Source organism: Pseudomonas phytophila (genome assembly GCF_025643095.1).
Lineage (GTDB): Bacteria > Pseudomonadota > Gammaproteobacteria > Pseudomonadales > Pseudomonadaceae > Aquipseudomonas > Aquipseudomonas quasicaspiana.
In genome coordinates, this window is the sequence record NZ_CP081201.1 from 4073510 (window position 1) to 4187806 (window position 114297).

General features: G+C 58.0%; 107 protein-coding genes and 1 pseudogene (2 of these 108 only partly in view). 45 read left to right on the forward strand and 63 right to left on the reverse strand.

Features of this window, described 5'->3' with window-relative positions; all coding sequences use genetic code 11:
• The 5 genes in view from K3169_RS18330 to K3169_RS18350 are tightly spaced (at most 15 nt apart) and all read left to right on the forward strand, a layout consistent with a single transcriptional unit that may run on beyond the window.
• Positions 1 to 342 carry the 3' portion of a UbiA family prenyltransferase gene (locus tag K3169_RS18330; RefSeq protein ID WP_263267334.1) on the forward strand. The gene continues 1122 nt to the left of window position 1, outside the view, so the window shows 342 of its 1464 coding nt (coding positions 1123-1464); its start codon lies beyond the left edge, outside the window; it ends in the stop codon at positions 340 to 342.
• Positions 339 to 1655 (forward strand): FAD-dependent oxidoreductase, encoded by a 1317-nt coding sequence (locus K3169_RS18335; protein WP_231677838.1) that lies wholly within the window; start codon positions 339 to 341, stop codon positions 1653 to 1655. The genes K3169_RS18330 and K3169_RS18335 overlap by 4 nt, the downstream gene beginning before the upstream one ends.
• Positions 1652 to 2392, forward strand: coding sequence for an SDR family oxidoreductase (locus tag K3169_RS18340; RefSeq protein WP_099269975.1), 741 nt, complete (start codon positions 1652 to 1654; stop codon positions 2390 to 2392). The genes K3169_RS18335 and K3169_RS18340 overlap by 4 nt, the downstream gene beginning before the upstream one ends.
• Positions 2389 to 3375 carry a YbhN family protein gene (locus tag K3169_RS18345; RefSeq protein ID WP_263267335.1) on the forward strand — a complete coding sequence of 329 codons (987 nt, stop codon included), beginning with the start codon at positions 2389 to 2391 and terminating at the stop codon, positions 3373 to 3375. The genes K3169_RS18340 and K3169_RS18345 overlap by 4 nt, the downstream gene beginning before the upstream one ends.
• Positions 3376 to 3390: 15 nt before the next feature.
• Positions 3391 to 4824: a glycosyltransferase family 39 protein gene (locus K3169_RS18350; RefSeq protein WP_263267336.1), complete on the forward strand. Its 1434-nt coding sequence runs from the start codon at positions 3391 to 3393 to the stop codon at positions 4822 to 4824.
• Between the two features lie 337 nt (positions 4825 to 5161).
• On the opposite strand, the gene K3169_RS18355 is transcribed toward K3169_RS18350, so the two are convergent.
• Both K3169_RS18355 and K3169_RS18360 read right to left on the reverse strand, forming a co-directional pair.
• Positions 5162 to 6988, reverse strand: coding sequence for a glycoside hydrolase family 15 protein (locus K3169_RS18355; RefSeq protein WP_263267337.1), 1827 nt, complete (start codon positions 6986 to 6988; stop codon positions 5162 to 5164).
• Positions 6981 to 7781: a glucose 1-dehydrogenase gene (locus tag K3169_RS18360; RefSeq protein WP_263267338.1), complete on the reverse strand. Its 801-nt coding sequence runs from the start codon at positions 7779 to 7781 to the stop codon at positions 6981 to 6983. The genes K3169_RS18355 and K3169_RS18360 overlap by 8 nt, the downstream gene beginning before the upstream one ends.
• 937 nt (positions 7782 to 8718) lie before the next feature.
• Here K3169_RS18360 and K3169_RS18365 point away from each other — a divergent pair.
• Entirely contained in the window at positions 8719 to 9645 is a 927-nt protein-coding gene (locus K3169_RS18365) for a LysR family transcriptional regulator (protein ID WP_263267339.1), read from the forward strand.
• Positions 9646 to 9655: 10 nt separating this feature from the next.
• On the opposite strand, the gene pstB is transcribed toward K3169_RS18365, so the two are convergent.
• The 4 genes from pstB to pstS all read right to left on the reverse strand — a co-directional run bounded on the left by pstB (position 9656) and on the right by pstS (position 13407).
• The gene (gene pstB, locus K3169_RS18370; RefSeq protein WP_027900520.1) at positions 9656 to 10435 is read right to left on the reverse strand and encodes a phosphate ABC transporter ATP-binding protein PstB; all 780 of its coding nucleotides are present in this window, start codon (positions 10433 to 10435) and stop codon (positions 9656 to 9658) included.
• Positions 10435 to 11319 carry a phosphate ABC transporter permease PstA gene (pstA, locus tag K3169_RS18375; RefSeq protein ID WP_255880227.1) on the reverse strand — a complete coding sequence of 295 codons (885 nt, stop codon included), beginning with the start codon at positions 11317 to 11319 and terminating at the stop codon, positions 10435 to 10437. The genes pstB and pstA overlap by 1 nt, the downstream gene beginning before the upstream one ends.
• Positions 11316 to 12311 carry a phosphate ABC transporter permease subunit PstC gene (pstC, locus tag K3169_RS18380; RefSeq protein WP_263267340.1) on the reverse strand — a complete coding sequence of 332 codons (996 nt, stop codon included), beginning with the start codon at positions 12309 to 12311 and terminating at the stop codon, positions 11316 to 11318. Before pstC ends, pstA begins: the two co-directional genes overlap by 4 nt.
• Positions 12312 to 12381: 70 nt before the next feature.
• Positions 12382 to 13407, reverse strand: coding sequence for a phosphate ABC transporter substrate-binding protein PstS (pstS, locus tag K3169_RS18385; protein ID WP_099269981.1), 1026 nt, complete (start codon positions 13405 to 13407; stop codon positions 12382 to 12384).
• A 342-nt stretch (positions 13408 to 13749) separates the two neighbouring features.
• Between pstS and K3169_RS18390 the strand changes: the two genes are divergently transcribed.
• The 10 genes from K3169_RS18390 (at position 13750) to K3169_RS18435 (ending at position 21589) form a co-directional block, all read left to right on the forward strand.
• Complete coding sequence (locus tag K3169_RS18390; RefSeq protein ID WP_263267341.1) at positions 13750 to 14061, forward strand: hypothetical protein; 312 nt, start codon at positions 13750 to 13752, stop codon at positions 14059 to 14061.
• A gap of 485 nt (positions 14062 to 14546) precedes the next feature.
• Positions 14547 to 15047, forward strand: coding sequence for an ureidoglycolate lyase (locus K3169_RS18395; RefSeq protein ID WP_231668129.1), 501 nt, complete (start codon positions 14547 to 14549; stop codon positions 15045 to 15047).
• A 2-nt stretch (positions 15048 to 15049) separates the two neighbouring features.
• A complete protein-coding gene (locus K3169_RS18400; RefSeq protein WP_231668133.1) occupies positions 15050 to 15949 on the forward strand; it encodes an allantoinase PuuE in 900 nt (299 codons plus the stop codon).
• A 56-nt stretch (positions 15950 to 16005) separates the two neighbouring features.
• The gene (locus K3169_RS18405) at positions 16006 to 16872 is read left to right on the forward strand and encodes a substrate-binding periplasmic protein (protein WP_263272325.1); all 867 of its coding nucleotides are present in this window, start codon (positions 16006 to 16008) and stop codon (positions 16870 to 16872) included.
• A 23-nt stretch (positions 16873 to 16895) separates the two neighbouring features.
• Positions 16896 to 17567: an amino acid ABC transporter permease gene (locus K3169_RS18410; protein ID WP_027900514.1), complete on the forward strand. Its 672-nt coding sequence runs from the start codon at positions 16896 to 16898 to the stop codon at positions 17565 to 17567.
• A 7-nt stretch (positions 17568 to 17574) separates the two neighbouring features.
• A complete protein-coding gene (locus K3169_RS18415) occupies positions 17575 to 18246 on the forward strand; it encodes an amino acid ABC transporter permease (protein ID WP_099269987.1) in 672 nt (223 codons plus the stop codon).
• Between the two features lie 35 nt (positions 18247 to 18281).
• On the forward strand, positions 18282 to 19259 hold the full coding sequence (locus tag K3169_RS18420) for an NAD-dependent epimerase/dehydratase family protein (protein ID WP_263267342.1): 978 nt from the start codon (positions 18282 to 18284) through the stop codon (positions 19257 to 19259).
• A gap of 15 nt (positions 19260 to 19274) precedes the next feature.
• On the forward strand, positions 19275 to 20048 hold the full coding sequence (locus K3169_RS18425; RefSeq protein ID WP_231676343.1) for an SDR family NAD(P)-dependent oxidoreductase: 774 nt from the start codon (positions 19275 to 19277) through the stop codon (positions 20046 to 20048).
• A 19-nt stretch (positions 20049 to 20067) separates the two neighbouring features.
• A complete protein-coding gene (locus K3169_RS18430) occupies positions 20068 to 20835 on the forward strand; it encodes an amino acid ABC transporter ATP-binding protein (protein WP_306475057.1) in 768 nt (255 codons plus the stop codon).
• A 52-nt stretch (positions 20836 to 20887) separates the two neighbouring features.
• Positions 20888 to 21589: a GntR family transcriptional regulator gene (locus K3169_RS18435; protein WP_231668127.1), complete on the forward strand. Its 702-nt coding sequence runs from the start codon at positions 20888 to 20890 to the stop codon at positions 21587 to 21589.
• A gap of 446 nt (positions 21590 to 22035) precedes the next feature.
• Here the strand turns inward: K3169_RS18435 and K3169_RS18440 are convergent, their stop codons facing one another.
• On the reverse strand, positions 22036 to 23691 hold the full coding sequence (locus K3169_RS18440) for a VRR-NUC domain-containing protein (protein ID WP_231668126.1): 1656 nt from the start codon (positions 23689 to 23691) through the stop codon (positions 22036 to 22038).
• 157 nt (positions 23692 to 23848) lie between these two features.
• Between K3169_RS18440 and K3169_RS18445 the strand changes: the two genes are divergently transcribed.
• The gene (locus tag K3169_RS18445) at positions 23849 to 24367 is read left to right on the forward strand and encodes a nucleoside 2-deoxyribosyltransferase (RefSeq protein ID WP_027900509.1); all 519 of its coding nucleotides are present in this window, start codon (positions 23849 to 23851) and stop codon (positions 24365 to 24367) included.
• 215 nt (positions 24368 to 24582) lie between these two features.
• Here the strand turns inward: K3169_RS18445 and K3169_RS18450 are convergent, their stop codons facing one another.
• Positions 24583 to 24813: a hypothetical protein gene (locus K3169_RS18450; protein ID WP_231668125.1), complete on the reverse strand. Its 231-nt coding sequence runs from the start codon at positions 24811 to 24813 to the stop codon at positions 24583 to 24585.
• A gap of 96 nt (positions 24814 to 24909) precedes the next feature.
• The gene (locus tag K3169_RS18455; protein WP_099269991.1) at positions 24910 to 25812 is read right to left on the reverse strand and encodes a LysR family transcriptional regulator; all 903 of its coding nucleotides are present in this window, start codon (positions 25810 to 25812) and stop codon (positions 24910 to 24912) included.
• 118 nt (positions 25813 to 25930) lie between these two features.
• Between K3169_RS18455 and K3169_RS18460 the strand changes: the two genes are divergently transcribed.
• Complete coding sequence (locus K3169_RS18460; RefSeq protein WP_099269992.1) at positions 25931 to 27019, forward strand: AbrB family transcriptional regulator; 1089 nt, start codon at positions 25931 to 25933, stop codon at positions 27017 to 27019.
• A 75-nt stretch (positions 27020 to 27094) separates the two neighbouring features.
• A complete protein-coding gene (gene xth, locus K3169_RS18465) occupies positions 27095 to 27883 on the forward strand; it encodes an exodeoxyribonuclease III (protein WP_027900505.1) in 789 nt (262 codons plus the stop codon).
• A gap of 384 nt (positions 27884 to 28267) precedes the next feature.
• Here xth and K3169_RS18470 read toward each other — a convergent pair whose 3' ends face one another.
• From K3169_RS18470 to K3169_RS29825, 3 genes and pseudogenes are all read right to left on the reverse strand, one after another.
• Positions 28268 to 29512: an AGE family epimerase/isomerase gene (locus K3169_RS18470; protein WP_263267343.1), complete on the reverse strand. Its 1245-nt coding sequence runs from the start codon at positions 29510 to 29512 to the stop codon at positions 28268 to 28270.
• 88 nt (positions 29513 to 29600) lie between these two features.
• Positions 29601 to 30464: a methyl-accepting chemotaxis protein gene (locus K3169_RS29820; RefSeq protein ID WP_373562236.1), complete on the reverse strand. Its 864-nt coding sequence runs from the start codon at positions 30462 to 30464 to the stop codon at positions 29601 to 29603.
• A pseudogene (locus tag K3169_RS29825) lies at positions 30459 to 31226 on the reverse strand (MCP four helix bundle domain-containing protein); the annotation flags it as partial. The pseudogene K3169_RS29825 and the gene K3169_RS29820, both read right to left, overlap by 6 nt.
• A gap of 254 nt (positions 31227 to 31480) precedes the next feature.
• On the opposite strand from K3169_RS29825, the gene K3169_RS18480 reads away from it, so the two are divergent.
• Complete coding sequence (locus tag K3169_RS18480) at positions 31481 to 31963, forward strand: GFA family protein (RefSeq protein WP_263267344.1); 483 nt, start codon at positions 31481 to 31483, stop codon at positions 31961 to 31963.
• Positions 31964 to 32407: 444 nt separating this feature from the next.
• The gene (locus K3169_RS18485; RefSeq protein WP_411567056.1) at positions 32408 to 33550 is read left to right on the forward strand and encodes an alpha/beta hydrolase; all 1143 of its coding nucleotides are present in this window, start codon (positions 32408 to 32410) and stop codon (positions 33548 to 33550) included.
• Positions 33551 to 33667: 117 nt separating this feature from the next.
• Here K3169_RS18485 and K3169_RS18490 read toward each other — a convergent pair whose 3' ends face one another.
• Positions 33668 to 34381: a FadR/GntR family transcriptional regulator gene (locus tag K3169_RS18490; RefSeq protein ID WP_263267346.1), complete on the reverse strand. Its 714-nt coding sequence runs from the start codon at positions 34379 to 34381 to the stop codon at positions 33668 to 33670.
• A 435-nt stretch (positions 34382 to 34816) separates the two neighbouring features.
• On the opposite strand from K3169_RS18490, the gene K3169_RS18495 reads away from it, so the two are divergent.
• The 5 genes from K3169_RS18495 to pncA all read left to right on the forward strand — a co-directional run bounded on the left by K3169_RS18495 (position 34817) and on the right by pncA (position 40261).
• Positions 34817 to 36166, forward strand: coding sequence for an MFS transporter (locus K3169_RS18495; RefSeq protein WP_122706453.1), 1350 nt, complete (start codon positions 34817 to 34819; stop codon positions 36164 to 36166).
• A gap of 34 nt (positions 36167 to 36200) precedes the next feature.
• Positions 36201 to 37541 carry a glucarate dehydratase gene (gudD, locus tag K3169_RS18500; protein WP_049827029.1) on the forward strand — a complete coding sequence of 447 codons (1341 nt, stop codon included), beginning with the start codon at positions 36201 to 36203 and terminating at the stop codon, positions 37539 to 37541.
• A 229-nt stretch (positions 37542 to 37770) separates the two neighbouring features.
• On the forward strand, positions 37771 to 38424 hold the full coding sequence (locus K3169_RS18505) for a DUF1345 domain-containing protein (RefSeq protein ID WP_095098812.1): 654 nt from the start codon (positions 37771 to 37773) through the stop codon (positions 38422 to 38424).
• Positions 38425 to 38490: 66 nt separating this feature from the next.
• The gene (locus K3169_RS18510) at positions 38491 to 39447 is read left to right on the forward strand and encodes a D-2-hydroxyacid dehydrogenase family protein (RefSeq protein ID WP_263267347.1); all 957 of its coding nucleotides are present in this window, start codon (positions 38491 to 38493) and stop codon (positions 39445 to 39447) included.
• A 175-nt stretch (positions 39448 to 39622) separates the two neighbouring features.
• The gene (pncA, locus tag K3169_RS18515) at positions 39623 to 40261 is read left to right on the forward strand and encodes a bifunctional nicotinamidase/pyrazinamidase (protein WP_263267348.1); all 639 of its coding nucleotides are present in this window, start codon (positions 39623 to 39625) and stop codon (positions 40259 to 40261) included.
• A 17-nt stretch (positions 40262 to 40278) separates the two neighbouring features.
• On the opposite strand, the gene K3169_RS18520 is transcribed toward pncA, so the two are convergent.
• Together K3169_RS18520 and K3169_RS18525 are read right to left on the reverse strand one after the other, a co-directional pair.
• Positions 40279 to 42048 carry a S8/S53 family peptidase gene (locus K3169_RS18520; RefSeq protein ID WP_263267349.1) on the reverse strand — a complete coding sequence of 590 codons (1770 nt, stop codon included), beginning with the start codon at positions 42046 to 42048 and terminating at the stop codon, positions 40279 to 40281.
• 68 nt (positions 42049 to 42116) lie between these two features.
• Positions 42117 to 42602: a GNAT family N-acetyltransferase gene (locus K3169_RS18525; protein WP_263267350.1), complete on the reverse strand. Its 486-nt coding sequence runs from the start codon at positions 42600 to 42602 to the stop codon at positions 42117 to 42119.
• A gap of 140 nt (positions 42603 to 42742) precedes the next feature.
• On the opposite strand from K3169_RS18525, the gene K3169_RS18530 reads away from it, so the two are divergent.
• The 3 genes from K3169_RS18530 (at position 42743) to K3169_RS18540 (ending at position 45974) form a co-directional block, all read left to right on the forward strand.
• Positions 42743 to 43663: a formate/nitrite transporter family protein gene (locus K3169_RS18530; RefSeq protein ID WP_263267351.1), complete on the forward strand. Its 921-nt coding sequence runs from the start codon at positions 42743 to 42745 to the stop codon at positions 43661 to 43663.
• A 258-nt stretch (positions 43664 to 43921) separates the two neighbouring features.
• Complete coding sequence (locus tag K3169_RS18535) at positions 43922 to 44605, forward strand: response regulator transcription factor (protein WP_027901208.1); 684 nt, start codon at positions 43922 to 43924, stop codon at positions 44603 to 44605.
• Complete coding sequence (locus K3169_RS18540; RefSeq protein ID WP_122805962.1) at positions 44583 to 45974, forward strand: sensor histidine kinase; 1392 nt, start codon at positions 44583 to 44585, stop codon at positions 45972 to 45974. The genes K3169_RS18535 and K3169_RS18540 overlap by 23 nt, the downstream gene beginning before the upstream one ends.
• 433 nt (positions 45975 to 46407) lie before the next feature.
• Here the strand turns inward: K3169_RS18540 and K3169_RS18545 are convergent, their stop codons facing one another.
• The 3 genes from K3169_RS18545 to K3169_RS18555 form a co-directional block, all read right to left on the reverse strand.
• A complete protein-coding gene (locus K3169_RS18545) occupies positions 46408 to 47247 on the reverse strand; it encodes an amidohydrolase family protein (protein ID WP_263267352.1) in 840 nt (279 codons plus the stop codon).
• 81 nt (positions 47248 to 47328) lie between these two features.
• On the reverse strand, positions 47329 to 48618 hold the full coding sequence (locus K3169_RS18550; protein WP_263267353.1) for an MFS transporter: 1290 nt from the start codon (positions 48616 to 48618) through the stop codon (positions 47329 to 47331).
• Positions 48619 to 48815: 197 nt separating this feature from the next.
• A complete protein-coding gene (locus tag K3169_RS18555) occupies positions 48816 to 49547 on the reverse strand; it encodes a GntR family transcriptional regulator (RefSeq protein WP_263267354.1) in 732 nt (243 codons plus the stop codon).
• Between the two features lie 168 nt (positions 49548 to 49715).
• On the opposite strand from K3169_RS18555, the gene K3169_RS18560 reads away from it, so the two are divergent.
• Positions 49716 to 50717: a DUF4917 family protein gene (locus tag K3169_RS18560; protein WP_411567008.1), complete on the forward strand. Its 1002-nt coding sequence runs from the start codon at positions 49716 to 49718 to the stop codon at positions 50715 to 50717.
• Between the two features lie 124 nt (positions 50718 to 50841).
• Here K3169_RS18560 and K3169_RS18565 read toward each other — a convergent pair whose 3' ends face one another.
• From K3169_RS18565 to K3169_RS18595, 7 genes are all read right to left on the reverse strand, one after another.
• Positions 50842 to 52131 (reverse strand): MSMEG_0569 family flavin-dependent oxidoreductase, encoded by a 1290-nt coding sequence (locus tag K3169_RS18565; protein WP_263267355.1) that lies wholly within the window; start codon positions 52129 to 52131, stop codon positions 50842 to 50844.
• Between the two features lie 143 nt (positions 52132 to 52274).
• Positions 52275 to 52595 (reverse strand): MSMEG_0570 family nitrogen starvation response protein, encoded by a 321-nt coding sequence (locus K3169_RS18570; protein WP_099270849.1) that lies wholly within the window; start codon positions 52593 to 52595, stop codon positions 52275 to 52277.
• A gap of 1 nt (position 52596) precedes the next feature.
• Positions 52597 to 53625, reverse strand: a complete 1029-nt coding sequence (locus K3169_RS18575) for a sll0787 family AIR synthase-like protein (protein WP_263267356.1) — start codon at positions 53623 to 53625, stop codon at positions 52597 to 52599.
• Complete coding sequence (locus K3169_RS18580) at positions 53618 to 54178, reverse strand: MSMEG_0567/Sll0786 family nitrogen starvation N-acetyltransferase (protein ID WP_099270847.1); 561 nt, start codon at positions 54176 to 54178, stop codon at positions 53618 to 53620. Before K3169_RS18580 ends, K3169_RS18575 begins: the two co-directional genes overlap by 8 nt.
• Before the next feature lie 27 nt (positions 54179 to 54205).
• Positions 54206 to 55288 (reverse strand): MSMEG_0568 family radical SAM protein, encoded by a 1083-nt coding sequence (locus K3169_RS18585; protein WP_263267359.1) that lies wholly within the window; start codon positions 55286 to 55288, stop codon positions 54206 to 54208.
• On the reverse strand, positions 55275 to 56243 hold the full coding sequence (locus tag K3169_RS18590) for a Nit6803 family nitrilase (protein ID WP_263267361.1): 969 nt from the start codon (positions 56241 to 56243) through the stop codon (positions 55275 to 55277). The genes K3169_RS18585 and K3169_RS18590 overlap by 14 nt, the downstream gene beginning before the upstream one ends.
• Before the next feature lie 179 nt (positions 56244 to 56422).
• Positions 56423 to 56905, reverse strand: coding sequence for an MSMEG_0572/Sll0783 family nitrogen starvation response protein (locus K3169_RS18595; RefSeq protein WP_027900808.1), 483 nt, complete (start codon positions 56903 to 56905; stop codon positions 56423 to 56425).
• A 239-nt stretch (positions 56906 to 57144) separates the two neighbouring features.
• Between K3169_RS18595 and K3169_RS18600 the strand changes: the two genes are divergently transcribed.
• Positions 57145 to 59046 (forward strand): sigma 54-interacting transcriptional regulator, encoded by a 1902-nt coding sequence (locus tag K3169_RS18600; protein WP_263267364.1) that lies wholly within the window; start codon positions 57145 to 57147, stop codon positions 59044 to 59046.
• 154 nt (positions 59047 to 59200) lie between these two features.
• On the opposite strand, the gene K3169_RS18605 is transcribed toward K3169_RS18600, so the two are convergent.
• The 13 genes from K3169_RS18605 to K3169_RS18665 all read right to left on the reverse strand — a co-directional run bounded on the left by K3169_RS18605 (position 59201) and on the right by K3169_RS18665 (position 70425).
• The gene (locus tag K3169_RS18605; RefSeq protein ID WP_263267366.1) at positions 59201 to 59920 is read right to left on the reverse strand and encodes an alpha/beta hydrolase; all 720 of its coding nucleotides are present in this window, start codon (positions 59918 to 59920) and stop codon (positions 59201 to 59203) included.
• Between the two features lie 61 nt (positions 59921 to 59981).
• Positions 59982 to 62321: a type II secretion system secretin GspD gene (gene gspD / locus K3169_RS18610; RefSeq protein ID WP_263267368.1), complete on the reverse strand. Its 2340-nt coding sequence runs from the start codon at positions 62319 to 62321 to the stop codon at positions 59982 to 59984.
• Positions 62322 to 62846, reverse strand: coding sequence for a general secretion pathway protein GspN (locus tag K3169_RS18615; RefSeq protein WP_027900812.1), 525 nt, complete (start codon positions 62844 to 62846; stop codon positions 62322 to 62324). It lies immediately after the preceding gene.
• Complete coding sequence (gene gspM, locus K3169_RS18620) at positions 62843 to 63496, reverse strand: type II secretion system protein GspM (RefSeq protein ID WP_231673473.1); 654 nt, start codon at positions 63494 to 63496, stop codon at positions 62843 to 62845. Before gspM ends, K3169_RS18615 begins: the two co-directional genes overlap by 4 nt.
• Positions 63471 to 64544, reverse strand: a complete 1074-nt coding sequence (locus K3169_RS18625; protein ID WP_263267369.1) for a type II secretion system protein GspL — start codon at positions 64542 to 64544, stop codon at positions 63471 to 63473. Before K3169_RS18625 ends, gspM begins: the two co-directional genes overlap by 26 nt.
• Positions 64541 to 65275 carry a type II secretion system protein GspK gene (locus K3169_RS18630; protein WP_095098762.1) on the reverse strand — a complete coding sequence of 245 codons (735 nt, stop codon included), beginning with the start codon at positions 65273 to 65275 and terminating at the stop codon, positions 64541 to 64543. The genes K3169_RS18625 and K3169_RS18630 overlap by 4 nt, the downstream gene beginning before the upstream one ends.
• A complete protein-coding gene (locus K3169_RS18635) occupies positions 65272 to 65892 on the reverse strand; it encodes a prepilin-type N-terminal cleavage/methylation domain-containing protein (protein WP_122708768.1) in 621 nt (206 codons plus the stop codon). Before K3169_RS18635 ends, K3169_RS18630 begins: the two co-directional genes overlap by 4 nt.
• Entirely contained in the window at positions 65889 to 66266 is a 378-nt protein-coding gene (locus K3169_RS18640; protein WP_122708769.1) for a type II secretion system protein, read from the reverse strand. Before K3169_RS18640 ends, K3169_RS18635 begins: the two co-directional genes overlap by 4 nt.
• On the reverse strand, positions 66263 to 66700 hold the full coding sequence (locus tag K3169_RS18645) for a GspH/FimT family pseudopilin (RefSeq protein WP_080238180.1): 438 nt from the start codon (positions 66698 to 66700) through the stop codon (positions 66263 to 66265). Before K3169_RS18645 ends, K3169_RS18640 begins: the two co-directional genes overlap by 4 nt.
• 9 nt (positions 66701 to 66709) lie before the next feature.
• Entirely contained in the window at positions 66710 to 67141 is a 432-nt protein-coding gene (gspG, locus tag K3169_RS18650) for a type II secretion system major pseudopilin GspG (protein ID WP_027900819.1), read from the reverse strand.
• A gap of 25 nt (positions 67142 to 67166) precedes the next feature.
• Complete coding sequence (gene gspF / locus K3169_RS18655; RefSeq protein WP_231676278.1) at positions 67167 to 68369, reverse strand: type II secretion system inner membrane protein GspF; 1203 nt, start codon at positions 68367 to 68369, stop codon at positions 67167 to 67169.
• Positions 68366 to 70099, reverse strand: coding sequence for a type II secretion system ATPase GspE (gene gspE / locus K3169_RS18660; protein WP_027900821.1), 1734 nt, complete (start codon positions 70097 to 70099; stop codon positions 68366 to 68368). Before gspE ends, gspF begins: the two co-directional genes overlap by 4 nt.
• Positions 70100 to 70197: 98 nt before the next feature.
• Complete coding sequence (locus tag K3169_RS18665) at positions 70198 to 70425, reverse strand: hypothetical protein (protein ID WP_027900822.1); 228 nt, start codon at positions 70423 to 70425, stop codon at positions 70198 to 70200.
• 482 nt (positions 70426 to 70907) lie between these two features.
• On the opposite strand from K3169_RS18665, the gene K3169_RS18670 reads away from it, so the two are divergent.
• Complete coding sequence (locus K3169_RS18670) at positions 70908 to 73673, forward strand: beta-glucosidase (protein ID WP_263267377.1); 2766 nt, start codon at positions 70908 to 70910, stop codon at positions 73671 to 73673.
• Between the two features lie 48 nt (positions 73674 to 73721).
• Here the strand turns inward: K3169_RS18670 and K3169_RS18675 are convergent, their stop codons facing one another.
• Positions 73722 to 74375, reverse strand: a complete 654-nt coding sequence (locus K3169_RS18675; RefSeq protein ID WP_263267379.1) for a TetR/AcrR family transcriptional regulator — start codon at positions 74373 to 74375, stop codon at positions 73722 to 73724.
• A gap of 254 nt (positions 74376 to 74629) precedes the next feature.
• On the opposite strand from K3169_RS18675, the gene K3169_RS18680 reads away from it, so the two are divergent.
• Positions 74630 to 74869, forward strand: a complete 240-nt coding sequence (locus K3169_RS18680) for a hypothetical protein (protein ID WP_027900825.1) — start codon at positions 74630 to 74632, stop codon at positions 74867 to 74869.
• Between the two features lie 33 nt (positions 74870 to 74902).
• On the opposite strand, the gene K3169_RS18685 is transcribed toward K3169_RS18680, so the two are convergent.
• From K3169_RS18685 to K3169_RS18700, 4 genes are all read right to left on the reverse strand, one after another.
• Positions 74903 to 75697, reverse strand: coding sequence for an ABC transporter ATP-binding protein (locus K3169_RS18685; protein ID WP_263267381.1), 795 nt, complete (start codon positions 75695 to 75697; stop codon positions 74903 to 74905).
• Positions 75691 to 76689 (reverse strand): ABC transporter permease, encoded by a 999-nt coding sequence (locus K3169_RS18690; RefSeq protein ID WP_263267383.1) that lies wholly within the window; start codon positions 76687 to 76689, stop codon positions 75691 to 75693. The genes K3169_RS18685 and K3169_RS18690 overlap by 7 nt, the downstream gene beginning before the upstream one ends.
• Positions 76676 to 77752: an ABC transporter substrate-binding protein gene (locus tag K3169_RS18695; protein WP_099270832.1), complete on the reverse strand. Its 1077-nt coding sequence runs from the start codon at positions 77750 to 77752 to the stop codon at positions 76676 to 76678. Before K3169_RS18695 ends, K3169_RS18690 begins: the two co-directional genes overlap by 14 nt.
• Positions 77753 to 77922: 170 nt before the next feature.
• Positions 77923 to 78459, reverse strand: a complete 537-nt coding sequence (locus K3169_RS18700; RefSeq protein WP_231676268.1) for a GNAT family N-acetyltransferase — start codon at positions 78457 to 78459, stop codon at positions 77923 to 77925.
• Between the two features lie 100 nt (positions 78460 to 78559).
• On the opposite strand from K3169_RS18700, the gene K3169_RS18705 reads away from it, so the two are divergent.
• From K3169_RS18705 to K3169_RS18715, 3 genes are all read left to right on the forward strand, one after another.
• On the forward strand, positions 78560 to 79447 hold the full coding sequence (locus K3169_RS18705; protein ID WP_263267386.1) for a LysR family transcriptional regulator: 888 nt from the start codon (positions 78560 to 78562) through the stop codon (positions 79445 to 79447).
• Between the two features lie 1224 nt (positions 79448 to 80671).
• A complete protein-coding gene (locus K3169_RS18710) occupies positions 80672 to 82255 on the forward strand; it encodes an aldehyde dehydrogenase (NADP(+)) (RefSeq protein WP_255885316.1) in 1584 nt (527 codons plus the stop codon).
• A 139-nt stretch (positions 82256 to 82394) separates the two neighbouring features.
• Entirely contained in the window at positions 82395 to 83141 is a 747-nt protein-coding gene (locus K3169_RS18715; protein WP_263267389.1) for a FadR/GntR family transcriptional regulator, read from the forward strand.
• Positions 83142 to 83205: 64 nt separating this feature from the next.
• Here K3169_RS18715 and K3169_RS18720 read toward each other — a convergent pair whose 3' ends face one another.
• Complete coding sequence (locus K3169_RS18720; RefSeq protein WP_099270827.1) at positions 83206 to 84825, reverse strand: methyl-accepting chemotaxis protein; 1620 nt, start codon at positions 84823 to 84825, stop codon at positions 83206 to 83208.
• 396 nt (positions 84826 to 85221) lie between these two features.
• Here K3169_RS18720 and K3169_RS18725 point away from each other — a divergent pair, with 396 nt between their 5' ends.
• Positions 85222 to 85527, forward strand: coding sequence for a DUF6482 family protein (locus K3169_RS18725; RefSeq protein ID WP_099270826.1), 306 nt, complete (start codon positions 85222 to 85224; stop codon positions 85525 to 85527).
• Here K3169_RS18725 and K3169_RS18730 read toward each other — a convergent pair.
• Together K3169_RS18730 and K3169_RS18735 are read right to left on the reverse strand one after the other, a co-directional pair.
• Positions 85516 to 85779, reverse strand: a complete 264-nt coding sequence (locus tag K3169_RS18730) for a DUF1652 domain-containing protein (RefSeq protein ID WP_027898757.1) — start codon at positions 85777 to 85779, stop codon at positions 85516 to 85518. The genes K3169_RS18725 and K3169_RS18730 overlap by 12 nt on opposite strands.
• Before the next feature lie 149 nt (positions 85780 to 85928).
• Complete coding sequence (locus K3169_RS18735) at positions 85929 to 87422, reverse strand: helix-turn-helix transcriptional regulator (protein WP_263267390.1); 1494 nt, start codon at positions 87420 to 87422, stop codon at positions 85929 to 85931.
• Between the two features lie 600 nt (positions 87423 to 88022).
• On the opposite strand from K3169_RS18735, the gene K3169_RS18740 reads away from it, so the two are divergent.
• Positions 88023 to 89273, forward strand: a complete 1251-nt coding sequence (locus K3169_RS18740; RefSeq protein ID WP_263267391.1) for an MFS transporter — start codon at positions 88023 to 88025, stop codon at positions 89271 to 89273.
• Positions 89274 to 89285: 12 nt separating this feature from the next.
• Here K3169_RS18740 and K3169_RS18745 read toward each other — a convergent pair whose 3' ends face one another.
• The 8 genes from K3169_RS18745 to K3169_RS18780 form a co-directional block, all read right to left on the reverse strand.
• Positions 89286 to 90332, reverse strand: coding sequence for an AI-2E family transporter (locus K3169_RS18745; RefSeq protein ID WP_099270823.1), 1047 nt, complete (start codon positions 90330 to 90332; stop codon positions 89286 to 89288).
• Between the two features lie 99 nt (positions 90333 to 90431).
• On the reverse strand, positions 90432 to 91262 hold the full coding sequence (locus K3169_RS18750) for a DUF4892 domain-containing protein (protein WP_231676252.1): 831 nt from the start codon (positions 91260 to 91262) through the stop codon (positions 90432 to 90434).
• Between the two features lie 118 nt (positions 91263 to 91380).
• On the reverse strand, positions 91381 to 92235 hold the full coding sequence (locus K3169_RS18755) for an alpha/beta hydrolase (protein ID WP_231676250.1): 855 nt from the start codon (positions 92233 to 92235) through the stop codon (positions 91381 to 91383).
• Positions 92232 to 93029 (reverse strand): alpha/beta fold hydrolase, encoded by a 798-nt coding sequence (locus K3169_RS18760; protein WP_099270820.1) that lies wholly within the window; start codon positions 93027 to 93029, stop codon positions 92232 to 92234. The genes K3169_RS18755 and K3169_RS18760 overlap by 4 nt, the downstream gene beginning before the upstream one ends.
• Before the next feature lie 118 nt (positions 93030 to 93147).
• Positions 93148 to 93591: a hotdog fold thioesterase gene (locus K3169_RS18765; protein WP_027897938.1), complete on the reverse strand. Its 444-nt coding sequence runs from the start codon at positions 93589 to 93591 to the stop codon at positions 93148 to 93150.
• A gap of 218 nt (positions 93592 to 93809) precedes the next feature.
• Positions 93810 to 94265, reverse strand: a complete 456-nt coding sequence (gene sixA / locus K3169_RS18770; RefSeq protein ID WP_099270819.1) for a phosphohistidine phosphatase SixA — start codon at positions 94263 to 94265, stop codon at positions 93810 to 93812.
• Positions 94262 to 94606, reverse strand: coding sequence for a DUF4389 domain-containing protein (locus tag K3169_RS18775; RefSeq protein ID WP_263267396.1), 345 nt, complete (start codon positions 94604 to 94606; stop codon positions 94262 to 94264). Before K3169_RS18775 ends, sixA begins: the two co-directional genes overlap by 4 nt.
• Before the next feature lie 23 nt (positions 94607 to 94629).
• A complete protein-coding gene (locus K3169_RS18780; protein WP_099270818.1) occupies positions 94630 to 95655 on the reverse strand; it encodes an NAD(P)H-dependent glycerol-3-phosphate dehydrogenase in 1026 nt (341 codons plus the stop codon).
• A 1034-nt stretch (positions 95656 to 96689) separates the two neighbouring features.
• Here K3169_RS18780 and K3169_RS18785 point away from each other — a divergent pair.
• From K3169_RS18785 to K3169_RS18810, 6 genes are all read left to right on the forward strand, one after another.
• Entirely contained in the window at positions 96690 to 97550 is an 861-nt protein-coding gene (locus K3169_RS18785) for an ABC transporter substrate-binding protein (protein ID WP_263267398.1), read from the forward strand.
• On the forward strand, positions 97547 to 99475 hold the full coding sequence (locus K3169_RS18790) for a response regulator (RefSeq protein ID WP_122708782.1): 1929 nt from the start codon (positions 97547 to 97549) through the stop codon (positions 99473 to 99475). Before K3169_RS18785 ends, K3169_RS18790 begins: the two co-directional genes overlap by 4 nt.
• Positions 99476 to 99695: 220 nt before the next feature.
• Complete coding sequence (gene fabA / locus K3169_RS18795) at positions 99696 to 100211, forward strand: 3-hydroxyacyl-[acyl-carrier-protein] dehydratase FabA (RefSeq protein ID WP_027898655.1); 516 nt, start codon at positions 99696 to 99698, stop codon at positions 100209 to 100211.
• A gap of 11 nt (positions 100212 to 100222) precedes the next feature.
• Entirely contained in the window at positions 100223 to 101443 is a 1221-nt protein-coding gene (fabB, locus tag K3169_RS18800; RefSeq protein WP_027898654.1) for a beta-ketoacyl-ACP synthase I, read from the forward strand.
• Between the two features lie 139 nt (positions 101444 to 101582).
• Complete coding sequence (locus K3169_RS18805) at positions 101583 to 101984, forward strand: OsmC family protein (RefSeq protein WP_263267404.1); 402 nt, start codon at positions 101583 to 101585, stop codon at positions 101982 to 101984.
• A gap of 17 nt (positions 101985 to 102001) precedes the next feature.
• On the forward strand, positions 102002 to 102853 hold the full coding sequence (locus K3169_RS18810) for a pirin family protein (protein WP_263267406.1): 852 nt from the start codon (positions 102002 to 102004) through the stop codon (positions 102851 to 102853).
• A gap of 100 nt (positions 102854 to 102953) precedes the next feature.
• Here the strand turns inward: K3169_RS18810 and K3169_RS18815 are convergent, their stop codons facing one another.
• The 3 genes from K3169_RS18815 to K3169_RS18825 all read right to left on the reverse strand — a co-directional run bounded on the left by K3169_RS18815 (position 102954) and on the right by K3169_RS18825 (position 106176).
• Positions 102954 to 103685, reverse strand: a complete 732-nt coding sequence (locus K3169_RS18815; protein WP_099270814.1) for a dienelactone hydrolase family protein — start codon at positions 103683 to 103685, stop codon at positions 102954 to 102956.
• A gap of 84 nt (positions 103686 to 103769) precedes the next feature.
• Complete coding sequence (gene htpG / locus K3169_RS18820) at positions 103770 to 105674, reverse strand: molecular chaperone HtpG (protein ID WP_027898650.1); 1905 nt, start codon at positions 105672 to 105674, stop codon at positions 103770 to 103772.
• A gap of 169 nt (positions 105675 to 105843) precedes the next feature.
• A complete protein-coding gene (locus K3169_RS18825) occupies positions 105844 to 106176 on the reverse strand; it encodes a hypothetical protein (protein ID WP_263267407.1) in 333 nt (110 codons plus the stop codon).
• Positions 106177 to 106266: 90 nt separating this feature from the next.
• Between K3169_RS18825 and K3169_RS18830 the strand changes: the two genes are divergently transcribed.
• On the forward strand, positions 106267 to 106524 hold the full coding sequence (locus tag K3169_RS18830; RefSeq protein WP_087267897.1) for a hypothetical protein: 258 nt from the start codon (positions 106267 to 106269) through the stop codon (positions 106522 to 106524).
• 122 nt (positions 106525 to 106646) lie between these two features.
• Here K3169_RS18830 and brnQ read toward each other — a convergent pair whose 3' ends face one another.
• The 6 genes from brnQ to K3169_RS18860 form a co-directional block, all read right to left on the reverse strand.
• Entirely contained in the window at positions 106647 to 107960 is a 1314-nt protein-coding gene (brnQ, locus tag K3169_RS18835) for a branched-chain amino acid transport system II carrier protein (protein WP_231677245.1), read from the reverse strand.
• Positions 107961 to 109023: 1063 nt separating this feature from the next.
• On the reverse strand, positions 109024 to 109908 hold the full coding sequence (sucD, locus tag K3169_RS18840) for a succinate--CoA ligase subunit alpha (RefSeq protein WP_027900900.1): 885 nt from the start codon (positions 109906 to 109908) through the stop codon (positions 109024 to 109026).
• Positions 109908 to 111074, reverse strand: a complete 1167-nt coding sequence (sucC, locus tag K3169_RS18845; RefSeq protein WP_032629164.1) for an ADP-forming succinate--CoA ligase subunit beta — start codon at positions 111072 to 111074, stop codon at positions 109908 to 109910. Before sucC ends, sucD begins: the two co-directional genes overlap by 1 nt.
• A 188-nt stretch (positions 111075 to 111262) precedes the next feature.
• Positions 111263 to 112699: a dihydrolipoyl dehydrogenase gene (lpdA, locus tag K3169_RS18850; RefSeq protein WP_027900898.1), complete on the reverse strand. Its 1437-nt coding sequence runs from the start codon at positions 112697 to 112699 to the stop codon at positions 111263 to 111265.
• A 173-nt stretch (positions 112700 to 112872) separates the two neighbouring features.
• The gene (odhB, locus tag K3169_RS18855) at positions 112873 to 114108 is read right to left on the reverse strand and encodes a 2-oxoglutarate dehydrogenase complex dihydrolipoyllysine-residue succinyltransferase (protein ID WP_027900897.1); all 1236 of its coding nucleotides are present in this window, start codon (positions 114106 to 114108) and stop codon (positions 112873 to 112875) included.
• A 41-nt stretch (positions 114109 to 114149) separates the two neighbouring features.
• Positions 114150 to 114297, reverse strand: the 3' portion of a protein-coding gene (locus K3169_RS18860) for a 2-oxoglutarate dehydrogenase E1 component (protein WP_095096968.1). Its footprint extends 2684 nt past the window's final position; 148 of the gene's 2832 nt are visible here — the last part of the coding sequence; its start codon lies off the right edge, out of view; its stop codon occupies positions 114150 to 114152.

Genomic DNA, 114297 nt, shown 5'->3' on the forward strand with positions numbered 1-114297 from the left:
GAGCTGCGCGAAGCCCGGGCCAAGGACCTGATGGACAAGGCGCGGGGCCGCGGTTACTACCCCGGTGACCTGGACATGATCGCCGCACTGGGTGCGTCCTCCGGCCATCTGGCAGTAATGGTTCTGGCGCTCTACATCCACGAAGGCTCAACGGTCGCGATGTACGGCCACCCCCATGTGATCTGGCTGACCTGCCCGTTGCTGCTGTTCTGGATCACCCGGGTCTGGATGCTCACCCATCGCGGCCTGATGAACGATGACCCGGTGGTGTTTGCGATTCGCGACCGCATGAGTCAGGTGATCGGCGCCCTCTTCGTCCTTGTGTTCTGGATTGCCGCATGACTGAACCCTTGTATTCCTGGGGCCGCTACCCGCAAACGGCGCAGCACGGACATGCCTGTCCGTGGATCGACGGCCTCACTGACCACATGCGCAACGTCATTGAACGGCACCAGACCAGCCTGCCTTACGGTAACGGGCGCAGCTATGGTGACAGTTGCCTGGCAGCCAGTGATCAAGTGCTGCACATGCGCGCGCTGGACCGGTTCATTCGTGCCGACTGGAACACTGGCACAATCCGCGTGGAAGCAGGCGTCACCCTGGCCGAGATCCTCGCTGCGGCAATCCCTAATGGCTGGTTTTTGCCCGTGACGCCAGGCACTCAGTTCGCCACGGTTGGCGGTGCCATCGCCAATGACGTGCACGGCAAGAACCATCATCTGCGTGGCACCTTCGGCAACCACGTCTTGCGCTTCGGTCTGCTGCGCCACGGCGAGACGGCGCGAATATGTTCGCCGGTGGAAAATACCGAACTGTTCGCCGCCAGTATTGGCGGTCTGGGACTAACCGGCGTGATCAACTGGGCCGACCTGCAACTGATGCGCATACGGTCCAGCCAGATCGACAGCACGGTGGTGCGCTTTGCCAACCTGGCCGAATTTTTCAGCCTTAGCGCCGAACTGGATCACCAACACGAATACAGCGTGGCGTGGGTCGACTGCCTGGCCAAAGGTGCCGATACCGGCCGAGGCGTGTTCATTGTCGGTGATCATGCGCACTACGGCTCGCTTGAGGTCGAGCGCGGCAGCCGCCTGAAAATGCCCCTGACACCGCCCGTATCGCTGATCAATAACGTGTCGCTTCGGGCGTTCAACTCGCTTTACTGGCGCGCGCATCCAGGCAAGCGCACCGCAAAACGCAGCGCCTATGAGCCATTCTTTTACCCGCTGGATCGCATCCTGCACTGGAACCGCATTTACGGCCGCCAGGGTTTTCAGCAGTACCAATGCGTGATTCCCGACACCAGCGCCGAAGCCGCGATGGCCGAGCTGCTCGGGGCTATCGCTGAATCAGGTCAGGGGTCTTTTCTCGCAGTGCTCAAGCGCTGCGGCGATATCGCCTCGCCCGGCCTGCTGTCGTTTCCCCTGCCCGGCACCTCGCTGGCGCTGGACTTCCCCAACAGCAGTGATTTGCAGCACGTCCTGTTCCCGCGTCTGGACGCCATTGTCCGGGCCGCGGGCGGTCGCCTTTATCCGGCCAAGGATGCGCATATGAGCGGCAGTGATTTCCGCCAGGCATACCCCGCCTGGGAGCAACTGGAAGCACTGCGCGATCCCTCCCTGATGTCGCGCTTCTGGAAACGAGTGATTTTATGAAACGAGTGTTGATCATCGGCGCTACCTCGGCCATCGCCACCGCCTGCGCGCGACTGTGGGCCAGTGAAGGCAGCGAGTTCTTTCTGGTGGCACGTAACGGCGACAAGCTGGAACAGACCGCCGCCGACCTCAAGGGTCGTGGCGCCAGAGCGATCAGCCTGCACGAGATGGACGCGACGGATATCGCAGCCCATCCAGCCATGCTGCACAGTTGTTTGCTGGCGCTGGGGCAAATTGATGTCGCATTGATCGCCCACGGCACCCTGCCCGATCAAAAGGTCTGCGAGCAGGATGTCCGTGTCGCGTTGCAGGAGTTCGCCAATAACGGTACCTCGGTCATCGCCTTGCTGACCTTGCTGGCCAATCAGTTCGAAACCCAGCGATGCGGCAGTCTGGCCGTCATCTCGTCGGTCGCAGGTGATCGCGGCCGGCCTTCCAATTACCTGTACGGTTCGGCCAAGGCAGCCGTGTCCACGTTCAGCGAAGGTTTGCAGGCCCGCCTGTTCAAGGTCGGCGTGCACGTCTTGACCATCAAACCGGGATTTGTCGATACGCCCATGACACAGGGCCTGTCGCTGCCCGCCGCCCTCCTGGCGCAGCCGCAACAGGTGGCGGAGCGCATCGTCTCCGGGATCGCCCGCAAGGCACCGACCCTTTATACGCCAGGCTTCTGGGCACTGATCATGTTGGTCATTCGCTCGATCCCGCAGCCGTTGTTCAAGAGGCTGAACCTGTGAACGAAGCGCTGTTGCTCTCGGGCTGGCGTTATCGCGCGGTGGTGCTTTCGGTGGTGTTTTCCGCGCTGGGTTACCTGGGGTTTTCCCTGTGGGGCGGCTGGGAAGCGGTCAGCAAGGCGGTGGGCGAAGTGGGTTTGATCGGCATTGCCATCGCGTTGCTGATGTCCGTCGCCAACTATGGCCTGCGCTTTTTGCGCTGGCAGACCTACCTGAACGTACTCGGCCATCCTGTTCCGTGGCGGCCCAGCCTGAAAATTTATCTGGCAGGCTTTGCCCTGACGACCACACCGGGCAAAGCCGGTGAAGCGCTGCGCGGCGTATTGCTCAAACGTTGGGGCGTGCCCTGGCCGCAAAGCTTCGCGGCGTTTTTCAGTGAGCGTTTGTCGGACCTGTTTGCGGTGGTGCTGCTGACCCTGTTTGGCCTGTCGCTGTACCCGGACTCACGCCCCATGATTGTGGTGGGAATGGTGCTGGTGGGGATCGGCTTGCTGGTGCTTTCCCAGCGTCGTCTACTGGAAAGAATCGCTGCCGCGATACCTGCGGGAGGCGGAAAACTGCTCGGTCTTGGTCGCCATTTGCTCGACGTGCTGCTGGCGGCACAGCGCTGCCATCGCCTGGACCTGCTGCTGGGCGTGACGTCCATTAGCGTCGTGGCCTGGAGCGCTGAAGCGCTGGCGTTTCACTGGATCCTCAACTGGATGGGTGCCGACATCGAGCTGACCTTCGCGGTGTTCGTTTATGCACTGGCCATGCTCGCCGGGGCGATCAGTTTCATGCCCGGCGGACTGGGCGGTGCCGAAGCAGTGATGGTCGGCCTGCTGGTCTGGAAAGGCATGTCCAGCGCAGACGCGATTGCCGCCACCGTGCTGATCCGCCTCGCGACCTTATGGTTTGCCGTAGCTATTGGTGCCGTGATGCTGCTGCAGCTAAAGGAGGCCAATGCGCAGGACCGCACCTCAATCGAACAACCAACCCCGGATTAGCAGAGGAGCTACTCGATGGTTCAGGGAAGTCAACGTCAGTCTTCGAATGCAGTTGCGTTGTTATTGCTCGGTGGGGCCATAGCTGCCAGTTTTTTCGCCTCAAGCGGTCCGATCCAGTGGATGGACAATGGCGTATTTCTCGCCGAAGCTTCTCAGGGACATTACTTCAGTCAGTCCCTCGGACCGCTGGATCATCCGCTCTACCAGTTCATCAACACCCTGGTATTCGATCTGTTCGGACCTCACTTGTTGAGCCTGCTCAATTCCATTCTGCTGCTGCCGCTGGCGTGGATCATTTACTCACTGGCAGTGAATGTGGGCGCCAGTCAGCGCCAAGGCCTGTTGGCAGCCGCAGCAACCATTCTGGCTCACGGGGTTTTCTGGGTATCGACCAAGGCTGAGGTCTACATCCTCCATTCGCTGTTCGTGTTGCTGGCCTATCAGGTTCATCTGAATCAGAAGTCACGCTTTGGTGACCTCGGCAAATTGCTGATCATCGGCCTGCTGACCGGCCTCGGCGCGGCTGTCCATCAACTGACTTTCGTGGTTTTGCTGCCCCTCTACTTGCAGTTGCTCTATCAGCACAAGCTGCGCACCTGGGTAACCCTTCCGGGTTTCATCCTCGGTTTTTCAGTAGCGTTCCCGGCGATTACCCACGACCTGCAATCGGGCATGAGCCTGATCGACATTGCCCACCGCTACCTGACGGGTTCTTCAGTACGTGCGCAAACGCCCAACTGGGAAGGCAGTCTGTTCCGCTTCGATGACATGTGGCACGAAAAGAACTCGGTGTTCATTCTGCTGTTATCGCTGATAGGCCCTCAGTTGCTGGGGCTGATTCTGTTTCCCAGGGACAACCGCTTGCGTCTGCTGTGGTGTGCAGCAGCGCTGAATTTTGTTTTCGCCGTGTCTTACAACGTCACTGATCGCTTCACGTTTTTTCTGCCTGGCGTAGCGCTGCTGTGCATCCTTGGCGTGATAAGGCTAAGCCACCTGCTGTCGACCGATTGCAGTCGGCAACCGGCGCTGCACCTCTCAGTGCTCAGCTCGCCGTTCGCTATTTTGCTGGTTTACTCGCTGTACGCGACGGGCATTATCCGTTTGCCGGTGCACGGTGAATCGCTCCCGTTCCGTGACGACATCCACTACTTCATGGCGCCCTATCTGCCGGATCGTTCAGCTGAACAGTTCGTTCGCGCGTATGAAAAAACCGCCCCGCCGGGTGCCCTGATCATCGCCGACTGGACCCCCATGGGCGCCCTTCGCTCGGCTCAGGCCAGCGGCGCATTGCAAGGCCGTACGCTGGAAATGTGTGAGGAAGTGAAGGACATCAATGTGTTCCTCACGGGCCACGGCGCATTCCTCACCCGAATGAGCTACTGCGCAATGATCGGTGAGCGCTTCCTGCTGGAAGATGCTGTGGTGGGGTATGCGTTGCAGAGTCGGTGAATATATTAAGTTGGAATGCGATTTTTCATGTGGGAGATTCTATGTTTGCTTGCAATCCCGTAGGACCGGCTTTAGCCGGGAGAGCGGTATTTCTGAAGAAGAATATGTAGTGAATGTCCCAAAGCCCTCCCGGCTAAAGCGGAACGCCGCCCGGCCGGTCCTACGGAATAGCGCGATCGCCTGTGGGAGCGGTGCTTGCCCGCGAAGAACGATAACGCGGTATGCCTGATACACCGCGATAAGGCTGGATGCGGTCCATGTGAGAATTGCGGTGCTCCTATCGCGGGCAAGCACCGCTCCCACAGGGGAAAGCATTCCATTTTCTGGATCGCGACCATCAAGGCTGCCAAAGCGTTTTGGCACCATCGAGCTTGCGATCCAGGAAGCTCGCCGCGCTGATCAATGCCAGGTGACTCAAAGCCTGCGGGGTGTTACCCAGATGGTGCCCATGGGTGTCGAACTCTTCGGCGTAGAGTCCCACAGGATTGGCATAGCGCAGCAGTTGCTCAAACTCAAGATGCGCCTGTTCCACACGCCCGGCGCGGGCCAGACATTCCACGTACCAGAACGAGCACGCGGTAAATGCACCCTCTTCACCCGCCAACCCGTCGTCATGGTCATCGTCGTTGCGATAGCGATAAACCATGCCATCGCGTACCAGGGTGGCTTCAATAGCATCGAGGGTCGCCAGCCAGCGCGGATCGCTGGCCCCGACGAAACGCACCAATGGCATGAGTAACATCGATGCATCCAGGTTGCGGCTGCCTTTGTGCTGCACGAAGTGGCCTAGGTCGGCGTCCCAGAAGTTATTCCAGATGTCGTCATGGATGGCTTGACGCTCCTTGTCCCAACGATCAAAAGGCGCGGGCAACGAACGCTTGAACGCCAGACGCAATGCGCGATCCAGCGCCACCCAGCACATCAATCGGGAATGCAGAAAATGCTGATCGTCACCGCGCATTTCCCAGATCCCGACATCCTTGTCGCGCCAGTGCTCGCAGACATAATCCACCTGCCGGGTCGCATGTTTCCACCCTTCGTAAGAGATCGCTTCGCCATATTTATTGGCCAGGTACACGGCATCCATCAGCTCGCCGTAGATGTCCAACTGAGTCTGTTTGTACGCCTCGTTGCCGATACGTACCGGCAACGCGCCGCCATAGCCCGTGAAATGATCAAGATGCTCTTCAGGCAATTCTTCTCGGCCGTCGAGGCTGTAAAGGATGCCGAGTTTGTTCGACTCCTCGACACAGTCCCCCAGACGACCGCGGACCCAGCGCATGAAGTCGTTGGCTTCATCGGTGTGACCCAATCGCATGAAGGCGTACACCGTGAAAGAGGCATCACGAATCCAGCTGTAGCGATAATCCCAGTTGCGCTCGCCGCCCGGCGTTTCCGGCAGGCCATACGTCGCCGCAGCCACAATGCCGCCGTGCTTGCGCGAGGTGAGCAGCTTGAGGGCCAGCGCCGAGCGGTTGACCATTTCCTGCCAGCGGCCGCGGTAAGACGACTGATTACTCCAGCGCCGCCAGAACGCCAGAGTGTCTGTGAAATATTGCTGGCATTGCCCGGCGCTGACCTGAGGATCGTCAATACCGCCGAGAATGAATTCAACAAACTCGCCCTTCTTCAGGGTGAACTCGGCAGTGGCTGCCTGCTCACTGATCTGCATCGGCACATTCGCTGAAAGGCGCATGCCCGGCTGACCGGAAGCCTCGAAGCAGACATCCTTGCCGTCCAGCTTCGCCACCGTTTCGGCGCGGCTGTAATCCATTCGTACCCGGCACTGCATGCGAATGGTCGCCGCACCAAAGCGCAGCTCGACGCGGCGTACAACACGCGGCAAGTCATCGACATTGTCGCCAATCGGCATCAGATCAGTAACTTCCACCACAGCGTCTTCGTCGATCCAGCGGGTCTGCAGCACGTTGGTCTCGGGCAGGTAAATCTGCTGACGACGCGCATTGGGCAGATCCGGTGCCAGCTTGAAGATACCGGCTTTGTTGGTGTCCAGCAGCGCACTGAAGATCGACGGGCTGTCGAAATCCGGCCAACAACAAAAGTCGATGCTACCCGTATCGGCCACCAATGCGGCGCTACGCATGTCACCGATAATCCCGTGGTTTTCAATTGCGTTTTGCGGTTCTTCCGGGAAGTCAGCCATTGTCTCGAAACTCCGGATACAGGCTCATGCCGCCGTCGATAAACAAGGTGGTGCCATGCACGTAGTCAGACAGGTCCGAGGCCAGCCAAACCACTGCGTTGCCTACGTCTTCGGCTTCACCGACCCGGCCATAGGGGATGAGTTTCAGAAGTTTGTCTTCTTTGTCGCCCGCCATGGCTTCTTCGTTGATCGCGGTGCGAATCGCGCCGGGTGCAATGCTGTTGACGCGGATGCGTTGCTCCCCCACTTCCTGAGCAATGCTGCGCATCAGCAGATCGACACCACCTTTGGAAGCCGCGTAATTGGCGTGGCCTGCCCAGGGAATCAACTGGTGCACCGAGCTCATGTGAATGATCTTGCCCATGGCGCGGGACACGTCGGGACGCATGCCTTGCTTGATGAACTGTCGCAGCGCGGCACGTGCGCAGAGGAATTGTCCGGTGAGGTTAACGTCGATGACTTTGTTCCAGTCTGCGAGGGTCATGTCGACGATGGAGGCGTCTTTTTGCAGCCCGGAATTGGCCAGCAGGATGTCGAGGCGGCCGAAGTGTTCAATGGTTTGGGCGAACAGGCGCTCGACGTCGTCTTCCTTCGATACGTCAGCGCCAATGGCGATGGCTTTGCCACCTGCGGCGATGATTTGTTCCGCAAGTTTTTCAGCGGGTTCTGCCTGGGAGTTGTAGTTGACGACGACTGCCGCCCCCGCCGCTGCCAACGCTTTGGCAGCCCCTGCGCCGAGGCCGGAACTGGCTCCGGTGACCAATGCGACTTGGTGTTCCAGTGAGATATGCATGGATTCGAGCCCTCTTGATCAGCATGTAAAGCTGACCGGTGGGGCTTCGTTGAAGTTCAGTGCGGGAATTGTGTACATATCCGTTATCGCGGTTATGGCTGATATTGGTTGCGCTCTTACAGCGCGTCACTTTTGGGGCCCAAAAGTAACCAAAAGGCCTTTACCCCACCACTCGGCACCTCGCTGTCGCTCGGTGTACCCGCCCGCAGATCCTGAACCGTGGGCCGCCGCAACGGGCCATCCATGGCCCAATGCGGCTAACCCGGCGTCCTGCCCCTCTTCAACTCAAGGGCGCCCCACGCTTCAGGATCTGCGTTCGGCCAGCGTGGTTTAACGGGGCGCCTCAGATCAATATCAAAAGCGCGGCGGCCTGACAGCCGACCTGATTTGTGAACTTTCCGGGCTTTTGTAGGAGCTGCCGAAGGCTGCGATGCGGTGTGTCAGACGACGAATGTGTTGGTTCGTGGTGACGTCTCGCGAACAAGTTCGCTCCTACCGGTCCGAGGCGATACCCCCCGTTCTCGCTCTGCTTTTGATCTGCTCTGCTTTTGATTTTGATCTTAAGCGCCCCGTCAAACCACGCCGGCCGGAATTCGATATTGCTGCGTGGGGCAAACCGGCAGGGATGCCGGTTTAGCCGCCTCAGGCCATGGATGGCCGGTGGCGGCGACCCCACGCAGCAATGTCGGATTACGGGCATGCCGAGCGCCAGCGAGGGACCCAGTGGTGGGGCAAGAGCGTTTTGCTTACTTTTGCGCTTCTCAAAAGTGAGGCGCTGTAAAAGCGCAACCAATATCAGCAGCAACCGCAATAACGGATATACACCCCAACCCGGTATCAACACTAAACCCAAACCCAACAAGCAGCTTGAGCGTTACAACCTGTAACTGATAGCTTGACCCCACAACGCTAAAAGCCCTCCCGGATCGCCAGCCCAATGAATCGAAACGAACTGCGCAAGGCCGACATCAACCTGATGGTGGTTTTCGAAACCTTGATGCAAGAGCGCAACGTCACTCGCGCTGCCGAAAAACTCTTCCTCGGCCAACCAACGATCAGCGCCGCCCTCAACCGGTTGCGGGCACTGTTCAATGATCCGCTGTTCATACGCGTCGGCCATCGCATGGAACCCACCGCCAGAGCACAAGAGATCATCCACCACCTGTCGCCCGCGCTGGACGCCATGTCCGTGGCCCTGAGCCTGACCCGGGAGTTCGATCCGGCAAGCAGCGACATGACCTTTCGAATCGGCCTTTCGGATGACGTCGAATACAGCCTGATGCCCGCCCTGCTACGTGCGATTCGTGAAGAAGCACCCGGCGTTGTACTCGTCATCAAACAGGTCAACTACTGGAATATCTCGGAACTGCTCATGTCCGGTGAAGTGACCGTTGGCGTGTGCCTGACACGAGAACTGCCTGCCAATGCCAAACGCAAACTGCTGCGGTCGATACAGCCGATGGTGGTACGTGCCGACCAGTCGGCAACACCCATGACACTGGACGAGTACTGCTCACGCCCGCATGTGGTGGTGTCGCATGTGGCCAATATCAGCAGCTTCGCCGATGAATGGCTCGATGCCATTGGCCGCAAGCGGCATGCCGTGCTGTCCGTTCCGCAATACAGCACGCTGCCCGCGCTGATGGCGGGCACCGATTTGCTGTGCAATCTTCCGGATCACCTGACTCAGGCAATGATCAATACCGGCAGGCTGTATGGCGAACCCCTGCCCTTCATCACGCCTAATCTGGAGCTGTCCATGACCTGGTTGAGCGTCATGGACACCGACCCGGCTGAGCGCTGGCTGCGCAATCGACTGGAAGAGTTCATGGGAGACCGCGACAGGGTCTCCCCGATTCCTTGAGCAGGGAAAATCAGCCGAAACGGCCGGTAATGTAGTCTTCAGTCTGGCTTTTCGAAGGCTTGGTGAAGATGGTGTCGGTGTCGCCGTGCTCGATCAGTTCACCCATGAACATGAAAGCGGTGTAGTCCGAGCAACGTGCCGCCTGCTGCATGTTGTGAGTCACGATGATTACCGTGAATTGCTCTTTGAGTTCAGTAATCAGTTGCTCGATACGGCCAGTGGAAATCGGGTCGAGGGCTGAAGTCGGCTCATCGAGCAACAACACTTGCGGACGCAGCGCGATGGTGCGGGCGATGCACAGACGCTGCTGCTGACCACCGGACAACCCGGTGGCGCTCTTGTTGAGTTTGTCTTTGACTTCGTCCCACAACGCCGCACCGCGCAGTGCCTCTTCCACGCGATCTTCCATTTCCCGACGCGACAGCTTTTCGTGGTGTTTGATGGCGTAGGAGATGTTGTCGTAGATCGACATCGGGAACGGCACAGGCTTCTGGAACACCATGCCCACGTGGCTGCGCAGGCGGTTCATCGAGTAGCCCGGCGCCAGGATGTTCTCGCCGTTGAGCAGCACTTCACCTTTCGCTTCCTGCTTCGGGTACATCGCGTAGATACGGTTGAACACGCGCAGCAGGGTCGACTTGCCGCAACCCGACGGACCAATGATCGCGGTGATGCGCTTTTCCGGGATGATCATGTCGATGGATTTCAGCGACTTCTGTTCGTTGTAGAAAAACTCCAGACCACGAACTTGAATCTTGGTTTTTTCATTGGCAAGGGAAAGGTTATTCATCAAGACGCCCTATTGCGCAAAAGAATTAAGCGGGAAGCGAGGCTGAGGACCAGCACGAACAGTGTCATAACCAGGGCGCCTGCCCAGGCCAGAGAGTGCCAATCGTCAAATGGGCTCATGGCGTACTGGAACACCACGACCGGTACGCTGGCCATCGGCTTGAGCAGATCGCTGCTCCAGAACTGGTTGCCAAATGCGGTGAACAACAGCGGCGCGGTTTCGCCGGTGATACGGGCCAGCGCCAGCAGGACGCCTGTTACCACACCGGCCTTGGCGGCACGCAGTACGATCTGCAGGGTCAGTTTCCATTGCGGAACACCCAGGGCCAGCGCGGCTTCGCGCATGGTTGATGGCTGCAGTTGAAGCATTTCATCAGTGGTGCGAACCACCACCGGGATCACCAACAACGCCAGGGCCAGCGCACCGGCAATCGCCGAGAAGCCCACTTTGTGATCGGTCCACTCATTGAGTGGCAGGATCACCGCGGTGTACACAAACAGACCCAGGACGATCGACGGTGCAGACAACAGAATGTCGTTGACGAAGCGTACCGCGTTGCCCAGTTTCGAATAGCGGGCGAACTCAGCCAGCCAGACGCCAGCCATCAGGCCAATCGGCGTACCGATCAACAGGCCGATACCGGACATCAGCACGCTGCCGTAAAAGGCGTTGGCCAGACCGCCTTCAACACCCGGCGGCGGTGTCATGCCGCTGAACAGTCGAAAGTTCAAGGCATCCACACCGTTGATGATGGTGGTCAGCAGGATCCACACCAGCCACAACAGGCCGAAGGCCGTCGCAGCGCAACTGAGAACCATGGCAGCCTTGTTCTTGAGGTCGCGAACCCGATACAGGCTCTCGTTGCCAGTCACATCCTTACTCATAACCCCTCCTTGCGGGACAGACGCGACAGCATCATGCGGGCCAGGGCCAGCACGATGAAGGTCACTACGAACAGCAGGAAGCCCAGGGCAATCAGCGACGAGCGATGCAGGTCGGTGTATGCCTCGTTGAACTCGTTGGCGATCACCGAAGCAATCGAACTGCTTGGCATCATCAGCGACGCCGAGAACTGGTGGGAGTTACCCAACACGAACGTCACTGCCATGGTTTCACCCAGTGCGCGACCGAGCCCGAGGAAGATGCCGCCGACTACCGCGGAACGGGTGTAGGGCAGAACGATGTCCCAGACCACTTCCCAGGTAGTGCCGCCCAACGCGTACGCGGACTCTTTAAGGGTGGTAGGTACACTTTTGAAGACTTCGACCATGACCGAGGTAATGAACGGCGTGATCATGATCGCCAGCACGATGCCGGCGGTGAGCATGCCGATACCCAATGGCGGCCCTTGGAACATCGGGCCGATAAAGGGCAGTTCGCCCAGGTTCTCATTGATCCACGGTGCGATATGTTCAGCCATGTAAGGACCGAATACGAACAGGCCCCACATGCCGTAGATGATCGAAGGAATACCCGCCAGCAGTTCGATAGCCGAAGAGATCGGCAGGCGCAACCAGGGCGGCGCTACTTCAGTCAGGAAAATCGCGATGCCGAAGCTCACCGGAACGGCGATCAGCAAAGCCAGAAAGGAGGTCACCAAAGTACCGTAGATCGGCACCAGTGCGCCAAACTTGCCATCGACCACGTTCCACTCGGTGCTGGTCAGAAAGCCAAAACCGAACGTCTGGAATGCAAGGCTGCCGCCCCACAAGGTCGAAAGTGCGATACAGCCGAGCAATGCCAGAACCAGCATTGCAGCACCGCCCATGGTGCGCTTGAACCAGCGATCATGACGCTGATCGCGAGCCGCTCGGCGCTCACCCTCGGAGACGGAAGCAGGGATCGCAGCGGACAAATATTGGGTGTTTTCAGTCATCTTGGGTCCACTCGCAAAGAAACCCTGTCATCGCTTCACGATGACAGGGGTGAGCCGGAGAAACGTCGAATTACTTGGTGAACTCGGTTTTCCAGTAGTCCTCAACCTTGGTGACCAAGGCTTTCGGCAGTGCTACGTAGGACAGGTCTTCAGCTTGTTTCTGACCGTTTTCCAGGGACCACTTGAAGAAGTCAAAAGCAGCAGCGCTTTGCTCTGCGTTCTTGGCTTTCTTGTACATGATGATCCAGGTCGTCGCGGTGATCGGCCAAGCGGTTTCACCCGGGGCGTTGGTCATGATCAGGTTGAAGTCTTTAACGCTGTTCCAGTCGGCAGTGTCAGCTGCGGCAGCGAAGGCTTTGGCGTCTGGCTTGATGAACTTGCCAGCGGCATTCTTCAACTGGGTGTAAGACAGTTTGTTGGTTTCAGCGTAGGAGTGCTCAACGTAGCCGATCGAACCTTTGATCTGCTTCACGTAGGCAGAAACGCCTTCGCTACCCTTGCCACCTACACCGGCTGGCCATTGAACGGTCGAACCGAACTTCAGCTTCTCGTTCCACTCCGGGCTGACTTTGCTCAAGTAGTTGGTGAAGTTGTAAGAAGTACCCGAACCGTCCGAACGGTGAACAACGGTGATGGCCTGGTCTTTCAGCTTGTCTTTCAGCTCAGGGTTCAAGGCAACGATGGCTGGATCGTTCCACTTCTTGATTTCACCCATGAAGATTTTGGCCAGTACCGGGCCGTCCAGTTTCAGCTGGCCTGGCTCGATGCCTTCAACGTTGATGATTGGCACGATACCGCCGATCACGCTCGGGAATTGACCCAAGCCGCCTTTCTCAAGGTCTTCGGCAGACAGAGGAGCATCGGATGCGCCGAAGTCAACGGTCGCGGCCTTGATTTGAGCGATACCGCCGCCGGAACCGATCGACTGGTAGTTGATGCGGTTGTCGGCAGACTTGCTGTAATTCTGCGACCACGCGGAGATAACCGGGAAGACGAAACTCGAACCAGCGCCTGTTACGTCTACCGCATGAGCCATACCACTCAGGCACATCGAAGCGAGCAGAACCGACAAGCGTTTTTTAGTCAGCAGAATCACGGCGATACCTCAACAAGGGAAATTTGGTGGCCCGTCCATGGGAAGGCCCGATGCGGATTTAATCCTCTGAATGTTGCGGTTTCATGACAATCAGTCGAGTTGTGTCATCCAAAGACCTTTTATGTAGGTTTGGGCTTACAACGAAAACCCTGAGAACGGGGGTTTCGCGCAATAAAATCAAGGGTTCAAGGGTTTTCAAGGCATACCTGCCCCGCTACTAGCTCTACGCCACCATTCTTATAACTGAGGAGCGATACGCCATTGGTCGGGGCTTTCGGCACCTATTTCACTACCCCGTGCACCAATGCAAGTAACCCCCTAACAACAATGGAGACGCATCTCATGAACAAGTCCAGATTAACGGCCCTGGCGCTGGCCAGCCTTATGACAGTGGCGACCGGCGCGGCCATGGCTGGCTCCACCGGCCCGACCAATCCCGTAGATGGCTCGGCCAAGACCCCGCCTCCTGTCTTGAAGAAAAACACCGATGGCAGTTCATCTGGCTCAGAAGGTACAAGCCCTGGCACTAAAGGCATGGACCCTGACCCGCAGAAAGGCGGCGCTGAAGGCGGCGGGATGAAGAATGACCAGGGTATGGGCGGCAGTGGTGGCGGCAGTGGCGGTGGCGAAGGTGGGTCGAGCGGCAGTAAGTGATCCGACTTGCGCAAATGTCTGTTTAGGCATAACCCGTTACGTGAATTGAAATGCCTTTTATATAGGTCTGCAGGAGCGCGGCCGTCGTCCAGACGCCGCGCTGGCCCGTAGCAAACGAAGGGGTCGTAGGAAGGCAATGCCCCTGACGAAAGAAGCAAGGCGAATGTACCTACGTCCTTCCGGCTAAAGCCGGTCCTGCGAGATCCCGATATTTCAGTGACTTATGTGCTCGTGCGCTCCTACAGGTCCGTGGTTGCTCCAGCAGCATGGCTCATGACTCAAAGCAGCGCACTGCCTGCACTTGCTGGTGCACATCCCCCTGAAAAATTCCACTCCCACCTTTCCAAAAATATAATCAAACTCATATAAATCAGTCATTTAGAGCAACCTTAGAGACCTTGGCATCAAATCTGCTTTATCGAGATACAAGTGGGATACCACCTGTATCCAGAGATAAACGCTCGTTGATCAAGGCCTTTCAGCTCATGAGTTCTCCGTCAGCCTGCCCGACGCAGGTGGTATTAAAGCCGCTCACCGCAGAAGCATTCGCACCCTTTGGAAATGTCCTCCAACTGGGTGACGGACCGCGTCGTCAGCATGTCACTGGTGCCGTTGAACGTACCGACCATGCCCGCAAGCCACAACTGTGGATCGCCACCGTGCAACAGGCGGTGACCTTGCCGCTGACACTGAAGGCGCTGGAGCGCCACCCCTTCTCGGCTCAGACATTTATCCCTCTCAATGCCTGCCCTTATCTGGTGGTGGTTTGCCACACCGATGACAGTGGCCTGCCGGACCTGCACACCTTGCAGGCGTTCCGCGCCAGCGGCGATCAGGGCGTGACCTATAAGCGCAACGTCTGGCACCACGGTCTTTCAGTGCTTGAGGCACGTGCCCAGTTCGTAGTGTCCATGGCCTTCACCGGGGAACAGAACGACGACGTCTTCACCCCCCTGCAAACGTCCATCGAACTGCTGGAGGCTTGAACCTGATGACACAGCACACCCGTGACTTCATCGGCTATGGCGCTAACCCGCCGCATCCGAACTGGCCAGGCAGAGCGCGGATTGCGCTGAACTTCGTGATCAATTACGAGGAAGGTTCGGAGCCCTCCATCGACGACGGTGACGGGTTTACCGAATCGGGCCTGACTGAAGGTGGAGCCGGTTCGTTCGAGGGGCGTGATCTGGCTGCCGAATCGATGTTCGAATACGGCAGCCGGGTGGGTTTCTGGCGTCTGGCCCGCCTGCTCTCGGAACGCGGCATGCCCGCCACGGTTTATGGCTGTGCACTGGCGCTGGAGCGCAACCCCGAGGTGGCTCAAACCATCCGCGATCTCAACTACGACGTCTGCGCCCATGGCTGGAAGTGGGAACGCCATCAACTGCTGAGCGAAGCCGAAGAGCGCGAACGCATCCGGCGCACGGTACAAAGCATCACTGAAACCACCGGCGAGCGTCCGTATGGCTGGTATTGCCGTTATGGCGCCGGGCTCAATACCCGACGCCTGCTGATGGAAGAAGGCGGCTTTCTGTATGACAGCGACGCCTATAACGACGAACTGCCCTATTGGCACCGTGATGACTCAAAAACCCACCTGATCCTGCCTTATAGCCTGGCAAACAACGACGCCAAGTTCATTCGCGGCGGCATGAGCACCGGGCAGCAGTTTTTCGAATACCTGCGCGACAGCTTCGACATGCTCTACGCCGAAGGCCTGACCGCGCCGAAGATGATGTCGGTGGGCTTGCATACGCGAGTGGTCGGCCACCCGGGGCGCGCCGCCGGACTGGCACGCTTTCTCGACTATGTGCAACAGCACGATCGGGTCTGGGTCTGCCGCAGGCTCGACCTCGCACGACACTGGTACGCCGAACACGGCGCCTGAACTTACCCATTCACCTTTAAAGCTCTTACCTTCAGAGACAGGACGACCCCGTGGCCATGAATCGAGTATTTCGCAAGGCGCTGTTGATCTGCACTTCCAGCCTGTTGCTGGTATCCGCTGGATTGCATGCAGAGGAATCTGAACACCCGCAAGACAAACCCCTGATCGTAGGCAGCGACTTTGGCGTGGCCCCGTGGATCATGCGCGGCACCAGCGGCCCGGAAGGTTTCGGCGTCGACCTGGTCAGCGAGATCTCCAAGCGTCTGAAGCGTCCGGGTGTCGAGATCGTGGATATCAATTTTTCGGGGCTGTTCGCCGGACTGTTCTCCAAGCGCATCGAGTTCACCGTCAACCCGACCACCATCACCGCCGAGCGCTCGGAGCGGATGTTGTTCTCGCAACCGATCATGTCCACCGGCAACGGCTTCATGGTTAAAGCGGCCAACGACATGAAAGGCTTCGATGACCTCAAGGGCAAGGATGTGGCGGTCAATCGCGGCACCATGTCCGACACATGGGCCACTGCGAACGCCGAGAAGTATGGCTTCAACGTGCAGCGCTACGACACCTTCCCCGATACCGTTCAGGCGTTGATGACCAACCGCGCGTTCACGGCCATCAACGAAGTACCAACCACTGTCTATGCCGCCAGCAAGAACAAAGCGATCAAGGTGGCCTTCAAGGACCTCAGTTCGCCGCGCAACTTCGGCTATGCCTTCCGCCTCGACAACGAGGAGTACCGCAACAAGGTCGACGACGTTATCAAGTGCATGAAAATGGACGGCACCATGGCCCGCCTGCACGAGAAATGGTACGGCGCCAAACCTGAAGACGGCTCAGCGGTGACCACGGTCTATCCAGGCTACGGCGCTCCTGGCTTCAAAGGCTACGTGGCGACGTCCCCGGCACCGGTATGCAACTGAAGCAGGCTAAAGGCGAAGTTTGAATGGAAGCGCTGATCGAAAACTTCTTCAATCTGCCAGTGATGGTGGGCGCCCTGCCCGCCATGCTGCCGGGGTTCGGGCTGACTGTGCTGGTGTCGTTGCTGGTGATTGTCTTCGGACTGACCTGCGGCCTGGCCCTGGCGATTCTGCGCTCGCTGCAACTGCGCGGGGTCAATGGGCTGATCACCTTCTACGTCGATGTGTTTCGCACCTTGCCGCAGCTGGTGATCATCATCTTCCTGTACTTCGGCATGCCGTATATGGGCGTGACGCTGTCGCCACTGGTGACCACCGTGCTGGCGCTGGGCGCTGTGCTGTCGGCGTTTGCCTGCGAGATCTTTGTCTCTTGCATGCAAGCGTTACCCAAAGGCCAGACCGACGCTGCAAAGGCGTTGGGTTTCGGCCGGTTGCGGACACTGTTCATGATCGTATTGCCACAGGCGATCCGCATGGCCGTGCCATTGCTGACCAACCGGGCGATTTCCATCAGCAAGGGCACCGCGCTGGGCACGGCCGTGTCGCTGCCGGAAACCCTGGGTCAGGCCCAGAGTTACATGTCCATCGTGGCCAACCCGTCACCGCTGACCCTGGCGGCCGGGTTCTATCTGCTGTTGTTCATCCCGCTGGTGATCCTGAGCCGCTGGCTCGAACACTCCAGCCACAAAGGTCGCTGATATCGCCATGGATATGTTTCTCGAAAACTTCGCTAACCTCGATTCGCTGCTGATGATCTATCCGCTGCTGCTTCAGGGGCTGAAACTGACCTTTCTGTTGAGCATCGTCACCCTGCCCCTGGCGCTTCTTGCCGGTCTGCTGCTGGCGATTCTCTACAGCTTCGATATTCGGGCTCTGCGCGGAGCAGTGCTGGTCTATATCGACATTTGTCGCTCGTTTCCCGTGGTGGTGCTGCTGGTGCTGATCTACTTCGGTCTGCCTTCCGTGGGCTGGCAGATCAGTGGGTTCAACGCCGCAGTGCTGGCCATGGTGCTCAACCACTCCGGCTACTTTGGCGAGATCTTTCGCACCGGGGTCAAATCGATCCCTCAGGGTCAGTACGAAGCCGCACGGGCCCTGGGTTTTCGCCCGCTCCGGCTGGCGGTGATGATCGTTTTGCCCCAGGCGATCCGCAATGTGTTCGCGCCCCTGGCGGGCAACTCTCTTGAGCTTGTGAAAACCACCTCCATCGCCGCAATGGTGGCGCTGCCCGAGCTACTGCGCTCGGCGCGAGTGGCTCAGGAACAGACTTACAACCCCACGCCACTGATGGCCGCAGCGCTGATCTTCTTCGTGCTGCTCTGGCCGTTCGCCCGCTGGGTCGCCCGTCTGGAACGGCGGATGCTGGTCACTCGCTAAGTACGTCCGCCCCTCACTATTTTTCAGGAGCAGTCATGTCGACTCTCATCACTGGCGGCAGTGGTTTCATCGGTCTGGCACTGGCCGAACAGCTATTGCGCAACGGACAAACCGTGGTGCTCTTCGATCGCCAGCCAGCACCGTCGGCACTACTGGATGCGTTCCCCAAAGGGGCCGTGGAACAGTTCACGGGCGATATTCGCGATGTGGCCTTGTTAAAAAGCGTCATGGCGCAGCATTCGGTTGATCAGGTGGTTCACGCCGCCGCGATCACCCCGGACCTGCAACGCGAGACCCGCGATGCCAGCACCGTGCTGGACGTCAATATCAATGGCACCGTCGCGCTGGTCCTGGCCTGTACAGAGCAACCGTCAGTACGCCGGGTGCTGTTGGTCAGTTCGGTGGCGGTGTATGGCTTTGCGCCGCCACCCGGCCCGACCTACCGCGAGGATCAGGCCTGGCCGCAGCCCACCGGTCTGTATGGCATCAGCAAGCTGGCCTCTGAACACATTTCCCTGCGCATGGCCGAGCTGCATGGCCTGGATCTTTGCATCGCGCGGCTGGGCCCGGTGTTTGGCCCTTGGGAATACGCAACCGGGGTTCGTGACATGTTGAGCCCCCACACCCAGACCCTTGAAGCAGCTCTGAATCATCAGGAAGCCTGCCTGCCGCATAGTTTGCTCGCCGACTGGATCTATTCCCGTGACGCAGCTGACGCTCTGGTGCGGCTGCTGACCAGCACAACCCTCAAGCACAGGCTCTACAACGTCGGCGGCGAGGTTCAGACCGATCTGCCGCAATGGTGCGCGCACCTGAGCGAACGCTGGCCGACCTGGTCCGCGCGCCTCGCGCAGCGCCCGGAAGACGCCACCGTCCGGTATGGACTGCCCGGCACCCGTCCAGCGTTATCCACCGAGCGTCTGCGCCAGGACACCGACTGGTCTCCCGCCCATTCCTTGGCCGAGGCCGCAACCGACTACCTGCACTGGCGATCACAGATCGCTGCCAGCTAACTGGAGAATTCCGGCATGGGCCGTCTTACTGATAAATCGATCCTCATCACCGGTGCCTCATCCGGCATCGGCCGCGCCATCGCACTGCGGTTTGCCGCAGAAGGCGCTCGCCTTTTACTGGCTGACCTCAGCACCACAGTGCGCGAAGGCGGAACCCCGACCATCGACCTGTTGCGCGAGCAAGGTTGCGTCGCCGATCACGTCGACATGGACGTTTCATCAGAGGCCGATGTCCAGCGCGCTGTCGATGCACTGATTGAGCGGGACGGCAAAATCGACGTGCTGGTCAATGACGCCGCCGTCAGCGTTGGCAAACCTTTGACCGAAACCAGCCTGGAGGAATGGAACCGGGTCATCGGCGTCAACCTCACCGGCGTGTTCCTGATGTCACGCAAAGTAGTCGAGGCGATGCTCAAACAGCCCGAGCTCGATGGTGTGCGCGGTCGTATTGTCAATATTTCTTCGCAACACGGCATGGTGGCCTGCCCACAGGATGTCGCCTATGGGACCTCCAAGGCCGGGGTGGTCTATATCACCCGGCAGATCGCCGTGGATTACGCCGCTCAAGGCATTATTTGCAACGGCGTGGCACCGGGGAAAATCCTCACCGGCAAGACCGGCCGGGCCATCGCCCCGGAAATGCTCGCGTACTCACAATCGCGCACCGCCCTGCCACGTCTGGGTCGCCCTGACGACGTAGCCAATGCCGCGCTTTTCCTGGCCAGTGACGAAGCAACGTTTATCACCGGCGAGAACCTATTGGTCGATGGCGGCTGGATGGCTGGCTGATCGCAGAGGATTACCTTCAATGAACACCGCAACGAACACAGCAATGACCAGCCCGGAACCCATGATTCAGATGATCGGCGTGAACAAGTGGTACGGCGAATTCCAGGTACTCAGGAACATCGATTTTCATGTCAATCCCGGGGAGCGCATCGTGGTGTGTGGCCCGTCCGGCTCTGGCAAATCGACCATGATTCGCTGCATCAACCAACTGGAAGAACACCAGAAAGGCCGCATCGTGGTCGATGGTCACGACCTGAATGCCAAGACCAAAAATGTGCATCAGGTGCGTCAGGAGGTCGGCATGGTGTTCCAGCAGTTCAACCTGTTCCCGCACCTGACGGTATTGCAAAACCTGATGATTGCCCCGGTGCAGATTCGTAAACTGCCCAAGGCCGAAGCCGAAGAACGCGCCCGGCATTATCTGGAGCGCGTACATATCGCTCACCGGGCCGACCACTACCCGTCGCAGCTTTCCGGCGGCCAGCAGCAGCGGGTGGCGATTGCCCGAGCGTTGTGCATGAAACCCCGGGTCATGCTGTTCGATGAGCCGACCTCCTCCCTCGATCCGGAAATGATCAAGGAAGTGCTGGATGTCATGGTCGATCTCGCCAAGGAAGGCATGACCATGGTCTGCGTCACCCATGAGATGGGCTTTGCGCGCACCGTGGCCGACCGCGTGGTATTCATGGACGCCGGGGAAATCGTCGAGCAAAGTGCGCCGGAGCAATTTTTCAGCGCACCGCAAACCGAGCGGGCGCGGCTGTTTCTCGGCAATATATTGCATTGACCTCACATCGACGAGCAGTGATCGCAAACCGTATGCATAAGCAGGAAGCACCATGAACGATCTTGACGCTTCAGTTACCGTAGAAGGCAGCAGTCGCCGCCCCAGCGGCACCAGCCGCCGCCCGGCCGAGAGCGTGACCCGGCAAACCTATCAGGCCTTGTTCGATCTGATTGCCAGTCGGCACCTGGAACCGGGCGATCTGATTGAAGAACGCAAGCTCGCCGAGCGCTTTGAAGTCTCGCGAACGCCCATGCGCGCCGCGATCAGTCGGCTGCTGGGCGAAGGTGTTCTGCAACTGCTGCCCAATGGCCTGCTGGTGGTTCGCGAAGTGGACATCACTGAATACCTGGAACTGCTCTCGATCCGGCTGATGCTGGAAAGCGAAGCGGCGGCCCTGGCAGCGACGAATATCCCCCTGGCGCCGCTGGACGAGATCGAAAGACGTTTGCAGGAGGTTGTCGCCCGGCCGTCACGGGAAAATGAAGGCTTGTATCTGGATGACGACATTCATGTACTGATTCTTGCCCATTGCGGCAATCAGTCCCTGAGCCATTTCATCCGGGAAATCCACAAACGCATCCGTATGCGCAACCTCACCCGCATCCCCGAGCGCTTCCTGCCTGCCTGTCACGAGCACCTGGCGCTGGTGGCTGCACTCAAGGCGCGTGACCCGGAACAAGCTCGGCAATGCATGCTCGCTCACCTGAACAGTGCGCGGGACAGCTTTCTGGAATCGGTGGGTATCAAGCGTTGAAGACGTGGCACGACATTGAGCGCGTCGCCAAGCAAACACAGGATCTGTAGGAGCTCACGAGCAGCGCGAGGCAGCGATGGCGTCCTGCCTGATACACCGCCATCGCGGCCTCGCGGTGCTCGTGCGCTCCTACAGAAAAGTATTCCAATCAGATAGTTGTAGTGTTTCTGATAAGAGCCATCTTTGTTAGCGCGGCATAGTGTCAGGCTCACGATTTCGCGAACAAGTTCGCTCCTACCCAGACTGTGTGAAAACGTAGCGAGCGACGGCAAGACAAGGCAAAAACAGGCGAAAAACGGCCGGGGTCGCGTCCGACTCTAGTGTTCTAAATGAGCATTTTTCGCCTGTTTTTAACGCAGTATTGTGCGCGTAGCAACGAAGTTGCCCAGCCTGTAGTAGTTTTCACACAGTCTGTACCGGAGATCGCATCTGCATTTCCGTCTTGGCTAAACCGGGATAGCGTTCTCTTCCCACTGCACATAACACACCACCACCGGCATAGCGTGTTCGGCGCAGAAATCCAGCCAGCGCAACTGGTTATCCTGCAGGCGGTCGCCGGGGCCTTTGACTTCGATCATTCGGTAACGGCGCTCGGCCGGGAAGAACTGGATCAGGTCCGGCATGCCGGTCCGGTTGGCTTTGATATCCAGCAGCAGGCGGCGGAACCAGTGACGCAGATGCTCGACCGGTAAACAGTGCAGCGCTTGTTCAAGCAGTTCGGGCGTTAACGTGCCCCAGAAGACGAAGGGTGATTGCAGGCCGGACTTGCTGCTGTAGTGATGGCGAACAGTGTCCTGCCACGTGTCGTCGTCCAGTTGCGCCAGACAGGCATCGAACAGCGCAGCGCGACGCTGATAGAAATCAGGGCTGTGCAAATCGCTTGGGCCACTGTGGAACGGGTGGAAGAACGCACCTGGCAACGGCGCAAAAATTGCCGGCCAGCACAGTAAACCAAACAGTGAGTTGATCAGCGCATTCTCGACGTAGTACACCTCGCTGCCCTCTTCAGCCAGATGCAGCTGGATCATCTGTTCAACGCTCAAATCCGCGCGCAGTTCAACGCTCACATCCAGCCGCTCGACTTTACGTGTCACTCGGCGGACCTTATCGATAAGGCCAAGCTTGCGTTGCAGCCGTGGTAACACTCGACGTGCATGCTGCAATTCAGCATCGCTTTGCGGAGCGGCCTGTACCTGTTCAAGCAACGTCAGGGCAGCCTGATAATCTTCGCATCGCTCCAGCACCCGAACACGCCGGGACCTGGCACCGGGATAGTTGCTGCGCTCGTACACGCTCAATGCCAACGACCAGTCCTGCTCACGCTCAGCCTGTTGACCGATCTGGTAAAGGGTTTTGCTGCGCCGCATTTCCAGCCAGGGATTGCCCGTGTCGATGGCCAGCGCCCGGGTCACCAGCACTTCCAGCTCGCCGCCCTCATCAAGCGCCTGACGGCAGGCGTGCAGCTCAAGGCAGGTATCGATGTCTGCACGGTCATTGATGGTCCGTGAGTCCAGGGAGAACTCAACCTTTTCATAACGATAAACGCCCAGATCAGCGAGGACGAACTCGGACCATTCCTGATAAAGATTGCCGAAATACAGCAATCGCAAACGGTCACAGAGCGGCATGACCTTGAGGGCGAAAATCGTCTCATCCAGCTCTTCATGCCAACTGTCCAGAGTTTGTGTGGCCTGATGAAACGGTTGCAGCAGCTCCAGCAGCTCGTGCTTTCGCTCGGTGCCGCGGATGCCATGGGCCTTGAAACAGGCAGCCAGCTCGGCCTTGCGCAACAGGATAAACAGCTGTTCAAGGTTGAGCGCCGGGCGCGGATCAACCCAGCCGTGTAACAGTAGCGGCTGCACCGCTTCCAGCGTGTCGCCCAGTTCCGGATAACTGAGCTTGCTGGCCCGAAACAGCTCGCCCTTGCGCATGACCATACGCACCAGCAAACCCTGCGCTGCTTGCGGCAGTTGCGCAAAGCACTCGATGAATTGCTGTTCTTCCTTATCAAGCAAATCCGCGTAGCGCCGGGCAATCCAGCCCAGCACCTGGCGGAAGTTTTCAAGGTAGTAGAACGGGTTTTCCAAGGGTGACGTATTCACGGCAACGCTACGCAACAAGACCAGACATGTGCGCAAGGATACTGTTTATCCGTACAGATTCCAGCGTTGAATAAATCGCCTGATAAATGGTCTGCGATATCGTAATGCGTGAAGCGATAGAATCAACGCACGTTAACTGTCACGCCGGAGATCGATCATGCTGATCACTACCGCCCCACGGGTTTATCTGGCCGGGTTTGATGTGTTTCGCAAAGATGCCATAGAGCACGGCCAATACCTCAAGGCCTTGTGCACCGCCCATGGCCTTGAAGGCATGTACCCTTTCGATAACGAAGTCCCCACCGGGCTCTCTGCTCAGGAAACTGCGCAACTGATCTGCTCGATGAATATCGCCATGATTCAGCGCAGCACGGCGGTGCTGGCCAATCTGAATGTGTTCCGCGGTCTTGAGCCGGATTCCGGGACGGCGTTTGAAGTCGGCATGGCCATCGCCCTGAACAAGCCGGTATGGGTTTACTTTGATCCGGTGGAATCACTTCGGGATCTGGTGCCCCACGACCTGAATGGCTACGACGAACACGGCTATCTGGTGGAGGATTTTGCGCTGCCCAGGAACCTGATGCTGGCGTGCACGTGGGCGGGTTCCAGTTCGACAGTGGAGCTGGCGGTTGAGGCGCTGTCGCTGTATCTGGCTCGACAGGTGTCAGATCTGTAGGTGCTCCCTGTCACCGAGCTGTCTCGCGGCAAACAGAGGAAACGTGGGACGCCCAGGGTGGCCGTCCACTTTATCCGGGAAGGCCGCATTCCTGACGATAAAAATGCGGCGAATGTACTGGCCTCTTCCCGAATAAAGTCGGTCCTACCGGTTCTGTATGAACTCAGATAATTACAATTTGTTCGGCGAGAGCTGCCGACGTGCGCCCGGAGCTCTTAATTCACCGAAGAAGAACCCACATCGCTGCTGAAAATCGGATCAAGCTTGTCAGAGTCACTGAACTCGTCCAGACCCAGCACATCCAGGTCGAGATAAGCTTCCGGGTCGGTATCTTCATCAGCGTCGGCGTCATTCAATGGCGACTGATCACCTCCGAACTGATGGTCGATGCGCGCAACAAACGGCTGCTGAGCAACTTGCGTATAAAACGGTGAATGTGTCTGCATCTACTGCTCTCCTGATCATGTCCCTGTACCAGCGCTGCAAACGAGCCTGCGTAAGCACAGGCTAACCCAGCCTGTAGGAAAATGGAGCTACCAGCGTCAGTTCCAGCTCAAAAATTCTTCGCTGCTGTCACGCAGCATCTGCACCATGGCTTGCGCCGCAGGCGACAGATAGCCGCCTTCACGGACGGTGCAGCCAATGGTGCGCTTCATAGTCGTTTCCTTCACGACCACTTCACGCAACTGTCGCATGTTGTTGCCAAATTCGAGGGTCTCCCGGGCAGTGAAACTCAACAGGCTGGTGCGTTCGATCAAACCGGGCAATAACGGGATCGAATTGGCCTCGATCTGAACCACAGGCAACGGCAACTGCTGCGCACTGAACGCCTGATCCAGCCATTTGCGCGATGAAACGCCGGTTGGCGGTAGCACCCAGCGATAAGCGCACAGGTCAGCCATGCTGTACCGGCTTTTGAAGATCGGATGATCCTTGCTGGCGATCACCACCGCTTCGTCCTTGAGAATCGGAAAACTCTCGAACTGCTCGTCGTCGGTGATCAGCGAGCAAATGATCATGTCCAGTTGCCCGGAACGCAGGGACTCACGTAGCAGGTCGTCCTGGCCGATGACCATCTTCAACGTCACGTCCGGCGAACGCTGCAGCAGTGCCGACGTCAATTTCGGCAGCAGGTATTCAGCCATGGTAGACGCACAACCGACACGAATATTTCCCACGGCACCGCTGGCGAAATCGCGAACCTCGCGCTGGGTCTGGGCGATGCTCTGCTGCAGAACCTTGCCCCTTGCCTGTAAAAGTTCGCCCACCGGAGTCAGCTTGATCCGCCGTCCATCGCGCTGGAACAGTCTGGTGCCGAAAGACTCCTCCAGCCGCTGGATGCTTTTGGTCAGCGCAGGCTGGCTGCGATTGAGTTTTTGCGCCGCTCGACCCAGATGGCCCAACTCGGCAATCGTTTCAAAATAAGCAAGATCGCGAAGATCCATAATTCATCAACCAAAGTTATCAATTCATGACTATTAGAAAATAGACTTGATCGATTGAAGTGTCGATACTCTTGTCGTACGAGCGTCCTGTCTCGCTCGCCTCGCGGAGCCCACCCCCTTGTCACGCGCCTCTGGCTTTTCGCTGCACACCTTGCCCAAACCCATTCAATGGGCAGCCCTGATTCTGGTCGCAGGGGCTGCCGGCCAACTCCTCAAATACTGGCAAATGCCCGCCGCATTGTTTCTCGGCCCTATGCTGACCGCCATCGGCTTTGGGGTGATGGGCGCGAATATTCGCTTGCACAAAAATCTGTTTCGCCTAAGCCAGGGCACGGTCGGCGTACTGATTGCCCACTCGATGACCATGGCGGTTCTGATAACAGCCCTGCATTCCTGGCACGTCATGCTGTTTGCCACGGCACTCACGGTCATTCTCAGCGCTGGCGTCGGTTTATGCCTGGTGCGCTACGCCGGGATCGCGGGCAGCACCGCCGCCTGGGGCACGTCACCGGGTGCCGCATCGGCGATGGTTGCCATGTCGGAAGATTACGGCGCCGACTCGCGGGTCGTCGCCACCATGCAGTACGTGCGGGTAGTCTGCGTCGTGATGGTCGGTGCGGTGGTCAGTCGGCTGATCGGCGTGGAAGGCGGCGGCACTGAAGTCCATAGCGCAGACATCGAGCTGGAAGGCATGAACTTGCTGAACTTCGCCTTGAGTCTTGCGGTGATCGGAGTCGGCATCATCGTCGCCGGTAAAATCCCTGCGGGTGCCTTGATGGGGCCACTGCTGATCGGTGGCGCTCTGCAGTTGAGCGGTCTCCTGCAAATCACCCTGCCCTCGTGGATGCTGACGCTGGCCTATGGCGCAATGGGCAGTTACGTTGGCCTGCGCTTCGACCGCCCCACCATCAAGTACGTCTGGCGTCGCATGCCGGCAATGATTCTTGGCTCAATGCTGCTGATCGTACTCTGCGCACTGTCAGCCTGGTTGATTGCGGTCATGCTGGACAAGGATTATCTCTCGGTTTATCTGGCCACCAGCCCCGGCGGTCTGGATGCCATGGCGATCATCGCCATCGACACCCAGTCAGACGTCGGCTTTGTGCTGGCCATGCAGACCTTGCGCCTGATCGGCGTGATCCTTACGGGCGCGTTCTTCGCCCGGCAAATCATCCGGCTGACCGATAAGAGCGCGACTTCGCACTGACTGCCTGTAATCCATTGAATCTATCGCGCTGGTCCCTCTCAAACAGCTAATCACTGCGTCTTTGAGAGGACCACCGTGAGCACAATCAAAATCGCCACTTTCAACATCAACGGCATTCGCAGCCGCCTGCCGATCCTGCTGGACTGGTTGCGCCGCGAAAGTCCGGACGTGGTTTGCCTGCAAGAATTGAAAGCTGCCGATCTGGCCTTCCCCATCGACGAAATTCGTGACGCAGGCTACGGCGCCATCTGGCAGGGACAGCCTTCGTGGAATGGCGTGGCGATCCTGGCCAAGGGCATGGAGCCGCTGGAAATCCGCCGCGGCCTGCCCGGCTTTGAAAAGGACAGCCAGAGCCGCTACATCGAAGCGGCGGCGCATGGTGTGATCGTCGGCTGCCTGTACTTGCCCAATGGCAATCCTCAGCCGGGACCAAAATTCGATTACAAACTGGCGTGGTTCGAAAAGCTTATCGAGCATGCCGAGTCGCTTTATTCGAGTGGGCATCCGGTGGTGCTGGCAGGCGATTACAACGTCGTGCCAACGGACGAGGATATTTACAACACGCGGTCATGGCTCAAGGATGCATTGCTGCAGCCGGAGAGTCGCGAATGCTTTCAGCGCCTGCTGGCCCAGGGCTGGACCGATGCCCTGCGTACGTGCTTTCCGGACGAGCCGATTTATACGTTCTGGGATTATTTTCGCAAGCACTGGGAGACCAATTCCGGACTGCGGATCGATCATCTGCTGCTTAACGCAGAAACCAGCACCCGACTGGAGCGCGCCGGTGTGGATCACTGGCCGAGGAACGAGCCGCATCCCAGCGACCATGCACCGACGTGGGTTGAGCTGGAGATGGGGGAGTGAAACCCCGAACGTAATAAATGCACGCCCTGTGAAATGCAATTCCCCTGAGGGAGCCGGGCTTGGTCTGGGCCGCATCCGGACGATACATGAGACGCAGCTGGAAGACATACCGCGTTATCGTTTATCGTCCGGATGCGGCCCAGACCAAGCCCTGCTCCCACAAGGGGTTCTCCATCCGCCGCAATTTTTCAAGCTCATGCAGGACCGGTGGGACCGACCGGGTTGGCGCTCCACTTCACTCGGGACGGCAGTATTTCAATCGATACAAGGGTTGCGGGTGCGCCGGCCTCTTCGCGAATGAATTCGCTCCCACAGAGAATTGAGCTTGCAGGCCAACATAGGATCAGGATCTCCCACAGGAAATCGTTGCCTTCCCGCATTGACTCACCCCATCCCCGCCAACGCACTCGCCAGACTTGGCGCTAGCGGCAATACCGGTAACAACGTCGCTTGATACGCGTGATACAGATCAGGCTTGCCACCCCAGATATCCGCGCTGGGCTGGTTGAGCGGGTCAAGCTCGTGATGCCAACTGCCCAGTTCGTGATCGATGAACAACGTTTCGTTGAACTCCCAGAAGCATCGATACCAGTCTTCGTACTGCTTTTCATCCGTGCGCTGCAAAAACGCGCCAGCGGCAGCAGCGGCCTCGCAATGGACCCAGTGCAGCCGATGACGAACCACCGGCTGCTTCTGCCAATCGAGGGTGTAGACAATGCCCGGCAGGCCGTCGACATTCCAGGCATCACGGCACGCATTGGCAAACAGCTGACGTGCATCCGCCAGCAGCCACGACGGGGTCGGCAATTTCAAACGCTGACGCGACGCCTCCAGATGCAACAACAGCCGAGCCCACTCAAAGGCGTGCCCCGGCGTGGTGCCATAGGGGCGGAAGCCATCGGCGCGATTGTCGTGGTTGTACTCCGGCAGAGGCTGCCACGACAGGCTGAAGTGCTCGATCACCTGATATTCATTGGCAGCCGCATGACCGTGAATCACCCGCTCGACAATCCGCAGCGCGCGATCCAGCCACTGGGCATCGCCGGTCACATCGGCCAGGGCAAGAAAAGCCTCGGTGCTGTGCATGTTGCTGTTGGCACCCCGATAGGTTTCCTCTTGCGTCCAGTCACGAGCGAAGGACTCTCGCATCGCGCCCTCCTCCTCGCTCCAGAAACGGCGCTGGATCACCTCGATCGCCTCCGACAACAGCGCCTGCGCACCCGGCCGCCCCGCGACGACAGCCGAGCTGGCCGCCAATGCGACGAAGGCATGCAAGTAAGCCTGTTTGTCGGTTTTGCTGTGGTGAGTCAGGGGCGTACTGAACCAGCCGCCATGTTCCGCATCCCGCAGCGGCCCTGCCAGTGACGCAATGCCGTGGTCCACCAATGCTGCGCAGCCGGGTATGCCACGGATGTGGGCCATGGCGAAGCTGTGGGTCATGCGGGCGGTGTTCATGGTTTCGGCGTGAGCGTTTTCGGGCAGGACGCCACGCTCATCAAGATTGCCGAACCCCTGGGGGAGCCGTGAGGCCTTGGCGAAGGTCAGGAGCCGATTGCCTTCCCGGGCCAGCCACTCATGGTGACCGGACGCACGAAGCCAACTGCTGAAAAGATTGTTCTTATTGTCCATGAAGCTGTCTCGCCTCTGTCATTGAGCAGAGGCGAATCATGCCCGGCAGGACCCGCAAGGAGCAAGCGCCAGACAAGACAGCAGCGAATCAGACCTTGAAGCGAGCCACCACCTGATTCAGGTCACCCGCCAGGCGCGACAGCTCATTGCTTGAGGCACTGATCTGGTTGGCGCCCTGGGTCGACTGCATGGACAGGTCGCGGATGTTGACGATGTTGCGATCCACTTCCCGGGCAACTTGCGCCTGCTCTTCGGCTGCACTGGCGATGACCAGGTTGCGTTCCGAAATCTGGTTGATGGATGAGGTGATATCCGTCAGCGATGCGCCCGCACCTTGAGCCAGAGTCAGGGTTTCGTTGGCGCGTTCGCTGCTGGTCAGCATGGATTCCAGTGCCTGGGCAGAGCCGCTGCGCATGGCACTGACCATCTTGTCGATTTCCAGGGTCGACTGCTGGGTGCGATGGGCCAGTGCCCGGACTTCATCAGCTACAACGGCGAAACCACGGCCGGACTCGCCCGCCCGCGCTGCTTCAATCGCTGCGTTGAGGGCCAACAGGTTGGTCTGCTCGGCAATGGAGCGAATCACGTCCAGCACCTTGCCAATATCCTGCGACTGATCAGCCAGGCTCTGTACCAGCGTCGAAGTCGCCTGGACGTTATCGGTCAGGGTCTGGATTGACTGCACGGTTTCCACGACGCGCGCCTGACCCGCCAAAGCCGAACGACTGGAGTTGTTCGATGCATCGGAGGTGGACACAGCGTTGCGCGCGACTTCTTCAACGGCCGACGTCATCTCGTTGATAGCGGTAGCCGCCTGATCGATTTCAGCATTCTGCTGGTGCAGGCCGCGATAGCTGTCTTCGGTCACCGAGTTCAGCTCGGTAGCAGCCGAAGCAAGCTGTGTCGCGGAGCTGCCGATGTGCTGCATCGCCGAGCGCAAATTACCCTGCATTTTGTCCAGTGCCGCCAGCAAACGGGTCACTTCATCACTGCCGTCCACCGTAATACGCTGGGTCAGATCACCATTGGCGACGTTTTCCGCGGCAGTCACGGCAACCTCTAGCGGACGCACGATGCTGCGGGTCAGCAGCAAGGCCAAGGCAATAGTGCCCAGGCCAGCAATAACCACGAAAATGAATACGATGTTGCGTGACTTGTCGTACTGCGCCTCAGCGGCCTTGCCTTCCGCATCGACATGCTGCGCATAGAACTCGCTGAGATCAGCCAGCTGCTTACCGGAACCGTCGACGATTGTCTTCATGTCCACCAACAACAATTTGTTCAGCGCATCGCGATCATTCTGCGCTGCGATCACAAACGATTTATCGAGGGCTTTCTGATACTCACCCAGGGTCACCCGAAACTGATCGCTAAGTACTTTTTCCTCCGGGGTGTCCACAAACGAGGCAAAAATATCGAGTTTCTTGCTCAGGTCCTGATTACGCACATCGAGCTGACTGCGGTAGGTGGCGATATTCTTGGGATCCGGGTCCAGCGCCATACGCAGGGAAATAGTGCGGATACGCAGCATGATTTCACGAACGTCGTTGATCACGCGCATGCTCGGCAGCCAGTTGGTTTCAACCGCGACCTCACTCTGACGAATCGTCGACATTTGAACCATGGCAAACCAGCCGAGCAAGGCGACCAGCAAAGAGATAAGCGTGAAGCCAAGACCGGCTCGGCGGGCGATGGTCAAATTGCGTAGGTTCATGACGGAAGCTCTTGTTGTTGGCAGGAGGGTCAAACTGGACAGCAGAATGTTGTAGGACAACCCAAATATCGACCGACGAGCGGCCTTCTTGAACGAAAAACCGCCTGCCCCGGCAATTAATTCCGAATATTTCTCAAACAGATCGTCCGTGAACAGACGAACGCTCTGTGCAAACCGCCAATAACTTTGTCTAGACCTTAGGAGTTACCCAAAAGCACGCCAGACTTTCTGAGCGTTTGAACGGAGAACACATCATGCATCTGGAAGGTTCATGCCATTGCGGCGAAGTCGAGTTCAGCCTCAACAGCGCACATCCCTACCCTTATCAACGCTGCTATTGCTCAATCTGCCGCAAGACACAAGGTGGTGGCGGCTACTCGATCAATCTGGGGGGCGACGCGAAAAGCCTGAAAGTCAAAGGCCGGGAAAACATTTCGATTTATCACGCAAAAATCCGCGAAAACCATCACGTCAGGATCAGCAGCGCCGAGCGGCACTTCTGCAAATTGTGCAGCAGCGGCCTGTGGCTGTTCAGCCCGGAATGGCCGGAGTTGATTCATCCCTTTGCGTCAGCCATCGACACCGCTCTGCCATCGCCGCCAGAAAATACTCACCTGCTACTGGACTCCAAAGCGTCTTGGGTCGAGGTGTGCGTGCATGAAGGCGACAAGCAATTCGATGAGTACCCGAAAGAGTCTATTGCCGAATGGCATGAGCGGCTGGGACTGGTGCGCTAAGCCCAGCCACGCAAAACCCTAAACCTGCTCCAGGATTTTGATCGGTTTCAGGTCGGGATCACGGAAGTAGACCGAACGAATCGGCACCATGGCACCGGTGCGCATTTCATGCAGGAGCAGCCCGCTCCTCCAGACGCCGCACTGTCCCGCAGAATCTGTAGGAGCTGCCGAAGGCTGCGATCGCGGTGTGTCAGGAGCAATGCTTCGCAGCCTTCGGCAGCTCCTACAGACAAGTAGTCCAAATCACATAGTTGTCGTTTGTTTGATGAAAGTGAGCTTGCTCGCGATTCGATTTCCTGGTCGACAAATTTATCGCATGAACTGACGCTATCGCGAGCAAACGGAAGCTGGCAGCCGACGGAACGCTCGTGGCAAAGTGCGGCTCATCTGGTAATCCCACGCTGAAGAGAACCCGCGATCTTGGCCAAGCACCGAATCGTATGCCTGCTCCCCGCCCTATTTGCACTCCAGGCCTGCACCTCAGTGGCTGGCAATGATCATCCATCGCAAAGCTTTGCCGACTATCGTCAGCAGACGCTGCAATGGATACAGCAACACAGAAGTTTCCAGACTGCGGACCGTGCCGCCGAGCTGCAATGGAACGCTCCGCAGGAATGGCGACCGACAGGCGCACCCAAAGGCGGCGTGTTGCTGGTTCATGGTCTGGGTGACTCGCCGTGGTCGTTCCATGACGTCGGCGCAAAGCTCGCTGCCCGTGGGTTTCTGGTGCGTACCGTGCTGTTGCCCGGTCACGGCACGCAGCCGTCCGACATGCTCGATGTCACACTGGAGCAGTGGCAAAAGGTGGTTCGGGAACAGGCGCAGACGCTTGGCCGTGAAGTGCCCAAGGTGTATCTCGGCGGCTTTTCCACGGGGGCCAATCTGGTGCTGGATTACGCCTACGATCACGACGAAATCGCCGGGCTGGTGCTGTTCTCTCCAGCCTTTCGCTCCGACAGCGCCTACGCTTGGGCGACGCAGTGGATTGCCTGGGCGCGACCGTGGCTGGCGAGCCCAAACGACCCGTTGCGCCCGCTGCAGACACCCGTGCGCTACCTGAATGTGCCGACCAATGGCTTTGCGCAGTTCTATCGCAGCAGCGTACTGGCGCAAGATCGACTTGAAGAACGTCGCTACGACAAGCCCGTTTTCATTGCAATTACCCAACATGATTCGGTGCTGGATACTCGCTATGTCCTGGACAATTTCAATCAGCGTTTCAGCAACCCGGCGAGTCGCATGATCTGGTACGGCGACAGTCCGACCGACGTCGCGAAAACGCCCCGCGTGCTGGTGCGCAAGGATTACCTGCCTGAATACCGAATCAGCCAGTTCTCCCACATGGGCCTGCTGTTCTCCCCGGACAACCCGCTGTACGGGGTAAATGGCAAGCAGCGCATTTGCTGGAACGGTCAGGAAACTGCGGGCATGCAGAAATGCCTGGCCGGTGATCAGGTGTGGTATTCGGACTGGGGCTACCGCGAGCCAGGCAAAGTGCATGCGCGGCTTACCTTTAATCCTTGGTTCGACTGGCAGTCAGGGGTGATGCTGCAGGTGTTGGGGGATGCGGAGGCGGGTTCTGAATGAAGGGGATCCGGCCCTTGTAGGAACTGCCGAAGGCTGCGAAGCATTCATCCTGACACAACGCCATCGCAGCCTTCGGCAGCTCCTACAGTTCCTTGCCATTTGAAACAATCACAGCGCTCAATCCAGCGGCGCGAAGCGTTCGCGGCTGTTACTCAGGTGCGTCCACATCGCGGCACGGGCTGCATCCGGGTCCTGGCGGCGGATTGCAGCAAGCAGCGCCTCGTGTTCCAGATTGGCCAGATACCCATGATGAGCGAGGTTGGCGCCTGCCCTTTCGCTTGACGCGATGCGACTGCGGGGAATGATCGCGCTGCCCAGGTGCTGCATGATCTCGGTGTAATACGAGTTGCCGGTGGCTTCAGCGATCAGCATGTGAAAACGCCAGTCGGCCTCCACACAACTGTCCTCGTTGGCCAACAGATCCTGATAGTCATCCAGGGCCTGGCGCATCGCGGCCAGCTGTTCGTCTGTCCGGCGCAGTGCTGCAAGCGCCACGGCCTGGGTTTCCAGACCGATGCGCAGCTCGATCATGTCTCGCACACTGGCAGCGGTTTCAACTTTCAGATGCAGCCCTGTCTGATTACCCCGCTCCAGCACGAATGTGCCGACGCCGTGGTGGGTTTCCACCAGGCCGGAAGCCTGCAATTTGGAGATTGCCTCACGAACCACGGTGCGGCTGACGCCGTGATCACGGACGATCTGATTTTCCGAAGGGAGCTTTTGCCCTGCCGGGATTTTGCCCAGCAGAATCCGCTGACTCAGCTCGGTCACCAGATCCGTCGCCAGATTGTGAGGTCGGCGCTTTGGTGCCTGACGCGTGGGCTGCTGCATGAAGACCTGTCCTGAACGCCAATTTTGCCGGGATCATAGCACCGCTCAAGAAGTGCTTGTCATACAAGCAAGCCCGGATGAACTCATCTCACTTGTATGACAACGCATAAAACCGCTCTCTACGCACTCGGCCCCAAAAACGCCGCGGTTCAAGGCCCACCCAAGGTTTTCAGAAAAACAACGTGAAAGTAAAAGTCGCTGAAAGGCTCGCTAAAAAAAAACGTTAGATATATGATTTTATTGATTATTTAAGATAATTCGCACTTGTTCAATCTGTTCAAAACTGCCGAAGCAACCGATCTCGTTTTGCGAAAAATTCTGCAAAAACCGCCAATAACCCTCTTGCGCGGCAAGGATCTACTTGTATGATGTCCATCAACACAAGCCAGCAGCTTGTACAGACCCGCATAAAAATAACGAGTGGGAGATTCATCCTTGAACGCATCCAGTACCCGGACGGGTGATGGGGCCGATTCGACTTTGGTTTCAGCTGTATCCAAGGTCAAACGCCACATCCTGCCACTGTTCGTCATCATGTTTATCGTCAACTACATTGACCGCGTGAACATCGGCTTTGTGCGATCGCACATGGAGCATGACCTGGGCATCGGCGCAGCCGCCTATGGCTTTGGTGCCGGCCTGTTCTTCATCGGTTACGCGCTGTTCGAAGTCCCTTCCAACATGCTTCTGCAAAAGGTCGGTGCGCGCATCTGGCTGACACGGATCATGTTCACCTGGGGCATCGTTGCCACCTGCATGGCCTTCATCCAGAACGAAACCCACTTTTATATCCTGCGCTTCCTGCTGGGTGTCGCCGAAGCCGGCTTCTTCCCTGGCGTGATCTATTACTTCACCCGCTGGCTGCCAGGTGTAGAGCGCGGTAAAGCCATTGCGATCTTCCTCAGCGGCTCGGCCATTGCCTCGCTGATTTCCGGTCCGCTCTCTGGCTTGCTCCTGCAAATCAGCGGCTTCGGCATGAAAGGCTGGCAGTGGATGTACTTCATTGAGGGCATGTTCTCGGTAGGCCTGTGTGCTTTCGTCTGGTTCTGGCTCGACTCCAAACCCCATGACGCCAAATGGCTGACCCGCGAAGAACAGGACGCACTGGTCAACGCTATTGATGAAGAGCAACGGGCTCGTGAAGCCGCCAACCCCGTCAAAGCTTCCATCGGCAAGCTGCTCAAGGATCGCCAGATCATCCTGTTCTGCCTGATCTACTTCTTCATCCAGTTGACGATCTATGCTGCGACCTTCTGGCTGCCAAGCATCATCAAAAAGATGGGCGATCTCAGTGATATGCAGGTCGGGCTGTTCAACTCCATCCCGTGGTTACTGTCGATCGTTGGTATGTACGCTTTCGCGGCCATGTCTGCCAAGTGGAAGCGGCAACAGGCCTGGGTAGCCGCAGCGTTGCTGATCGCAGCGGCCGGGATGTTTATGTCCACGACGGGCAGTCCGATCTTTGCTTTCATAGCGATCTGCTTCGCTGCACTAGGCTTCAAGTCGGCATCGTCGCTGTTCTGGCCCATTCCCCAGGCTTATCTGGACGCCCGTATCGCGGCGGCGGTGATTGCCTTGATCAACTCGGTAGGCAACCTCGGCGGCTTCGTCGCGCCAACCACGTTTGGCTTACTGGAGCAACACACCGGCTCGATCCAGGGCGGCCTGTATGGTTTGACGGCCACCTCGATTATTGCCGCCATCATCGTTTTCGCTGCACGCAACACGCCGAAGCCCGGCAAGAGTCCGGTAGAGCCGCTGCCCAACACTGCTGCCCACTCTTGATCGCCCGCTACGATTATTAAAAGGACCTATAGCAATGAGTCAGAACCTGAGCAAAGCCCCTGTTATCACCAGCATGCAGGTCGTCCCGGTCGCCGGTCACGATGACATGCTGCTCAACCTCAGCGGCGCCCATGGCCCCTACTTCACCCGCAACATCGTGATACTCCAGGACAATGCCGGGCACACCGGCGTGGGTGAAGTACCAGGCGGCGAACGCATTCGCCAGACGCTGGAAGATGCGCGGCAATTGGTGGTGGGCAGCTCGATTGGCACCTACCAGAAAATCCTGAATGACGTGCGCAAGACCTTCGCCGAACGTGATGCTGGTGGGCGCGGCCTGCAGACTTTTGATCTGCGCATCACCATTCACGCCGTCACCGCCCTTGAAGCAGCGCTTCTGGACTTGCTCGGTCAGCACCTGGACGTGCCTGTTGCTGCCCTGCTCGGTGAAGGCCAACAGCGCGACGAAGTGAAGATGCTCGGATACCTTTTCTATGTCGGTGATCAAGGCAAAACCAATCTGGATTACCGCAAGGAGCCAGATGCCGACAACGACTGGTTCCGCGTCCGCCATGAAGAAGCGCTGACCCCTGAGGCGGTTGTGCGTCTGGCCGAGGCGGCGCAGGCACGTTATGGCTTCCAGGATTTCAAACTGAAAGGCGGCGTGCTCAGCGGCGATGCGGAAATCGAGGCGGTTACTGCCCTCGCCGAACGTTTTCCGGATGCCCGGATCACCCTCGACCCGAATGGCGCATGGTCACTGAAAGAAGCGATTCGTCTGTGCCGCGATCAGCACCATGTGCTGGCTTACGCCGAGGACCCCTGCGGTGCGGAAAACGGCTTCTCCGGTCGCGAAGTCATGGCTGAGTTCCGTCGTGCTACTGGCCTGAAAACCGCCACCAACATGATCGCCACCGACTGGCGTGAAATGGGCCATGCGATTCAGTTGCAGTCGGTGGACATTCCACTCGCCGACCCTCACTTCTGGACCATGCAGGGTTCGGTGCGGGTGGCGCAAATGTGCAACGAATGGGGCCTGACCTGGGGTTCGCACTCCAACAACCACTTCGACATTTCCCTGGCGATGTTTACCCACGTGGCTGCCGCCGCACCAGGGGATATCACCGCCATCGACACTCACTGGATCTGGCAGGACGGCCAGCGCCTGACCCGCGAACCGCTTCAGATTGTGGGTGGCGCCGTGCAAGTGCCGAAGAAACCTGGGCTGGGCGTCGAGCTGGACATGGATCAAGTGCACAAGGCTCACGAACTGTACAAAGGCATGGGCCTGGGTGCCCGTGACGACGGCGTCGCCATGCAATTCCTGGTGCCGGACTGGAAATTCAACAACAAGCAGCCGTGTCTGGTTCGGTGAATTCCGTCTCGACGTGAATGAACGCTATACCGGTAGGAGCCAACTTGTTGGCGAGTCGTCGCAGCTACGTACGCAGGCCTGCCGTCTCGCGAACAAGTTCGCTCCTACCGAAGAACGTAAATCCTTGCCAAGCTGGCATACGACGCGCAACCCCCTTGCGCGTCGTTTTTTATTCCGCCACAAAAGCCCGTGCTAATGTTCGTGAATCATCCGTCATGAAGTCCGGCTTATGTCCCATATCGCTCATACCCACCCACGTTTGAGCATCGCCACTGCGCTAGGTCTCGCCAGCGGACTTGCCGCAGCAATCATCACTCCGCAGATATCCATCACCAGCAAGTGCCTGATTGCCTGGAACGTTGCCGTCTGGGTGTATCTGGTGTTGATCCTGATCCGCACGTTTCGCACCAATGCGGCTGACGCAGAGCGAATTTCCATGGTCGAGGATGAAAACGCCGGACTGGTACTGGTCACCGTGTGCGTCGCCGCACTGGCCAGCCTCGCGGCAATCACGTTGGAACTGGCTGGCAGCAAGGCGATGACCACGGATGACCGGGCGCTTCACTACGCCTTCACCGCCCTGACAGTGGTCGGCTCGTGGCTGGTCACCGGGGTGATTTTCAGCCTGCATTACGCTCGCCTGTTTTATACCTGGAAGGGTAAAGAACCGGCTCTGCGTTTCGCGGATGGCGAGAAGCACCCGGATTATTGGGACTTCCTGTACTTCTCTTTCACCCTCAGCGTGGCGGTGCAAACCTCGGATGTGGGCGTCGCGACGCCGGGTTTACGCAGGATCGTCCTGGCCCAGAGCCTGATCGGTTTCATTTTCAACACGGCGATCCTCGGCTTTTCAATCAATCTTGCGGCCGGGCTGTTTGGCTAAGCGGCCATCTGGCGCTACTGTTGCGGCACAAACCCGAAAAAACTGCAGCAAAAAGGCGAGTTCGAGATGACGCATACAAAAATTGCAGTGCTGGATGACTGGCAATCCGTCGCCAGTGATGTCGTGGACTGGTCGGTCCTGAACAGCATCGGTGAAGTCAGCTTTCTTCATGAATACCCCGCCGATACCGCCATCATGGCGGCACGCTTGCAGGCTTTCACGGTGATTTGCGTGATGCGCGAACGGACCATTTTCGACGAAGCCCTGCTCAGCCAGTTGCCCAACCTCAAACTGCTGGTGACTGGCGGCATGCGCAACGCGGCGATTGACGTCAAAGCGGCCACCCGCCTCGGCATTCAGGTGTGCGGCACGGAAAGCTACAAGCACGCCGCACCGGAGCTCACCTGGGCGCTGATCATGGGCGTGACCCGCAATCTGGTGGACGAGGCCAATTCGTTGCGCAGCGGCCAGTGGCAGATTGGCATTGGCAGTGATTTGCATGGCAAGACACTGGGTATTCTCGGGCTTGGCAGCATCGGCAAGTGGATCGCCCGCTACGGTCTGGCGTTTGGCATGAACGTCATCGCCTGGAGTGAGAACCTCACGGCTGAAGCCGCTGCTGAATCCGGCGTGACGTATGTCAGCAAGCAGGAGCTGTTCGAGCAGGCGGATATTCTGTCGATCCACCTGGTGCTCAGCGACCGCAGCCGTGGGCTGGTGGATGCTCAGGCGCTGGGCTGGATGAAGCCGACGTCTTACCTGATCAACACTTCGCGCGGGCCTATCGTCGACGAAGGGGCACTGATTGAAACCCTGCAAAAGCGGCGCATCGCGGGTGCGGCACTGGATGTGTTTGCCATCGAACCGCTGCCTGCCGAGCATCCATTTCGTGTGCTGGATAACGTGCTCGCGACGCCCCATGTGGGTTATGTCACCGAGAACAATTACCGGATGTTCTACAGCCAGATGATTGAAGATATTCAGGCGTGGACTGCGGGTGCGCCGATTCGGGTGTTTGGTTAAGTTCCCGAGTTGGAACACAGCCCCTGTGGGAGCGAGGCTTGCCCGCGATACATGAGACGCATCCATAAGACACACCGCGTTATCGTTTATCGTCGGAATGCCGCCCAGACCAAGCACCGCTCCCACAAGGGTCTGCATCCACAGAGATATCATCAGAATTTCCAGGAGCAACACCATGAACCCAAACGCATTCGGTCTCGACAGCGTTCTGCTGGTCATCGACATGCAATACGACTTCATGCCCGGCGGCGCGCTGGCGGTGGCCGAGGGCGATGCGCTGGTGCCGTTGATCAACCGTCTCGGTGAGCAATTTCAAGGCGTTGTCATCACTCAGGACTGGCATCCGGCGGGGCATATCTCGTTTGCGTCCAGCCATTCAAGCCGCCTGCCGTTCGAGATAACCACCCTGCCCTATGGCCCGCAAACCCTTTGGCCGGACCACTGCATTCAAGACAGCCATGGCGCACAACTGCATGCGGATCTGGACCTGCCCCACGCGCAATTGATCCTGCGCAAGGGCTGTAACCCGCACATCGACAGCTATTCGGCGTTCCTCGAAGCTGACCGCGTGACGCCCACCGGCCTGGCCAGCTACCTCAAGGAGCGAGGCGTCCAGAACGTATTTGTGGTGGGTCTGGCGCTGGACTTCTGCGTGGCATGGTCGGCACTGGATGCAAGAGCTGCCGGGTTCACTACGCTGGTCGTCGCCGACGCCTGTCGCGCCATCGACATGAATGGCTCGCTGGGCAAAGCCTGGCAAGACATGGCGGCGGCAGGCGTGACACGCATCGAAAGCACTGAGCTGCTCAAATAACCGTTCAGATACGCCGATCAGCGCTCCCGCTTGAGGCTCTGTACCGATAGGTCCAGCGCCTTCTGCATGTCCAGACGTGCAGAGCGGCCGATGTTCTTGTCGTCCATCTGGTAATTGCGTTCAGACGGCAGGATCGGCGCCGTCAGGTCATCGGCGTCCATGGCTTCGAAATCAAAGTTGCCACCGATGGGCATGGCGCTTCGGCGCAACAGCATGCGCAACTGTTCAGGCGTCAGCTTCGGGTTGATCGACAGCATGGCGGCGATAATCCCGGTGACCATCGGCGTAGCGTAGGACGTACCGCAATGCACCGCGCCCTGCTCACCGGCTGTGAGAGTCGATGCCCGTGTGCAGGCTGCCGCCATGATGTCAACGCGGCTATCAACGTTTGATGACTCGCGTTTCTCGACGTAGGCCGGATCATCGACGGGAAGATCGTCATCCTTGCTGCGCTGATGCCCACCGACCACCAGCAACTGGTCCGTGATGAACGAAGACGGCAAGCGGTACTCGTCCGTCCCGGAAAACGAAGAGCCGTTGCCTGCCGAATTGATCACCACCACATCGGGGTGCTTGCGCCGCAGCCAGAGGAAAAACTCTTCCAGCAGTTCTTCGTAACCGGACATGGCGATGCCAGACCTGAGCAACGAGTCCACCTCATCACCCTCCACGTTTTTCGCGCCGACCCGGTGCAGCCCCCAACTCCAGTTCAGGACTCGCGCGCCGTCTTCAACCAGATTCACCGATGCCGCGACATTCGCCGTGATGCCGGCATCGGAGTTGCGCTCGACAATTACCTCGAAACCATCGCTGACGCCATCCAGCGCGCGTAGAAAGCCGCTATTGCCGCCCTTGGCAGTGTCCGCCGCCAGAATGCCCGCCACGGTGGAGCCATGCCCGTCGGGCTTTTTCGCGTCACGGGCGTACAGGCAAGTGCGGGGTTTGCCTGATTTGCAGTCACCCAGATAATCGGCAAAATCCGGGGAATCAAAGTCCACTTCGCGCTCAATAATCCCGATGCGGATCGGCACCGGTTTGATCGGCGAGGTGACGGCGGGAATCCTGCGCTGGTAATAGTTGACCGCGTCCATGAAGCGGTTGGCCGCCCATTGATCCTGAGTCGGCTTGGCCTGCTTGCCATCGCTGGGTGCCGCTTCGTCTTCAGGGGATTCTGCGGCTGACTCCTCGACCACCACGGCATCAACGCTGACCTCACTGCCCATGCGCAGCACCATAGCGTCGCGCTGCACCAGATCAGTCACCGGCAGGCGCAGCTGGTAAGTGTTGAGCGGTGCGATGGAACCGACGACGGTGGCACCGTACTTTTTCGCGATGCGCTCGGCTTCTTCTGCACCCTGGAATTTTTCTTCGATGATCACGCTGACCAGATCAACGTAACTGGTCAGGCCGTCCATGTTCTTGGCGACCTCCTTTGGCGTAGCCGCCAACACGTGACTGCCTGCCATGCTCAGCCATACGGCATTGCTGCTCTGCCCTTCCTGCTCAAGCCACAAGGGGCCGCTGCGCCAGTCGGCAGCGCTCAGGCGCAACTTGAGTCGCTCGCCGTCACGCTCAATCACCTGGCCCGGCAACGCTTTGCCATCCAGTTTGAGCTGCACAGCACCGGGTTTCAGACCGCGTACGCCAAGGCAGAAGGTCTGCTGCTCGCGGCCCAACAGAACGTCGCAACGCTGCAGCCGCTCCACCCGTAAAGCCTGATTGGCCTGTACTGACGAAACACCGGCCAAAGCAGCCATGAACACGGGCAATACGGTGCGACTGAGCATTTAACAATCCTGAGGGACGCGGCGATAGCAGTCTGACTGCTGCGTCCCCTCAGGGTTCAGGGCTCAGCTCAAGAGCCGCCCAGCGCGAAGTGCTTGAGGCTTTCCCCTTCCATTCGGTACCGCACCCACTCGTCCTGCGGCGCGGCGCCGATGGATTTATAGAAATCGATGGCAGGCTTATTCCAGTCCAGCACGCTCCACTCAAACCGGCCGCAGCCTGTGTCATGGGCGATTTTCGCCAAGTGGCGCAACAGGTGTTTGCCTGCGCCGACACCGCGATGTTCGAGTGACACAAACAGGTCTTCCAGGTACAAGCCTTTGCGCCCCTGCCATGTGGAATAGTTGAAGAAGTACACGGCAAAAGCGATCGGTTGATCATCCAGCAGGCAAATCAGCGCCTTAGCCGGAGACGCTTCGTCAAACAGGCTACGCTCGATATCAGAGACGTCTGCCAGAACTTCATGCTCGGCCTTTTCATAGATGGCCAACTCGGTAATAAAGCCCAGAATGACCTGGGCATCAGCGCGGGTGGCCTCACGAATATGCAACGTCACGACTCTCTCCTTGTAATGATGGCTCTTTATGATCGAACAGGCCGTTCAGCAGCGAACGACCGGCGGTGGATTGTGTCTCAAGCATCAGCCCGGCGCAGCATTAAAACGTCTACGCCTTCACTCGTATTTAAGGATGCTGTATGGACAACAATGAAGAAGGCAGAACCCCCGGGTTATCCGCTGAAGAAGAACGCGAAGTCGACGAGAACCAGCCTCCCCGTGCGGCGGTGCTGCACGAGACCATTCGCATTCAGGGCGATCATGAGCTCGAGCGCAGTGTTGCGGCCCTCTGGTGGTCGGCGTTGGCCGCGGGTTTGACCATGGGCCTGTCGCTGATGGCCATGGGGTTGTTCAAGTCACGCCTGCCGGATATCGAGTCCAGTCATGTCATCGCCAGCCTGGGTTACTCCGCCGGTTTTCTCGCGGTCATCCTGGCCCGTCAGCAACTGTTCACCGAAAACACCCTGACGGCGGTGCTGCCGGTCATGAGCAAGCCGACCTTGAGTAACCTGGGTCGGTTGTTGCGATTGTGGGGCGTGGTGCTGTTCGGCAACCTGTGCGGTACTTTGCTGGTGGCCTATGTGATGTTGAATCTGCCGATCTTCGATAGCCAGACTGACAAGGCGTTTCTGGAAATCGGCCGCAAGGTGATGGAAAACGACGTCATTCACATGTTCTCCAAAGGCATCGTGTCCGGCTGGATGATCGCCACCATGGTCTGGATGATTGCGTCCATGGAAGCTGCGAAGATCTGGATCATCGTGCTGATCACCTACTTGATGGCCCTCGGCGACTTCACCCATATCGTGGTGGGCTCGGCCGAAGCATCGTATCTGGTGTTTGCCGGCGAATTGTCCTGGAGTGACTTCTGGCTGGTCTTTGCCGCCCCAACGCTCGCCGGTAACATCATTGGCGGCAGCTTCATCTTCGCCATTCTCAGCCATGCGCAGATCCGCAGCGAAAAAGACACCACTGCCAAGCTTGAGCGGGACCGGTTGAAACGAATTGAAGAAAAGAAGCGACTGAAAGAAGAAGAGCAGGCTGCTGCTACCTCCAAGTAATCTGAACAGGAATGCTGCCCCTGTACTGGAATGCTATCTCCTGTGGGAGCGGTGCTTGCCCGCGATACATGAGACGCGATTAAGAGACATACCGCGTTATCGTTTATCGCGGGCAAGCACCGCTCCCACACAAGCCTTGCTCCAACTGGAGATCACATTCAAGTTGAAAACCTGTACCAGATGAAAATTCTTTCAGAAACTGTTCAGGTCACATCAGCGAGAATAGGTTTTTTGGCTGTAATCCTTCAGGCAGGCAAGATGACCCGAATTCTGACCATCGAAGACGATGCCGTGACCGCCCAGGAAATCGTTGCGGAATTGAGCAACCATGGCCTTGAGGTTGACTGGGTCGATAATGGCCGTGAGGGCCTCGCCCGTGCGGTAAGCGGCGACTATGACCTGATCACCCTCGACCGCATGCTGCCCGAAGTGGACGGTCTGGCCATTGTTACCACCTTGCGCGCGCAAGGCATCCTCACCCCTATTCTGATGATCAGCGCCCTCTCCGACGTTGATGAACGTGTGCGTGGCCTGCGTGCCGGTGGCGATGATTACCTCGCCAAGCCCTTCGCGTCTGACGAAATGGCTGCCCGGGTTGAAGTCTTGCTGCGCCGACGTAACACTGTGGCCGCCGCAGAAACCATCCTGCGGGTCGCCGATCTGGAGCTGAACCTGATCAAACGTGAAGCCAGTCGCGGACAACAGCCTCTGAGCTTGCTGCCCACCGAGTACAAACTGCTGGAATTCCTGATGCGCAACAGCGGGCAGATCATCACCCGCATGATGATTTTCGAGGAAGTCTGGGGTTATCACTTCGATCCCGGCACTAACCTGATCGACGTACATATTGGGCGTTTGCGGAAAAAAATCGACCCACCCGGCATGACTCCACTGATTCGGACCGTGCGAGGCTCGGGTTATGTCATTGCTGAACCCGTCTAAAGGCTGGCGTTCCTCTACTAGCCGCTTGCTGGCGCTGTACAGTTTTCTGTTCGTGGCCTGGAGCTGCACGCTGATCGGCGTGTTGTACTGGGAAGTCAGCAGCTACCTGGAAAATCTCGCCCGCCACTCCCTCATGCAACGCCAGCAGCTGTTTGCCCGCTTTGAAGGCGAACAGTTGATCGAGGCACTAACCTCCAGCATGACCTTCGACATGCGCGCCGTGGACGCCTATGGCCTGTTCGACGCCGAGCTGCGCCCGCTCAATGGCCCGATAAAAACGGTCCCTCCCAGCCTGCCGCTGGACGGCAAGATTCATCAGTTGAGTAACTGCGTCGACTCCGAAGATCCGCACATGCCTCAGGACACCTGTGACGCGGTCGCCAGCCAGACCCGCGACGGCCACTGGCTGGTGCTGGTGCGCGACAACGGTTCACTGTTCGCCGTCACTACCCTGATCTTGCGCGCCCTGCTCTGGGGGCTGTCATTGACGATTATTCCCGGCATTGCTGGCTGGCATTTGCTGAGTCGCCGACCGCTGAAACGCATTCGCGGCATTCAGGCAAGCGCCGAGGCAATCGTCGCAGGCGATCTGGGTCGCCGCCTTCCGGTGTCGGCACGCCGCGATGAGCTGGACATGCTGGCGGTCATCGTCAACGCCATGCTAGATCGCATCGAAAAACTGATGAATGAGGTCAAAGGCGTCTGCGACAGCATCGCCCATGACCTGCGCACACCTCTGACTCGCTTGCGAGCGCAGCTCTATCGCATCCAGCAACAATCGCCGGAAGACTCGCTGGTAGCCACGCAAATGGATCAAGTGATTGCCGAGGCAGACACGTTAATGGCGCGTTTTCGCGGTTTGCTGCGCATCTCGGAAATCGAGGATCACCAGCGTCGCTCGGCGTTCGTCGAAGTCGACCCTGGCGAACTGCTGCAAGAGGTTCACGATTTTTACCTGCCCCTGGCCGAGGAAGGCGGCGTCAGCCTGTACCTACGCGTGGAGGACCCGCTGCCACCGCTATTGGGCGACCGCGCCCTGCTCTTCGAGGCATTGGCAAACCTGCTCAGCAACTCGATCAAGTTCACCCCGCCCGGCGGCAGCGTGATCCTCAGTGCCAGAGCGGACGGCGACAGCACCTGCCTCGAAGTCCAGGACTCAGGTCCCGGTATTCCTGAGGCAGAACGCCAGGCGGTGTTTCAACGCTTCTATCGCAGTGAAGGCAGCACCCAGAAACACGGCTTTGGCCTGGGGCTGTCCATCGTTGCGGCGATCGTCAACCTGCACGGCTTCACCTTGCACATCGGTACGAGTCCGCTGGGTGGCGCGAGATTGAGTCTTGAGTGTCGGCAGACGGTGGCGTTGGTGTGATCGTGCACTATTGCTTATTCAACGATCTGTAGGAGCGCGCTTGGTCTGGGCCGCATCCGGACGATGCGGTGCGTCAGCGAAAAATGCGTTCCCTGACCAGATCCCATCGCGGGCAAGCGCGCTCCTACAAGTAAGCGTTTGCTGCGCGACAGCGCTGTGTCAGGAACACTGAGCGCGCTCCTATCAAACAAAATATAACTATCTGATTTGGAATGCTTTTTACTGTAGGAGTGAGCTTGCTCGCGATAGCTTCAGCACAGGCAATATATTCATCGACCAACAGATCGAATCGCGAGCAAGCTCACTCCTACAGGTCCCGTGTTTGTTTCGCGACAGCGCGGTGTCAGGGATACAGGGCTAGCTCCTACAGATCATCAGAGAGTTGTAGTTTGTTTGACAGGAGCTGTCGAAGGCTGCGAAAGGCAGCCGTATTTCAAGGCATCGCAAAACCAAACAACACCCGCGGCGCATCAACCAGCAAGCCACGAAGTTCAGTCCCGGAACACCCAAGCCCCTGCAACTGGCCGATGACCCGAGCGAAATCAACTTCACTCTCGTGCTGCGTATGCGGCCAGTCACTGCCCCAGACCAGCCGATTCAAGCCGAAGAACCTGATCAGCAAGGGCATGGCTGCCCTGGCAAAACCGGCGTTTTGCTCGGCGCTGCCACCCAGGCGATAAATCGCCGAAACCTTGACCCACACCCGACCGCTCAAACCGCATTCCAGCAGGGCCTTAAATGCCGGATGGTCAACCCCGAGCGGCGCGTCAGGACGGCCAAAGTGATCGACGACGATCTTGCAGCCAAACGGCATCAGGCCTCGAATCAGAGTTGGAATATCGTCTACCCCACGATGCAACTCCACGTGCCAGCCCAGCGCTGAAACTTCATCGAGAAGACGCTTCCACGCGGACTCGGTGAAGTCAGGCAAAGGCTTGCCCATCAGGTTCAGACGAATGCCGACGATGCCCTGCTCGTCCATCTGCCGAAGCGCTTCTCGGCTGATATCAACATCAACCACCGCGACACCACGCAATTGCTCAGGAGCCTTTGCGAGCGCGGCCAGCAGGTATTGATTGTCTGTACCGAGAAAGCTCGGCTGCACCAACACGCCGTGGCTCAGGCCATTGTCGTGAAGTTGCTGCAGGTAGGCCTCAAGGGTGGCGTCGTAGTCCGGGGTGTAACGGCGACCCGCCGTCAGGTTCAGATCACTGCTGAATACATGGGCGTGGCCATCGATACCGATGATCGGGGAAGTGCGTGAGTCAGGCATGGAGCTCATCTATCAAGAAGGCGCGGTGGGTACCACCGCGCGTGGATCTGCTGCGTATCAGAAGCTCAATCAGGCATCGGATCAGGCTTGCTGCGGGGCTTCACGTCCTTGAGTCGCATCGGTTTCAGGTGTGGTCGCTTCCAGACTGCGGCCACGGGTTTCGGGTAAGCACAGCGCGGCGATCACTGCCACGCCGTAGGCGATACCGGCATCGATACCGATGGCTGTGCCCAACGACATGGATTCACTCATGTGACCGACCATGAACGGGAAGACTGCCGACAGCACGCGGCCGAAGTTGTAGCAGAAACCAACGCCTGCGCCGCGCACATCTGCCGGATACAGCTCATTGAAAAACGAACCGAGGCTGGCCGGAATGCCGGCTGCAAAGAAGCCCAGCGGGAAGCCGAGGAACAGCATCTGCGTGTTGGTCAGTGGCATAAACACATAGCACTGCACCGTGATCACGCAGCAGATAGCGAACAGCAAAATGTTCATGCGCCGACCGATACGGTCGATCAGGAAGCCGCTGGCCACGCACCCACACCAGAAGGCAACAATGATTACCGCCAGATAACCGCCCGAGTTCAATACCGACAGGTTGCGCTCGGTTTTCAGGAACGTCGGCAGCCAGGTCATCACCGCGTGATAACCACCGTGTGCGCCCAGCCCGAGGATGCCACCCAGCAGAGTGACGCGCAGCAATTCAGGACGGAAGATACCGGCCATGGATTTGAAGAAGCTTTTCGGCGTGGTCTTGTCTTTTTTCTGACGCTGGAAGCTGTCCGGCTCTTCGACGTTGCGACGTACCCAGATAATCAACAGGGATGGCAACAGACCGACAAGGAACATCGCGCGCCATGCAATATCCTGCGGCACCAGCGAGTAAATCAGAGTGAACACCAGCACCGCCAGCCCCCAACCTACAGCCCATGCGCTCTGCACGGTGCCCATGACCTTGCCGCGGTATTTGGACTGGATGGTTTCCGCCATCAGCACCGCACCGGCCGCCCACTCGCCACCGATGCCGAAGCCTTGCAGGGCCTTGACGATCAAAAGCTGGTTAAAGCCAGTGACGAACGCCGATAGAAAAGTGAAGAATGAGAACCACAAAATCATCCACTGCAGGGTGCGTACCCGGCCATAGCGATCCGACAGAGTACCGCCGACCCAGCCGCCCAATGCTGAGGTCACCAGCGTCACACCGCTGATCAACCCGGCATCGCCCTTGGTCAAGGCAAAGGCGGCAATCAGTGCCGGAATTGCCAGACCGAACATTTGCACTTCCAGCGCATCCAGCGACCAGCCGCCGAAGCAGGCCCAAAACGTTTTGCGCTCACGAGGAGTGACTTGGCGATACCAACTGAACATGGTTTTTGTCCTTATAAGAATTTACCCGGAACCGCTAGATGAGCCATGCAGGACCGAATTCATCGCGAACCGATATTCCAGCCGACAAATTTTCACCGGATGTAAATGCCTTTCGCGAATGAATTCGCTCCCACCTGGCCGCCCCGCTTTCAACCCAGGCCATTGCGTTTTTTTGATAAAAAGCTGCGGACGAACCGTCAGCGGATTTCCACGCTGTAACGGAAGTGACTGGCGTGCCCACGCGAACGACGCCACTCCAGCGGTTCGCCTGCGTAGTTGCGCGCCAGACGTTCAATCACCACCACCGGACTGTTGACGGGAATCTGCAACAGACGCGCATGCGCATCACTGACCGCCTCGGCCGTCAGGGTCTCTTCGGCATAAGCGACTACCTGGCCGCACAATGCTTCGTAGATTGGGTACAGCAACGGCCCCTGACGCTGCAGGTCGTTGTCCAGCAACGCCTGAAATTGAACCTGTGGCAGCCAGATTTCTTCCGCCAGCATGGGCTGTGTTTCAAGCAAACGCAGACGCACCATGCGAATCACCGGCGAGTCAGGAACCAGACCCAGTGCCTGGCTGACGGCTGACGGCGCGGTCATTGGCTCAATCGACAGGATTCGGCTTTCCGGAACCTGACGGGCGCCAGCAGCGGACTGGAAACGGAAGAAGCGGAACAGCGAGGACTCAAACTGCGGACGGCGAATAAATGTTCCGCGGCCCTGCTGACGCTCGAGAATATTGTCGGCAACCAGCATGTCGATGGCTTTGCGGACCGTGCCGGTGGACAGGCAATACTCGCTGGAAAGTGCCGCTTCGGTAGGAATCGCCTCGCCTGGACGCCAACGATTATTGGCAATCTGCTCGGCCAACTGATCCCGCAGACGTTGATAAAGAGGTAAACGCTCATCACTGGACAATTTGTTCATATTGTTATTTATCTAGTCATCTATATGAATGTGAGACGAAGTATTGTCTCGATCATCAGGACCGTCAAGGCAACCAGACGACATTTTTTCGCCCCGTTCTATAAGATGATCGGCGTTTAGCCCTATCGCTCAAGCAAAGGGTGATCTTTGAATGTGTAGTGAAGCGAGATGATGCAATTGACGAAACTGGATGCCGGACTGGCTGACTGGAACGACCTGCGAAACGCCCGTGACGAAAATTGGGGGCTATTGATGGGTAACGGGGCGAGTCTTGCCGTCTGGAAAAACTTCGCATACGACTCGCTGTTCGATCTATCCCAGACCACTCGCAGCAACCCCATGAGTCGCACTGAACTGGCGGTGTTCAGCGCCATGGAAACCAGCAATTTCGAACCGGTGCTGGCCGCGCTGAAATCAGCCATGCGGGTCAACGCTGCGTTGACCATCAGTTCGTCATCGCCGCGCAATCGCTACTTCGCCATCAAGGAAGCGCTGATCCACGCCATTCGTTCGGTGCATATTCCGTGGAAACTGATCGAGGCCAACACTCTTGCGCGGATGAACACCGAGTTGCAGCGCTACGCGACTGTGTATTCAAGCAACTATGACTTGCTGGCCTATTGGGCGGTGATGCATGCGCCGGAACACTTCGACGATCTGTTCAACGACGACGCGACGTTCAATCTGCATGAAACACGAGCTACCGCTACTCGCGTGCTGTATCTGCACGGGGGCATGCATCTGGTGAAGAACCTCGACGGAACGGTGCGCAAGCTGTTGTCATCGGAAAGCTCGCTGCTGGGCAGCTTCGCTATCAATGCCCTGGACGATGTGCCGCTGTTCATCAGCGAAGGCACCAGCGCTGAAAAAATGAAGCTCATCCGGACGTCGGATTACCTGTCGTTCTGTCATGGGCAATTGGCACAGCATGGCGATGCGCTGTGCATTTTCGGCCATGCACTGGGCAAGCAGGATGCGCATATCATCGCTGCGATCCGTCAGGCCCGGCCGAAGCGGATCGCGATTTCTGTCCTGCCGCGCAGTGAAGCGTTTATCGAGTTTCAAAAGCGGTATTACATCGGGTTGTTGGGTGATCTGGATATCGAGCTGAGCTTTTTTGATGCGAAAAGTCATCCGCTGGGCAGTGCGGATTTTTTGGTGAAAGCCTGACTGTAATGCCTACTCCTGTGGGAGCGAGGCTTGCCCGCGAAGAACGATAACGCGGTGCGTCTGATCCACCGCGTTATCGTTCTTCGCGGGCAAGCCTCGCTCCAACAGAACTTCAATCGAGAGCCTAGCGCGCCCCCGCCCGCCTTACCGGCGCCAACGCTTCAGCGATATGCTCCACCAGATACTCCGCATCCCGCGCCACACCGGAAAATCTGCCGGAACCCCAGGTGTACAGCCAGGGCAAGCCGAGGAAGTACAGGCCCGGCTGTGCAGTGATACCTCGTTTGTGTCCGGGATGGCCGCGACCATTGAACACCGGGGCTTCAACCCAGGTGAAGTCAGGCGTAAATCCGATACACCACACAATACTGGTGATACCCGCCGCGTTCAGATCCAGTTCGGTGCGCTCCTGCTCAGGCGTCCATTGCGGCGAATAAACCTCACCGGCTGGAGCATTGATGCAGTGTTCCAGAATGTATTTATCGATGGAGCCATTGATCCGGTTATAGACCGCATCAGCGCTGTCGAGACTGTCTTTGAGGTTATTGGCAAACGTCAGCGTGTTGCCCTTCAAGCCTTGCAGGCGTCCGAACAGTTCCATGCCCTCGACCGCGAAACGACGCAGGTCGATATCGCGACCACCGTCACGCCCCGTGACGTAATGATTGGTGTTGTCGCGCACGCCTTCACGCAGCGGATGCGTGTCGACACCAATTTCGTAGTAGCCCATTTCGGCCAGCCAGTCGACCACGTCCTTGCCGCGATAGAAACGCGCGCAACGGGGTGCATCGCCTACGGCCAGATAGACCTTGCGCCCGGCCAGGTGCAGGTCTTCGGCAATCTGCGCCCCGCTCTGCCCTGAGCCCACCACCAACACATTGCCTTCGGGCAGCGACTCGGCGTTGCGGTATTGCTCGGAGTGAATCTGGGTAATCTGCGCTGATACTCGCTCGGCCAGACGCGGGATGATCGGCGTGTGATAGCCGCCCGACGCGACGATCACCTGATCAGCCGTGAACTCGCCCTGAGAGGTGTGCACCTCAAAGCCGCCGCCAACGCGTGGCAACACGCGCTGCACCGCCACGCCCTCAAGCGCGGGCGCATTCACCGACGCGACAAACCCCGCCAGATACTCGTTGATTTGATCCTTGGTCATGAAGCCATGGGGATCCTTGCCCTGGTGCTCTACGCTGTAGCGATACCCAGGCAATGCGCATTGCCAGTTGGGCGTGACCAGACTGAAAGCATCCCAGCGCTGAGTGCGCCAGGTATGGGTCAGGCTGTTTTTTTCCAGCACCAGATGATCGATGCCGTGGGCCTGTAAATAATGACTGGCAGACAAACCGGCCTGACCGCCGCCGACGATGATCACGCTGTGATGGGGTGGTTTGATTGACGTGAGAGGGTTGGGCATGGGGGCTCCGGGATATTGGATTGAAATGCGTTTCCTGTGGGAGCCGGGCTTGCCCGCGATGAACGATGACGCGGTCTGACATTAAATCGCGTCCAGCACCATCGCGGGCAAGCCCGGCTCCCACACGACCGCAGCATGCAGGCCTAAAAAGAACTCCACCCCGAGCTGGGCACCCGCCCGCCGCCTTCGGTGCGCATACTGATAACCTCCACAGCGCCGTCTTCCTGACGCATGGCCTGGCCCTTCAGGGAGTTGAGGGTGTCCATCGCCGAGCTGCAGTAGAAGCCTTTGACCTGCTTGACCCGCTCCGAGGCATTGTTGAGACCGCCTTCGATGCGTTCCAGAAAGTCGGCCAGCGGGTAACTGGCGCCTTCCTGCAAGTGGTCGTAAATCACCGTCGAAGGTGAATAGCCGGAGGCTTCTTTGCCGTTTGGCCAGCGAATGGTGAAATTGACAGCGGGCATGTCAGTGCTCCTGTGGGATGGTCAATGAGGACAGATCAAGATGGGCGTAACTAAAGCCGGTAAAGGCCTGCTCGCCAAGATTCCAGAACTCGGCGTGTTGCGAACCGGCCTGCACCGTCAGCGCGGCACTGGCGTTGACCTGACCGATTCGCTCGCAACACAGCCCTTCAAACGCAAAGGCGGCCTGCACGCGAGGCCAGTCCTTTTCATCAAGGGTCATGAGAAAGCCGTAGCTGGGAAAAACCTGTAGCCAGCGCTGTGGATCAGCATCCGGCGGACATGGCAATGCACTCAAATCCACATGCCCACCACAACCGGTGGCCTCCAGCAGCATCAGCAGGCTGCCCAGTACCCCGGCGTTGCTGATGTCCTTGGCGGCATGCAGCAACTGCGCTTCGGCCAGACGCGGCAACACGTCCAGCTTGCTGCGCAGCCGTGAGGCCGGGACACCCTCGAAGGCCTTCCAATAGGTCGTGTCCGCGTACCACTGGCCTTCGAGGTCCACCGCCATGGCAATCACCTGCCCCGGCGCGACATGCAGGCTGGAAAGCAACTTGCTGGCGACTCCGGTAATCGCCACAGCCAACGCAGTCGGATTGCCGTTGGCCAGACTGGTATGCCCGCCCGCCAGCATCAAACCGTAGACCTCACACGCGGCGCGAATGCCGGCCAACACTTGCTGGGCGGCGTCTTGATCATGGTGCCAATACGCGTTGACCACCGCTGTGGCCCGACCGCCCATGGCGGTGATATCGCTGACATTGGCCATCACTGCCGACCAGCCCGCGAACCACGGGGCGGCGCTGACGAATCCGGGCAACATGCCTTCAATCGCCAACAACTGATAATGCTCACCGCAGGCGATGGCCGCCGTGTCGTCGCCGGGCAAGGCGTAGAGTTCGGCACGAGTCATTACCTTGTCCGCTTTACCGATGACCGCTGCGGGCTGCTGAATGGCCTGCTTGGAAAGCATCGCCGGGGTGTTTCGCAACAGTCCGAGCAGCGCTGGCAGATCGTTGATCTCACGCATGGCGAGCCGCCTGCAAGGTACGAAGCGATACCTGACGCGGCATGAATGGGTAGCGCGTCAAATCGGCCTGCATCAGGCAATGAGGCTGGCCGAGTAACTCCAGGTGATTCAGTGTCTGCCAGTGCAGCGCCTGGAAATACAGTTCGTTCGCCGTTTGCACAGTGGCGTGAAAGATTTCGCAGCCCAGATCCTTTGCTCGCGACACCGCTTCATTGACCAGTGCCTTGCCGATCATGCTGTGGCGTCGGTAGGCCGGCGCAACGCACAAACGTCCGCCAAACCACACGCCAGGTTCGGGCTGGTAAATCCGTACCGCGCCGACCACCTGATCGGCCATGCCGCAATTACCGGCCAACGCAACAATCGCAATCGCCTGAAAGTCGTGACCGTCCTTGTCTTGCGCCAACAGTTGTTGCTCATCGGAGAACACCGCACGGCGCAACGCGTAATACGCCTGTTTTTCCCAGTGCTCGGTGGCCGGTTTAACCAACAGTTCACCGGCACGAAAAGGCTCGAACGTGCTGTCGACAAGAGCAAAGGCAAGACTGGACATGAGCGTTTCTCCCTTGGGTAAACCGGCTTACTCGTAGTTCTTCAATGCCGAGCACGCGCCACACTTCGCGCAACCGGCATTGATCTGTTCGGAATGCAAACCGTGACGACGCAGGCTCGCGCCAATCTGCGGATACAAGCGGGACATCATGGCGCTGTCGGGTTTGGGATGACGGGCCAGTGGCGTGCCGTCGATCGGTACAAAAGGCACTACGAACGGATACACCCCCAATTCGCACAAGCGCTCACTCATCTCGGTGATCGCCGCTTCGCTGTCGCCCAGTCCGGCAAGGATGTAGGTGCTGACCTGACCGCGACCGAACACCTCGACCGCCGCGCTGAAGGCTTCGAAATAACGCGTGAGGGGCACTTCGGCCTTGCCGGGCATGATCCGCTGACGAACCTCGTCAGTGACTGCCTCCAGGTGCATGCCCAACGACACCACACCACTGTCGCGCAGTCGCATGAACCAGGCGTCTTCGTCCGGCGGCTCGCATTGCGCCTGAATCGGCAGATCAACGGCGGCCGTCACTGCAGCAGCGGACTCACACAGAATCGCTGCGCCGCGATCAGGCGTTTGTGGCGTGCCGGTGGTCATCACCATGTGCTTGACGCCGTCCAGTTCGACTGCAGCTTTCGCGACTTCAGCCAGTTGCTGCGGACGTTTGCGGGCAATGGTTTTACCCGCTGCCAGGGATTGGCCGATTGCGCAAAACTGACACGAAGTGCCGCGATCATTGAAGCGGATGCAATGCTGCAGGACGGTCGTTGCGAGCACATCGCTGCTGTGCAACGTGGCGATTTTCCAGTACGGAATGCCGTCATCAGTGCTCAATCCGTAAAACTTCGGCACGCCCGGCATCTGTACCTGACCGACATGCAAGCCCTGACGAAAAATCAGCGCATGGCTGCCATCTTTACTGGGTTGCGCCTGATATGGAGAATCCTGAGAGGCCTGATTGAGGATCGGCACCATCATGGTCCGGCTGCCGAAACTCAGCGCCTTGTGGTCCGATGGCCCCGCTCCGCCTTGCCGCGACAGACCGTTCTGCGCGGCGGGCCAGCGCACCCCGTGACATTGCAACTCGGCCAGCAATTCATTGGTCTGCATGGGCAAGCTCCTCGGTTTTGAGTTGAGCGGCGCGCTCGTGCACATGCGCGGTGGGCGTGCGATCAATCAGCAGGCTGAGCAGTTCCGGGCGGCTGTAATGCCCCACCGAATCCATCATGCGTTTACGCTTGTCGATCAGAGCCAGATCCAGATCAGCAATCACCCAGCCTTCACCGGAGCGCAGCGGCTCGCCGAGCAATTTGCCTTCCGGCGAGACAATGGCCGTGAAGCAACCGCCGGAAATCGGCGCCAGACCGCAGCCGGTGTCCTGCATGATTTGCCCCTGCTGCTCAGCGTCCAGCCAGGCTGTGGCGTTGACCACAAAGCAGCCTGACTCAAGGGCGTGATGGCGGATGGTGACTTCGATCTGCTCGGCAAAAATGTCTCCTACCAATGAGCCGGGGAACATCGCCACATGAATCTGCTCGCCGTCGGCCATCAACGCATAGCGGGCCAACGGGTTGTAATGCTCCCAGCAGGCCAGCGAGCCGATGCGACCGACCGCGCTGTCCACGGCACGCAAGCCGGAGCCATCGCCCTGCCCCCAGACCATGCGCTCGTGATACGTCGGGGTAATCTTGCGACGGTGCTGAATCAACGTGCCGTCAGCATCGAATAACAACTGCGCGTTGTAGATCGTGCCGCCATCGCGCTCGTTGACGCCGATAGACGCGACGATCCCTGCCTCACGGCAAGCCTCACCGATCTGCCGGGTCACGTCGGAGGGCACCGTGACGGACTGTTCAAGGAGTTCCAGGTGTTCCTTGCCCATGGCGAATGGCGGCTGGACGAAGGAAAAATAGGGGTAATACGGCACCACGGTTTCCGGGAAAACCGCGAACTGCACACCTTCGCGCCCCAGCGCCAGCAAGGTTGTGCAGAGCTTGGCGACAGTGGCTTCCCGGGAGTACAACACCGGGCTGAACTGAACGGCGGCGGCGCGGATGGTGGTCATTTGGGAGGTCCTGAAAATTTTGGCGGCTTTCATGAAACTGATTTGAAATGAGATCCAACTGTGGGAGCCGGGCTTGCCCGCGATGCATGAGACGCGTCTTGAAGGTACACCGCGTTATCGTTTATCGCGGGCAAGCCCAGCTCCCACAGGTGCATTCCATGCAGGCACCGCGTGTTCTGTTACGCCGTCCAGGTATCGATAATCATCGCGCCCTCGCGGCGCATCAGCAGGCGCAGGTCCATGACGTCCAGTGGGTTGATGGGACGAATACCCTCGATCAGGGCTTTTTCGGTCTGGCCGTACAGGGCCTGCAAGGCGAAGCGGCAGGCGTAGACTTCGCCGCCTTCGGACATGAACGCTTTGATCTGGTTGTTCACCGCCAGATGGCCGGGGAAGGCTTCTGCACCCAGCGTCGGGAAACCACGCTGCACACCCAGCTGCACGCCGGGTCCGTACAACAGGATTTTGGTTTCAAAGCCTTTACGCAGCAGGCGCTTGGCCTGAAGCATGTTGACCAGGCCAATGGAGCCTTCGAAAGCGATGGTGTGAAACGTGAGCAGCGCTTTTTCGCCGGGTTCGGCTTTGACGTCCTCGAAGACTTTTTCTTCGTAATTGACCAGGAAGTCGCCGTCTTGATAGTGAGCAATGTCCACGCTTGGCATATCGTCGTTCTCCAGTAAGTCATGTTTTTATCAGCGGCTCGAAAACGCCGGGGTGACAACAGGACAAGAGCGAACGCCGTGCCAAAAATAAAAATGTTGTTCGTATGCCGGCTAAGCCACTGATTATCCAGAAGATTAAGATCTGATCCGGTTTTTACGGACCTATCTGAGCCTATCGCCGGATCACGCATTCCCGTAGAAATACGAATCTTCGTAGCGCTGGATCACGAGATTTCGTAATGAGCGAGCCAGATTCACTGACCGGCTGGGCCGACCTGGCCTATTCTTCGCGGCACATGGTGTTCGAGCACTGCGCCGAGGCCATCGCCCTGCTCGACCCCGTGGCGGATCGCTTCGGCGACCTGAACGTGGCGACCTGCAAGCTGCTCGGCTATCCGCGCCAGGAACTGCTGGAGCTGCCGGTCAGCAAATTGTTCGGTCATCAACTGGCCGACCTGATCGTCTTTACTCAAGCCGTTATGAATAAAGGACGCGGCTGGACCGAAGAGCTGAGCTGCAATTGCAAGACCGGCGAGCGCATAGAGCTGGAATTGTCAGCAACCATTCTGCAGGTCAAAGGCAACCCACAGCTGATTCTGGTCATGCGTGAAGCCAGCCATGAGAAGTACCAGCGTGATCAGGCCCATACCGAGCGCACCATGCGTGGCGGCCTGCTGGAATGGCGCAATATTCTCAACCTGTTTCAGGAAACAGAGCGCGATAATCAGTTGCTGCTCAGCGCGGTGGGTGACGGCATTTACAGCATCAACACCGATGGCCTGGCCACCTTCGTCAACCCGGCTGGCGCACGGATGCTGGGCTGGGAACCGGCAGACATGATCGGCAAGAACATCCACCGTATTCACCATCACACCCACGCCGACGGCAGCCATTACCCGGTGGAAGACTGCCCGATTTATAAAGCGGTACGCGATGGTGTGGTTCATGAGGGTCGGCAGGAGGTCTTCTGGCGTCGGGATGGCAGCTCGTTCCCGGTGGAATTCACCAGCACGCCGGTGATTGCCGATGGTCGAATTGCCGGTGCGGTGGTGGTATTCCGCGACATCACCGAGCGGCGGACCACGGAGAACCAGCTGCACAACGCGCTCGAAGAGCTCAAGGTGCTCAAACAGCGCCTTGAAGAGCAAAACGCGTATCTGCAGGAAGAAATTCACATCGAACACAACTTTCGGGAAATCGTCGGCCAGAGCGAGCCGATCCTGAAAATCATCAAACAGATTGACGTCGTGGCGCCGACCGACGCAAGCGTGTTGATCAATGGCGAATCCGGCACCGGCAAAGAATTGATTGCCCGGGCGATCCATCAAGCCAGTCGACGCAGCGCCAACCCGCTGATCAGGGTCAACTGCGCGGCGATTCCCACCGAGTTGTTTGAAAGCGAGTTCTTCGGCCATATTCGCGGTGCGTTTACCGGAGCGATTCGTGACCGTGTCGGACGTTTTGAACTGGCGGATGGCGGCACTCTGTTCCTTGATGAAATCGGCGAGATACCACTGGAGCTGCAAAGCAAACTGTTACGAGTTCTACAGGAAGGTCAGTTCGAGCGCGTCGGCGAAGAACGCACGCGCAAGGTTGATGTGCGAATCATCGCCGCGACTAACCGGGACTTGCGTCAGGAAGTAACCGCCAAACATTTCCGCGAGGATCTGTACTTCCGCCTTAACGTCTTTCCTATCCAGTCCCCGGCCCTGCGCGAGCGGCCGATGGACATTGCGCCATTGGCTGCACACTTCCTCAAACAGACCGCCAAACGCTTGAACATGCCGGGCCGCCGGTTGCGCAACAGCGACATCGAACGCCTGCAACGCTATTCATGGCCCGGCAATATCCGTGAGTTGCAGAACGTTATCGAACGAGCGCTGATCACCTCTCACGGTGCGGATTTGAATATGGACCTGCCAGACGAGCCCAACAGAACCGAAGCCGCCCCTGCCCTGCTTCCCGCCACGAGCATCATGACCGACGCTCAAGTGAAAGAACTGGAACGAAGCAACATGCAGGCGGCACTCAAGGCCTGTAATGGCAAGTTGTTCGGCAAGGGAGGTGCAGCAGAGTTGCTGGGTTTGAAACCGACGACATTGGCGTCGCGGTTGAAGCGGCTGGATATTGAGGTGGGGTGAGAACAGCAGCAAGGCCTGACGCATTTCCCGCGCAACTGTGTGGGAGCGAATTCATTCGCGAAAGCGGTGTGTCAGACACAAGTATTTTTGCAGGCTTGCCGCCTTCGCGAATGAATTCGCTCCCACGTGGACCTCATTCACAAACCCATCGCAACTACTGGGTTACCTTCTCGAGCCAGCCCGCCAAATCATTGACCTCAGTCTCGTTCACACCGTGAGGCAGCCCGGCATAGGCGTGGTATTGCGGCTTGAGCCCCAACGCTTTCAGGTACGCCTCGGCATCGCTCGCGCCCTGCACCGGGATCAGTGTGTCGGCTGTGCCGTGGCCGATGAAGACAGCGAGTTTGCGCAGCGCCGGATCAGGCTTGAGTTCCGCCTTGAGCACCGGCAGCATGTGGCCACTCAATGCTGCAAAGCCTCCCACCAGACCGGGATCACGCAGCGCCACTTCGTAGCTCATCATGGCACCCTGACTGAAGCCCACCAGAAAGACCTTTGACGGCTGGGTCTGGTATTTGCTCGTCGCCTGTTCAATAAACTGCTTCAGCAATTGCCCGCTGCTTTCAAGGTCCGACGTTACGCCGTCGTAATAGGCAGAATCCCGCTTCGGGGTGAACCACTGATAGCCCTCCTCCCTTGCGTTCATCGGCGCCCGCACCGACAGGTAGTTGTAATCACTCGGCATCAGCGAGGTGAAGCTGAGCAGGTTGGTTTCATCGCCACCGTAGCCATGTAAAAAGATGACCAGCGGCTTGTCTTTGACTTCAGTGCTGGCCTGTTCCACATAAGCCAGAGGCAGATCACGCAACAATGGCTGCCCGGCCTGAGCCAACCCGCACATGGCAAACAACATGAAGGCAAACACTTTCAACATTAATCAAGACCTCGGATGAGCGCTGCCTGTCTTCAGGACAGCGCTAAGTGGGGGGTAAGGATCAATCATCGATGCCGGTGTGGCTGACCCTTTCCGGACGCAGCAACTGCATTTGCTGACGATAATCATCCGTCACCTGACGGGACTGGCTGCTGCTGGTGATCACACGTGGCGTTATCAGCACGATCAGCTCGGTGCGCGCCTTGGATTTGCTGGTAGTGCCGAACAACCAGCGCAGACCGGGAATCTTGCCCAGATACGGTATCGAGCTGGTGGTCTCGGAATTGTTCTGATTGATCAGACCGCCTAGCAGCACTGTCTGGCCGCTTTGTACGGCAACCTGAGTCGACACCGAACGGGTCGAAATGCTCGGATTGGCCTGCGTATCGGTGATAGTAGACGTGTCCGCATTACTGACCTGCTGCTGGATGTCCATGTACACCAGACCGCCCGGATTGATCCGTGGCACCACATCCAGAATCACACCGGTCTGCACGTATTCGACGCTGCTCAGGGTGGTATCGGAGTTGATGGTGTTGACCGTGGTCTGGCTGATCGGGATGTTATCGCCGACCTGGATCTGCGCCTGCTGGTTGTTCATCACCACCAGAGATGGCGCGGACAGCACCTGGGTGCGGCCGTTGGTTTCCAGGGCACGCAGGGCGACTTGCAAGTTACTACTGACAAACGAGTAGAACAGCGAGGAGTTCTGAACCCCTAGGCCGCCGCCGCCCAATGCGCCCTGACTGCCAGAGGCATTATTGATGTTGGTGGTGCCAGTGTTACCCGCCAGACGGCCCAGGTACCACTGCACTCCCAGATCAAGGTCGCCGGTCAGATTGACTTCGAGAATCCGCGTTTCGATCTGCACTTGCAGCGGCGCGTTATCGAGGCGCTTGATGGCCGCTTCGATCTCCTTCCACTGCGCCGGGCGGGTACGGACCAGCAACTGGTTGCTGCTCTTCTGTGCAGTGATACGGGTGCTGGCATCGATGCCCTTGGGCGTGTTGCCGGTACCGCCGCCCTGCTCCGCGCTGGTGTCGGATTCGCTGTCGAGGTTTTCTTCGCTGCTTTCGCTGTCCTGCTCTTCGTCGCCGCTGCCCATGCCCTGGTTCTGGTTGTTGCCCATCCCCATGCCGCTGCTGTTGCTGCCCATGCCGCCCACACCACCGAAACCGCCGGTGCTGTTGTTCATGCCATTGGAGGTGCCACCTGAGCTCAATGATGAGAGCGAGCGGGTGCGCAGACCCGGTGCAACCTTGGCCGCAGAGTCATCCTTGATCGCGCCGTTACCGTAGATCTGGCGCAGGTATTTGGCGAGGTCGGTGGCTTTCATGTTGCGCACATCGTAGACGTACATTTGCGGCTCGTTGCCGCCACCCTCGTCGATGGTCCGGATCCAGTCACCCACTTCACGCAGGTACTCCGGCTGCGAAGAAATCGCCACCACGGAGTTGGTCCGTTCGATGGGCAGGAAACGCACCATGCCCGCCAACGGCATGCCGCTGTCGGGGCCGAACATTTTTTGCAGTTCTGGCATCAGCTCGCCAACCGAGGCGCGCTGCAAACCAAACACACCTACTGACATACCCTTGAGCCAGTCAACGTCGAAAGTGTCGATGGTGTCCTGATAGTTGGCCAGTTCATCCGGCGTACCCGACATGCTCAATACGTTGCGTGCCGGATCAACCAGCAGGAAGGCGTTTTCCCGGGCGAACGGCTTGAGCAGTTTCTGCATCTCGGTAGCCGAGATATAGCGCAGCGGGAACAGCCGCGCCGACATGCCGGCTGCGGGCTGGGATACGGTCATTTCCGGCACAAGCTTGCCCGCGACCGCCTGATTGGCGGGCAGAATCACGTAGCGATCGCCCTGCTTGATCATGGCGTTGTCAGTCCAGGAGAGCAGCGTCTCGAGGATCGACAGCGCTTGCCGCTTGTTAACCGGCTTGGAGGTCGAAAAACTCACCTCACCCTTAACGCCTTGAGCAATGCTGTAGTTCTCGTGCAGCAGGTCGCCCATGATGCTGTTGATCACGGCTTCGATGGGCTGGTTGGTGAAGTTGAAAACGATGTCACCGACTTCAGCGTTACGACCTGCAGGCGCCGAAGATGGCGACGCGGACGTCGGCTTGCGCACGAATTGCTGGTTGCCACGGATCAACTGCCGGGTAGGCGCTATGGCGGGTTGAGGCTGCGACGCTTCCTGCGGAACCTGCTCACTGCGCGGATCAACCGGCGGACGTTGCGAGCCGGTGCCGTTCAGGGCCTCGCGCAACATGTCGCTGTCTTGATCGTAATTGTTGGGCGCTGTGGCACAACCGCCGAGGGCGACAGCTGTGGCCAGGCACAACATTGGAGTGCGCAAGCGAGGGAATTGACGAACGCCTGAAGAAGTAGCCATTTACTGGGTGGACTCGCGAGGAAGAGAAATCGGTGGTGTTTTAGACGGCGGCGGCAAACGCAGCGCACGCAGCGCCAGGCTTTGAGTGCGACCGTCGGAAGAAAAATCGGCTTGCATGGGGGTCAGCTTTTCCAGCTTCCAGCCGTTGGGCAGTGACTCGCCCTGGTGCACTTTCAGTGGTGGTCCGTCAGTACGTTTGATCAAGGCAACGCGCAGTTCGCCGTCGATCATGATACCGGTCAACGTCAGGCCTGCGAGACTGGATGCCTGAGCTTTTCCAACCGAGCGATCCGGCGTGCGGTCGGTACTGAACAGCGGGGCCTGCCAGGTTTGCGCAAGGCTTTGCAGCGTAGCACTCGGGGCGACAAGCGATTTTCCGGCTTTGTCATTTTGCGAACGCGGAGCCTGTGCCGGCAACCAGTCCGGGGAATTGGCAGCGCCGCTGACAATTGCGGTAATGACCAGACCGAGAACGGCCGCCAGACCGAGCAAGCCCCATTCGGTGGAGCGCAATGAACCGATCATTGGGCATCCTCTTCAGTGTCGGGCGCGTCTTGAGCTTCGGACGCCTCTTCAACTTCAACGCCTGCCGGTTGCAGATAACCACGGACCAGTAAGTGCGCGACCAGCTTGCCAGCCCCGCCTTTAACCGGCGCATCGGCGCCACGGCGCACGCTCATTTCATCGACAAAGAGAAACGGCCGCTGGTATTCCAGCTCGTGCAGAATCGCGGTCAATGGCTCGATGGCGCACTCCAGGGTCAGGCTGACTTTGACCTGGCGGTACGGCTCGGCGCTGTCCTGTTCCGGAGTGATCGGCATGCGCTGGGTCAATGCACAGCCGCCACCGGTGCTCGCGTGGCTGTTGATCAGGTCGGCGATGCGCTGCATCAAATCGGCAGCCACGGCGCTGGGATCATCGCCGGGCAACAGGCTGGTGCTGCTGGCAGGATCGTTACGGGCCTGTTCAAGTTGCTTTTTCAGCGTGTTGCCCTGGCTCAGCAAGCCCGCGTAGCGCTGTTGCTGCTCACGTAGCTGGTCGGCCTGAGCATCGATTTCACGCAGCGGCCCGGCGAACCAGCTGTCGATCAGCAGCCAATAGGCGAAGCACAGCACCAGCGCCAATACGATCAGCGCGGCACCGCGACGTTCACGGCTGGTCAGTGGTCGGCGCATTTGCGGCCTCCTGATGCAAATGGGCGCGCAGCGAGAAACGATCCTTGCCGGTTTGTGGGTCAGGCTGAATGACGCCCTGAAATTGTGCGTTGTCCAGACTGTGGCAATCTTTCACCCGGGCAATCAGGGCGCTGGCCTTGGCGCTTTGCCCGGAAAACGAAACTTCGGCGCTGTCGGTGATTTCCAGTTGGTCGATCCAGGTGTCACGCGGCAGGCAAGCCGTGAGTTCGCTGAGCAGCGATGCATACGTCGGCTGCGCGGCTTTACGCTGGATCAGGTAACTGGCGGCACCGCGGGTATTGGTCAGTTGCTGACGGATTTTCTGAATCTGCGCGACCTGGGCTCTTTGTGCCTGGACGGTGCTTTGCATTTCTTCCAGCAATTGCTGGCGACTGTTGAGCCAGAGAAACATGGCGACGATCAACAGGCCGCCGCACAGCCACAGGAGTTTGCGTTGCAGGCCCAGACCATTGCTTTTTTGCCGAGGACGCAACGGGGCGGGTAGCAGGTCAACACCCAGACGAGACGCGTGATCACTGCCCACATCCACGGCGTGCGGCTGCAAGCCGAGGGTTGCGCATTCATTGAGAATCGCAACCAGCCGCTCGCGCAGAATCGCTACCAGCGTGACATGAATAAAGGCGCCACTGCGCTTGTCCTGCCGGGCAACAAAGTACAGCTGCGAGGCATCGTACGGCGTAAATCGGTCCAGTTCATAACCAACCACGGTGTTCAGGTCCCGGGCAGCGGCCAGAGGCAGTTGCAGGCTTTGCACAAGCACCATTGACGGCGGCAGCAGTAAAACCTGTTGTACGTTTGCAGGCAGGACCGGCAACGATCCCACCAACGGCCAGGCATGCAAGTGCTCCGGCGTGTCGTGAATCAACAGCCGCTGCAGTTTCTCGGGCATGCAGGCCCGCAGTTCCGCCAGCCACAATTGCCAGCCGCGTTGCAGCAGGCTGCCGCGCCACTGTTGGGCGATACGCTCGGCAAGGGCCAGTAAGGGCGCAGGCAAGGTCATCTGCCGCGCTGAAAATAGTCGATTCATTCTTGCCAACGCAGGACCCGATAAGGCTGTGCGCTTCCCTCCGATGGGCTCAATAAAACAGTGGTCTGTAGCTCGGCATGGAAACCGCCGGGGCGTTGCGCGTAACTTTCGATCATCAATACTTCACCCGGATCGCTACCCACCGCGCTCTGGTTTGGCAGGTTCAAGGCCCGCCGCAACAACGGCGATGCAAAAGCCGGTTCAGGTCGGTCCAGCCCACTCCACAACGTCACTTCCGGCAGCATCTGGCGATACAACGCCTGAGTCATGCCCGGTAATTGCCTGACTTCTTCAATCACCCGCAGCGGCGGCGAACCCGAACCGCGACGGCTTTCAATCTCCTGGGCCATGGCCGCAGCCTGATCTTTCCCGGCACCGCAAGCCTGGGCCAGACGGGCAATGTCACCCGCCACTGCACTGTTCAAATCCAGCTTGCCGCGCTCGCTGCGCACCCTGATCCGCAACTGCGCATCATCAAAGCGCAATGCAACTTCCCGGCCATCGGCGATCCAGCGTTTACGTTCCAGCGGATCGCTCAAACCTTTGACTGCCATCGCCAGACCAGCCTCTGCTGCCAAATGCGCCTGAGTGTGTTGCCGGGCCCACAATGCCTGGCGACTTTCCAGTTGCACCCAACTGGCCAGACTGCCGAGTAACAGGCTAAGAAGCGCCAAAGCCCATAACACCAGCAGCAATGCGACACCGCGCTGTTTATCGGGTACCGCCCTCATTGGCCGCCCGCTCCACCAGACAAATCCAGCCGCAGCGCCACTACTTCAGTCAGCCATGGCACCGGGCCGTTGAGCTTAGCGTCGATCCGCACCGCTCGCGGCAGGCGCGTTGGCCAGGGCCAGTCGGCCATCCAGCCAGTGGGCTCACCTTTGGGTGTGACCCCCCGGTAGCTCAAACTCAACGACTCAACATTACGCGCCAGCACCTGCGGGTCGCCCCACGGTCTGGAAGTGGTGCCATCGGCTGTGCTCAGAATCTGCGCGAAAGCGACCTGCAACTCCCGACCCTTTACCTCAAGGGTGTGCAGCTGAATCCCGCCGCCCAGCTCCCCCGGCAACGTGGCAACAAATTGCAGGCGCTGGCTTGAGCCGACAAAAAAGCCGCTACTTTCGCTGTCGTCTTCCGAACTGTCCAGCGGTAATGCCTGACCAATGGAATCTCGGAGGAAATTCTGCGCCGCACGCATCTCGTCCAGGCTGGTGGTGTAACGCTGGGCTTTGAGCACGGCCCGGTTGGCACCGAGCATCGCGCCGCCCACCAGAACGAGCAATACACCCAGCAGGCTCAGCACCAACATGATTTCCAGCAGCGTGAAACCACGCTGAGCCGGTCTCAAGATCCGGCTCCGGTGACTGCGCCACGTAACCTGAGTGTGCTGAACTGTGCCCGGCGCTGATGCTCACGTACGTCAAGGTCCAGCCGGAACATTCGGGCCTGACCGTTGCGTCCCGGCATCTGCTGGATATCCAGCTGCCAGCTGATATCGCCCGCCAGAACGCCTTGCCGTGTACCGCTTTCCAGCGGACCGGCAGCTTCCTGATCCAGGATCGTACGCGCCGCATGTGTCAGGCGATCGCTGTGCGACACTTGTTGCAAGGACCGTGCGCTCTGCCCAAAGGCCACCAATAACACGCTGCTGCACACCGCCATCACGGTCAGCGCTGCAAGCATTTCCAGCAAGGTGAAACCACCCTGGCTGCCGCCGTTCATGGCAACGCCTTGGACTGCACGCTGCCGGTCAGCCAGCCGATGTCGATGCGCCAGCGCCGATCACCATTAACCAGAGTCAGGTTGCCGCCGGTGGAACCGCCGTCCGGGTAGAACTCGACAGTCGAGCCCATCTCCGCAGCCGTCTGCAAAGTCACCTGCAATTCCGGCGGCCAGTGATGAATACGCTGGTCCGGGGCCTGGAAGGCTTTCGACCTGAGATCAAAAACGGTACGCGCCGGTTGCCCGGTGACAATCGCCTTGACCCGTGTTGCGCGTAAAGCGTTGACCATTTGCCCGACAGTCTGGCGCTCTTTCGCCGCACTCAGGCCCTGCTGTAAACCGAACCCTACGAGACCAATGGCGATACTCATCAAAACGATGACCACCAGCATTTCCATCAGGGTAAAACCACGGCTTGCAGCACGACTGTTCATGATCGGTGATTATTCCCAGTTGCCCAGGTCAGCGCTGTAGCCTTCGCCGCCTGCCTGGCCGTCCTGGCCGAAAAAGATCAGGTCAAACGTGCCGTGCTGGCCCGGGAAGCGATAGCCGAACGCGTGACCAAACGGGTCTTTAAGGTCCGAAGGCTTGGCATACGGGCCAGCCCAGCCGGAAGCATTGCCGGATTTCTCCACCAGTTGCTGCAGGGTTTTAGGCGGCGAACCGACGTCCAGCGCGTAGCTTTCGATCTTCATCGACAGGCTGGCCAGTTGCGCTTTGCCCGCACCGTATTTGCCTTTGTCGACGTTACCGCCGACCTGACGCACTACAATGGTCGCCACAATGCCCAGCAACACGATAACCGCGAGCATTTCCAGCAAGGTGAAGCCGTTTTGTCTGCGGCCCGGTTTGAAGCGTTTACGGCTGAAACTCATCACAATCGTTTCCTCTTTCGAAAATTCAAATATTGCTGGTCAGGCTCATCAACGGCAGCATGATCGCGAGCATGATCACTGCCACCATCCCGGCCATGACCACGGTCAGAGCAGGCACCAGCGCCGCGAGCATCCGGTCGATGCCGCGCTTGGCCTCGATGTCGAATACATCCGCGACCTTGAGCAACATGCTGTCCAGTTCGCCCGCCTGTTCGCCGACTTCAATCATTTGCAGGGCCAGATCCGGCAACAGCGGCTCGGCACCAAAGGCACTGGCCAGCGTGCCGCCGCCTTTCACTGATTCTGCGGCTTGCGCGACCTGCGCTTGCAGCGCGCGATTAGTACAGACCTGACGAGCAATGACCAGCGCTTGTAACAACGCAACGCCATTATTGAGAAGTGTGCCCAATGTTCGCGCCAGACGAGCAGCTTCGATACGTTGCAGCAGCGGGCCGATGATGCGAATCCCCAGCAGACGACGATCATGACGTTCACGTCGGGCCGGATCCTTGCGGCGCACCATCACCAACCAGATCAAGGCAATCAACCCGGCCAACACCGCCAGCCCGTAAGCACTTAAAAACTCACCCAGGCCGAGGATCACTTCAGTGATCAACGGGATCGGCACGCCAAGATCCTTGAAGATCGGCACGAACTGCGGCACCACGTAGGCCAGCAGCAACGCCAGAGATCCCAGCACACCCACAACAAGAAACGCCGGGTAAATCAGCGCGTTGATCACTTCGCCGCGCAGCAACTGACTGCGCTCCAGGTAATCACTTAGCTGGCGCAAGGTGCTTTCCAGCGCACCGCCCGCCTCGCCCGCACGAACCATGCTTATATAAAGAGAAGAAAACTGCGTGCCCTCTTCTTCCAGTGCTGCCGAAAGCGGCTTACCGGCCTTGACCTGTTCGCGAATGCGCTCGATCAACGCCCGGGTCTGCGGCTGGCCGGGCTGCTTGAGCAGGATGCCCAACGAGCGCTCCAGAGGCTGACCGGCACCGAGCAGCGTTGCCAGTTGCTGGGTAAAACTCACCAGCGCCGCACCATTGAGCATGCCGCGGCCGAGTGCATTACGCAGGCCGCCCATACCGGCAGGGTCGATTTGCAGGACCAGCAGGCCGCGCTTTTGCAAAACAGCGACGGCCGCGTCCTGATCCTTGGCATCCAGGGTGCCATTTTGAGCAACGCCCTGACTGTCCAGGGCGCGATATTTAAACAGGCTCAATTACCTTCCCCGCGGGTCACCCGCAAGACTTCCTCAAGAGAGGTGACACCGGCCACTGCCTGACGCAAACCTTCTTCATGCAGGGTCCGTAAACCACCACGACGGGCCGCTTGCTCCAGCGTCGACGCATCGGCATGACGCATCAGCAGGCTGCGCAATTCTTCGTTCATCACCAGCAATTCGGTGATGGCACTACGGCCGCGATAGCCACCACCGGGCGCATCGGGGCGTGGACGGTACAGCATGATTGGACGTTCGTCAGTAAAACGATCAAGTCCGTGCTCTTCTATTAATTCAGGCGGTGCTTCAAACGCTTCGCGAGTCGCAGGATCGAGACGACGCACCAGACGCTGGGCCAGAATACCGTTCACGGTGGAAGCAATCAGGTAACTCTCGACACCCATGTCCAGCAAACGGGTGATACTCGCCGCCGCACTGTTGGTGTGCAGGGTCGAGAGCACCAGGTGACCGGTGAGCGAGGATTGAATCGCGATGCGGCAGGTTTCCAGGTCACGCATCTCACCAATCATGATCACGTCCGGGTCCTGACGCACGATGGAACGCAGCGCTCCAGCGAAGTCCAGACCGATAGCGGGCTTGACCTGAATCTGGTTGATGCCTTCGAGCTGGTACTCCACCGGGTCTTCAACAGTGATGATCTTGCGTTCGGCGGTGTTCAGCCGGGACAGCGCGGTGTAAAGCGTGGTGGTTTTACCGGAACCGGTCGGACCGGTCACCAACAGGATGCCGTGAGGCCGTTCCAGTACTTCAAGAAATTCGTCGAGGCGTTCGCCGTCGAAGCCCAGGCTCGGGAAGTCGAAATTGATGGTCTGCCGATCCAGCAGACGCATGACCACCGACTCACCAAAACTGGTGGGCACGGTAGAAACCCGCAAGTCGAGCTCCTTACCTTGAATACGCAGCATGATCCGCCCGTCCTGAGGCAGCCGACGCTCGGCAATATCAAGCCGGGCCATGATCTTCACCCGCGAGATCACCGCCGCCGATGAACTGGACGGCGGCGCTTCGGCTTCGTGCAGGACACCGTCGATGCGGTAACGGACTTTGAGCTGGCTTTCAAATGGTTCGATATGGATGTCGGAGGCGCGATGCTCGACGGCCCGTTGCAGGATCAGGTTGACCAGACGAATCACCGGCGCTTCGGACGCCATGTCTTTCAGGTGTTCGATGTCCTCAAGCGAGCCGCCCTCTTCGTCGAGGTTCTCGATCAGCGTGCCCATGGCTGAGCGACCCTGGCCGTAATAACGCTCAATGAGGGTTTCGACTTCATTACGGGGGCCGACCGACAGCAAGACCGGCACATCGCAGGCGTATGCAACGGCTTGAAACGGATACAGCAGATGCGGATTGGCCGCCAGCACGCGCAAGCCACCGTCACTCCAGCCCAGCGGCACGATCTGGTAGTGACGCATGAAGCGCTCGGTCAACGGCGGCAACGGGTCCAGCAGCGGCGGCGCGGACTCGGCCAGCACCAGCGGCGCATCAAGAAGAGCCGCCCAGGCACGGGCCAGTTCAAATTCGGAGACCAGACCCAATCGGGTCAGCAAGCCCAGCAGCTCTGCGGATTCGGACTCTTGAGCCGATTCCTGAGCCAGACGACGGGCACGTTCCAGATCAACGGTCTTCAGACCGGCATTTTCCATCAACCAGGCGCAAACCTGCTCGGCATCGGGGATCACTAATCGGGAGGTATCGACGGGGGCGGACATATAGGTGCGGGCATCTGTACAGATCGAAGGAGCAAGGGTACCAGCCTCTTGACCGAATCGGGATCAATCAGGAGGCCGGTAGAAAAACGGTTAGACCATCAATTCGAGGTTTTTTGCGAATTGTTTTTGGTGGCGTCGAGAGGACGACCGCCTTTGGTGGTCTGGGCTTGCTGTTTTTTCAACACTTTGGCGTCTTGAGTCTGGGTCAGCACCGTGGAATCGGTAGCACCCGACTTCGCATCGGCATCGGTGGCTTCAGCAGCGATTGCAGCACCAGTAAGTGCAAAACCCAACACCACGCCCGCACCAATAAGAGGCAACTTCATAAACTATCTCCCGCAAAATAATAATAAATAGCTACGCAATACCCACCGAAAAACAGAGGCATTAAACCGCAACTAAGGGGAACCTCGGCATCGTGCCAGCAGCGAAGATGAATCGCTCGCCGAAAATTCTTAAACCAATCGACCAGTAGGTTTAGCATGAGTTCAAATTTGTAAGCAAAAAAAACAAAAATTCACTCAAAACGAGCTTTTGTTTGACATTCCGGGTCGAGAATTGTCTTAATTACGCCGCCAACGCGAATCAAAGTGCCATCTTGTGATGCCACAGTGATATCAAGTAAAGACACGAAACACATAATTCTTACAATATAAATACACGTTTAAAACACTAACTATTGCGCTGAGATTAATACTCGGAAAGTCGCGAAGAAGGTGAAGTATTGCCCGAATTAAAGTTCGTGAGCAGTCAGAATTTAGCAGCCTTTAACAGCATAAAACTTGAAAATTGGTAGTCGGAGTAATACATGAACAAACGGAAAATGATCGGTGCAAAGTATGCACTCGCTTTGCTGGCGCTGGCAGTATCACAGGTCCACGCAGCCACCAGCGCGGCCACTAGCCCTTCGCTGGATGAAGGCAAGGTAAGCCGTGCCGAGAAGGCCGCAGAAAAAACCCTGAAAAAAATGACCCTGGAAGAAAAGCTGGCCTACATCGGCGGTACCGGTGGTTGGGATGTGAAGCCATTGACTCAATATGGCATCCCGCAGATTCACGGTGCTGACGGCGGCGTCGGTGTTCGTTACACCAGCGAAGGCAACGCTCAGGGCGTGGTTTATCCGTCCGGTCCTAACCTGGCTGCTACCTGGAACCCGCGTCGTGCCATCGATCTGGGTCGCGCCCTGGGTTATGACACCGCTACCGGCGGCTACCAGTTCGTGACTGGCCCTGGTGTCAACCTGTACCGCATGCCTTACAGCGGTCGTGCCTTCGAATACCTCTCCGGTGAAGATCCGTTCCTGGGTGCAAGCCTCAGCCCAGCAGTGATTAACGGTATTCAGTCCCGTGGTGTATGGGCGAACGCCAAGCACTACGCAGCCAACGACCAGGAAAGCAACCGCTTCAACCTGGACGAAACCATCAGCGAGCGCGTACTGCGCGAAATGACCCTGCCTGCCTTCGAATCCGCTTCGAAGAACAGTAAGGTCGCGATGATGATGTGCGCCTTCCAGAAAGTGAACGGTGAGTTCGCTTGCGAAAACGAACACCTGATGCGCGACATTCTGAAAACAGAATGGGGCTATCCAGGCTTCGTACAGAGCGACTACAACGCTGTAGTCCACGGTCTGAACGCCGCTCAGGCAGGCACCGACCTGGACATGATGGGCTATCAGATGAATAGCACCATCCTCAAGCCTTACCTGGACAGCGGTGAGCTGGACGTAGCGACCATCGATGACAAGGTTCGCCGCATCCTCAAGCAGATCTACCTGTACAAGTTCGACAGCAAAGCGCCATTGACCGCGCACAACATGAACAGCGCCACCAGCAACAAGGTTGCCCTGAACGCTGCGCGTGAAGGCATCGTGCTGCTGAAAAACGACAACAACCTGCTGCCGTTGAACAAGCAAACGGTCAAGAAGATCGCAGTGGTCGGCACCCTGGCCAAGTACGCGCCGCCTACCGGTTTCGGTAGCGCCAACGTCATGGCTGCCCACTACATCAGCGAGCTGAGCGGTCTGCAGCAGTTGGCACCTAACGCCAAGGTCGAGTTCATCGACGGCCTGTCGCTGGACCCGAGCGCCACTACCTGGAGCCACGCAGACAGCGATGGCAAAAGCGTCAGCGGCCTGAAAACCGAGTTCTTCACCAACGCCAACTGGTCCGGTGATGCTGCGGCGACCCGTACCGACAAACACGTTGATCTGGACTGGTCCACTGACACCCTGCCAGTCAGCGGTGACACGTCGAACACTTCGATTCGCTACACCGGTCAGATCACACCGACCACCAGCGGCGACCAGGTGTTCAAGATCCGTGCTGACGGCGCAGTACGTCTGTATGTGAACGGCAAGAAGGTCCTGGACAACGGTGACGGCAAGCCGCTGCCGAACAACAGCATTCCGCCGACCATTCCGGTGTTCGCCAAGGTCAACCTGGAAGCAGGCAAGGCTTACGACATCAAGCTGGAATACTCGCGTCGCAACGGCTACCTCTCCACCATGGGCGGCCTGGTTGGCGTGCAAATGAGCTGGGCTTCGCTGAATGCTCCGCAGGATCTGTCTCAGTACGATGCAGTGCTGGTTGCAGTGGGTAACAGCAACGAATACGAAGGTGAAGGTTTCGACCACAGCTTCGACCTGCCGGAATTCCAGAACGAGCTGATTCAGAACATCGCCAAGGTCAACCCGAACACCGTGGTGACCATGCACGGCGGTACCGGTCTGAAGATGAGCGACTGGATCGATCAGGTTCCTGCTGCGCTGCACGCGTTCTACCCGGGTCAGAACGGCGGTCAGGCTCTGGCTGAAATCCTGTTCGGCAAGGTCAACCCGTCGGGCAAGCTGCCGATCAGTATCGAACGCAACATCGAAGATAACCCGATCTACGCGACCTTCCCGAAATTCGACAACGAAGAAACGCTGAAAACCATGAGCTACAAGGACGACCTGCTCCTTGGCTATCGTGGTTACGAGAAGAAAGGCATCAAGCCGCTCTATCCGTTCGGTTACGGCCTGTCGTACACCACCTTCGGCTACAGCAACATCACCGTTACTCCGGGTGTCGCAGTGGGCAACACGCCTATCAAGGTGTCGTTCGACCTGACCAACACCGGCAAGGTGGGTGGTTCCGAAGTTGCCGAGCTGTATGTTGGCCAGCAGAACCCGAAAGTCGAGCGCGCTATCAAGGAGCTGAAAGGCTACAAGAAAGTGTTCCTGAAGCCGGGCGAAAGCAAGCGTGTAACCATCGAGCTCAACGATCGCTCGCTGGCTTACTACGACGTGGACAGCAAGCAATGGGTTGTGGACGCAGACAGCTTCAACCTGTCGGTGGGCGCGTCGTCTCAGGATATCCGCCTGAACGCCAAGCTGGTCAATCCGTTCCGTCAGGAACTGTCGACCACCACCAGCAACCCGCTGCCACGCTCGGCGCTGAACTCCACGCTGCGTGATTCGGCAGTCAAAACCGGCGGCGTGCTTGATCAAGGCACCGGCGACACCGACACCAGCGAAGGTGATGGCTACGACACCACCGATGACACCACCACTCAAGGCAGCGCAAGCGGTAACTAAGCGCTGATTCAGGGATAGAGCCGGACCTCTCACGAGGTCCGGACGGGTTCAGGGACGAACTCTTATCGCTGCATCGACCCGTGCGATGTAGGTATCGAAACGCTCCACCAGATCGACTTTCTCCGGAAAGCGCAGCCACTGGACCTGCAAACCGTCCATCATTGCCAGGATTTCCTGGACAAGTCCCGGCAGGTCGACATCGGCCCGCACCTCTCCCGCATTGACCAGATCGGTAAATTGTCCGATCAGCTTTCCGTAAATCAACTCGTAGCGATCCTGAAACCAGTTCCAGGCCGGATGCCCTTCGACCAGGCTTTCTGCGTTGAGAATGGTGAAAGCACGCACCACACCGGGTGCCGAGGCATTTGACCGGTTGATCGCGCGCAAACTGCCCAGCAAACCCGTCAGGCTTTTATCGGCACGGACTTCTTCGGCAATTCGGCTGTTGGCTTTGTCACGCCGATCAAGCACACCCATCAACAGCGAAATCTTGCTGGGAAAGTGATGCAGGAGCCCGGCAACCGATATGCCGACAATCGCCGCCACCTGAGCCACCGAGGCACCGCTGTACCCCTCAAGTGAAAATACCTGCAAAGCAGCATCGAGCAATTCTTCGCGGCGTTTTTCGCCCTTTGGCGCGCGACGTTGTTTAGGTCGATCGGCTGCTGCATCCGCCACTCCGGGCGGGGTTAACTGAGTCATTTCAAGCTCCTTGCCAGACAGCTGGCTACCCTACCGGCAAAGACAACCCGTCGCAATCATCCTGCCCGGCCTTAAAACTGAACGCCCGTTCCAGGTTGGCACGTTATTTTCAAGAGCAAGGTGTCAGGCCGCTATTCGTTGCACGGCCGGACCAATCGCCATACAAGGCGCACCAATTAAACGTCTTGTACCCGCGTTTCGTCCAATAACAGTGCGCGCAGCCGATACTCACGCCCTCAGAAAGGAACCCGCTCATGTCCTATCTACTGATGCTCAAAGAATCGCTGCTGTCTCGCCTCGCAATCAAAGTAACGCCAGCCCATGAGAGCCTCGCCCCTCAGCCAGAGACGATAAAAACCATCACCGCTTCGGATGCCGAAGCGGGTCAGGCGCATCTGGACCAGTTCGTCGATGGCGTGGAATGGGAAACACTGCTGGTTGATCTGGCCTGCTTCAATGACGGGCCGGAGTACTCTGCTCAGGCGCGTTTCTAAAAGCCCCGTTTCTGAAAACTGTTTCTAAAACCGCTACCAGCTCTCCCCCAGCCCGAGCAGCCCCAGAATCTGCTTGCGCAGGTCGACCAGATACGGATCGTCGCGATGGCGCGGATAAGGGCGCTCGATGGTCAGTTGCGCCTTAATGGTGGCCGGTCGGTCGCTGAAAACGATGACACGATTGGCCAGTAGCAAGGCTTCTTCCACGTCATGAGTCACCAGCAGCGCCGTGTAGCCCTGACGCTGCCACAGATAGATCAATTCCTTTTGCATGGTGATGCGCGTCAGCGAATCGAGTTTGCCCAGCGGTTCATCGAGAATCAGCAGTCGCGGTTCATTGACCAGCGCACGTGCAAGCGCCACACGCTGAGCCATCCCGCCTGACAATTGCCGCGGATAAGCGCGGGCAAAACTGCTGAGACCCACCGTGGCCAATGCATCGTCAACTTTGCTGGAGTGGCTTTTGAGCAGGCCCTGAGCTTGTAGCCCTAATGCCACGTTGTCCCAGACTCGCCGCCACGGATAAAGCGTCGGGTCCTGAAAGACCACCACGCGGCTCGGATCGGGGCCGCTGATCGCCAGGCCATCCGCCAACAAAGCTCCACTGTCAGCGGGTTCCAGCCCGGCAACCAGTCGCAACAAAGTGGACTTGCCGCATCCCGACGGCCCCAACAAGGCGACGAACTCGCCCGGAGCCACGTCCAGTGAAACGTTTTCCAGAACAGGCAGATGCTGACCGTCCAACGCAAATCCATGACTCAGATTTTCAATCCGCAACGTCAACCCGGCTGACGTTGAAACCGTTGAAGCAGATGCAGTAGCTACCATTTCATGGCTCCTTGTTGCCAGGCCAGCAGGCGATCACGTATGAGAAAGAGCCCCGAAATCAATCCGGAACAGGCCAGCGCCATGATCAGCAACGCCGCATACATATTGGCGTAGGCGGCCCAGCCTTGCGCCCATTGCAAGTACCAGCCAATGCCTGATTTCACGCCCATCATTTCCGCCACCACCAAGGTCGAGAACGACGCGCCGAGGCCCATGAACAGGCCGACGAACACGTGAGGCAGTGCAGCCGGAATCGCCACGTTGAAAATCAGAAAGCCCGGTTTGGCGCCCAGCGTCCGGGCGACGTCGTAATAGGCCTTATCGACACTCGCAACCCCCGACCAGGTCAGCACCGTGACCGGGGACCAGGTGGCCAGTGCGATGAGAAACACGCTGGCACTCCAACTGCTGGGGAACAGGAAGAAGCACAGCGGCAGTAATGCCGTGGACGGCACCGGGCCCAGAATGCGCAATACCGGGTGCAACCAGTAGCCGATGCTGGTTGACCAGCCAATCGCGACACCGGCAACAAAACCGGTCACGGCACCCAGCGCCACGCCCGTGCCCAGTAATAGCGCCGAGTTAAACAAGCTGTCGGCCAGCCGCGGCCAGTCTTCGACATACACATCCAGCAGCGCCTGCGGTGGCGCAAAAAACGGCACCGGCAACAAGGCCAGCTTGGCGGTCAGCAATTCCCAAATCCCCAACAACACCGGCAAGGCAATCAGCCAGGCACCTGCTGGATAGGCGCGGCGCTGCACAGCGGCAAACCAGCGACCCAAAATGCCCGCCAGGCCGATCAGCGCGGCGACCGCCAGGCACAGATTGGCCAGCCCCTGAGTCATGGGCCAGTTGCGGGTGGCGTTAGGGAAATAAGCGATCAGCAGCCCGACGCCTATCCAGGCGACAACGGCCACCGTCCCCTGTCGCCAGAACCTGGCAGGTGCTCGCTCAAGCACCGCGATGTGCGGCGCGGCTTCAATTGAAGACATCGGCGGTAATCTCCTTAGAGAACGCCACGGCGTCGGTGCTCTTGCGAATCACTTCAACCGTCTGCAAGTCGGTCACGTAGGTGACGATTTCCTTGGTCAAGGCTGCGCCAACCGCATGGTGGCCATGGGTGTGGTCGTGAAGAATGGCTTTCACTTCTTCAACCGAAGTGTTCAGAGCGTGAGCCTGGAAGCCCTTGGCGACGACTTCCGGATTTTTCACGGAATAGTCATGGGCTTCGAGAATGGCCTGAGTCAAAGCCGCCGCGACGCGTTTCTCGTCGCGCACCAATTTGCCGGTCACACCGACAACGCAGCAGCTGAGATTGGCGTATTCCTCGACCAGGTTGTTTGACAGTTCGCGGGCCTTGCCGCCCTGAATCAGGCGGTACATGAACGGGTCACTGCCACTGACTGCCTGCACTTCACCGCGCTCCAGCGCAGTGCCGAGCAGATCCGCCGGGTACAGCCGCCATTCGACGTCACGCACTGGATCAACGCCGTGCTTCTTGAGCAGGATGGAGAAGAAGTTACGGTCCGGGCTGGCCATGTCAGTGACGCCAATGGCCTTGCCCTTGAGGTCTTCGAGCTTCTGCACCGGGCTGTTGACGGCACTGAGCAGACGCAGGCAACCACCGTGGGTGCCGGCGGTGAGCTTGACGTCGAAACCCTGCTCCAGCGCTTTGAGCCAGCGCAGCGCCATGCCAACCCCCGCATCCGCCTTGCCAGTGGCGATGGCTTCGAGCAGCACTTCTGTAGAGTTGCCGAAGTTGACCAGTTCCACGTCCAGATTATGTTTGGTGAAAAAGCCCTGCCCATGGGCAATCACCACCGGCGCCAGGCAGACGGCATTGAGATTGACTGCCAGCTTGAGTTTGCGCGTTTCGGCAAGTTTGATGAATTCCCCGGTGCCTGCTGGCTCCGCATCACCGCCGCCAGCATTGTGCCCGGCATGCTCATCGGCAGCCCAGGCAAAACCGGGAACAGACGCCAGTAGAGGACTGGCCAGGGCAACGCCGGTCAAACCGAGCAAACGACGACGGGTGAGATGATCAAAAGCTGCCATGCAGGTATTCCTTGAGAAGTGATAAATCAGGCCGTCAGCCGAAATCCCTTTCTTATAACTTTTCTCAAGGTTTCCAGTGACTGTTTAAAACCTTATCACCGGATAATTTATTCCGAAAATGCATTTAAATTCTAAACTAATATGCAAATAGTCTATCGACTCTGCCTGTCTTACTGATCATTCGGAAGGCTGCCGCTACCATCGCCCAATGCTCGCTGCATCAACACTGTGTCGACCCAGCGCCCGTGCTTGAAGCCCACCGACTCAAAAACCCCGACCCGACGAAACCCCAGCTTTTCATGAAGCCGCAGCGAACCATGGTTTTCACTATTGCCGATTACCGCCACCATTTGTCGCCAGCCGCCCTGCACGCAGTGCTCGATGACTGCAGCCAACAGTGCCTGACCGATGCCTTTGCCACCCATGCCTTCAGCCATATACACGGAGTCTTCCGCCGTAAAACGGTAGCCGGGCCTGGGTCGATACAACGTGGCGTAACCGTAACCGACCACCGCTCCCTCCAGTTCGGCAACCAGGTACGGCAACTTGCGCGACAACACTTCGGCACGGCGGCGCAGCATCTCCTCCACTGACGGCGGCTGTAGTTCGAAACTGGCAATGCCGGTCAGCACATGGTGCGCATAGATAGCCTGTACAGCGGGCATGTCATCCTCGCGAGTGGTGCGCAGGATTAGGTCGTGGTTCATCTTCGTTCTCGGTAACGATTGCAAGTGCGGCAATCATGCCGACCCTGTAGACCTTAATAAAGCTATGATTAATCATCCTCAGCATAAGTAAAACTTTGCCATGCAAGCGTTGAATCTGAATCACTTGAACAGTTTTTCCGAGGTCATTCATCAGGGCAGCTTTTCAGCCGCGGCCACTACGCTGAACCTCACCCAACCAGCGGTCAGCTTGCATATTCGCCTGCTGGAACAACGCCTCAACCTGCGCCTGATCGAGCGCGTGGGCAAACGTTTGAAACCGACGGCTGCCGGGCTGACCTTGCTGAGCCATATCGGTCGTATTGATTCGGTGATTGATGACGCGCTTCAGGATCTCGCCAGCCATGCTCAAGGCGTTGCCGGACAAGTCGTGATTGGCACCGGCGCCACCGCTTGCATTCATCTGTTGCCGCCTGTCCTGAAAACCTTGCGCACGGCGTTCCCAAAGCTGGATGTACGGGTTTGCACCGGCAATACCGAGGCCATCCTCAAGGCGGTAGAAGAAAATCGAATTGATCTGGCCTTGGTCACCTTGCCTGCAGCGGGTCGTAGTCTGCACTTCACGACGTTGCTGGAGGACGAAATGGTGGCAATTTTTGCCCCTGACCAGACCGGCCTGAAGCCGTCGATCAATGCCGACGCCCTGAGCAGTTTGCCGCTGGTGGTGTTCGAAGCGGGCAGCAGCACGCGCTTGCTGATCAATCAATGGTTCCAGCAAGCGGGTGTTCGGCCCAGCCCGGTGATGGAACTGGGCAGCATCGAAGCCATCAAGGAAATGGTCTCTGCCGGGCTGGGTTACAGCATCGTCCCACGCATTGCGGTGGCCACTGCTCACCATCAGCGTAACCTGCAAATCCGCAGCCTGACGCCACCTTTGAGCCGCGACCTGAGCCTGGTGCTGCGCCAGGATAAGCCGGTCCATCGCGCGCTGCGTGAGGTGATTGGCGCGTTGCGGCGGCTAGAGATGTAAAGGTACGGCGCCCGGAAACCGAAAAGGAACGGTTTGAAATTCGGCGCTGCGGGAAATGCCAGGTTCGCCAGCCATCTTCACCTTGCAGGACCGGCTTCTGCCGGGAGGACGGTATTCAGGCGATACATCAGTTGCGGAAGTACCGGCCCCTTCGCGAATGAATTCGCTCCCACGGATTTGTGTTTGCAGGCCAACATAGAATCTCCCACAGGATCTATGCAATCCCGTAGAACCGGCTTTAGCCGGGAGGACGGTATTCAGGCGAAGAATGTTTGGTGGATATCCCGACGCCCTGCCGGTTGAAGCCGTTCCTGCGCACGAGCGCAATCTCATGTGGGAGCCGGGCTGAACTGCGATGAACGATGACGCGTTGAACCTGCTGAATCGTGGTGGCCCTATCGCGGGCAAGCCTCGCTCCCACGGATTTGTGTAAGGCTTCAGGTTCATGATGAGCCTGTGGGACCGACCGGGGTGGCGCTCCACTTCATTCGGGAAGGCGGCATTTCAAGCGATACATCAACTGCGGATGTACCGGCCCCTTCGCGAATGAATTCGCTCCCACGGATTTGTGTTTGCAGGCCAACATAGAATCTCCCACCGGATCTATGCAATCCCGTAGAACCGGCTTTAGCCGGGAGGACGGTATTTCAGGCGAAGAATGTTTGGTGGATATCCCGACGCCCTGCCGGCTGAAGCCGTTCCTGCGCACGAGCGCAATCTCATGTGGGAGCCGGGCTGAACTGCGATGAACGATGACGCGTTGAACCTGCTGAATCGTGGTGGCCCTATCGCGGGCAAGCCTCGCTCCCACGGATTTGTGTAAGGCTTCAGGTTCATGATGAGCCTGTGGGACCGACCGGGGTGGCGCTCCACTTCATTCGGGATGGCGGCATTTCAAGCGATACATCAGTTGCGGATGTACCGGCCCCTTCGCGAATGAATTCGCACGGATTTGTGTTTGCAGGCCAACATAGAATCTCCCACCGGATCTATGCAATCTTCCAGCTAAAGCCGGTCCTGCGGGGTTAATGGCCAGCGGGGAAGATTGTAGGCCAGCATGGAATCTCCAAGGTTGCGCAGTCATACCCATAGTTGTACGATGACTGTCAACATGTTGAGCCGTGCAGTTGCTGGTAAGCTCACTTTACCGTCATCGAACGGTTGGCAGATCTCTAAGACAGGCAGCAGCCTGATTAAACCCGCAAATAAAAACAGGAGACAAAGATGCCTAATGTTCTCGGCCACAACTTCATCGCAGGCGCACGCAGCGCCCTTGGCGAGCCGCAACACAAAAGTCTCGATGCTACTACCGGTGAAGCACTGCCCTACAGCTTCTATCAGGCTACTGATGCGGAAATCGACGCCGCAGCACTGGCAGCCAAAGGCGCCTTTCTGGAATACCGCCAGCTGAGCCCGGCTCGCCGTGCAGAATTCCTTGATGCCATCGCCGACGAGCTGGATCAGCTCGGTGATGATTTCGTCGCTATCGTTTGTCAGGAAACCGCTCTGCCAGCCGCCCGTATTCAAGGTGAGCGCGGTCGTACCAGCGGCCAGATGCGTCTGTTCGCCAAAGTCCTGCGTCGCGGTGATTTCCTAGGTGCGCGCATCGATCTGGCACTGCCGGATCGCAAGCCGTTGCCACGCGTCGACCTGCGCCAATACCGCATCGGCGTAGGCCCGGTTGCCGTGTTTGGCGCCAGCAACTTTCCGCTGGCCTTCTCTACCGCTGGCGGCGACACCGCTGCAGCACTGGCTGCCGGTTGCCCGGTGGTATTCAAGGCGCACAGCGGCCACATGGCGACGGCCGATCTGGTCGGTTCTGCGATCATCCGCGCAGCAGAAAAAACCAAAATGCCGAAAGGCGTGTTCAATATGATCTTCGGCAGCGGTGTTGGCGAAGGTCTGGTCAAGCATCCGGCCATCAAAGCCGTTGGCTTCACTGGCTCCCTGAGCGGTGGCGACGCACTGTGCAAAATGGCTGCCGAACGTCCTGAGCCAATTCCGGTGTTCGCAGAAATGTCGAGCATCAACCCGGTCGTCTTGCTGCCTGAAGCGCTGGCTTCTCGCGGCGATACCGTGGCCAAGGATCTCGCAGCATCCGTCGTCATGGGCGCAGGTCAGTTCTGCACCAACCCCGGCGTAGTGATCGGCATCAGCTCGCCAACCTTCACCCGCTTCCTTGAGCAACTTCAGGAACACATGGGCGGCCAGGCTCCTCAAACCATGCTGAACGCTGGCGGCCTGCGCAGCTACAGCAAAGGCGTAGAGCATCTGCTGTCGCATCCCGGTGTGACTCATCTGGCAGGCAAACCGCAGGAAGGCAAACAGGCTCAGGCGCAGCTGTTCAAAGCTGACGTCAGTCTGCTGCTCAACGGCGATCCACTGCTGCAGGAAGAAGTGTTCGGTCCAACGACTCTAGTGATCGAAGTCGCTGACGACGCGCAACTGAAAAGCGCGCTGCAAGCCCTTCGCGGTCAACTGACCGCTACCCTGATCGGCGAACAGAGCGATCTACAGAAGTACCAATGGCTGGTGCCGGTACTGGAAGAGAAAGTAGGCCGCATTCTGGTCAACGGCTACCCAACCGGTGTTGAGGTCTGCGAAGCCATGGTTCACGGTGGTCCATACCCGGCGACTTCCGATGCTCGCGGTACCTCAGTGGGTACGCTGGCGATTGACCGCTTCCTGCGTCCGGTCTGCTACCAGAACTATCCTGACAGCCTGCTCCCGGAAGCGTTGCAAAACGCCAACCCGCTGGGTCTCAAGCGTCTTGTAAACAGCGAGTGGAGCGATCAGCCAATCGCTTGAGACTGACCTGTTCAGTGCTCCGTAAAAGAAACGGCGCGGCCTGACAGCCGCGCCGTTTCTTTATGTGAAAGCTGTGAAGAGCTGACAGCGCGTCAATGGGCGCTGCTGGAAAGCGCATTTTTTCATCAGGTGGAACACCATGAATCCCACCCCGATTTTCGAACCGGCAGAGGGCGATTCGTCCATAAGACGTCCGCGCAATCTGACACTGGCGCTGGTCAATATCCTGACCGGCATGATTGAAGACGGTCAACTCAAGGTCGGTGACAAGCTGCCCCCGGAAAAACACATTACCCAGGAGCACCGCGTGAGTCGCACGGTGGTGCGCGAAGCCATTTCGCACCTGCAATCCCACGGTCTGGTGGAAACGCGGCACGGTATCGGAACATTTGTGGTTCGGCAGCGAGTCGATCAAATCGATCCTCAGGCAGACCGCACGCTTGGCGACGTGATGGCGGTCATCGAGTTACGTATCGGTATCGAAGTCGATTCTGCCGGCCTCGCGGCCCTGCGCAGAACCGAGGATCAACTGGCGCGCATGCAACAGGCGCTGAGCATCATAGAAGACCCGACTGCCAGCCGGGCCGAAGCGGCGGCCGCTGATTTTGAGTTTCATCAGCAAATTGCTCTGGCCACCGACAATCGCTATTTCGCGGATATCACCGAACATCTCGGCCTGACGCTGATTCCGCGTAACCGTCTCAACTCGGCAGCGCTGGCCAATACGGCCATCGAGGATTACAGCACCAGGTTGCGCCAGGAACATCACGACATCTACGCCACTATCGCCAACCGGGACTCAGACGGCGCGAAGGCTGCCATGCGCCGGCATTTGAGTAACATCCGTGAACGCTTGCGTGTGGCCTATGAAAGACAGGGGTCATAAACGCGGATCAAAAAACTGTAGCGACTGTCACGTCGCTACAGTTACAGTTTTACGAGCCTGAAATTTACAGGGCGAATCGTCCCACCAGCCTGTTCATGTCAGCCGCCAGACGCGACAACTCGGAACTGGCCGCTGCGGTCTGATGGGCTCCTGTTGCACTCTGAATTGACAGATCACGAATACTCATCAGGTTGCCGTCCACCGAACGAGCCACTTGGGCTTGCTGCTCGGAAGCGGTGGCGATCATCAGGTTCATTTCGTTGATTTCATTGATGGCCTTGGCAATCAAGGTCAACGCCGCGCCCGCTTCATGGGCCACACCCAACGTGCCTTGCGCCTGCTCGCAGCTCTCGCTCATGGCTTTGGTGGCCTGTTCGGTGCCCTTGAGGATGTCACCGATCATTTGCTCGATTTCCTGAGTGGAAGTCTGAGTACGATGCGCCAACGCCCTCACCTCATCGGCGACAACGGCAAACCCTCTGCCCTGCTCCCCGGCCCGTGCCGCTTCAATGGCTGCGTTCAAGGCCAGCAGGTTCGTCTGCTCGGCAATGGTACGGATCACGTCCAGCACCTTGCTGATGTCCTTGGACTGTACCGCCAAACGCTGCACATCACCGCTGGTGTTCTGCACGGTCTGACTGAGTCGCTCGATGGCAGTGACGGTGCTGGTGACGCGCGAAGCGCCAGTGCGGGTTGCCTGATCAGAAGCCTTGGCAGCGTCAGACGCCGAAGCGGCATTACGGGCGACTTCATCAACAGCCGCAGTCATTTCATTGACCGCCGTCGCCGCCTGGTCGATTTCGGTGTTTTGACGCATCAACCCTTTGCTGGATTCTTCAGTCACAGCGTTCATCTCCTCGGATGCCGAGGCCAGTTGAGTGGCTGAATCACCAATCAGCTTGATGGTGTCGCGCAGGTTGTTCTGCATCTGCTGGGTGGAGCGAAGAAGGTCGGCAAACTCGTCCTTGCCATTGATCGTAATAACGGTGCGCAGATCACCTTTGGCGATCATGTCATTGACCCGCAACATGTCCCGCAAAGGCACAACAATGCTTTTAGTAAATAAAACCGCCAACACAATAGTCGCCAGCGCAGCGGCAACAATAATAAAAATGACAAACATCAAGCCACTTTGATAAGACGCCTCGGACGCTTTACCCGCATTGCCCGCCTCGTCAATATTCATCTGGACAAGCCCGGCCACTGCTTCTTCCAGAGGTCGCGTAACCGGCGTCACATTACTGGATATATAAGCCAATGCCTCGGCAGCTGCACCTCGACTTGCAAGGGCTGAAACGCCATCAAAAGCGGTCAACATTTTTTCAGAGTTTTCAGAAACGGCTTTGAATAACTGGCCTTCCCTGTCGCTCGCAACAAAAGGGGCGTAAGTCTGAATCTGCTTTCGCAACTCATCACGCACGCTGTTGATCGTCTTGACAGTTGCGGCGATAGCCTCGGGATCGGTCTGGGAGACCAGTCGACGGTTCTCAAGGCGCAAGCGCAGCATGGCTGCGTTGATCCGGTCAGCGACCACGATACTGGCCAGCGCGTCATTCTCCAGATCCTCAGCCGACGCGCGGATTTCTCCCATTTTCCATACGGACAACCCGCCCAGCGCAACCAACAGAAAAGCGATAAACATGAAGCTGAGTGTCGCGCGCACCGATACCTTGAGGTTTCTCATTAACAGGCTTCCGTTTCAGATTTATTAGCATTCAATATGAAACTATCGGCCATTGAAAATTAAGCTTGAGGGCATCTTAAAAATTGCAGTAGCACACTGTTTACTGGCATTAATTAAAACACCTTACCCCTATTAAATTATTCAGCACATTGAAAGCCGGCTGAAAGAAAAAAGGTATTTGAACGGGAAAAGCCTTTAAGATGGCGTGCACGTAAGCTGTTAAAAAATAACAGTAATAAATACTTTAACTGATCATGCAGTCAGCTTTTTAATTTTCCAGGCCCTGTCATGCTATCAACTGACGACCACTAATCGGCAAGGTCGAACTTGACTCGCGCGCCTGTCTCAAAGCTAAGCAGGCAGGCAATCGTCCGCCGATGTCCAAGAGGTAGTGTCATGGAACTGAGCAAACTGGCTGATCAGGTGAAGAAAGGCGAAATTGAAGCGGTGCATCTGGTCACGATGGAGGGAGGGTCCTACGTGATGCACGCGATGAAGGGCGGCAAATCCCAGCCCATCATCGATGCAAAGGGTGGCACGCTGCATATCGCGTCATTGGAAGAAGCACGCAAGAATCTGAAGGGCGTGCCTGAGGTGCCGCTGTTCCTCGTTCAGCCCGCTGTCTACGACGAGATGGTCGGTCTAGGTGATACCGACCGACAACCTCATCGTGAGCCGATTCCCTGGCACTCAAGCTTGTGAAGAGGGGGCAACATCAAGCGGGTTCATGCCAACGCTGTTCAGCTCATCGCGTAACTCGCTGATAAGCGACAACACGTCGTGCTGGGTTTTAACCTGATCCAGCGCAATGCCGATGACCATCAGGTCGACGCGTCCTGACTCTCGATCATAGATACGAACGCTGAGGGATGCGTCTGCGCTGATGACGCATTCGCACGCCAGCGGCTCAAAGCTGCCTTCGATTTCCTGGCGGACCTGCGACAGCCAGCTCAACGCCGATCACCTTGTACTTGCGAGCTCTTAAAAGTCTGCAACTGCTGCCCCTGACGAGGTCCGGAAATGGACCGTCAGGGTAAAGAAAACAGCGCTGGGATAAACAGACGAATTTGTACTGGTAGCACTAGTGCATTCGCACCATCAGCCTAGTGCAGTGGCTTGCGGCCATCACTGGTAAACAGCGCTCGCTCCCTTGCCCAGACAATGGCTTCAGCCCGGCTGTGAACGCCAAGTTTGGAATACATCGTCGCTACGTGATTGCGCACCGTGTTGGGCGCAAGCTTGAGGCGTGCTGCGATTTCCTTGTCGGCCAGTCCCTCGCAAATCAAGCCCAGCACATCCTTTTCCCGAGCCGTCAGGTCTGTCAGCGAACTGCCTGGTAATTGCGGCGCCTTGCCTTTCTTCACGTTGGCGAGCTTCTCAATCAACGAACGGGCAAACCAGGAGGCGTCCTGCATGACCTCTTCGATGGCCGCAATCAGTTCCAGATCGGATCGCTTGCGCTCGGAAATGTCCATCAGCACCAGTAAATAGCAGGGCGTATCCTGAATAACGACCGTATCGGCGGACAACATACAGTCGATGATCTCGTCGCCACGCTTGCGTACTTTGACCTCCATTCCCTCGATACTGCCGGTTTTCTTCAAAACCTCGAAAATCTGCTGGCGACTGCTTTGATCGTCGATGAAGCCAAGTTCATCAACGGATCGTCCGGTCAGCTCCTGAGCTGTAAAGCCGGTGGTGCTGATAAACGCATCATTGACCTCAACCACAAACTGCGACTCGGCGTTACACACCAGAGTCGGGACAGGGGTCAGACGAAACGCTTTGGCAAAGCGCTCTTCGCTTTGTCGCAGCGCGGTCTCAACCTTGCGACGGGGTTCCATGTCCATGAAGGAAAACAGCATGCAGTCGTCTTCGCTGATGTCCAGCGGCTGTCCGGCAACGATCACCATCTTGCTGCCGCCGTCGGGCAGCTTCAACTCGGCCTGCATTTGCGGGATGGTGCCGCCGTCGTTGAGCCGCTCGATGGCGAGGTCTTTGCGCTCTGCATTCTCGAGCACATCAAGTTCATAGACTGAACGGCCAATGACTTGCTCGCGGCTGTAGCCGGTCATCTCCAGAAAGCCCTGATTGACTTTGATGTAGCGCAAGTCGCTGAGCCTGCAGATAACAGCGGGTGCCGGGTTGGCCGCGAAGGTTCGCTCGAAACGCTGCTCGGCGCTGGCCAGTTCGGTGGCGTCGGTGATGATCAGGGCCATCAGTTCCGGCTCGCCAGAACGTCCTTCCAGCACCATGCTGCGCACCCGGTGCACCCAGCATTTTTCGTCGTTGCCCGCTGGCCTGACTTCCACCACAACGTCGCTGAAGGATTCCCCCTGAGCGATCCGGCTGATCGGGTAGTGATCCAGCGCAAGCGGATGATTATTGCGGTAGCGCAGGTGAAACCGCGATGCATATTCCCGGACATTACGACCCAGTTCCTTGACGTGCTTGACGCCGTGCATCTCCAACGCGGACTCATTGGCCCACAGAATGCTCTGATCCAGCTCGATCAAAAGCACGCCGTCCGACAGGCCTCCAATGATGCTCTGCAGTTGTCGACGATCGGTTTCTCTCTCAAGGACTGCCTGACTCATGGTTCCTCCGTTCCATGCCAACGAGCACCCGGCACGCCGCTGAAGCTTGCTGTTCAGCCACGGCGGATCATTGCCCAACGTCGGTATGACAGTGGACCTTTGTCGGGAATTCCAAAGAATTCAAGGCAGTCCGGCTGGAATGCAATTTTTTGTGGGAGCCGTGCTTGGTCTGGGCCGCATCCGGAAGATAAACGATAACGCGACATGCCTTCTGGCCGCGTCTCATGTATCGCGTGCAAGCAGCGCTCCCACAGACGATCGCCAAATCCGTAGGAGCGCGCTTGCCCGCGATTCGGGCACTGCGGTGTATCAGGCATACCGCGTTCGTTCTTCGCGGGCAAGCCACGCTCCCACAGGTGATCGCGCTATCCGTAGGGCCGGCTTTAGCCGGGAGGGCGTCGGGACATTCACTCCATACTCTTCGTCAGAAATACCGCTCTCCCGGCTAAAGCCGGTCCTACGGGATTGCAAGCAAACATAGAATCTCCCACAGGTTCTGCGTACTCCCAATTAGTCGCATCCAGATGAAAATTTCCGCCGCCGCAAACCTTTTCCATAACGGCAGCTCAAAGCTCCATCATCGACTGACCGAGACATCCCGTGGACGCCCATACCCAACGCCGCAACAACCGCTCACTGGATGCCCTGAATTTCTTTCTTGCTGATGTTCGCGACGGGCTCGGGCCGTATCTGGCTATTTATCTTTTGGCAGTCCACCAATGGGATCCGGCAAGCATTGGCATTGTCATGACGGTGGCGGCGATCGCGGGTCTGGTGACCCAGGGACCGGCAGGCGCATTGATCGACAGCACTCATTACAAACGAGCCGTGGTCGCAATCGCTGCGCTGCTGGTAACGGCCAGCTGTCTGGTGCTGCCCTTCACCTCCTCAGTCAGCCTGATTGCGATAACCCAAGCGGTCAGCGGGATCGCCGCGTCGGTATTTGTTCCGGCAGTTGCTGCCATCTCCCTGGGTATCACCGGCCCCAAAGCGTTTACCCGGCGTACCGGACGCAACGAGACCTTCAACCATGCAGGTAACGCCTGCGCAGCGATGCTGGCTGGCGGCTTTGCTTACCTGTTTGGTCCTATCGCGGTGTTTTATCTGATGGCGGCGATGGCCGTCGCCAGCGTCATTGCAATCAGTTGCGTGTCGGCCAAGGCGATCGATCATGATGTAGCCCGCGAACTGAGTCATGGAGATGCACAGCACGGCGCTCAGCCTTCCGGCTTCAAAGCATTGGCAAGTAATAAAACACTGCTGTTGTTTGCCGCCTGCTGCGCCCTCTTCCACCTGGCAAACGCGGCGATGCTGCCGTTAGTGAGCCAGAAGCTGGCACAGGTGAACCTGCATTTGGCCACACCGTTGACGTCAGCCTGCATCGTCGCTGCCCAGTGGGTCATGGTGCCTGTCGCGCTGCTGGTGGGTGCAAAGGCTGATGTGTGGGGACGCAAGCCACTGCTGCTGGCAGGCTTTCTGATCCTGCCCATTCGCGGCGTGCTTTATGTGCTGTCCGATAACCCTTTCTGGCTGGTCGCCGTGCAACTGCTCGACGGTATTGGCGCGGGATTGTTCGGCGCGTTGTTCCCTCTGGTGGTCAAGGACCTGACGCAAGGGACCGGGCGGTTCAGCGTCAGCCTCGGGATCATCTCGACAATATTCGGGCTGGGCGCGGCGTTGAGCAACGGACTGGCCGGGATCATCGTTCAGAACGCGGGCTATAACGCCGCTTTTCTGACCCTGGCTGCCATTGCTACAGCCGCACTGCTGTTGCTGCTGGCGATGCCGGAAACGCTGACCGCCAAGGAGCATCCGGGAGAAGAGACAGACTCGGCCCTCCCGGCCGCCTGACGCAGCATTACATCACGTCCTGACTGGGCGCTCGCTGCGTGCCCAGTCAGTCACCAGACTGTAGCCCACAGCCAACAGCGTCGGGCCGATAAACAGGCCTATGAAGCCGAAAGCCAACAAGCCACCAAATACACCCAGCAACACGATCACCAGCGGCAGGTTACCGCCGCGACTGATCAGGTAAGGCTTGAGCACGTTGTCCACGCCACTGATGATGAACGTGCCCCAGATGGCGAGGAAAACGGCCATGCCGTAGTTGCCATTCCACGCCAGCCACGCGGTCGCAGGAATCCATACCAGCGGCGGGCCCATCGGAATCAGACTGAACATGAAGGTCATGATGCCAAGCACCAAGGCACCCGGCACCCCGGCAATCAGAAAACCGATCAACGCCAGCACAGCTTGTGCGGCGGCGGTGCCGATCACGCCGTTGACCACTCGCTGGACGGTGCCTGCCACCAGATCCAGATAATATTGCGCCCGGTCACCGATCAAACGCTCCAGCAAGCGCAGCACAAAAGCCGCCAGTCGCGGGCCGTCCCGGTAGAAGAAGAACACGAACACCAGGCTCAGGGTCAGCTCAAGAATCCCGCCGCCGATCTGCGCACTGCGCGCCAACAGCCAGTTACCCACCTGGCCGAAATACGGCTTGAGGGTGGTCATCATCGCCGCGCCCTGCTCGTCGATGCTGTTCCAGAATGCGACTAGCCGCTCGCCAACCAATGGAACGCTGCCCAGCCAGCCGGGAGGATCGGGCAAGCCGTCGACCTGGATATCCTTGACCAGTGCTGTCGCGTCACGCACATGATCAGCCAGATTGAAGCCGAGCCAGACCAGCGGCGCAGCGACCAGAACCATCCAGCCCAGACTCAGGATCAAAGCCGCGAGGGACTCGCGGCCGTTTAGCCAGCGTGTCAGCAGGCGCATCAGTGGCCAGCTGGCAAATGCCAGCACCGCGCCCCAGAACAGCGCCGACCAGAATGGCGCCATCACCCAGACACAGGCACCGAGCAGCGCAAGGAGCAGAATCTGCACCAACAGGCGATCGTTATTGAACATGAGCGTTTTCCAAAAGAAGGGTCAGGACATCAGAAGTGAAGCATAACGGCGAACAATGACGACGTCAGTGTTCGCCGCGGACCAGCCTATGAGCTGCGTTCAGCGAATGAGTTCGATAAGCAGGCCAGGTGTGTCGCCGTTCCCCGCTTCCAGACGGGCCGCTCGCACGCCCTTACTGACCAGCGCCTCACGCCAGGCTTCGGCTTGCGGGCCAGATACCGTGGCACGCAGGCTGCTGTCGAGATTAAGACCGCGGGACAGTAGGGTCAGCCATGCGTCCTGAGGGGCACCCACCAGTTTGGGTAGCGCCAGCTTGCCGGTGCTTTTCAATTGCCGAAGCAGCGTACCCGACGTAGGCATAAGCTCGCCCAGTGGCGCGGCGGCGTCGAATTGTTCCACATGCAGATAGGCTCGGCGATTACCCCGGGTGATGCTGTAGAGAGCCACCAACGTGTCGGCTTTTGGCTCGGCCAGACGCAGCAAAAGATAAGCCTGTTGCTCGTCAGCGCCATACAATTTGGAGTTGCCGAATACCTCGTTGGCCCACAGGCTGCTTTCACCGCAGTCCCGGGCCTGACACCAGAACAACAACTCCGCATTTTGCGCCTGCAAGGCTTCACGTGCAGCCGTGAAGGCCTCATAAGAGGTACGTTCAGCAGGCAACTGATAAGTCACGCCAGTGACGTTGCCCCTCGCGCTGACCTGACCGTCAAAACGCAACTGGCCGCTGATCTTGCGGATCGAGCCCATGGGATAGATGCGTTCCAGCTCGGAAGCCGGACGATAATCGACAATTTCGGCGTCGGTGAGCCTTGGCACTACCTGCAAATCACCGCTGCCGGGGACGTCCGCCGCCCATAACGACGTGCTGAGTAAAGATGCACACAACGTCACTCCGAGCGTACGGGTAAAACCAATACGCGCGCTCATCGCGGCACGTTCGGGAAAATAGCGTTAACGGGCAGTTCAAAAAGTGCAGCGATACATAGATCCATCATGATTGATTCCTGTTTCAACTCGCCCAGCCTCGGCAGTTGCCCCTCGCAAGTCAAGGCGTAGCGAAGAAGCGATTGAAACAGTCTGCAACAGCGCCTGCCCCGGCTTCGTCGTTCAAATGCAGATGATGGCCTCCTGACAGGCTCGCCACCTCAAAAGGCAGCCTTGAAAGCAGCGATTCGTTCTGTGCCAGCAACCCTTGAGAAGCTACTACCAAATGTGTCGGACAGCGGATTGCCTCGACGAATGCCGTGGCTTGCTCACGGGTTATGCGAATCGCAGACGGCAGAGTCAGCCGTCCGTCACTGCGCCAGGTGTAACCGCCCGGAACCGGCATCAGGCCGCGCTGGGCCAGCAATTCGGCGGCTTCACGGCTAACGGCGACTGCACCTTTCATTCGCGCGCAAATAGCTTGCTCCTGATCGGGGTAAACCGGTTTGCGCTTGTTGACCAGACGCAGTTGCGCCTGCAATGACTTGCCCAGTTGCCCGGGCGCATTATCAGCATCGCCCGTCGGGGGAATCAGCCCGTCAATCAAGGCCAGTCGCGAAACACGCTCTGGCACCGCTGCGGCGAGGAACACGGATATGATTGCACCCAGAGAATGACCGAGTAGCGAAAACTGCTGCCAGCCCAGTTGCTCGGCGACTTGCAGCACATCGTGAACGTAGTCCGCCAGCGCATAACCTGCACCCGGCGGCCGGTGACTGGAATGACCATGCCCCGCCAGGTCCAGCGCAACGATGCGCAAGCCGTCAAGCCGTGGCGCCAGACGCGCAAAGCTATTGGCATTGTCGAGCCAGCCATGCAGCGCAATCACCGGCTGGCCGTCTTCGGGACCATACAAGTGGGCAGCCAGTTCGATATGCGGCAAGCTCAGGCGGACTTCCTCCACAGAATGGTTCATACCCCAGCGCCTGCGGTCCAGCGGCTGAACAGCGATTTGAGCAACTGTGCCGTCGCCTCCGGTTGCTCGAGTGGAAACATATGGCCACCGGGCATCGACAGATATTCCCCCAGCGGCATGCGCCTGACAGAACGTGCATGATGGCGCATCACAACGCGACTGTGCTCACCACGGACCATTGCCAGCGGGAGTTTGAGCTGGCGGGAAAGACCGGGGCTGGTGTGCGGCACACTGCGGTAAATACTGATTTCCGTGGCAGCGTCGAAACGTAGCCGTAGCTGTTCGCCGTCGCTCTGCAAACCATGCTGCAGATAGGCGTCGAAACACTCGGGATCGAAGCGGCGGAACAGGGTTTTGCCGGAGAAGTAACGACGCGCCGACTCAAGATCTGCAAACGCCTCGCGACGTCCCAGCGTGCGTCCGGCCGGGGTAATGCGGTCAATGAAACCAAATCGTTTGGCGGCGCGGATCATCCATTGATCAGCCAGAGTCAGCACTGGCGAATCGAGCATGACGACGCCGCGATAAAGCTCAGGACAGCGCATCGCGGCGTGCAAGTGCAATACGCCACCCAGAGAATGACCAACTCCCCATACGGGTTCGGGCTGCTCGCGCAAATGGTGAATCAGCTCGTCCACCAGATTCAGCCAGTTATCATCCACCGGAAAACGCGGGTCGTGGGCATGTTGCTCCAGGTGGCTCACGATGTAGTCCGGCGCCAGCGCGGAAAACAGTTTGCCGTAGGTGCCTGACGGAAAACCGTTGGCGTGAGCGAAGAACACCTGTTGCGACATGCCGGAGCACTCATTGAACCAGATCAGTGGTGATTGTGCGCAATGAGCCGATCACTCGGCAATGATCGTAACGGCCATCGAACATGACGATCCGGCCACCGCCCGGCACAACAGGCATCTAGCGTGCGGGAGGTTCCTGCCCCAGCGGTACAACCGCAACAGTCAGCCGGGAGATGCAACTGGCCTTGCCCTCCTCGCTGGTCAAACGGATATCCCAGACATGGGTGGTGCGACCGATGTGTACCGGGTGCGCCACGGCCGTCACCCGACCACTGCGCACGCCACGCAGGTGATTGGCGTTGACCTCGATGCCGACACAAAAATACTTGCTGGTATCGATGCACAGATAGCTGGCCGAAGAACCCAGCGATTCTGCGAGCACCACCGACGCACCGCCATGCAGCAGGCCGTAAGGCTGATGAGTCCGCTGGTCGACCACCATGCTGGCGGTCAGGGAGTTCTCGGTGAATGATTCGAAACGAATATCGAGCAGTTCAAGAATGGTGTTTTTACTCTTGGCATTGAGTTGCTCAAGGTCCGGAGTTTCGTGCCACAGGCTCATAGTCAATCCTTGTCATGAAGCGCTCGAACGCTGAGCGCCGGGAGTTCATCTGCCTTGCTGTTATCACACAAAATGCAATCGAATGTTTTGTGTAGGAGATTGCTCTGTGCCCTGACACAGCGCTGTCGCGAAGCAAACACGGCCCCTGTAGGAGTGAGCTTGCAGATAGACAGCGCGGTGTCAGGGCAAAGGGCAATCTCTTATCAAGATAGCAATAATCAAACGTGCCGAACGCTCAACAACTCCATCGTTCCGGCCAGTGCAAAGTCACCTTTCAATTCCGCCAGACTGGCCGTACTCATTGGCTGAGATTGTTGATGACTGCCGTGCACCGCAAGACCGATAAGGGCCCCCACCAACGGTTGATGGCTGACCAGCAACACATCCTCGGCGGCATAAGCGTCCAGTTGAGCAAGCACCTTGCCTGGATCACTTTCCGGAACAAGCCACGGCACTGTGACCACGGGCTCACTGAAACCCAATGCCTTATGTACCAACTCGGCGGTCTGCTGCGCCCGCACATAGGGACTGGCGAAGATTCGCGTCAGAGGCTTACCCAACAGGTGAGCTGCACTTTGCAGCACCTCCTCACGACCATGGCCTGTCAGCTCGCGTTGCGCGTCACTGCGCGCATGCGCCTGCGCTTCACCGTGACGCAGCACCCATACCTTCACAGCTTGGGCTCCTCATCACGCACCGGGTGCGCGGCAGGAGGAACACTGTGTGGCTTTTCGCCTTCCGGCGCACGAGGAGTCGGCCAGTCAGCAAACGGCCAGGGTTTCTGATCACTGTGGAACGTGCCGAAACGGCCGATCTGCGCAAGAAACTGGCTCAGGCTGTCACCGAAATTCATCAGGCTGCCACTCGGTGCCCCGTAGATCAGGCGATAACCCAGCTGGACCAGTACCACGCCTGCCAGCAGCAGTTCAGCCAATTGCCAGATCACCACGAACAGCACCATCCAGAGGATGCGCAATAAAATGGACTCATCTTGCTTGATTTTGGACTCGTTCAAGATCTTCTCCCTGTATGAGTGTTTCAGTTGAAACCGGTGATGGAGATGAAGTCCACATCCGTTTTCGGCTCGGCACGCATCAACTGCTCTATGACCTGACTCAGCGTACGGCCCTCGAAAAGAATTGCATGCAGGCCCGCGACCAGTGGCATATATACCTGCAGCTCATCAGCCTTGACCTTGAGTACTTTGAGGGTATTGACCCCTTCGGCGACTTCACCGAGCCGATTGACCGCCTCTTCAAGACTCAGGCCCTGCCCCAGCGCAAAACCCACCTGATAATTGCGACTCTTCGGAGAAGAGCAGGTCACGATCAGGTCACCGACGCCCGCCAGCCCAAGAAAGGTCATGGGGTTGGCACCCTGACTGACCGCAAAACGGGTCATTTCCGCCAGCGCGCGGGTGATCAGCATGCTCTTGGTGTTTTCGCCCATGTCCAGCGCCACGGCCATACCGGCTATGATCGCGTAGACGTTTTTCAGCGCCCCGCCCAGTTCTACACCAAAGCGGTCGTTGCTGGCGTAAACCCTGAACGTCCTGCCGTGCAGCACTTCCTGAACCTGCATACAGAGGTCTTCGTCTTCGCTGGCTACCACTGTTGCAGTCAGTGCATGCTCGGCAATTTCTCGCGCAAGATTGGGACCGGACAGCACGCCAATACGGGCTTGAGGCGCAATGTCTTCGATGATCTGGCTCATCAGTTTGAAGCTCTGCGCTTCGATGCCTTTGGTCAGGCTGACCAGCATCTTGCCGGTCAGGCGCTCTACATGCGGCGCAAGTACGCTGCGCAGCGCGCTCGATGGCAGTGCGACGAAAACCAGTTCGCATTCATCCAGCGTCGCCGTCAGGTCTGTGACTGGTTCAACCAGAGGCAGGATTTTAATGCCTTTGAGGTAGCGAGGGTTCTCGCGATTGACACGAATGGCCTCGGCCTGCTCGGGGTCGCGCATCCATTGGCGGACGGGACGGCCATTCTCCGCCAGCAAGTTGGCCACTGCGGTACCGAAGCTGCCGCCACCTAGAACCGCAACAGGTTGCTGTGTGGTCATAAAGACATCCATTTAGAGCCATCTCATCTGGCGATGGCGGCATTATACGGAGCATGGCGATGGCGGCCAGTGACAACGTTCATTGCTGTGTGTTTCTTGATTGTTAAGGCCTGCGTCTATGATGTAGTGGTTCTTGTGTACATATCCATTTTCGCGGTGAAAGCTGATATTGGTTGCGCTTTTACAGCGCGTCACTTTTGATAGAGCGCAAAAGTAACCAAAACGCTCTTGCCCCACCACTGGGTGCCTCGCTGTCGCTCGGCATACCCGTAATCCGACATTGTTGTGTGGGGCCGCCGCCACCGGCCATCCATGGCCTGAGGCGGCTAAACCGGCATCCCTGCCGGTTTGCCCCACACAACAATATCGAATTCCGGCCGGCGTGGTTTAACGGGGCGCCTAAGATCAAAATCAAAATCAAAAGCAGAGCAGATCAAAGCAGAGCGAAAACGGCAGGATCGCCTCGGACCGGTAGGAGCGAACTTGTTCGCGAGACGTCACTACAACCAACGCATTCGACGTCTGACAAACCGCATCGCAGCCTTCGGCAGCTCCTACAGATCCCCGGCAAACCCACACAACCAGGTCGGCTGTCAGGCCGCCGCGCTTTTGATCTTGATCTGAAGCGCCCCGTTAAACCACGCAGGCCGAACGCAGATTCTGAAACGTGGGCAACCCGGCAAGGATGCCGGGTTAGCCGCACCGGGCCATGGATGGCCCATTGCGGCGGCCCACGGTTCAGGATCTGCGTTCGGGTACACCGAGCGACAGCGAGGTGCCGAGTGGTGGGGTAAAGGCCTTTTGGTTACTTTTGGGCCCCAAAAGTGACGCGCCGTAAGGGCGCAACCAATATCAGCCGTTACCGCAGCAATGGATATGCCCACAAAAACCAACCAACGACACCCCGCGTGGCAATAAGCCGTGTCTCGGTTAACATGCCGGGCATGAATAGAGCGGTAACCGGACGAACACGTATGGACACGCCTGTGGCTTTCTCGAGCAGACTTCTGCGCTGCACTGCAATCGCGGCACTCATGTGGGTGAACTGCGCCACGGCGTCCGCTGCCGATATTTTGCTGACCGCCGCCAGAACCAGCCCGGGCATCCAGAACTTTTTGACCGAGCTGAGCCAGCGCCGCCCGAACGACCAGATACGATTTATCGAAACCGACAAAATGCCGTCCCCCGGCAAAGTCAGCGAACACACCCGACTGGTGCTGCTGGACACCGCAAGCCTGGACTGGCGACTAAGCGACAGCGAAGGCCCGAAGACGCTGGTACTGCGCGTCAGTCGAATCCAGGCCCATGAACGACTGGGTGAAAAGCGCCCTCCTACGTTAAGCCTGCTGTGGAGCGATCCGCCGGTGACACGCCAACTGCTGCTGATCCGGCACCTGCTGCCCGAAGCCAGACAGATCGGCGTACTGTTCAATAATCGAAGCCAGTTCCTGCTAAAAGAATTGCGTCATGCGGCACTGGCCATGGGATTACGGGTGATATCCCAGCCGTGGACACCCAGTGCAGAAAACCAGTCACTGCAGAACCTGCTGATCCGCAGCGACGTATTGCTGGGACTTGATGACCCGGACCTGTACAACGCCAAAACCGCCAAGAACCTGTTGCTCAGCAGCTATGCTCATCAACAGGCACTGCTTGGCCCCAATGCATCATTTGTCAAAGCGGGCAGCCTGGCGAGTACTTACAGCGATGAAATAGATTGGCTGGACACCCTTGACGCGCTGCTCGACAAAACGCCCGAGCAATGGCCCCGGGCGCAGTATCCGCGACACTTCAAAGTCATGAGTAATCCACGCGTGGCCCAGTCCCTTGGCATTATCGCCATCGACGATGCAGCAGTGACCATCAGCCTGAGTCAGGCGGAGCAGCGCCCATGAAGGTTCGTCGTCACTGGGACATCAACACCCGCACACAGATGATCAGTCTCGGTCCCGCGCTACTGCTGACGCTGTTGCTGATCTGCTTCTTTACCTTCGTGCGCATTCAGGATCTGCGCCAGGAACTCAATCACACGGGGCAGTTGATCGCCAACCAGTTGGCACCCGCATCGGAATATGGCGTGATTGTCGGTAACGATGAAGTCCTCAAAAGCCTGATGCGCGCGACGCTATCGACGCCTCACGTGCGCTTTATCGAAGTTCAGGACAGCCTTAACAAGGTATTGGTGTATGTCGAGCAACCCGGTGGTCCTGGAACGCACCCCAAGCAGGTAGAGATATTTCAGGCGCCAATTCGCTCGCAGCAGATCAAGCTGGGCAAGGATTTCCTCGGCAACCACGATGACACCGTCAGCGCCGCTCAGGATTATTTGGGCCGGGTGCTGGTCGGTATGTCCAACGAAGCCTTCAGCGAGCGCCAGCAGGAAATCCTGCTCAAGGCCGGCATTCTTGCGCTGTTCGCATTGCTGTTCACGTTCATTCTCGCAAGACGCCTGGCCTCAAGCCTTTCGCAACCCATCAGTGCAATGGGCGAGGCGGTAAAAGCGATCCAGCAAGGCGATTACCGGACACCGTTGCCCGTACCTGACGACGCGGAGCTGGGTGATCTGGCGCGCCACATCAACAATCTTGCGGCGAACCTGGACAAGGCCAGCCGTGAACAGCAGCGCTTCATTGATCAATTGATTCAGGCCCGCGAAGAAGCGGAACGCGCCAACGGCGCAAAGTCGGACTTTCTGGCGATGATGAGCCACGAACTGCGCACGCCCATGAACGGTGTACTGGGCATGTTGCAGTTGATGGAAACAACGCAGATGACTGAAGAGCAAACCGAATACGCGGCGCTCGCCACCGAATCCACAGAGCATCTGTTACGAGTGATCAACGACATCCTGGACTTTTCCCGTTTCGAGCGGCAATCGCTGGAAATGGAAAACATAGCTTTCAATGTCGCGGATCTGGTCAGCACCTCGAGTCAGGCCTTCAGCCACGATGCGCAGCAACGCAATCTGTTACTGCAATTGCATATCCAGCCCGGGCTTGATCAGTTGCGGGTGCAAGGCGACCCGACCCGTATCCGGCAGATTCTGGTCAATCTGATCGGCAACGCGCTTAAATTTACCGAGCGTGGCAGCGTTGATATTGAGGCTGAATACGAATCGCTGGATGAGGGGCGCATTTTGTTCGCATGCCACGTGCGTGACAGCGGGATCGGTATTCATCACGACCGTCTGGAATCGATGTTCGACGCTTTTCAGCAAGCTGACAGCTCGATCTCCAGACGTTACGGAGGCACGGGACTGGGCCTGCCCATCGCTCGCACATTGGCCGAACGTATGGGCGGAACTCTGCGCGCGCAAAGCACAGAGGGGTCAGGTTCGCTGTTCAGCCTGGAAATCCCGATGGCCCTCGTGCGCGAAACCGTCGACGCGCCAGACAGCACTGAATCCGCAGTGGACACCGATGGTGAGCAACGTAACGTGTTGCTGGTCGAAGACAACGAGGTCAACTGCGCGGTGATTCGCGCCATGCTGCACAACCTCGGTTATCAGGTGGCCGTCGCCAGAGACGGCGCACAGGCAGTCAGCATGGCTGGCAGCGGACAATATGCAGCGATTTTCATGGATTGCCGACTGCCGGTCATGGACGGCTACGAAGCCACGCGCCACATTCGACAATTACCCGGTCTGAGTCAGGTACCGATCATCGCTCTCACCGCCAATGCGTTGCAGGGTGACCGCGACGCCTGTTTACAGGCGGGGATGAGCGACTACCTGGCGAAACCGTTCAAACGTACTGATTTACAGCAGGTTTTGCATAAATGGATTCCCTTTCGGGCAACTGTGACTGGCGATAATTGTTAAATTGCGGCAGTCTTGTCCGCTAAATCGACCTTCGTGGTCGGCTGGATGGCAAATTTCAGTGCACAAGTGTACTTTCATTTCCCTTGTGCTGTGACTTTCACTACAACGCAATAGTCTATGAGTAGGCTGCCGGCAGACCCCTGGCGAGTCAGCCGGCCAGGACTGGCTTCCGGGTCACACGATACCCCGCCCTGCCGCACGAGATTATTGAGGAGCTCGCATGACCAAACAAAACGCCTTTACCCGGGAAGACTTGCTGCGCTGCAGTCGCGGTGAGCTATTCGGCCCAGGTAACGCGCAACTGCCCGCCCCTAACATGCTGATGGTCGATCGGATCACTCATATCAGCGAAGAGGGTGGCAAGTACGGCAAAGGTGAATTGGTCGCTGAGCTGGATATCAATCCGGACCTGTGGTTCTTCGCCTGTCACTTCGAAGGTGACCCGGTAATGCCGGGCTGCCTTGGCCTTGATGCCATGTGGCAGCTGGTTGGCTTTTTCCTCGGCTGGCAGGGTCTGCCAGGCCGTGGTCGCGCACTGGGTTCGGGAGAAGTAAAGTTCTTCGGCCAGGTCTTGCCGACCGCCAAAAAAGTCACCTATAACATCCAGATCAAACGCGTCCTCAAGGGCAAGCTGAACCTGGCCATCGCTGATGGTTCGGTCACTGTCGACGGTCGCGAAATCTACACCGCCGAAGGCCTTCGCGTCGGCGTATTCACCTCCACTGACAACTTCTAAGGGTTATCCGCATGCGCCGCGTCGTTATCACTGGTCTGGGCATCGTTTCGTGCCTGGGCAATGACAAAGAGACCGTCTCCGCCAACCTGCGTGCAAGCCGCCCTGGCATCCGTTTCAATCCGGAATATGCCGAAATGGGTCTGCGTAGCCAGGTTTCCGGCTCCATTGACCTCAACCTTGAAGAGCTGATCGATCGCAAGATCTTTCGCTTCGTGGGTCACGCGGCAGCTTATGCCTACCTGGCCATGAAAGACGCCATCACTGATTCGGGCCTCACCGAGGAGCAAGTCTCCAATCCGCGTACCGGCCTGATCGCTGGCAGCGGTGGTGCATCGACCCTGAACCAGATGGAAGCGCTGGATATCCTGCGCGAAAAAGGCGTCAAGCGCGTTGGCCCGTACCGCGTTACGCGGACCATGAGCAGCACGGTTTCCGCTTGCCTGGCCACGCCATTCAAGATCAAGGGCCTGAACTACTCCATCGCCTCTGCCTGCGCCACCAGTGCTCACTGCATTGGTACCGCCATGGAACAGATTCAGATGGGCAAGCAGGACATCGTGTTTGCCGGTGGTGGTGAAGAGGAGCACTGGAGCCAGTCGTTCCTGTTCGACGCCATGGGCGCACTGTCCAGCAAGCGCAATGACACCCCGGAACAGGCTTCCCGCGCTTACGACGCAGACCGTGATGGCTTCGTCATCGCTGGCGGTGGCGGCATGGTCGTTGTAGAAGAGCTGGAACATGCTCTGGCTCGCGGCGCCAAGATCTACGCTGAAATCGTGGGCTACGGCGCTACTTCCGACGGCTACGACATGGTCGCGCCGAGCGGCGAAGGTGCAATCCGCTGCATGCAGATGGCCCTGTCCACCGTTGAAGGCCCGATCGACTACCTGAACACTCACGGCACTTCGACTCCGGTCGGCGACGCCAAAGAGATGGAAGGCGTTCGTGAAGTGTTCGCTGGCAAGGCTCCGGCCATCAGCTCCACCAAGAGCTTGTCGGGTCACTCCCTGGGCGCCGCAGGCGTTCACGAAGCGATCTACTGCATGCTGATGATGGAAGGCAACTTCATCGCGGGTTCGGCCAACATCGACGAACTGGACCCGGTTGTCGCTGACATGCCGATCCTGCTCAAGACCCAGGAAGATGCAAAGATCGACCAGGTCATGAGCAACAGCTTCGGCTTCGGTGGCACCAACGCTACCCTGGTCATGAAGCGCTGGCAGGGCAAGTAATTCCGCCCTTGCTGTAGATGCAGCTTCAGCTGTGTAAAAAGGCGCCTTTCGAGGCGCCTTTTTTATGAGCACCGATTTTATAGGCCGAGTAAACACTATGCGGGTAGGATATTTTCTTTTACCTACAGCCGAGGCCGCCATGTCTGTCATCGTCAGCACCGTTAGCCCTGACGGATTTCGCCACAAGATCGACATCAACCGGCAGCACGAAATATTCACTGACCTGCCTGTTGAGCTGGGTGGCGAAAACTCCGCGCCCTCCCCTCACGATTACTTCGATGCAGCGCTGGCCTCGTGCAAGACACTGACAGTAAAGCTGTACGCGAAGCAGCATGACATCCCGTTGACTGGCGTCACCGTCAAGGTCACTCACGACGACAGTGAGGAAAGACAGGCAAAGTACCGCCTGAACGTAGAACTATCCCTGGAAGGGGCTCTCAGCGAACAACAGCGCACGGTATTGTACCGCATCGCGGATCGCTGCCCCGTCCATAAGCTGATGACCACCGCCGAGATCACTATCAACACCCAACTGGTCTGACTGCCGAGAACCGCCTGATGCTTACCATCAAACCCCGCGCCGAAGACGTGGAAGGCCAGCCGATACTGCGCCCCCTGCCCTCAGCCAGGTGCCGCAGTGTCGGCCCGTTTGTATTTTTCGATCACATGCTGGAAACGGAATATGCGCCGGGCAAAGGCATTGATATTCGCCAACACCCGCATATTGGCCTGTCGACGCTGACGTATCTGTTCGAGGGCCGCCTCCTGCACAAGGACAGCCTCGGCAGCGATCAGCAAGTGACACCAGGTGACGTCAGCTGGATGACCTCCGGCGCAGCCATCGCACACATCGAGCGCACGCCTGCCGACCTCATAGCCAGCGGCTCGCGCATGCACGGTTTGCAGGTGTGGCTGGCTTCGCCCAAGCCACATGAGCAGGGCGAAGGTCATTACAGCCTTCACCCGGCCAGCAGTCTGCCTGTCACTGACAACCCTGGTATTCAGATAAGGATGATTGCCGGAACCGGCTTTTGCCTGACCTCCCCGGTGCCGGTGCTGTCGCCGACGCTCTATGCCGAGCTGCACATGCAAAACGCGACGACTTTGCTCATCCCTGATGAACATGAAGAACGTGCGCTGTATGTGCTCAGCGGTGAAGCGTCAGTGGACGGCGAAGCAGTGGAAGCCAGAACATTGGTGGTTCTGGAGCCAGGCAAAGAAGTGAATCTGTGTGCGGAGAGTGAGTGTCACGCGGTGCTGATTGGCGGCGCACCACTGGATGGGCCACGGCGCATGAACTGGAATTTCGTCGCCAGTGATCAGGAACTGATCGAACAGGCAAGAACCCGCTGGGCAGCTGGAGACTGGCCGACAGTGCCTGGGGAGATTGGCAGGATTGAGCTGCCATAAAGCACCGGTAGGAGCGAACTTGTTCGCGAGGTTGGGCCTGCGTATCAAGGAACATCGCCTCGCGAACAAGTTCGCTCCTACCGTTATTCAGTCTCGCGTGTCAGCCTTTGAACACTTCATCCAGCAGGTTATGCATCGACACAAAGGCGCGCTTGGCGGTCTTTTCGTCGTACTGCATCATGCCCGGCGTTTGTGCGTGAGGGTCGGTGAACGAATGCACGGCCCCGCCGTAGCTCAGCAACTGCCAGTCCACACCCGCAGCATTCATTTCGGCTTCGAAAGCTGGCAATTGCTCTTTCGGCACCAATGGATCCGACGCACCGTGCAGTACCAGCACCGCACCCTTGATGTTTTTCGCATCAGCCGGGTTCGGCGTATCCAGCGTGCCGTGGAATGACACAGCTGCTTTCAGGTTAGCGCCGGTACGCGCCAGCTCAAGGGAGCAGCAACCGCCGAAACAGAAACCGAAAGTAGCGACTTTATCAGCGTCAACCGGTGCGTCCGTCTGGGCCAGCAATTGATCCAGTGCAGCCTGCATACGCTTGCGCAGCAGTGCACGGTCATCCTTGAGCGGCATCATCGCAGCGCCAGCCTCATCGTTGTTCTGCGGGCGCGTACCTTGACCGTAAAGGTCGGCCAGGAACACTACATAACCCTGCTCTGCTACCGCCTGTGCAATTTTCTCGGCGCCTTCGGTTACACCCATCCAGTTTGGGGCCATCAACAGACCGGGACGTGACGAAGCGTCACCCGAGTCGAATACCAAACGGCTCTCGAAAGGTTGACCGTCGATCTGGTACACCACTGAACTCACGGAAACGTTGCTGCTCATCGTTGACTCCTCAAGTAATGAAAGACAAATGGGTGGAGCACAATCAGAAAACCCGCCGAAGCGGGTTTTCTTTGACTCGGAATATTAAACCGACAACTCGACCAATAACTTGTTCAGACGGCGCACGTAAGCCGCCGGGTCCTTCAAGCTATCACCGGCCGCAAGCGCAGCCTGATCGAACAGGATGTGCGACAGGTCACCAAAGCGCTCTTCACTCTGCTCGGCATCCAGCTTGCCGATCAGCGGATGCGCCGGGTTGAATTCGAAGATTGGCTTGGAGTCCGGAACCTTCTGCCCGCTGGCTTCGAGAATCTGACGCATCTGCAAGCCAAGGTCGGCCTCGCCAATGGCCAGGATCGCCGGAGAGTCGGTCAGACGATGAGAAACCCGAACTTCGCTGACAGATTCGCCCAGCGCCGCTTTCAAACGCTCGATCAGGCCTTCTTTATCCTTGGCGATTTCTTCCTGGGCTTTCTTGTCCTCTTCGGAATCAAGCTTGCCCAGATCCAGATCACCGCGTGCCACATCAACAAAACCTTTGCCATCGAAATCGCTGAGGTAGCTCATCAGCCACTCATCGATACGGTCGGTAAGCAGCAACACTTCGATGCCTTTCTTGCGGAAGACTTCAAGGTGCGGGCTGTTCTTGACCTGTGCGTAGGTTTCACCGGTGAGGTAGTAAATCTTGTCCTGACCTTCCTTGGCGCGAGCTAGGTATTCGGCCAGAGAAACGACTTGCTCGCCGCCCTCTTCGTGAGTCGAAGCGAAACGCAGCAGACCTGCAATTTTCTCTTTGTTGGCGAAGTCTTCTGCCGGGCCTTCTTTCATGACCTGACCGAAGTTTTTCCAGAAGCCTTTGTATTGCTCAGGCTCGTTTTTCGCCAGTTTTTCCAGCATGTCCAGGACACGCTTGGTCAACGCCGATTTCATTGAATCGATGATCGGGTCTTTCTGCAGAATTTCACGGGAAACGTTCAGGGACAGGTCATTGGAATCGACCACGCCTTTGACGAAGCGCATGTAAAGCGGCAGGAACGACTCAGCCTGATCCATGACGAACACGCGCTGAACGTACAGCTTCAGGCCACGCGGCGCTTCACGCTGATACAGGTCGAACGGCGCACGAGCAGGCACGTACAACAGCGAGGTGTATTCCAGCTTGCCTTCAACCTTGTTATGGCTCCAGCTCAGCGGGTTCTCGAAGTCGTGGGCGACGTGCTTGTAGAACTCCTGATACTCCTCGTCCTTCACCTCGGTGCGAGGACGGGTCCAGAGCGCGCTGGCGCGGTTGACGGTTTCCCACTCGAGAGCCGGAGCTTCTTCGCCTTCGGCAGCAGCGGATTCTTTCGGCAGCTCGATTGGCAACGCGATGTGGTCGGAGTATTTCTTGATGATGTTGCGCAGACGGTAGCCGTCCGCAAACTCGTCTTCACCGCTCTTCAGGTGCAGAACGATACGAGTACCGCGCTCGGCCTTCTCGACGTTGGCAACTTCAAACTCGCCTTCGCCTTTGGAAGACCAGTGCACGCCTTCGCTGGCAGGTGTGCCAGCGCGACGGCTGAATACTTCAACCTGATCGGCAACGATGAAGGCCGAATAGAAGCCCACACCGAACTGACCGATCAAGTGCGAATCTTTTTTCTGATCGCCAGACAGGTTTTTCATGAAATCGGCGGTGCCGGACTTGGCGATGGTCCCCAGGTGGGTGATCACATCGTCACGGTTCATACCGATACCGTTGTCTTCCAGCGTGACGGTTTTCGCTTCCTTGTCGAAGCTCACGCGAATTTTCAGCTCAGCGCCGCCTTCGAGCAGGTCCGGTTTGGACAGTGCTTCGAAGCGCAGTTTATCGACGGCGTCAGAGGCGTTAGAGATCAACTCGCGAAGGAAGATTTCCTTGTTGGAATACAGCGAGTGGATCATGAGGTGCAGCAGCTGCTTTACCTCGGTCTGGAAGCCCAGGGTTTCCTTTTGAGTTTCCACACTCATGGTCATCAAACTCCAATCAGATGGCATAAGCCGCCAGACACAAGCCGGAACCGGTGTCTGGCGGCGGGTTGTCATCAAAGTGGGGGCTGGGTCTCGGATTTCAAGGGCTTACCCGATTCGATCGACAAGTCGTCAATTTTCAAATGCGCTCGCACCGTGACAACCAGCTCTACAGCAAGGGCGCGCAGTGACCGCGACATTCGTCATCCGCATCAATGGGGAGCGCGCGCACAGGGAAGACAATTGCACTTGAGACAGGCGCGCATAACCCCAGCATCGGCCCACCTATGATTTTCTCGGAATAAGCCAGCGCCCGCGTGATGCCATTTGTGTACACACCGATTAACAGCAATACAGACGCCTGACAGTGGCCAATCCAGAAAGAAAAAACGCTGACACGCTCAAACACGGGGCTTTCACCCGTCAGGCTCACAACCTCTTTCATATTTTCATCAAAAGTTAATGTGATATCCCGCAGCCCGCGTGATTGTGCGCCTTGCATACACATCCAACTCGCGAAAAAAAGAGTTGGAACTTAACTTAATCCGCAAGGCTCTTAGGCTCGTAGATATTCAATAAGGAGAAACACCCCATGCGCAATACTTTAGCTTATGCCTTGATGCTCTCTGCCACCTTGGGCCTTGCCGCTTGCGACAAGAAATCCGAGAACACTCAACAAGATGCGAACAAAGCCGCTCAAGAATCTCAGGAGTCGATGCAAAAGGCTCAGGACAAAGTGAACGACGCGGCTAAAGAAAGTCAGGAAGCCGCTCAGAAGAATGCCGAGGCGGACGCACAGCGCGCCCAGGAAGCTGGCAAGACGACTCAAGATCCAGCGACTACCAAGTAAGCCGAAAAGTTTCCCCGACTTTTCATATAATAAAGCCCGCCATGAGCGGGCTTTATTAGTTACGAGTTTAATACACTCGCCTGTCGATAGTTTTCTGAACGTTTACCACACGCCATTAAACATCAGGCCAACGCGTCGTTGCGCTTGCCGATAATCCGGTCACAGACAAATGCTACGCACAGAACAATGACGGCCGGGATCAGCCAGGCCAACCCCTGATCGCTAAGGGGCAAGTTGCTCAAGGCATGAGGCAGGTAATCTTTGAAACCGGCGCCTTTGATCGCATCAATCAGACCGAACACAAACGCCACCAGCATCACCGGCGCGACGATACGAGCCTGTGAATACCAGAAGTTTTTGCAGAAACTCAGCGCGACCAGAACGATGCAGGGCGGATAGATCGCCGTCAGTACCGGAATCGAGAACAGAATCAGTTTGGTCAGACCCAGATTGGAAACCAGCAACGAGAACGCTGCCAGAATTATCACCAAGGTTTTGTACGACAATGGCAGTACCTTGGCGAAATACTCGGCACAGGCGCACGTCAGGCCCACGGCGGTGACCAGACAGGCCAGCGAGATAAGCACCGCAAGGAAACCGCTCCCCAGCGAACCGAAGGTATGCTGCACGTAGGCATGCAACACCGCCGCACCATTACTCGCCCCTGCTGCGACGGCATGACTGCCGGAACCCAGACGGAACAGACTGATGTAAACCAGCGCCAGCCCTACCCCGGCAATCAAACCGGCAATAATCGCGTAACGGGTGATCAGACGCGGCGACTCCACGCCTCTTGAGCGAATGGCGTTGACGATGACAATGCCGAACACCAGTGCACCCAGGGTATCCATGGTCAGGTAGCCATTGATAAAGCCTTGGGAAAACGGTGCTGCGACATAGGCGGGCTCAGCGACACCGATGTCTCCTGCGGGCAGTGCGAAAGCTGCAATCCCCAGCACCGCCAGCGCGATTATTTTCAGCGGTGCAAGGAAGCGCCCTACTGTGTCCAGCAATCGGCCTGGGTAAAACGACACCCACAGCACAATCAGGAAATACACGAGGCTGTAGAGAAACAACGCAGTGGCGCTGTCTCCAGTCAGCGGCGCGAGCCCGACTTCGAACGATACAGTCGCCGTGCGCGGTGTGGCGAACAGTGGCCCTACGGACAGATAGCAAACTGCGGCGAGGATACTGCCAGCGACCTTGCCTATGGGGCTACTGAGCGCATCCATCGCGCCACCGACCTTGGCCAGCGCGATGACGGTGACCACGGGCAGACCGACTGCCGTGACCAGAAAGCCTAACGCGGCCATCCATACATTCGGCCCGGCCTGCAGACCTACGATGGGCGGGAAGATGATGTTGCCAGCCCCTACGAACAGGGCAAACGTCATGAAACCCAGTGCCAGGATGTCCTGACCTTTCAACACTTTCATTGAGAAAACCACACTTCAGAATCGGAATTGGAGGGCGACTTCCCGTTGAGTGGGGGAAATTCATGCCGGTCCTTTTAGGACGAGCCGCTGTGCGGCGGCTCCTTGTGAGACCCGCGATGCACAAAATGGCGGCTAGCCTAACCAATTTGCGTGTTTATTGCACTAATAGAGGGCGAAGCGGCCGATGAACGCACGGTTGGGGGGTTTGGTTTATCTTGCACCGGTTGTTTTTGTGTACATATCCGTTTTTGGGGTAACGGCTGATATTGGTTGCGCTTTTACAGCGCCTCACTTTTGATGGAGCGCAAAAGTAAGCAAAACGCTCTTGCCCCACCACTGGGTGCCTCGCTGTCGCTCGGCATACCCGTAATCCGACATTGCTGCGTGGGGCCGCCGCCACCGGCCATCCATGGCCTGAGGCGGCTAAACCGGCATCCCTGCCGGTTTACCCCACGCAGCAAGGTCGAATTCCGGCCGGCGTGGTTTAACGGGGCGCTTAAGATCAAAATCAAAAGCAGAGCGAAACGAAAACAGAGGGATCGCCTCGGACCGGTAGGAGCGAACTTGTTCGCGAGACGTCACCACAACCAACGCATTCGGCGTCTGGCAAACCGCTTCGCAGCCTTCGGCAGCTCCTACAGAAAATCGGTAAGTTCACAAATCAGGTCGGCTGTCAGGCCGCCGCGCTTTTGATTTTGATCTTGGGCGCCCCGTTAAACCACGCTGGCCGCCCGCAGATTCTGAACCGTGGGTAACCCGGCAGGGATGCCGGGTTAGCCGCATTGGGCCATGGATGGCCCGTTGCGGCGGCCCACGGTTCAGGATCTGCGGGCGGGTACACCGAGCGACAGCGAGGTGCCAAGTGGTGGGGCAAGAGCCTTTTGCTTACTTTTGGGCTCCTTTCAAAAGTGAGGCGCTGTAAAAGCGCAACCAATACAAGCAGTTACCGAATACCAGATATGCCCACAATCCAAATACGAGAAGATATATCACCCCCTCCACAACGCACAAAGGCCACCCGAAGGTGGCCTTTGTGTAGTCGGTCAATCAAATAAGCAGATGCTTATTTTTTGACTTCCCAACCAGTCAGCTCAGCCAAAGCCTTGCCGATGTCTGCCAGCGAACGCACGGTTTTAACACCTGCGTCTTGCAGCGCAGCGAATTTCTCGTCTGCAGTGCCTTTGCCGCCAGAGATGATTGCGCCAGCATGGCCCATGCGCTTGCCCGGAGGAGCAGTCACACCAGCGATGTAGGAAACAACCGGCTTGGTCACGTGTGCCTTGATGTAGGCAGCCGCTTCTTCTTCAGCTGAACCGCCGATCTCACCGATCATCACGATCGCTTCGGTCTTCGGGTCTTCCTGGAACAGCTTCAGGATGTCGATGAAGTTGGAGCCAGGGATCGGGTCACCACCGATACCAACACAGGTCGACTGACCGAAACCGGCGTCAGTGGTCTGCTTAACAGCTTCGTAAGTCAGGGTGCCGGAACGCGACACGATGCCTACTTTGCCTGGCAAGTGAATGTGACCTGGCATGATGCCGATCTTGCACTCGCCCGGAGTGATAACGCCTGGGCAGTTTGGACCGATCAGGACCACACCCAGCTCGTCACACTTGACCTTGGCTTCCAGCATATCGATGGTCGGGATGCCTTCGGTGATGCAGACGATCAGCTTGATACCGCCGAACGCCGCTTCAAGGATGGAGTCCTTGCAGAACGGAGCTGGAACGTAGATAACCGAAGCAGTTGCGCCGGTTTTGTCTACTGCTTCTTGCACAGTGTTGAACACTGGCAGATTCAGGTGAGTGGTGCCACCTTTGCCTGGAGTAACGCCGCCAACCATTTTGGTGCCGTAGGCAATGGCTTGCTCGGAGTGGAAAGTACCCTGCGAACCAGTGAAGCCCTGGCAGATTACTTTGGTGTCTTTATTGATCAGGACGCTCATTACTTGCCCTCCGCAGCTTTGACAACTTGTTGAGCAGCGTCGGTCAGGCTGGTAGCCGCGATGATGTTCAAACCGCTTTCTGCCAGTACTTTAGCGCCCAGTTCAGCGTTGTTACCTTCAAGGCGAACAACAACCGGGATTTTCACGCCGACTTCTTTCACTGCACCGATGATGCCTTCGGCAATCATGTCGCAACGAACGATGCCGCCGAAGATGTTGACCAGAACTGCAGCGACGTTGGTGTCGGACAGAATGATCTTGAACGCTTCGGTAACGCGTTCCTTGGTTGCACCACCGCCTACGTCGAGGAAGTTGGCTGGCTTGCCGCCATGCAGGTTGACGATGTCCATGGTACCCATGGCCAGGCCAGCACCGTTGACCATGCAGCCGATGTTACCTTCCAGTGCCACGTAGTTCAGTTCGAACTTGGCAGCGTGGGCTTCGCGCGGGTCATCTTGCGATGGATCGTGGAAAGCCTTCAGCTTTGGCTGACGGTACATGGCGTTGGCGTCGATGTTGATCTTGGCGTCGAGGCAGTGCAGATCGCCGTCAGCCTTGATGACCAGCGGGTTCACTTCCAGCAGGGCCAGATCGTGGTCCTGGAACAGCTTGGCCAGACCGGTGAAGATCTTGGCGAACTGGGAAACCTGCTTGCCTTCCAGACCTAGCTGGAATGCCAGATCGCGACCCTGGAATGGCTGAGCGCCAACCAGTGGATCGATCGTGGCCTTGAGGATTTTCTCAGGAGTGTCGTGAGCGATCTTCTCGATGTCCACGCCACCTTCGGTGGAAGCCATGAACACGATACGACGGCTGGAACGATCCACTACAGCGCCGAGATACAGCTCTTTAGCGATGTCGGTGCAGGATTCAACCAGGATCTTGGTCACTGGCTGACCGTTGGCGTCAGTCTGGTAAGTTACCAGACGCTTGCCCAACCATTGCTGGGCGAACGCTGCAGCGTCTTCTTTGCTGCGAACCAGCTTTACGCCGCCCGCTTTACCGCGACCACCCGCGTGAACCTGGGCTTTGACAACCCACTCGGTCCCGCCAATTTTATCGCAAGCTTCTGCTGCTGCTTCCGGGGTGTCTACTGCGTAGCCTTTGGATACTGGCAGACCGTACTCAGCGAACAGCTGCTTACCCTGATACTCGTGAAGATTCATGCTTATTACCGTCTTCGTTAGGTACTGCGCATTCGGTGCTGCACGTCTGGCGTGCCGCACCACCTGTGACCGATACCCCGGGCAATCCCTTCAGGGAGAGTCCGGAGGTCGAGTCCGGCGGACATTCCGCGGTGAGTCTTGCTCGCAAGGCTCACGACGGGCAGTCCGTCGTGGTTTCTCTTGTTGTCTTAACGCTTTTTGCGGTTCTGGATGTGGATGGCACCGCCATTCACGGCCAGAGCAGCTTCATGCAATGCTTCGGAAAGCGTCGGATGGGAGAAGACCATCATGCCGATGTCTTCGGCACTGCTGCCGAATTCCATCGCGATCGCGCCCTGCTGTACCAGCTCGGCAGCGCTAGGACCAATAACGTGAACGCCCAGAACACGGTCAGTCTTGGCGTCGGCAATGATCTTGACGAAGCCGCCCGTGTCGTTGGCTGCCATGGCACGGCCGCTGGCTGCGAACGGGAAGGTGCCGACGTTAACTTCAACGCCTTCGCTCTTCAAGGTCTGTTCGGTTTTACCCACCCATGCGATTTCCGGGTGCGTATAGATGACCGAAGGAATCAGATTGTAGTTCATCTGAGCCTTATGGCCCTTGATGCGCTCGACAACCATGATGCCTTCTTCAGAAGCCTTGTGGGCCAGCATCAGACCACGAACCACGTCGCCGATGGCGTAAACGCCAGGAACGCTGGTGGTGCAGTAGTCATCAACGTAGATGAAACCACGCTCATCCAGGTCCACGCCGCTGTCGGAAGCGAGCAGATCAGTCGTCACAGGACGACGACCAACGGCCACGATCAGGCGGTCGAAAGTGATCGACTGCTCGCCCGCTGCGTCGGTGTAGCTGACCACAACTTCTTCGCCTTCGACTTTCGAACCGGTGACGCGAGCGCCCAGCTTGATGTCCAGGCCTTGCTTGGTGAAGGTCTTCAGGGCTTCTTTGGAAACAGCTTCGTCAGCGGCAGGGATGAATTTCTCCAGCGCTTCCAGAACAGTAACCTGAGCCCCCAGACGAGCCCATACGGAACCCAGTTCCAGGCCGATAACGCCAGCGCCGATCACGCCCAGACGTTGTGGAACCTGTTGGAATTCCAGAGCGCCAGTCGAATCAACGATGACTTTCTGATCGACCGGCGCCGGTGGAATGTCAATCGGACGCGAACCGGAAGCCAGGATCACGTGATCCGCTTCGATGATTTCAACAGTGCCATCAGCAGCGGTCAGCTCGACTTTCTTGCCGGCCAGCAGTTTGCCGTGGCCTTGCAGAGTGGTCACGCCATTGGCTTTGAACAGGCTGGCAACGCCGCCGGTCAGGCCTTTGACGATGTTGGCTTTGCGGCCAACCATGGCCGGCACGTCCATGCTGACTTCGGAAGTCGAAATACCATGGATCGAGAAGCCATTTTTGGCTTCATAGAACTTCCAGGAGCTGTCCAGCAGCGCCTTGGACGGAATGCAACCCACGTTCAGGCAAGTACCGCCAAGGGCCAGCTTGCCCTCCTTGTCCTGATACTTCTCGATGCAGGCAGTCTTGAGACCAAGTTGCGCAGCCTTGATGGCGGCAACATAACCGCCAGGGCCTGCGCCAATCACTACCACGTCGAATTTCTGGGACATAACAAAGAGTTCCTCTTTAGCTGCGAGCTTTAAGCTACAGGCTGCAAGCTGGCCTGTGATGTATTACAGACGAGCGTTGCAACCTGTTCATTAGGATGTAGCGACGGCCAAAGCTTCAGCGCCAGACTGCTTTTACTTGCAGCTTGACGCTTGCGGCTTGCAGCTGTCGTGAATCAGATATCCAGCAGCAGACGAGCTGGATCTTCCAGCAGGTTCTTGATGGTCACCAGGAACGTCACAGCTTCTTTACCATCGATCAAACGGTGATCGTAGGACAGAGCCAGGTACATCATTGGACGAATCACAACCTGACCATTGACCGCCATCGGGCGCTGAATGATGTTGTGCATGCCCAGAATGGCCGCTTGTGGCGGGTTGACGATCGGCGTCGACATCATCGAACCAAAAGTACCACCGTTAGTGATGGTGAAGGTACCACCGGTCATTTCGTCGATGGACAGCTTACCGTCACGGGCTTTCTTGCCGAAGGTAGCGATGCCGCCTTCGATTTCAGCCAGGCTCATCTGCTCTGCGTTACGCAGAACCGGAACCACCAGACCACGGTCGCTGGAAACCGCAACACCGACGTCGGCATAGCCGTGATAAACGATGTCGGAACCGTCGATCGATGCGTTGACTGCCGGGAAGCGTTTCAGCGCTTCGGTAGTAGCCTTGACGAAGAACGACATGAAGCCCAGGCGTACGCCATTGTTGGACTTCTCGAACAGGTCCTTGTACTTCGAGCGCAGCGCCATGACTTCAGTCATGTCGACTTCGTTGAAAGTGGTCAGCATCGCCATGTTCGATTGAGCTTCAACCAGACGCTTGGCAACGGTGGCACGTACGCGAGTCATCGGTACGCGCTTCTCGGTGCGGTCGCCAGCAGCGACGACTGGAGCAGCGGCAGCGGCTGGCTTGGCGGCAGGTGCAGCAGCAGGCGCGGACTTCTTGGCTTCAACAGCAGCAACCACGTCTTCCTTGGTCACACGGCCGTCTTTACCAGTGCCTTTGACGCTGGCGAGGTTGATGCCGTTTTCTTCAGCCAGTTTGCGAGCAGCAGGAGCAGCAACCGAATCTTCGTCGCCAGCAGCTGGAGCAGCGGCCGGGGCAGCTGCTTGAGCCGGAGCAGCAGCAGGTGCAGCAGCGGCAGCCGGAGCAGCAGATGCAGTAGCGCCACCGTCCAGAGTTGCGATCAGCTCGTTGGAGAGGACGATTTCGCCCTCGCCTTTCACGATCGATGCCAGCACGCCGTCAGCTTCAGCCAGTACTTCGAGGACAACTTTGTCAGTCTCGATGTCAACCAGCAGCTCGTCACGTTTTACCGCTTCGCCCGGCTGTTTGTGCCACTTGGAAATGGTGCCGTCGGCAACTGATTCCGGGAAAGAGGGGGCTTTGATCTCGATAGCCATTATCTGTAATTCCTTAATTCGGTTTCTAATGCGCGAAGGCGTTAAACAGTGAAGGCATCTTGCAGCAGTTTTTCCTGCTGCTCGGCGTGCATCGAAGCGTAACCACATGCAGGCGCTGCAGAGGCGTCACGACCGGCATACTCGAGGACGAGGTTGCGGTTGTGATTGCCAACGCTGCGACGCAAGTGG

Excerpts from the sequence above, each read along its gene's own strand:
- gspD (WP_263267368.1), bottom strand. The coding sequence starts at position 62,321 with ATGGCTACTTCTTCAGGCGTTCGTCAATTCCCTCGCTTGCGCACTCCA.
- K3169_RS18630 (WP_095098762.1), bottom strand. The coding sequence starts at position 65,275 with ATGAGGGCGGTACCCGATAAACAGCGCGGTGTCGCATTGCTGCTGGTG.
- K3169_RS18435 (WP_231668127.1), top strand. The coding sequence starts at position 20,888 with ATGAACGATCTTGACGCTTCAGTTACCGTAGAAGGCAGCAGTCGCCGC.
- brnQ (WP_231677245.1), bottom strand. The coding sequence starts at position 107,960 with ATGAAAGTGTTGAAAGGTCAGGACATCCTGGCACTGGGTTTCATGACG.
- K3169_RS18665 (WP_027900822.1), bottom strand. The coding sequence starts at position 70,425 with ATGAAGTTGCCTCTTATTGGTGCGGGCGTGGTGTTGGGTTTTGCACTT.
- K3169_RS18810 (WP_263267406.1), top strand. The coding sequence starts at position 102,002 with ATGCTTACCATCAAACCCCGCGCCGAAGACGTGGAAGGCCAGCCGATA.
- K3169_RS18605 (WP_263267366.1), bottom strand. The coding sequence starts at position 59,920 with ATGTTGAAAGTGTTTGCCTTCATGTTGTTTGCCATGTGCGGGTTGGCT.
- K3169_RS18690 (WP_263267383.1), bottom strand. The coding sequence starts at position 76,689 with ATGTCTTCAATTGAAGCCGCGCCGCACATCGCGGTGCTTGAGCGAGCA.
- pstC (WP_263267340.1), bottom strand. The coding sequence starts at position 12,311 with ATGACTGAAAACACCCAATATTTGTCCGCTGCGATCCCTGCTTCCGTC.
- K3169_RS18830 (WP_087267897.1), top strand. The coding sequence starts at position 106,267 with ATGCGCAATACTTTAGCTTATGCCTTGATGCTCTCTGCCACCTTGGGC.
- K3169_RS18425 (WP_231676343.1), top strand. The coding sequence starts at position 19,275 with ATGGGCCGTCTTACTGATAAATCGATCCTCATCACCGGTGCCTCATCC.
- K3169_RS18420 (WP_263267342.1), top strand. The coding sequence starts at position 18,282 with ATGTCGACTCTCATCACTGGCGGCAGTGGTTTCATCGGTCTGGCACTG.
- pncA (WP_263267348.1), top strand. The coding sequence starts at position 39,623 with ATGAACCCAAACGCATTCGGTCTCGACAGCGTTCTGCTGGTCATCGAC.
- fabA (WP_027898655.1), top strand. The coding sequence starts at position 99,696 with ATGACCAAACAAAACGCCTTTACCCGGGAAGACTTGCTGCGCTGCAGT.
- K3169_RS18725 (WP_099270826.1), top strand. The coding sequence starts at position 85,222 with ATGGAACTGAGCAAACTGGCTGATCAGGTGAAGAAAGGCGAAATTGAA.
- K3169_RS18585 (WP_263267359.1), bottom strand. The coding sequence starts at position 55,288 with ATGCAGACCAATGAATTGCTGGCCGAGTTGCAATGTCACGGGGTGCGC.
- K3169_RS18355 (WP_263267337.1), bottom strand. The coding sequence starts at position 6,988 with ATGGCTGACTTCCCGGAAGAACCGCAAAACGCAATTGAAAACCACGGG.
- K3169_RS29820 (WP_373562236.1), bottom strand. The coding sequence starts at position 30,464 with ATGCAGGGTAATTTGCGCTCGGCGATGCAGCACATCGGCAGCTCCGCG.
- K3169_RS18720 (WP_099270827.1), bottom strand. The coding sequence starts at position 84,825 with ATGAGAAACCTCAAGGTATCGGTGCGCGCGACACTCAGCTTCATGTTT.
- K3169_RS18490 (WP_263267346.1), bottom strand. The coding sequence starts at position 34,381 with ATGCAGCAGCCCACGCGTCAGGCACCAAAGCGCCGACCTCACAATCTG.
- K3169_RS18745 (WP_099270823.1), bottom strand. The coding sequence starts at position 90,332 with ATGTTCAATAACGATCGCCTGTTGGTGCAGATTCTGCTCCTTGCGCTG.
- K3169_RS18565 (WP_263267355.1), bottom strand. The coding sequence starts at position 52,131 with ATGCCCAACCCTCTCACGTCAATCAAACCACCCCATCACAGCGTGATC.
- K3169_RS18825 (WP_263267407.1), bottom strand. The coding sequence starts at position 106,176 with ATGCAAGGCGCACAATCACGCGGGCTGCGGGATATCACATTAACTTTT.
- K3169_RS18360 (WP_263267338.1), bottom strand. The coding sequence starts at position 7,781 with ATGCATATCTCACTGGAACACCAAGTCGCATTGGTCACCGGAGCCAGT.
- K3169_RS18540 (WP_122805962.1), top strand. The coding sequence starts at position 44,583 with ATGTCATTGCTGAACCCGTCTAAAGGCTGGCGTTCCTCTACTAGCCGC.
- K3169_RS18470 (WP_263267343.1), bottom strand. The coding sequence starts at position 29,512 with ATGGACAATAAGAACAATCTTTTCAGCAGTTGGCTTCGTGCGTCCGGT.
- K3169_RS18570 (WP_099270849.1), bottom strand. The coding sequence starts at position 52,595 with ATGCCCGCTGTCAATTTCACCATTCGCTGGCCAAACGGCAAAGAAGCC.
- K3169_RS18340 (WP_099269975.1), top strand. The coding sequence starts at position 1,652 with ATGAAACGAGTGTTGATCATCGGCGCTACCTCGGCCATCGCCACCGCC.
- K3169_RS18365 (WP_263267339.1), top strand. The coding sequence starts at position 8,719 with ATGAATCGAAACGAACTGCGCAAGGCCGACATCAACCTGATGGTGGTT.
- K3169_RS18680 (WP_027900825.1), top strand. The coding sequence starts at position 74,630 with ATGTCCTATCTACTGATGCTCAAAGAATCGCTGCTGTCTCGCCTCGCA.
- K3169_RS18700 (WP_231676268.1), bottom strand. The coding sequence starts at position 78,459 with ATGAACCACGACCTAATCCTGCGCACCACTCGCGAGGATGACATGCCC.
- odhB (WP_027900897.1), bottom strand. The coding sequence starts at position 114,108 with ATGGCTATCGAGATCAAAGCCCCCTCTTTCCCGGAATCAGTTGCCGAC.
- K3169_RS18735 (WP_263267390.1), bottom strand. The coding sequence starts at position 87,422 with ATGAGTCAGGCAGTCCTTGAGAGAGAAACCGATCGTCGACAACTGCAG.
- K3169_RS18780 (WP_099270818.1), bottom strand. The coding sequence starts at position 95,655 with ATGACCACACAGCAACCTGTTGCGGTTCTAGGTGGCGGCAGCTTCGGT.
- K3169_RS18390 (WP_263267341.1), top strand. The coding sequence starts at position 13,750 with ATGAACAAGTCCAGATTAACGGCCCTGGCGCTGGCCAGCCTTATGACA.
- K3169_RS18595 (WP_027900808.1), bottom strand. The coding sequence starts at position 56,905 with ATGCCAAGCGTGGACATTGCTCACTATCAAGACGGCGACTTCCTGGTC.
- K3169_RS18675 (WP_263267379.1), bottom strand. The coding sequence starts at position 74,375 with ATGACTCAGTTAACCCCGCCCGGAGTGGCGGATGCAGCAGCCGATCGA.
- lpdA (WP_027900898.1), bottom strand. The coding sequence starts at position 112,699 with ATGTCCCAGAAATTCGACGTGGTAGTGATTGGCGCAGGCCCTGGCGGT.
- K3169_RS18415 (WP_099269987.1), top strand. The coding sequence starts at position 17,575 with ATGGATATGTTTCTCGAAAACTTCGCTAACCTCGATTCGCTGCTGATG.
- K3169_RS18695 (WP_099270832.1), bottom strand. The coding sequence starts at position 77,752 with ATGGCAGCTTTTGATCATCTCACCCGTCGTCGTTTGCTCGGTTTGACC.
- K3169_RS18445 (WP_027900509.1), top strand. The coding sequence starts at position 23,849 with ATGCTGATCACTACCGCCCCACGGGTTTATCTGGCCGGGTTTGATGTG.
- K3169_RS18480 (WP_263267344.1), top strand. The coding sequence starts at position 31,481 with ATGCATCTGGAAGGTTCATGCCATTGCGGCGAAGTCGAGTTCAGCCTC.
- K3169_RS18520 (WP_263267349.1), bottom strand. The coding sequence starts at position 42,048 with ATGCTCAGTCGCACCGTATTGCCCGTGTTCATGGCTGCTTTGGCCGGT.
- K3169_RS18530 (WP_263267351.1), top strand. The coding sequence starts at position 42,743 with ATGGACAACAATGAAGAAGGCAGAACCCCCGGGTTATCCGCTGAAGAA.
- K3169_RS18715 (WP_263267389.1), top strand. The coding sequence starts at position 82,395 with ATGAATCCCACCCCGATTTTCGAACCGGCAGAGGGCGATTCGTCCATA.
- K3169_RS18455 (WP_099269991.1), bottom strand. The coding sequence starts at position 25,812 with ATGGATCTTCGCGATCTTGCTTATTTTGAAACGATTGCCGAGTTGGGC.
- K3169_RS18335 (WP_231677838.1), top strand. The coding sequence starts at position 339 with ATGACTGAACCCTTGTATTCCTGGGGCCGCTACCCGCAAACGGCGCAG.
- sucD (WP_027900900.1), bottom strand. The coding sequence starts at position 109,908 with ATGAGCGTCCTGATCAATAAAGACACCAAAGTAATCTGCCAGGGCTTC.
- pstB (WP_027900520.1), bottom strand. The coding sequence starts at position 10,435 with ATGAATAACCTTTCCCTTGCCAATGAAAAAACCAAGATTCAAGTTCGT.
- K3169_RS18505 (WP_095098812.1), top strand. The coding sequence starts at position 37,771 with ATGTCCCATATCGCTCATACCCACCCACGTTTGAGCATCGCCACTGCG.
- K3169_RS18705 (WP_263267386.1), top strand. The coding sequence starts at position 78,560 with ATGCAAGCGTTGAATCTGAATCACTTGAACAGTTTTTCCGAGGTCATT.
- K3169_RS18640 (WP_122708769.1), bottom strand. The coding sequence starts at position 66,266 with ATGAACGGCGGCAGCCAGGGTGGTTTCACCTTGCTGGAAATGCTTGCA.
- K3169_RS18395 (WP_231668129.1), top strand. The coding sequence starts at position 14,547 with ATGAGTTCTCCGTCAGCCTGCCCGACGCAGGTGGTATTAAAGCCGCTC.
- K3169_RS18560 (WP_411567008.1), top strand. The coding sequence starts at position 49,716 with ATGATGCAATTGACGAAACTGGATGCCGGACTGGCTGACTGGAACGAC.
- K3169_RS18430 (WP_306475057.1), top strand. The coding sequence starts at position 20,068 with ATGAACACCGCAACGAACACAGCAATGACCAGCCCGGAACCCATGATT.
- pstA (WP_255880227.1), bottom strand. The coding sequence starts at position 11,319 with ATGAGTAAGGATGTGACTGGCAACGAGAGCCTGTATCGGGTTCGCGAC.
- K3169_RS18755 (WP_231676250.1), bottom strand. The coding sequence starts at position 92,235 with ATGAACCATTCTGTGGAGGAAGTCCGCCTGAGCTTGCCGCATATCGAA.
- K3169_RS18535 (WP_027901208.1), top strand. The coding sequence starts at position 43,922 with ATGACCCGAATTCTGACCATCGAAGACGATGCCGTGACCGCCCAGGAA.
- K3169_RS18615 (WP_027900812.1), bottom strand. The coding sequence starts at position 62,846 with ATGATCGGTTCATTGCGCTCCACCGAATGGGGCTTGCTCGGTCTGGCG.
- K3169_RS18410 (WP_027900514.1), top strand. The coding sequence starts at position 16,896 with ATGGAAGCGCTGATCGAAAACTTCTTCAATCTGCCAGTGATGGTGGGC.
- K3169_RS18405 (WP_263272325.1), top strand. The coding sequence starts at position 16,006 with ATGAATCGAGTATTTCGCAAGGCGCTGTTGATCTGCACTTCCAGCCTG.
- K3169_RS18625 (WP_263267369.1), bottom strand. The coding sequence starts at position 64,544 with ATGAATCGACTATTTTCAGCGCGGCAGATGACCTTGCCTGCGCCCTTA.
- fabB (WP_027898654.1), top strand. The coding sequence starts at position 100,223 with ATGCGCCGCGTCGTTATCACTGGTCTGGGCATCGTTTCGTGCCTGGGC.
- K3169_RS18670 (WP_263267377.1), top strand. The coding sequence starts at position 70,908 with ATGAACAAACGGAAAATGATCGGTGCAAAGTATGCACTCGCTTTGCTG.
- gspE (WP_027900821.1), bottom strand. The coding sequence starts at position 70,099 with ATGTCCGCCCCCGTCGATACCTCCCGATTAGTGATCCCCGATGCCGAG.
- K3169_RS18815 (WP_099270814.1), bottom strand. The coding sequence starts at position 103,685 with ATGAGCAGCAACGTTTCCGTGAGTTCAGTGGTGTACCAGATCGACGGT.
- gudD (WP_049827029.1), top strand. The coding sequence starts at position 36,201 with ATGAGTCAGAACCTGAGCAAAGCCCCTGTTATCACCAGCATGCAGGTC.
- K3169_RS18575 (WP_263267356.1), bottom strand. The coding sequence starts at position 53,625 with ATGCGTGAGATCAACGATCTGCCAGCGCTGCTCGGACTGTTGCGAAAC.
- K3169_RS18765 (WP_027897938.1), bottom strand. The coding sequence starts at position 93,591 with ATGAGCCTGTGGCACGAAACTCCGGACCTTGAGCAACTCAATGCCAAG.
- K3169_RS18550 (WP_263267353.1), bottom strand. The coding sequence starts at position 48,618 with ATGTTCAGTTGGTATCGCCAAGTCACTCCTCGTGAGCGCAAAACGTTT.
- K3169_RS18805 (WP_263267404.1), top strand. The coding sequence starts at position 101,583 with ATGTCTGTCATCGTCAGCACCGTTAGCCCTGACGGATTTCGCCACAAG.
- K3169_RS18545 (WP_263267352.1), bottom strand. The coding sequence starts at position 47,247 with ATGCCTGACTCACGCACTTCCCCGATCATCGGTATCGATGGCCACGCC.
- K3169_RS18590 (WP_263267361.1), bottom strand. The coding sequence starts at position 56,243 with ATGACCACCATCCGCGCCGCCGCCGTTCAGTTCAGCCCGGTGTTGTAC.
- K3169_RS18555 (WP_263267354.1), bottom strand. The coding sequence starts at position 49,547 with ATGAACAAATTGTCCAGTGATGAGCGTTTACCTCTTTATCAACGTCTG.
- K3169_RS18760 (WP_099270820.1), bottom strand. The coding sequence starts at position 93,029 with ATGTCGCAACAGGTGTTCTTCGCTCACGCCAACGGTTTTCCGTCAGGC.
- K3169_RS18790 (WP_122708782.1), top strand. The coding sequence starts at position 97,547 with ATGAAGGTTCGTCGTCACTGGGACATCAACACCCGCACACAGATGATC.
- K3169_RS18350 (WP_263267336.1), top strand. The coding sequence starts at position 3,391 with ATGGTTCAGGGAAGTCAACGTCAGTCTTCGAATGCAGTTGCGTTGTTA.
- K3169_RS18685 (WP_263267381.1), bottom strand. The coding sequence starts at position 75,697 with ATGGTAGCTACTGCATCTGCTTCAACGGTTTCAACGTCAGCCGGGTTG.
- K3169_RS18785 (WP_263267398.1), top strand. The coding sequence starts at position 96,690 with ATGTGGGTGAACTGCGCCACGGCGTCCGCTGCCGATATTTTGCTGACC.
- htpG (WP_027898650.1), bottom strand. The coding sequence starts at position 105,674 with ATGAGTGTGGAAACTCAAAAGGAAACCCTGGGCTTCCAGACCGAGGTA.
- K3169_RS18510 (WP_263267347.1), top strand. The coding sequence starts at position 38,491 with ATGACGCATACAAAAATTGCAGTGCTGGATGACTGGCAATCCGTCGCC.
- gspG (WP_027900819.1), bottom strand. The coding sequence starts at position 67,141 with ATGAGTTTCAGCCGTAAACGCTTCAAACCGGGCCGCAGACAAAACGGC.
- K3169_RS18450 (WP_231668125.1), bottom strand. The coding sequence starts at position 24,813 with ATGCAGACACATTCACCGTTTTATACGCAAGTTGCTCAGCAGCCGTTT.
- K3169_RS18580 (WP_099270847.1), bottom strand. The coding sequence starts at position 54,178 with ATGTCCAGTCTTGCCTTTGCTCTTGTCGACAGCACGTTCGAGCCTTTT.
- sucC (WP_032629164.1), bottom strand. The coding sequence starts at position 111,074 with ATGAATCTTCACGAGTATCAGGGTAAGCAGCTGTTCGCTGAGTACGGT.
- K3169_RS18600 (WP_263267364.1), top strand. The coding sequence starts at position 57,145 with ATGAGCGAGCCAGATTCACTGACCGGCTGGGCCGACCTGGCCTATTCT.
- K3169_RS18750 (WP_231676252.1), bottom strand. The coding sequence starts at position 91,262 with ATGAGCGCGCGTATTGGTTTTACCCGTACGCTCGGAGTGACGTTGTGT.
- gspM (WP_231673473.1), bottom strand. The coding sequence starts at position 63,496 with ATGCGCCGACCACTGACCAGCCGTGAACGTCGCGGTGCCGCGCTGATC.
- K3169_RS18710 (WP_255885316.1), top strand. The coding sequence starts at position 80,672 with ATGCCTAATGTTCTCGGCCACAACTTCATCGCAGGCGCACGCAGCGCC.
- K3169_RS18645 (WP_080238180.1), bottom strand. The coding sequence starts at position 66,700 with ATGAACAGTCGTGCTGCAAGCCGTGGTTTTACCCTGATGGAAATGCTG.